Below are 112,507 nucleotides of genomic sequence, written 5' to 3' on the forward strand. Positions count from 1 at the left end.
AGGCTCATCGCCCCCGAGATGGCGAACCGGATGCTGCGGAGCGCGCGCGGATGCTCGGCCGCGTCCCGCACGAGCCGGTCGTAGATCGGCGGCACCGCGGGCAGGAACGTCGGCGGCGAATGCCGGGCCGCGTCGAGCACGAGCTTCGAGTCGAAGGTCGGGAACAGCACCAGCCGTGCCCCGATGCTCATCGCGAAGGTGAGGCACAGCGTCATGCCGTAGGCATGGAAGAGCGGCAGCACGCCGTAGAACACCTCCTCGCCCTCGGTGAGCCCAGGCACCCACGCGCGACCCTGCATCGCGTTCGCCCGCAGGTTGCGGTGGCTGAGGATCGCGCCCTTCGGCGTGCCCGTCGTGCCGCTCGTGTACTGCAGGACGGCGGTGTCGTCGAGGCTCGGGCGCGCGTGCCGCTTCGACAGCGCGCGCCGCGACGTCAGCTGCTCCCAGGCCACGAGCCCGCGGGTCGTCGGCGTCGCGGTGATCGCGGCGCGCGAGCGCCGGGCCGCCGGCACCGGCAGTCGCAGCGCGAGGCGCTTCCCGAACGGGAGGGCGCGCGTGAGGTCGACCGAGACGATGTGGTCGGGCCGGATGTCACGGGGGAACTCCGCGATCGTGTCGGCCGCCTTGTTCCACACGATCGCGACCTTCGCACCGTGGTCCTCGAACTGGTGCCGCAGCTCGGGCGGCGTGTAGAGCGGGTTGTGCTCGACGACGATGGCGCCGAGCCGCAGCACCGCGTAGAACGCGACGACGTGCTGCGGGCAGTTCGGCAGCACGAGTGCGACGCGGTCGCCCGCCGTCACCCCGAGCCGGCGCAGCCCTTCGGCGGCCGAGGCGATCCGCGAACCGAGTTCGGCGTAGCTCGTCTCGGCGCCGAAGAACTCGAGGGCGGTGCGGCGCCCGAAGCGCCCCACCGCGTCGTCGATCATGTCGACGAGCGTCTGACTCGGCTCCTCGATGGTGTGCGCCACGCCCTCGGCGTAGTGCGCGAGCCACGGGCGGTGTTCGTACGGGTTCATGCCAGCCTCTCGGGCGGCCGATCCGTCTGCGTCGGCGGCGATGACGACCGCCGCTGCCACGGCACGCACGGATGCCGCCTCCGCGTTCCAGCGTAGGCGGCATCCATGCGGTCGGTGGAATCAGTCGACGCGGGGCGTGCTCCCGGTCGCGGTCGTGAGCGGCGCGTCGTCGGCCGGCCCCGTCACGACGGTGGGGCCTTCGCGGAGCGCCCGCTCCGCGGCATCCGCCTCTGCGCCGGCGATCGCCTCGCCGCGCGCGACCATGCCCGCCTGATCGGAGAGCGGGATCTGCTTGAGGAAGAGCGCGAGGACGAAGGCCGCGAGGATGAACGGGATGAGGTACCAGAAGACCGGGGCGAGCGAATCGGCGTACGCCGTGACGATCGCGTCGCGCACGGGGGCGGGCAGCTCGGAGAGCGCCTGCGGGTCGAGCGTCGACATCGCGTCGCCCGCCTGCGCGGCGCTCGCACCGGCATCCGTGAAGATCTTCGTGAGGTTCTCGGAGAGCCGCGTCGTGAACATCGCGCCGAAGATCGCGACGCCGAGCGACGCGCCGACCTCGCGGAAGTAGTTGTTCGTGCTCGTCGCGGTGCCGACCTGGGTGGCCGGCACGGCGTTCTGCACCACGAGCACGACGACCTGCATGATGAGGCCGAGACCCGCGCCGAACACGAACAGGTAGACGCAGATCAGCCAGATCGGGGTGTCGGCCGAGAGGGTCATCATGGCGAACATCGCCACCGCGGTGACGAGGGTGCCCGCGATCGGGTAGGCGCGGTAGCGGCCCGACCTCGAGATCGCGATGCCCGACCAGATCGAGGTGCCCATCATGCCCGCCATCATGGGCAGCATCAGGAGACCGGATGCGGTCGCCGAGGTGCCCGACGACATCTGCAGGAACGTCGGCACGAACGCGATCGCCGAGAACATGCCGATACCGAGGGTGAAGCCGATCGCGGTCGCGTTGATGAAGACCGGGTTCTTGAAGAGCGACAGCGGGATGATCGGGTCCTCGGCGCGGGCTTCGGCGAACACGAAGGCGGATGCCGCGGCGAGCAGTCCGAGCCCCCACGCCCACGTCTCGATCGCGTCCCAGCCGTGCTCGGCGCTGCCGCCGAAGTCGGTGAAGAAGATGAGGCAGACGGTCGCCGCCGAGAGCAGCATGACGCCGAGCACGTCGATGCGGCTGGTGGCCTTCTTGCTCGGCAGGGTGAGCGTGAACCAGGCGATCGCGAACGCCGCGATGCCGATCGGGATGTTGATGTAGAACGCCCACTGCCAGGTGAGGTGGTCGACGAAGTAGCCGCCGAGGAGCGGGCCGGCGACGGCCGAGAGGCCGAAGATCGCGCCGAGCGGGCCCATGTACTTGCCGCGCTCGTTGGCGGGCACGATGTCGGCGATGATCGCCTGCGAGAGGATCATGAGTCCGCCGCCGCCGAGGCCCTGCATCGCGCGGAACGCGACGAACGCCCAGAACGTCGGCGCGAACGCCGCACCGATCGAGGCGATCGTGAACAGCGCGATCGCGATGAGGAAGAGGTTGCGCCGCCCGAGCACGTCGCCGAACTTGCCGTAGATGGGCATGACGATGGTGGTGGCGAGCAGGTAGGCGGTCGTGATCCACGCCTGGTACTCGACCCCGCCGAGCTCGCCGACGATGGTCGGCATCGCCGTCGAGACGATGGTCTGGTCGAGGCTCGAGAGCAGCATGCCGGCGATGAGCGCCGAGAAGATGATCCAGATGCGCCGCTTCGTGAGGAGCAGCGGCGCGGCCGGTGTGGGTGGTGCGGTGGTCATTCGGTTCCTTCGGGAGTGGGGGAGACCTCGGCGGCGGGGGAGGCGTCGGGGCAGGGCGAGAAGAGGGTGCGTGCCGAGTCGAGCGACGCGAGGAGCAGCGTCGCGAAGTCGGCGGTGTTGCCGGGGGCGAAGTAGCGGGCGGCGGAGGCGCGCACGATCGTACCGATGAGCTGCACGGCCATGGCCGCGCGGGGGTCGCCCGGTTCGAGCCGTTCGCGGAACTCGATGACCCCGGTCATCCGCCGCTCGAGCTCGGCGCCCTCGCGCATGAACTTCGGCAGGAGGTGCGGTTCGCGCTCGACGAGCATCTCGGGGTTCGGCTCGTCGTCGGGGTGCTCGTCGTCGAAGGGGATGCTCGCGATCGCGAGGGCGATGAGGTCGGGCATGAGCGTCGCGGAGATGCCGACGGCGTCGCTCGGGCGCGCATTGACGAACTCGGTGAGCGCCTGCTCGTCGAGGGTGTCGTCGCGGTGCCCGACGACCGCGTCCTCCTTGGCATGGAAGTAGTTGAAGAAGGTGCGGCGCGAGACGCCGACGCGTTCGCAGAGCTCTTCGACGGTGAAGCCGCCCAGCCCGTGCTCCATCGTGAGCAGGCGCGCTTGGCGGGTGAGTGCGCGGCGCGTGCGCTCGCGGCGCTGCTCGCGGACGCCTTCGGGTTTCGTTGCACTCTCGCTCATAGAGTGCAATTTTGCACTATCGAATCAAGAGTGCAAAATCTACAGCAGGCCGAGCTCCATCGCCCGGGTCACGGCCCGGGTGCGATCGCTCACCTCGAGCTTCTCGAAGACGTGCAGCAGGTGCGTCTTCACCGTCGCCTCTCCGATGAACAGCAGCCCCGCGATCTCGGGGTTCGAACGACCCGCCGCGACCTCTCGCAGCACCTCGAGCTCGCGCGGCGACAGGCTCGGCATGCTCGCAGGCGGTTCGGCGGCGTCGGCGCGAACCCGCGCCACGAGCTTCGCCGCGATCGACGGCGCGAGCACCGTCTCGCCCGCCGCGACCGCGCGGATCCCCGCGAGGATCTCCTCCTGCGGCGCCGCCTTCAAGAGGTACCCGCCGGCCCCCGCCTCGATCGCCGAGAGGATGTGCTCGTCGGTCTCGTAGGTGGTGAGCACGAGCACGCGGGTGCCCGGCACGCTCGCGACGATGTCGGCGGTCGCCGTCGCGCCGTCGACGCCCGGCATGCGCAGGTCCATGAGCACGAGATCGGGATGCTCCGCCCGCGCGAGTGCGACGGCCTCGCCGCCGTTCGACGCCTGCCCGACGACCTCGATGCCCGCGGCCGTGTCGAGCAGGCCCACGATGCCCGCCCGCACGATCGGATGGTCGTCGGCCACGACCACTCGGATCGGACCCGCCTGGCTCATGCCTGCTCCTTCCTCGGAACGGTGATGCGCAGCAGCGCGCCGCGGGGCTCCGCCGCGTCGGGCTCGGCCGGGCCGAACTCGAAGGCGCCCCCGACGAGCGCCGCCCGGTCGCGCAGCCCTGCGAGCCCGAAGCCGCCGGTGCCGCCGTTCGGCCCGACGCCGTCGTCGCGCACGGTCAGCACCACCTCGTCGGCCGTCGTCGCCACCCCGATCAGGGCCCGGCTCGCCTGCGCGTGCTTGCGCACGTTCGCGAGCCCCTCCTGGGCGCAGCGCAGCAGCACGACTTCGAGTTCGCGGTCGAGCCCCGTGGCATCCGCCTCGATGTCGACCCGAACGCCCGTCTCGCGCTCGAACGCGGCACCCAGTCGGCCGAGCGCGGCCGCGAGGCCGCCGTCGGCCGACACCGGGGCGAGCGAGGCGACGAGCCCCCGTGCCTCCGTGAGGGCCTCCCGCGCCATCTGCTCGATGAGTTCGATGTCGCCGAGCGCCGCGGCGGCCGCACCGCCCTCGACACCCGCGAGTCGGTTCTCGGTGCGCTGCGCGACCATCACGAGGCCCGTGAGGCTCTGCGCGATCGTGTCGTGGATCTCGCGGGCGAGTCGCGCGCGCTCCTCGTTGACGCCCGCCTCGCGGTGCATCGCCGCGAGCTGCCCCTGCGCCGCCTGCAACTCGTCGAAGAGGCGGGCCCGCTCCTCGCCGATCGAGGCGATGTGCGTGATCCAGAGGCCGAGGGCGAGGCTGAAGCCGAGCGAGAGGGTCGCGACGGCGATGCCCGCGAGCCACCCGCCGAGACCGAAGTGCACGAGGTAGCCGACGAGCAGCGCGACGGCGATGACCACGTTCGCGACGATCGCACGCCGGGTCGACGGCGAGGTGATCCAGACGAACGGGTAGGCGAAGGCCTGCAGGATCGAGGCGCCGGGGTCGAACGCGACGCCCGTGCCGACGATCACCGCGAGCACCGCGGTGATCACGAGGTGCTGCGTGGCATCCTCGCCACCGATGCGCCCTCGCAGGTACGCGAAGTAGACGATCAGGAAGACGGCCATGACCGCCCACGCTCCCCAGTCGCTCGGGCCGTACGGGGGGTCGGAAACTCCGAACAGCACGGTCACCGCGGCGACCGCGAGCGCCGCGGCATCCCACCACCGGCGGTTCAGCATGCCGTCATGCTCTCACGCGGGGGCGGCGGGGTGCCTCACGCATCCCGCCGGATCCAGCGGAACGTGAGGCGGCTCACGACGAGCCCGACGACGAGCCAGATGCCGAGCGCGATGGCGACGCCGGGCAGGTTCCACGACTCGTTCTGCTCGAGCACCTCCCAGCCCTCGGGCAGGAACACGTAGCGCATGCCCTGCGCGATCCACTTGAGGGGGAAGAGGCTCGCGATGTCCTGCAGCCAGGCGGGCAGCATGTTCCACTGCAGGTAGACGCCCGAGATGAACTGCAGCAGCAGCACGATCGGGATCACGACGGCGGTCGCGCTCTTGCCGCTGCGGGGAACCGCGGAGAGGGCGATGCCGACGAGCGCGCACGTCACGAGCCCGAGCACGAACACCCACGCGAAGGTCAGCCACTTCTCGGGCTCCGTCGGCATCTCGATGCCGAGCACGAGCCATCCGCCGAGGATGAGGAGGCCCGCCTGCAGCGAACCGGTGACGAACACCTGGCCGATCTTGCCGAGGAAGTAGCTGATCGGCGACAGCGGCGTGCCGCCGAGCCGTTTGAGCGTGCCGTTCGACTTCTCCATCGCGATGTCGACGGCGAGGTTCTGCACGCCCGACAGCAGGATGCCGGCGGCGATCATGCCGGGCAGGTAGTACGCGGCGATCGAGATCTCCGAGCCGGGAGGCCCGACCTCGCCCTGCGCGCTGAACGCGGCGGAGAAGATCGCGAGCATCACGAACGGGAACAGGAACGTGAAGAACAGGGTGTCGAACGAGCGGAAGTAGGTCTTCGTCTCGTAGCCGATGCGGGATGCGCCGAGCGCGACCGTGCTCATGCGAGCACCTCCTCGGGGTCGGCAGCGCCGTCGACGCTGCGTACGAGTTGTAGGTACACGTCCTCGAGGCTCGGACGGATCACCTCGAGCTCGGCGGGCTCACCGCCGGCGGATGCCACGACCGCCGCCACGACGAGGCCCGGCTCGTTCGTGCGCTCCTCGTGGAGCACCCCGCCCGCGTCGCGCCATCGCACGAGCGGCACGCGCGCGTCGGCGCCGCCGATCTCGTCGATGCCGCCGAAGTCGACGAGCCGGCCTCCGGCGATCACGCCCGCTCGGTCGGCGAGCTGTGCCGCCTCGTCGAGGTAATGGGTGGTCAGGAGGATGGTCGTGCCCTCGGCCTTCAGCCCCCGGATGACCTCCCAGAACCGCCGCCGCGCCTCGGGGTCGAACCCGGTGGTCGGCTCGTCGAGGAAGAGCAGTTCGGGCCGGCCGATGATGCCGAGCGCCACGTCGACGCGGCGTTGCTGCCCGCCCGAGAGCTTCGAGATGCGGGTCTTCGCCTGCGCTTCGAGGCCGACGGCGGCGATCACCTCGTCGAGGTCGCGCGGGTTCGGGTAGAAGCCGGCGAAGTGCGCCAGCTGCTCGGTCACGGTCACGAGGCCCGACTCGCCGCTCGACTGCAGCACGATGCCGAGGCGGGCCTTCCAGTCGAGTCCGCCCTTCGCGGGGTCGGTGCCGAGCACGCTCACCTCGCCGCCCGTGCGGCTGCGGTATCCCTCGAGGATCTCGATGGTGGTCGACTTGCCGGCGCCGTTCGGCCCGAGCAGGGCGAAGGTCTCACCGGGGGAGATGTCGAAGCTCACCCCGTCGACCGCGGTCTTCTGGCCGTACTGCTTGCGGAGCTCCCGCACCCGCACGGCCGCATCGTTCGTCGTCATGCCCCCAGCGTGGCACCGCGGCGTCGCGGGCGGCAGCGCCCGACGGGTCGATTCCGGCATCCACCGATCGGTGGATGCCGAGTTGCTCGTGCAGGAGATTGGTCGCGATCCCGGCCATGAGCGAGGGATGGGGCCCGATCTCCTGCACGAGCAGCAGCGGCAGCAGCGTGGACGAGGAGCGGAGCTGCGCTCAGGCGCCGACGAGGAGGCGCGGGTGCTGCGCCTCGACGACGTTCGGGTGGGCGCGCAGCCGGCTCTTCAGCCAGTTCTCCCCGAACACGGCGTGCAGCGGGTTCGCGGGGTCGCGCGTGATGCCGTGGGCCTCTGCGGCGAGTGCCGGCGGCAGCTCGACGGTCGGGATCACGGCGTCGAGCGCGGGCCCGTGGAAGTAGGGGATGGAGATGCGCTCGGTGCCGGGCGCGGGGGAGACGACGCGGTGGTTCGTCGCCTTGAGGTACCCGCCCGTCGCGATCTCGAGGAGCTCGCCGATGTTCACGATGAACGCGCCCGCCGGGGCGACGACGTCGATCCACTCGCCGTCCTTCTCGACCTGGAGGCCCGCCTTGCCGTCCTCGACGGAGAGCAGGGTGAGCACGCCGAGGTCCTTGTGGGCGCCGACGCCCTGCGCGGGCTGCTCGGCGTCGACGCCGGGGTACCGCACGATCTTGAGGTAGGGCGAGGGGCGCTCGAAGGCGGCGTCGAAGGTGTCGGGGGCCGCGCCGAGCGATTCGGCCCAGGCGCGCAGCAGGCGGGTGCCGACCTCGTCGAGGCGGGCGATCCACTCCTCGGAGACCGCACGCAGTTCGGGAAGCGCCGACGGCCACAGGTTCGGGCCCTCGAGCACCCAGTAGTCGGCGGTGTCGGCCGTCATGTCGACGGCGGGGCGCTCGGCGCCGAGGTCGATCTGCTCGCGGATGTCGACGCGGCCGAGCGTGCGCTCGCCGCCCATGCGCGTGTAGCCGCGGAAGTGCGGGCTCGTGACGTTCTCGATCGCGAGCTTGTGCGACTCGGGCAGCGCGAAGAACGCCCGGGCCGTCGCGTAGGCGCGCTCGATGAGTTCGCGCGGGACGCCGTGGCCGATGAGCGAGAAGAAGCCGACCTCGTGGGTCGCGCGGCGGAGCTCGTCGCGGAACTGCGCCTGCTGCTCGGGGGTGCCGTTGAGCAGTGAGAGGTCGAGAACGGGAATGGCGGACATGTGGTGGTCCTTTCGGTGCCGGATGGTTCGCCGACGACCAGGCGACCCCGGCATCCGTTGACGTCGGCTGCGCGGCATCCGGGTGTCGAGATCGGTGCGAGATCGATTCGAGACGGATGCCACGGAGCTGACGCGGACGCGTCGGATGCGGCGTGAGCACGGGGCTGCGGTCGGCGGCGCGGGGAATCGCGCCCTGGGGTCGTCGGGGAGACGACCGCCTAGCGGCGACAGCAGCGACAGGTGAAGGTGCTCACGATGACGGAAACGGTAGCACGGCCGCGAATGCGGCGCGAACGCGCCCGCTCAGTGCGGCAGGACGAGCGAGATCGCGATGGCGAGCATGACGAGCGCGATGACGCCGTCGAGGATGCGCCAGGCGCGCGGCGTGGCGAGCACCCGACCGAGCAGGCGCGCCCCGTAGGCGAGGGCGAAGAACCAGACGAGGCTCGCGAGGCCCGCGCCGAGGGCGAACGCCCAGCGGCCGTCGCCGTGGCTGTTCGCCACCGAGCCGAGGAGGAACACGGTGTCGAGGTAGACGTGCGGGTTCAGCCAGGTGAGCGCGAGGCAGGTGAGCACGGCGGCGGCGAGCGTGGTGCGGCCGGCGGCCGCGGTTCGCGTGCTCGGTCCGGCGGTGACGGCGACGGATGCCCCGTGGCCGTCGGAGGCCGCGGGTGTCCCCTCCCGGGCCTCCGGCGGCCGCGGGGCGCCCGCGACGCGGCGCTCGGCCTCCTCGATCGAGTCGATCGCCTCTGCAGCCTCCGCCGTCTCGACCACGAGCGCCTCGCCCGTGGGGCGCAGCGCCCGGCGGGCGGCGAGCAGCCCGTACCCGAGGAGGAAGATCGCGCCGGCCCACCGGATCACGTCGATGAGCCACGGCACCGCGCCGAGCACTGCTCCGATGCCGGACACGCCCACGACGATGAGCACGAGGTCGCTCAGCGCGCAGATCGCGGCGACGGCGAACACGTGCTCGCGGCGGATCCCCTGGCGCAGGACGAACACGTTCTGGGCACCGATCGCGACGATGAGCGAGAGGCCGAGGCCGAAGCCGGCGAGCGCGGAGGAGAGGGACATGACTCCGAGGCTACGAACGTCTGGGCATGAATTCCAGCTCAAGATACTTCAGAAGCATTAGCGTTGCTTCAGATGCAGATTCCACTCGACCTCGCCCGCACGCTCGCCGCCGTCATCGACGAGGGCACCTTCGACGCGGCCGCACGCCGACTCCGGCTCACGCCCTCAGCGGTGTCGCAGCGCGTGAAGACGCTCGAGCTGCAGCTCGGTCGGGTGCTCGTCGTGCGCTCGAAGCCGGCCCGCGCGACCGAGGCGGGCGCCGTCGTCGTGCGCCTCGCCCGCCAGCTCGCGCTCCTCGAGCACGACGCGCTCGCCGAGTTCGGCCTCGACGAGGACGCCGACGCCGAGGCGCGCGCAGGCGCGTCGGCCCGGCGGGTCTCGATCCCGCTCGCGGTCAACGCCGACTCGCTCGCCACCTGGTTCCTGCCCGCACTGGCCCGCGTCGCCGAGGCGCACCCCGTCGTCTTCGACCTGCACCGCGACGACCAGGACTTCACCGCCGGCCTCCTCGAGTCGGGCACGGTCATGGGGGCGGTCACCTCGCAGTCGACCCCGGTCGCCGGATGCCTCGTGCGCCCCCTCGGCATCATGCGCTACGAGGCCGTGGCGACCCCCGCGTACCTCGCCAGGCACTCCGCCGCAGGCCGGCCCGGGGCGAGCGGCGACGGCGGTCGGAGCGCGGGCGGCGCCGTGGCATCCGCCCTGCCCGACTGGCTCGCGAACGCCCCGCTCGTCGACTTCGACCGGCGCGACCACCTGCAGCACGACGCGCTCCGCGCGGCGGGACTCGACCCCGAACGCGCCCCCCGGCACTACGTGCCCGCGTCGAACGACTTCGCGAACGCCGTGAAGCTCGGGCTCGGTTGGGGCATGCTGCCCGCGTTCCAATCGGCCGAGGAGCTCGCACGCGGCGAGCTCGTGCGCCTCGGCGGCCGGCCCGTCGACGTGCCGCTCTACTGGCAGCAGTGGAACCTCAGTTCACCCCTGCTCGACGCGGTGGCCGAGGCGCTCGCGAGCGAAGCACGGACGACGCTCGGCTGAACGGTCGGCGCGAGGCGCGTCGGAATGCAGTGCTGGCACGCACGCGCTCGGACGTCGGCAGGGCTAGTGTCGCGGGCGACCTGATCTTGGAGCAGTCATGAGGATCTGGGTGGTCGCTGCGCTCACGACGGCGGCGACCATCACCGCGGTCGCCGCCGCCTATGCGGTCGGGACGCTCATCGGCGTGCAGGTCGCCGCCGCGGACGGCAACCCGCCCGGTGCGGAGGCGCCGCCGAGTGAGGAGCTGAAGGCCGTCGACCTGTCGGTGCACGACGCCGTGAGCTTCCTCGCGGCCTACGATCCGAGGGGCGTCGTCTCGGTGCACTGCCCGCAGGGTTCCGTCGCCGTCGGCGGCGGACGACTCGGCTCGGGCAGCGGACTTGTGGTCGTCGACCAGGGCCCCGTCATCGGCAGCGCGGGCGCCGCCCAGCCGATCGGATGGCGCATCGAGGTCGAGCGCAGCGACCTCGATCACAGCCCGAGAACGGTCGCGGCCTACGTGGTCTGCCGTGTCACGCCCGCCGGGTGACGCGTTCGCGCGGGCTCAGCCGAACAGTCGCTGCAGTCGCTGCACGCCCTCGAGCAGGGGCTCGTCGCCGAGCGCGTAGCTGAACCGCAGGAATCCGCTCGGCCCGAACGCCTCGCCCGGCACCGCGGCGACCTCGGCCTGCTCGAGGATGAGGTCGGCGAGTTCGAGCGAGGTCGTCGGCGTGACACCGCCCCACTCGCGGCCGAGGAGGCCCGTCACGTCGGGGTAGACGTAGAACGCGCCCTCGGGCACGGGCACCGTCATGCCGTCGATCTTGGAGAGCTCGGCGACGATGAGGCGGCGGCGGCGGTCGAACGCCCGGCGCATCTCCTCGACGGGCTCCTGGGGGCCGGTGAGGGCGGCGATCGCGGCGCGCTGCGAGATGTTCGACACGTTCGACGAGAGGTGCGACTGCAGGTTCGCGGCGCCCTTGATGACGTCGGCGGGGCCGACCATCCAGCCGAGACGCCAGCCCGTCATCGCGTAGGTCTTCGCGACGCCGTTGACGAGGATCGTCTGGTCCGCGAGACCCGGCACGGCCTCGACGATCGACACGGCGCGGGGCGCGGGGCTGCCGACCTCGGAGTCGAGCGAGCCGTAGGTGAGGTTCTGGTAGATCTCGTCGGCGATGACCCAGATGCCGTGCTCGAGGGCCCACTCGCCGATCGCCTTGACCTGCTCGGGCGCGTACACCGCGCCCGTCGGGTTCGACGGGGAGACGAACAGCAGCACCTTCGTGCGGTCGGTGCGCGCGGCCTCGAGCTGCTCGACCGTGACGAGGTAGCCCTGCTCGCTGCCCGCGAAGACGTCGACCTGACGACCGCCGGCGAGCTTGATCGCCTCGGGGTACGTCGTCCAGTACGGAGTGGGCACGAGCACCTCGTCGCCCTCGTCGAGGAGCACCTGGAAGGCCTGGTAGACGGCCTGCTTGCCGCCGTTGGTCACGACGACCTGCGATGCGGATGCCTCGAGGCCCGAGTCGCGGGCGGTCTTCGCCGCGATCGCCTCGCGCAGTTCGGGCAGGCCGGCCGCGGGCGTGTAGCGGTGGTTCTTCGGGTCGCTCGTCGCGACGAGCGCGGCCTCGACGATGTGGGCGGGCGTCGCGAAATCGGGCTCGCCCGCGGCGTATGAGATGACGGGCCGACCCTCGGCCTGGAGGGCCTTCGCCTTGGCGTCGACCTTGAGGGTCGCGGACTCGGCGATGGCGGCGATGCGGGCGGAGAGACGGGCGCGTTCGGTCACGCGCACCAGCCTACGGCGCGTTCGAGCCGGATGACAGGCCGCGTTGCGGCGCAATCCATCCGAAGTGGGCCGACGGCTCGGCCGGGGTGTTCGGTCGGCTCAGCCGAGGTTCTTCAGCTCTTTGCCGTGCACGGTGAGCGCGTAGATCACGAGGATGTCGAGCGTGAGCACGATGAGCGACCACCACGGTTGCACGGGCAGCAGCGCGAGCTGGCCGAGCGCGTTGAGGATCACGAGGATCACGGCGATCACGCGAGCCCAGGTCGCGCCGGTGAAGAGCACGGCGCCGATGAGGATCAGCAGCGCACCCGAGATGACGTGCCACCAGCCCCAGCCCTCGACGTCGAACACGAGCAGTGCGCCCTGCCCGGTCGTGAGGTACGCGCTATCGGGCATGAACAGCGCCACGAAACCGTAGAGCAGGTCGAAGCCGCCGGTGACGATCAGCATGATCGCCGCGAAGGCCCCCCAGCCGACCCAGCCCGTCGTGCCTTCCGTTGACTGCGTTTCACTCATGACAACCACTCCCTCGTCGAATGGGATGCGCCGGCTCGACGAGCACGGTGCGGATGGCGCTTGATGGTGCTGAGCCACATGCTACTCACGAAGGTGCGGGAGGGGAATGGAACGCCACGCTGATCTGCTGATTCGCCTGGGCGGCCCGAATGAGGAGGGCGGATGCCGCGGCGAGGCGCCGTGGCATCCGCCCTCGCGGTCGCGACTCAGCCGGCGACCGTCACCGCGATGTCGGGCTGGTCGCTGAACACGCCGTCCATGCCCGCCGCGAGATACACCGCGATCTCGCCGGCGAGATCGCCCGCCTCGTTCGGCACCTGGCTCGACCGGAACTCGACCGGGAGGAACTGGTTCTCGAGGCGGAAGGTCCAACCGTGCACCTCGAGGCCGGCCGCGTGCGCGTCGGCGATCACGGCCGACGGCGCGGCGAGGTTGCCCCCGGCCGTCCGCGGGATGAGGACCGACTTCTCGGCCCCGATGCCGTCGGCGTAGTCCGCGATCTCGGCGAGGCCCGCGGGCGTCACGAGGTCGCTGTAGCGGCGCGGATCGCCCGCGAGGGTGAAGTCGTACGGCCGCCCCGAGTTGCTGATCAGCTGCGCGAGTCGCACCTCGGTCATGGTGTCGAGCTCGCGCAGGTTCGACACCTCGAAGCTCTGCACGATCACGGGCGCGTCGGCATCGTCGACGCCGTTCGCCTGCAGGGCCGCGACGAGCGGCTCCTCCAGCGAGAGGCCGATCGAGTCGAAGTACGTCGGGTGCTTCGTCTCGGGGTAGACGCCGACCTGGCGGCCGTCGCAGCTGATCGAGTGGCGGGCGAGGTCGATGACCTCGTCGAGGGTGGGCACCTGGTAGAGCCCGTCGAACGCGGTGTTCGCCGGACGGGTCTGCGGCAGCCGTTCCTTCGCACGCAGGGTGCGGAGCTCGGCGAGCGTGAAGTCCTCGGTGAACCAGCCGGTCGTCTTCACCCCGTCGATCGTCTTCGTGGTGCGGCGGTCGGCGAACTCGGGCCGGGCGGCGACGTTCGTGGTGCCGCTGATCTCGTTCTCGTGGCGGGCGACGAGCACGCCGTCCTTCGTCGACACGACGTCGGGCTCGATGTAGTCGGCGCACTGCACGATGGCCTGCTCGTAGGCGGCGAGGGTGTGCTCGGGGCGGTACCCGCTCGCGCCCCGGTGGCCGATGACGGTCACCGTCTCGGGCTCGATCTTCGTGCGGTCGAGGTCGATCACGGCGAACTCGGTGTCGTCGGGCGCGCCGGGAACGCGGGCGTCGTTGCCGGGGTAGTTGTTGTCGTTGCCGATGAGCAGGCGACCGTCCTTCAGCTGCACGATCGTCTCGAAGGACTGCACGGGCAGCGAGAACACCTCACCGGTGCCGTAGCCGTCGCCCGCGCCGATGCCGTCGGGGTTCGCGATCCGGAGCGCGTCGAGCACGAGCGTCTTCTCGAGGTACCCGGCGGGATCGGCTCGCTTCAGGTCGACCTGGTAGACGCGCTTCGTGACCGACTGATCGCCCTCGAAGTCGTCGCGCTCGACGACGAGCAGCACGCCGTTCTTCACCGTGAAGGCGTCGCCGATGACGTTCGCCTCCTGGTCGGTCTGGTAGCTCCACGTGCGACCGGTGTAACCGCCGCGCTTCGTGTCGAACTCGTGGATCTCACGGCGGCGGAGGTCGGTGTCGTCGGCATAGGCGCCCTCGACGATCGGGTAGAGGTATCGGCCGTTGACCGAGGCGGCGAGCGCCTCGAAGCCGCGGCTCGCGCGCACCCGCGGCGTCTCGCCGGCGGCGAGGTACGGGTTCTGGGGCGACTTCGCGCCGTCGAGCGAGTAGGGCTTCTCGAGCAGCGTGCCCTCGGCGTCGAAGTGCAGCAGGAACGGGCCGAACTCCTCGCCCACCCAGAAGCTGCCGTCCTTCGCGCGGACCACCGACTCGATGTCGAAGTCGGCGCCGGTGAGCAGGCGCTCATCGGTCGCGCCGTTCACGATGGGGAAGTCGAGCACCCCGTTGCGATCGTTGTACGAGATGAATCGCAGGGTCTCGATCGAGCCGTCGCCGCCGTCGGCGGTCTGCCAGGCGGGCCGGACGAGGTAGTTGCGCAGCAGGAAGTCGGCCGAGTTGCCCTTCGTCCCGAACCCGTTGTCGGGCTGGGCCCAGAAGGTGCCGTCGCCGTTCTCGATGACGGCCGAGAAACCGGGGACGACCTGGCCGTCCCAGGGGCCCTGGCGGCCGTTCGCGGCGGAGGCGAGTGCGCCCGACGAGGGGCCCTCCGCGAGGAAGTCGGCCGACAGGGTGGCCCGGGCGACCAGCGTCGGCTCGAACGAGTGCATCGGCGAGGTGGGGGTCGTCTGCCCGTTGCCGACGGCGTAGGCCGGTGCGGCGAGCAGGATGGCGGCCGCGGTGGCGGTCGCGGCGGTGGCGGCGATGGCGCGCGGCAGGGCGCGTCGCGTGAGGTTTCGGCTCATGCCGCGAGCCAATCGGCCGCGGCGTGCGGCACCGTGTCAGTTCGGCGACGGTTCGGCGACGACCGGGTGAACGGATGCCGCTCGCCGCCTCAGAGGTTCTGCCCGATGTCCCACAGTCGATCGGGGCGGCCGTCGATCGCCTCCGACACGGCGAGCGCCTGGTCGTCGGAGAGCGAGGCGACGTAGTCGACGACGCCGCGGCCGACGCCGAGCCGGCGCACCGCGCTCGACTCGGGCACCGGCACCCCCTCGGGCCGGGTCGCGCGTACGAGCTCGTAGCCCGCCGTGGCGATGTCGACGAGCTCCTTCAGCCGCTGCGGCACCCGGTGCCGGTCGTAGTCGTCGGTCACCCACGCGGTGAGTCCCTTGACGGCACGCGTCAGCACACGGCTGAGCCCGCGCTGGTACATGGCGATGTCGGCGCGGTCGAGGATGAAGTGCCGGTGCACGAACTTCAGGATCTCGACCTCGTGCCAGGCGCCGCGGTCGAGGGCGACGAGGCCGGTGCGGGCGACGCCGGGCGGGGCGGGCACGACCGAGGTCTGCAGGTGCCCGATCCAGCGGTTCGTGAACGAGGAGAGCGCGCGCTCGGAGGCGATCGAGCCGTCGAACGGGATTGCGAGGAGCCCGTCGACGAGATCGTCGGCGACCGTGTCGACCGCGGCGGCGAAGGCGTCGTCGTCGGCCACCCATGCGTCGCTCGCCCGGATCTTGCGGCGCAGCGACTCGAGCGCGGCACCCGCCGGGGCGGTGCGCGAGGCGAGTTCCTCGTCGCCGAGCGCGCGGAGTTCGCTCCACCCCTCGATCCAACCGCGGAACTCCCGGGCGACCGCACCGTGGCTGAGCAGCCCCGCCCGGTAGAAGTCGTCGACGTCGTGGATGGAGTAGGCGATGTCGTCCGCCGTGTCCATGATGGAGCACTCGAGCGACTGCTCCATCGCCGGCAGCCCGACGCGTGCCGCGGCGAGGTCGGCCGCATCCAGCCCGTATGCCGAGAACTTCGTCGCGACGGCCTCGCCGTCGATCATGCGGAGACCCCGGGGGAGCCCGCCGTCGGCGAACGGCACGGGGGAGGCGAAGCGGGTCCACGGGTACTTCGCGATCGCCGAGCGCACCGCGGCGGTGAGATTCAGCCCATGGGATGCCACGGAGCTGACGTCGAGGGTCGCGATGATGCGATAGCTCTGCGCATTGCCCTCGAAGCCGTCCTCGAGGCCGAGCGTCTCGCGGGCGAGCCGGTCGAGCACGCGTTCGCCGAGGTGTCCGAACGGCGGGTGCCCGAGATCGTGGGCGCTTGCAGCGGCCTGCACCACGACCGCGTCGCAGCCATGCTGCACCGCGAGCGCATGGGCCGGCGACGAGGCATCCGCGAAGCCGACCGCGATCGCGCGCGCGACCGCGGTGACCTTGATCGAGTGGGTGAGCCGGTTGTGGATGAGCGGGCCCGCACCCGGCTGCGCGATGACCTGCGTGACGGCGGAGAGCCGCGAGAAATAGGGCGAGAAGCGGATGCGCTCGAGGTCGAGCCGGAACTGCGAGTGCTCGCCGGTGACCTCGACGCTCGAGCTCGGCTCGGGGGTGCGGCGGGCGGCGCGGTCGGGGCTCATGCTCCCAATGTAGGCGTCGGTTCGCGCGAGGGGCTCGCGTCGCATAGACTGTTCGAGGTTGCTTTCCTCAGCAAAGCTTCACTGCGCCCGAAATCGCGTATTTCGAGTGCATGGAGTCGAGGTGGTGATTCCGAGGCGCCCTCGCAACAGGGCCCGAGGGCGGTGGCTCAATTGGTAGAGCAGCGGTCTCCAAAACCGCAGGTTGCAGGTTCGAGTCCTGTCCGCCCTGCGAGCCGGCAGTGATTGCCGGCCCACGAAAGGTGTACGAGGTGGCACGAAAAGTAATCGACGAACCGAGTGAGGACGTCGTCGCCAACGCCAAGCGCGATCGCGCCGCGCGTCGGAATCCCTTTTCGCGCATCGCCCTGTTCATCCGGCAGGTCATCGCTGAGCTGAAGAAGGTCGTCACCCCCACGCGGAAGGAGCTCTTCAGCTTCACGGCCGTGGTGCTCGTGTTCGTCGTCATCATGATGGCGCTCGTCTGGGGCCTCGACCAGCTGTTCGGGTGGCTGGTGCTGTACGTCTTCGGAACGACCGGGGTCTGATCGAGGCCTTCGGCTCGCAAACCCGTTCGCCGTAGGCGCACGAAGAGAAGGATCGAGAATTGTCAAGGACTGAGCGCGACGACGTCGACTGGGCCACTGCTGCAGAGCAGTCGGCTGAGGACGACGAGGCCCAGACGGGCAACATCAACGAGCACGAGGAGCAGTCCTCCGAGCCCGCCGAGCACATCGCCGTCCACATCGTCGACGACGAGGGCAACGACGTCGACCTCGACGCCGTGCTCGACTCGCTCGCCGAGGCGAGCGACCCCGAGGCCGACGCCGTCGTCGACGACGCACTCGACATCGACTCCGCCGAAGAGGCCGAGGCTGCGCTCGAGGCCGTCGAAGAAGAGGCCGACACCGAATTCGACCCGTACGAGGAGTTCCGCGCCGAGCTGCGCTTCCTCCCGGGCAAGTGGTACGTCATCCACTCCTACGCTGGCTTCGAGCGCCGCGTGAAGGCGAACATCGAGCAGCGACGCGAGTCGATGGCGATGGCCGACTACATCTACCAGGTCGAAGTGCCGATGGAAGACGTGGTCGAGATCAAGAACGGCCAGCGCAAGATGGTCACCCGCGTGCGCATCCCCAGCTACGTGCTGGTCCGCATGGAGCTGAACGAGGAGAGCTGGTCGGTCATCCGCCACACTCCTGGCGTCACCGGCTTCGTGGGCAACGCGCACAACCCGACCCCCCTCCGCTTCGAGGAGGCCTTCGGCATGCTGAAGAGCCTCGTCGAGATCAAGGACGTCGCGCCCGCCAAGGGTGCGAAGGCCGGCGCCGCGACCGGTGCCGCCCGTCAGATCCCCGCCGAGGTCGACTTCGAGGTCGGCGAGACGATCACCATCAAGGACGGCTCGTTCGCAGGCCTGCCCGGCACGATCAGCGAGATCAAGCCCGAGAGCGGCAAGCTCACCGTGCTCGTCTCGCTCTTCGAGCGCGAGACCCCCGTCGAGCTCAGCTTCGACCAGGTCACCAAGCTCTAAGACCCCTCAGAAGGTCCACAGCCAACCCTCCGGTATACTCGGAGGGTTGTGCTGTGTCCGGCCTCGCCGAACCCACACGAACCACCGCCCTCCGGAACGGCCGGAGCGACGGGAGAGTGCCCGCCAGGGCGTTCGAACAGAAAGAGAGAAATCATGGCACCGAAGAAGAAGGTCACTGGTCTGATCAAGCTTCAGATCAACGCCGGCGCCGCCAACCCCGCACCGCCCATCGGTCCGGCGCTTGGTCAGCACGGCGTGAACATCATGGAGTTCTGCAAGGCCTACAACGCGGCGACCGAGTCGCAGCGCGGCAATGTGATCCCCGTCGAGATCACGGTCTACGAGGACCGCTCGTTCACCTTCATCCTGAAGACCCCGCCGGCCGCCGAGCTCATCAAGAAGGCCGCCGGCGTCGCCAAGGGTTCTGGCGTCCCGCACACCACCAAGGTCGGCAAGCTCTCGCAGGACCAGGTCCGCGCGATCGCCGAGCAGAAGATGGCCGACCTCAACGCGAACGACCTCGACGCCGCGTCGAAGATCATCGCGGGCACCGCTCGCTCGATGGGCATCACGGTCGAATAAGGCCGCGTCTCGTCGTCGAGGTGCGCGAAGCGCGCATCGAGACCTCGAGAACGACGGATGCCCCGTGGCATCCGTTCACCAGAACTCAGCATCAGTGGCAGCGCCCGCCAGGCGCAGATGACCACACTCTCTCAAGGAGAAGCAACATGGCACAGAAGTCCAAGGCCTACCGCGCCGCGGCCGCGAAGATCGAAGACGGCAAGCTCTACACCCCGAGCGAGGCTGTCGCCCTCGCGAAGGAGACCGGCTCGGCGAAGTTCGACTCGACCGTCGAGGTCGCGCTGAAGCTCGGCGTCGACCCCCGCAAGGCCGACCAGATGGTGCGCGGCACCGTCATCCTCCCGCACGGCACCGGCAAGACCGCTCGCGTCATCGTGTTCGCGACCGGCCCCGCCGCTGAGGCGGCCATCGCCGCCGGCGCCGACGAGGTCGGCGGCGCCGAGCTCATCGAGAAGGTCGCCGCGGGCTACACCGCGTTCGACTCGGCGGTCTCGACCCCCGAGCTCATGGGCCAGGTCGGCCGTCTCGGCAAGGTGCTCGGCCCGCGTGGCCTCATGCCGAACCCGAAGACCGGCACCGTGACCCCGAACGTCGGCCAGGCCGTCTCCGACATCAAGGGCGGCAAGATCGAGTTCCGCGTCGACAAGCACGCCAACGTGCACTTCGTCGTCGGCAAGGCCTCGTTCTCGAACGAGCAGCTCGAGGAGAACGCGAAGGCTGCGCTCGAAGAGGTCCTGCGCCTCAAGCCGTCCAGCTCGAAGGGCCGCTACATCCAGAAGGGCGCCGTGTCGACCACGTTCGGCCCCGGCATCCCCCTGGACGTCAACGCCATCTGATCCACCCGGTGATCGAGGCGCGCGCAGCGCGACTCGAGATCCTCGAAGGCCCCGCCGGTTCGCCGGCGGGGCCTTCGTCGTCCGCGCGCGCTGCGCGGCCCGGTCAGTGCGGGATGGCGTCGTGGTGCGCCTGCATGCTCGGCCGGATGGCGAGCACGGCGGCGACGAGCGCGACGGCGCCGCAGATCCACGACATCCACGCGGCCCCGAAGGTCATCGCGTCGGCGTAGCCGCCCATCCACGGCGAGATGATCAGCAGTGCGCCGAGCGCGGCCTGGATGTACTCCATCGCGACCATGCCCGGTGCTGCGAGATTGACGACACCGGAGACGATCAGCAGGGCGCCCAGCACGAGCATCAGGGCGACCGAGGCGCCCATCGGGGGAACGAACAACGTCGAGAGCATGGCCGCCGCGCCGGCGGCGATCGCGACCCAGTCTTCCCAGCGAGTCCACTTCTTCATAGAAACCAGCCTCCTCAAGGTCGGTGGCTCCCATTCGGGGGTCACTTCAACGGTACGACCGCGCGATCCCGGGGTCAATGAGCGGGCTGCGGCCCCGCGCGCGATGCCCGAAGCTCAGCGCACGATGCGGAAGTCGTCGTCTTCGGCGAGGTCGACGGCCCGGACCTCCAGCGCCGTCACCGCCGAGCCGGGAGGCCCAGCCTCGAGACGGCGCAGCATCTCGGCGACGGCCGCATCGTCGCCCTGCACCTCGGCCTCGACGGTGCCGTCGGGGAGGTTGCGAACCCAGCCGGTGACGGCGAGGCGATCGGCGTGCTTGCGGGCGAGGTAGCGATAGCCGACGCCCTGCACGAGGCCGCTGACGATGACGTGGCGGCGGATCATCCGCTCACTCTAACCCGGCGGCGATGCCCGGCGGACACCGACGAGGGCGGCCCCGAGCCGAAGCCCGAGGCCGCCCCCGTCCGGGTCGGCGAGAAGCCCGCGCTCAGCGCACCTCGACCGCGGCGGTCGCGCCCGTCCGGGTGCGGATCTCGTCGGCGACGGCGATGGCGTCGCCCGAGGGGGCGTCCGACTTGCGGTCGGGTCGTGCGATCACGAGGTAGAGCGCGCCCGAGACGACGACGACGCCGAGGCCGATGAGCACGACGTAGTCGGTGACGAAGTCGCCCGTGGCGCCCGGCGTCGCGAGCAGCACCATGGCGAACACGCCGTAGGCGAGCGCCAGGATGTTGACGACGAGCCCCCAGGCGCCGAGCGAGAACGGGCCGGCCGGCCTCCAGCCCTTGAGACGCTGGCGGAGCGAGGCGAGCACCACCATCTGGAAGGCGACGTAGATGCCGAGCACCGCGAACGAGGTGATGGGCAGGAGCAGGCCGTCGTTCAGGAAGATGAGCACCGCGAGGACCGCAGGCACGGTGCACGCCACGATGAGCGCGTTGGTCGGCACCTTGTTCTTCTCCGACACCTTCGCGAGCCAGCGGTGGCCCGGGATCATCCCGTCGCGGGCGAAGGAGAACAGCAGGCGGCTCGCGGCGGCCTGCAGGCTCAGCACGCAGGAGATGAACGCGGTGACGGCCACGACCAGGAAGAGCTTCGCGCCCACGGGGCCGAGCGTCGACTCGAGGATGTGGGGGATGGGGTCGGGGTCGTCGCCTGCGACGATCGCGGCGAGGTCGGGGGCGGCGAGCACGTAGCCGCCGAAGGAGAACAGGGCCGAGACGCCACCCACCAGGATCGTCATCGTCATCGCCTTGGGGATGCGACGGGCGGGGTTCGACACCTCCTCGGCGACATCGCCGCAGGCCTCGAATCCGTAGAAGAGGAAGAGGCCGGCGAGGGCGGCGCCCATGAACGCGGTGAGGTAGCTGCCGTCGCCCTCGACGCCCATGGTGTCGAAGAAGACGCTGAACTCCTGCTTGCGCTGGAAGATCAGGAGGTAGAGCCCGAGGCCGATGACGCCGACGAGCTCGGCGGCCAGGCCGATCTGCGCGACGCGGGCGAGGGTCTTCGTGCCCGAGAAGTTGAAGACGAACGCGAGCAGGAGGAGCGCGAGCGTGATCGCGAGGTTGATCGTCGGGGTGAGCTCGAGCTCGAACAGGCTCGCGACGAAGCCCGATCCGAACTCGGCGACCGAGGTGATCGTGACGATCATGGCCCAGATGTAGACCCACGCGGCCATCCAGGCGTAGCGGCGGCCCCAGAGGCGGCGGGCCCACGGGTAGATGCCGCCGTGGATCGGGTACTGCGACACGACCTCGCCGAACACGAGGGAGACGAGGAGCTGACCGGCGCCGACGATGACGATCCACCAGACCGAGGGCGGGCCGCCGATGGTGAGGGCGACGGCGAAGAGCGAGTAGACGCCGACGAGGGGCGAGAGGTAGGTGAAGCCGAGCGCGAAGTTCGCCCAGAGGCTCATCGAGCGGTTGAACGAGCCCTCGTAGCCGAGGACGCTCAGGTGTTCGTCGTCGCCGAGCTGGGTCGGCGTGGGTTCTGCTGGCATGATGCCCTTTCGATCGACATTGATCTCGCGCCCTCCCACCCGGGCGCACGGTACGGGTCAGCATAGCGATACATCCGGCGCTAAAGCTATAGCACCAAATGATTAATTTCGGATGCCGCGCAGCAGGCGCCGTGGCAGGATGCCGGGCATGGGAACCGTCACCGACTACCTCGCCGAGCGTGATGGCGCGAACCGCGCGGCACTCGCGCACGTCATCGACGTCGCGCGCGAATGCTCGCCCGACGCCGTTGAGGGGGAGAGCTACGGCATGCCCGCGCTCCTGCACCGCGGCAAGGGGCTCGCGGCGGCGCTCGAGGCGAAGCAGCACCTCGGCCTCTACCCCTTCAGCGGGCAGATCCTGCCGGGGCTCGCAGCCGAGCTCGATGCGGCGGGGCTGAAGTGGTCGCCGGGCGCCCTGCAGTTCACCGCGGAGCATCCGGTGCCCGATGGACTGCTGCGCCGCATCTTCACCGAGCGCATCGAGCAGATCGACGCACAGCTCGACACGAAGCGGCGCTGACGGGAATGGGGGAGACCCCGTAGCCACGGGTGGACGGACTCCGGGATTCAGCCGATGCGACGCGGGCCCGTGCGGCGCTACCTTCGGCGCATGGACCTCGTGATGCTCGCCGGAACGGCCTCGGCCGTCGTCTTCGCCGTCAGCAATCTGCCGATGCTGCGCAAGGCGATGCGCACCGGGGACGTCTCGTCGTACAGCCTCGCGAGCGTGGTGATGATCAACGTCGCCAACCTCGTCTACTCCATCTACGTCTTCAGCCTCCCGATCGGACCCGTGTGGATGCTGCACACCTTCTACCTCGTCTCGTGCGCGATCCTCCTCGTGCTGTGTCTCCGGTCGGCGAGCGGTCGAAGCGGTCGGCGAGCGGGTCGCGACGCGTTGCCGGCAGAACCGGTGCGGGGCTAGCCTGAGGGCGGACGCTGCCGGATTCGGCTGCACCGCGCCGACGAGCGCGGCGCCCGGGGGCTGGAGGCGTCATGGGCGGAGCCGCACTCGACGTGGGCCGAGCCGCGTACCGCGAGAACCGTTGGAACGAGGCGGTCGCCGAGCTCGAGCTGGCCGACCGCGAGGCCGTCACCACGCCGCTCGATCTCGAGAACCTCGCGACGGCGGCATTCCTCGTCGGACGCGCCGCCGAGGGGCTCGACTGGCTCGCGCGGGCGCACGAGGCCTTCCTCGCCGACGGCGACCACGTCGCTGCGATCCGCTGCGCGGCGTGGCTCGGCATGATGCTGTCGAACCTCGGCGACCACGCCCGGAGCAGCGGGTGGTTCGCTCGTGCCGAGCGGCTCGTCGACGACGCCGAGGAGCCCGACGCCGACCACGGATTCCTGCGCGTGCCCCGCGGGCTGCAGGCCCTGTACTCCGGGGACGCCGAGGGTGCCCAGCAGATCTTCCGCGAAGCCGAGCAGCAGGCCCGGCGCGCGGGCGACGCCGACATCGCCGCGCTGGCCGGCCTCGGGCTCGGGCAGTCGCGGATCATGCTCGGCGACCTCGGCGCCGGCATGAAGCTGCTCGACGAGGTCATGGTCGCCGTCACGACGGGGGAGCTGTCGCCCGAGGCATCCGGGATCGCGTACTGCGCGCTGCTGCAGGCGTGCCGACTGGCGTTCGACCTCCGGCGCGCGCAGGAGTGGACCCGCGCGCTCGATCGGTGGTGCGCCGAGCGCCCCGACCTGATCGTCTTCACCGGGCAGTGCCACGCGCACCGGGCCGCGCTCTTCCTGGCGCACGGCGCATGGGCCGAGGCCGAGGCCGCGGCCGCCGAGGCCAGGCAGCGCTCGGCGCTCGGCGACCACGACGGCGCTTACGCGTCCGCGTACCTGCAGGGCGAGGTGCACCGGCTGCGGGGCGAGGATGCCGCTGCCGAAGCGGCCTACGAAGCTGCGGCGCGAACGGGCTTCGAGCCGCAGCCGGGCCTGGCGCTGCTTCGGCTCGCGCAGGGCGAGGCTTCGACGGCGCAGCGGATGATCCGCGCCGCAGCCGATCGGCTCGACCCCTCGGAGCGCCGCGCCCTCCTGCCCGCGATCGTCGAGATCCAGCTGGGCGCCGGTGACGTCGCCGGCGCCCGTGACGCGGCCGACGAGCTCGCGGCGTTCGGCCGCCGGGAGTCGACGCCAATGGTCGCCGCGCTCGCCGAGTCCGCGGAATCCGCGGTGCTGCTCGCCGAGGGCGACGCTGCCGGAGCCCTGGTCGCCTCGCGCAGGGCCTGGGCGAAGTGGAGGGAGCTCGAGGTCCCCTTCGAGTCGGCACGCTGCCGGATGCTCGCCGCCCGGTGCTGTCTGGCCTCGGGTGACGAGGCCTCCGCCGTCATGGAGCTCGACGCCGCACGGACGATCCTCGACGAGTTGGGTGCCGCCCCGAGGTTCGCGGCCCTCGATTCGCTCGCGAGGACGCCGGGAGGCCTCTCGCCGCGCGAGGTCGAGGTGCTGCGCCTCGTCGCGGCCGGGCATTCCAACCGGGAGATCGGTGCCGAGCTCTACCTCAGCGAGAAGACCGTCGAGCGTCACCTCAGCAACATCTTCGGCAAGCTCGGCCTCGCGTCGCGGTCGGCCGCGACCGCGTACGCGTTCCGCCACGGGCTGGCGGAGTGAAGCGCAGGCACTCGGCACCGGCCGAGCCGACTGAGGGGTGCATGGGGGATTTCGCCGATGCGACGCCCGTCGGCGCCTCGTACCGTGCCGAGCATGGACCACGCACAGCAGTATTCGGACGGACCCGACCACGAGTTCGACACCGTCGTCGTCGGTGGAGGGCAGGCCGGGCTCACCATCGGATTCCATCTCGCACGGCGCCTGCACCGGGACATCCTGATCCTCGATGCGCACGACCGCGTCGGTGACGCCTGGCGGCAGCGCTGGGACTCGCTTCGCCTCTTCACCCCGGCGAAGTACGACGGGCTGCCCGGGATGCCCTTCCCCGGCGACCGCCTCGCCTTTCCGACGAAGGACGAGATGGCCGACTACCTCGAGGCGTACGCCGCTCGATTCGAGCTGCCCGTGCTGACCGGAATCCGGGTCGACCGGGTCGGTCGGATCGACGGTCGCTTCGTCGTGGAGGCCGGTGAACGGAGCTGGACCGCGCGGAACGTCGTGATCGCCGCGGGCGGCCACCAGGTTCCGCGGGTGCCGGCGTTCGCCGGGCAGCTCGACGCGTCGGTGCGGCAGCTGCACTCGGAGGACTACCGGAACCCGCACGAGCTGCGCGCGGGACCGGTGCTCGTCGTCGGTCTCGGCAATTCGGGGGCGGAGATCGCGCTCGAGGTGAGCCGCACCCACCCGACCACCGTGGCCGGCACGCCGGGCGGGGAGCTCCCGTTCCGCCACGGTCGCGCACTCGCCCGCTTCGGCCTGCCGCTCATCAGGTTCGCCGGCGTGCATGTGCTGAACTTCGGCACGCCGATCGGGCGGCGGGTGCTGCCGACGGCCGCGAAGAGCGCGACCCCGCTCATCCGGACCCGCCTCGCCGAGCTCGAGGAGGCCGGGGTCTCGCGTGCCGGTCGCGTCACCGGGGTCGAGGGCGGCATGCCGGTCGTCGACGGGCGCGCACTCGACGTCGCCGACGTCATCTGGTGCACCGGGTATCGCGACGACCTGCGCTTCATCGACCTGCCGGTGTTCGACGACGACGGCCGGCTGCGGCAGACCCGCGGCGTGGTCGGCGGCACCCCGGGGCTGTACGCCGTGGGGCTCGACCTCATGTACGCGATCGTGTCGGCGACGCTGCCCGGCATGCCGCGTGATGCCGCGTATCTCGCGCGGCGCATGCGCCGGGTCGAGGCGCCCGACGCGGCTGGGGTCGGGAGGACGACGAGCGGGGTCGGCGCGCGGGGATGACCGGGCGCGGATCCCGCCGGAGACGACGGATGCCCCGGGGCGAACCCCGGGGCATCCGATCGTGAACGCGAGAGCGACCCGCGATCAGCCGATGCGGATCATCTTCTTGTTGACGAACTCGTCGGCGCCGAAGCGGCCGAGCTCGCGACCCGAGCCCGAGCGCTTCACGCCGCCGAAGGGCAGCTCGGCGCCGTCGGCGCCCACCACGTTCACGAAGACCATGCCGGCCTCGATGCGGTCGGCGACGCGGAGCGCCTGCTCGGAGTCGGTCGTGAAGACGTACGAGCCGAGCCCGAACGGGGTGTCGTTCGCGAGCTCGATCGCGGCCTGCTCGTCGGCGACCTTGAAGACCTGCGCGACCGGGCCGAAGAACTCCTCGTGGAACGCGTCGGAGCCGGGCTGCACGTCGGTGAGGATCGTCGCCGAGTAGTAGTTGCCGTTCTTCTTGCCGCCCGAGTGCAGGGTCGCGCCCTGCGCGACGGCGCGCTCGACCTGCTCGGCGAGCCCCTCGGCGGCCTTCGCCGAGGAGAGCGGGCCGAGGGCGGTGCCGTCGGCGGCGGGGTCGCCCTCTTCGACGGCGTTCATCTTCGCGGTGAACTTCTCGAGGAACGAGTCGTACAGGTCTTCCACGACGATGAAGCGCTTCGCGGCGTTGCAGGCCTGGCCGTTGTTGTCGACGCGGGCGAACACGGCGGAGTCGACGGTGGCGTCGAGGTCGTCGGTCGAGAGCAGGATGAAGGGGTCGGAGCCGCCGAGCTCGAGCACGACCTTCTTCAGGTAGCGGCCCGCGGTCTCGGCGATGATCGCGCCGGCGCGCTCGGAGCCGGTGAGCGAGACGCCCTGCACGCGGCGGTCGGCGATGACGGTCTCGATCTGCGCGTGCGAGGCGTAGAGGTTGACGTACGCGCCCACCGGGAAGCCGGCGTCGAGGAAGATCTGCTCGATCGCGGCGGCCGACTCGGGGCACTGCTCGGCGTGCTTGAGCAGGATCGTGTTGCCGATGATGAGGTTCGGGCCGGCGAAGCGGGCGACCTGGTAGTACGGGAAGTTCCACGGCATGATGCCGAGGAGCACCCCGAGCGACGAGCGGCGGATGAGGGCCGAACCCTCGCCCGCGAGCAGGTCGATCTGCTCGTCCTTCAGGAGCGACTCGGCGTGGTCGGCGTAGTACTCGTAGATCGCGGCCGAGAACTCGACCTCGCCGACGGCCTGCTCGCGCGGCTTGCCCATCTCGCGGACGATGATGTCGGCGAGCTCGTCGACGCGCTCGTTGTGGAGCTCGGCGACGCGGCGGACGAGGGCGGCGCGCTCGGCGACGGTCGTCTGCTTCGACCAGCCGCGGTGGGCCTCGTCGGCCGAGGCGATCGCCGCCTGCAGGGCCTCGTCGGTGATCGTGTCGTAGCTCTTCAGCGTCTCGCCGGTGGCGGGGTTGATGACGGCATAGGGCATGGGGTTCTCCTTCTCGGGTGCACGCACGCCAGCTCGGCCGGAGAGGTGTCGACGGCCGTGCCGTTCGACGGGGTCGTCTGCCGCGGTGCATACGCTCGTCCGTCAAAGATATAACAACGGATGATTCTTCTCGACCCGTGCACAGGGGTTGCACGGGTTCGCGGCCGGGCAGGCCGGCGCGACGTCGTCAGCGAGCGGATGCCACGGGGTCGACGACGATGCGGAACGGCGTGCCCGGGCAGGCGACCGAGGTCGCGGCCGTGGCATCCGCCAGTTGCCCGACCTGCAGTGCCGGCTCGGTCGAGACGACGACCCGGCCGTCGGCGTTCACGAGCGCGAGGGGCGTCTCGACCTCGAGGAACCGGGCGAGCAGCTCGCGTTCGAGCCGGCGCACGGCGACGTCGGCGCCGACGACGCCGACCATGCGTTCGCCGCCCGCGCCGTGCACGGGCATCGTGAGAGTGAGGATGTAGTCGCACGTGCAGAGGTGGTCGACGAACGGGCCGGTGACGTGCGCGTGGCGGGTCGTCGCAGGGATCCGGTACCACTCGAGTGCGCGGAAGTCGCGCAGGTACTCGGTGTAGCCGCGGGTCGAGAGGTCGAGGCGGGTGGGACCGTCGGTCGATCCGAGCACGGGGTTGTCGTCGAGGGGGCCGAGCCACCAGGCGAAGTGCACCTCGCGGCCCCGCACGATCTCGCCGTCGGCGATGAATCCGGCACCGACGAGCAGCGCATCGGGCTCGACGAGGCGGGGGATGACGAGTTCGGCGACGGCCTGGTCGAGTTCGGCGGGGCGCACCTCGCCGCCGATCGTCGCGCGGGCGATGAGTTCTTCGACCGGGGTGCGCCACGCGGCGAGCTGGTCGAAGACGCGCGCGAAGACCTCGCCGACGGCGGCCGCGACCGCGTCGACGGGGGCGGTGGGTTCACTCGTGGTCATCGAGACCGCCTCCGCGTTCGACTCGGGCCTTCGCGGCGAGCAGGCTCGCGGCGAGCGCCGTGACGAGCTCGCCGGCCGCCTCGCGGGCGCGCGCCGGCCGATGGGTCGTGACCGCGCGCACGATGCGCCGGTCGGCCGCGGCGGCGGCGGTGCGCGCCTCGGCGTCGTCGAGGCCGATGAGGAGCAGCGGTCCGAACTCGGCCTGCAGCCGGATCTGCTCGCGCACGAGGCGGGCCGACTGGCTGAGCACCGCGAGTTCGAGGAAGAAGCCGCCCTGGTTGGTGCGGGCGCTCGCCGCGGTGCCGAAGTCGGCGGCGTCGAGCCAGGCCGCGAGGCGGCTCGCCTCGGGGTCGCTCGCGCGTTCGGCGGCGCGTTCGGCGGCACCCGCGAGGATCGCGCCGAAGTAGACGGCCATGTCGCTGAGCTCGACCTGGGCGAGCCCGCGGAGCCGGGCGGTGAGCAGTGTGCGGTGCTCGGCGTCGTCGTGCACGACGAAGCTGCCGCCGTCGCGACCGCGGCGGGTCTCGACGAGTCCGGCCTCGCGGAGGATGCCGAGCCCCTCGCGCACGGTGATGAGGGCGACGCCGAAACGACGGGCGAGCTCGGGCTCGCTCGGGAGGCGCTCGCCGGGGTCGAGGACTCCGAGCACGATGCCGTCGATGAGGCGCTGCGCGACCTGCTCGGCGCGGCCCGCGTCGGCGAGCTGGGCGAACACGGCTTCGCGCGCGCCGGGGCCCACCCTCGATTCCATGGGGTTCACGATAGCCGAGGGCGAGCGGCGCGAGTGGCAGCGCGCGTAAAAAAGATTCACTATAGGATGAATGGACGGCGGCCGATCGGCCGACACATGCGAAGGCGGATGACCATGCACGAGCGACCCGACACGACGAGTGCCGCAGCGCCCGGAGCCGTGCCCGACGAGGTGGCCGGCGGTGCACACGGCGACGCGCCCCGGCGCGTGCTCGAGGGCCTCCGCGTCGCCGATTTCTCACGCGTGCTCGCCGGCCCCTACGCGACGATGATGCTCGCCGACTACGGCGCCGACGTCATCAAGATCGAGCCGCCCGCGGGCGACGACACCCGCCACTGGAAGCCGCCGGTCGACGCCAACGGCACCGCCACCTACTTCGGCAGCGTCAACCGAAACAAGCGTTCCGTCGCACTCGACCTCGCGAGCGAGGCGGGCCGGGCGGAGGCGCGTCGACTCGTCGCCACTGCCGACGTCGTGATCGAGAACTTCCGCCCCGGCGTGATGGGCCGCTTCGGCCTCGACTACAGCGCCGTGCGCGCCGCGAACCCGGGCATCGTCTACTGCTCGATCACCGGCTTCGGCGCGGGGGAGGGTGCCGCGCTCGCCGGCTACGACCTCCTCGTGCAGGCCGTCGGCGGGCTCATGTCGATCACCGGCGAACCCGAGGGCGAACCCTCGAAGGCCGGCGTCGCCCTCGTCGACGTGCTGTGCGCGCAGAACGCGCTCGCCGGCATCCTGCTCGCCCTGCGCGACCGCGACCGCACCGGCCAGGGCGCGCACGTCGAGATCAACCTCATGCAGAGCCTGCTCTCGGCGCTCACCAACCAGGCCGCCTCGACGCTCGTCACCGGCAGCGCGCCGCGCCGCCTCGGCAACCAGCACCCGTCGATCGCCCCCTACGCCGTGTTCCCGGCCGCCGACCGCGACCTCGTGATCGCCGTCGGCAACGACAAGCAGTTCCGTGCGCTCACCGCGGCCCTCGGCATCCCCGCGCTCGCCGACGACGAGCGCTACGCGACGAACGAGGCCAGGGTCGCGCACCGCGACCACCTCCGCGCCGAGATCGAAGGCGCCCTCGCCCGCGATCGCGCCGCCGCGTGGGCCGAACGCTTCAGCGCGGCCGGCGTGCCCGCCGGGCTCGTCAACGACGTCGCCGAGGCGCTCGCCTTCGCCGAGTCGCTCGGGCTCGAGCCCGTCGCCGAGGTCGACGGCAGCCGCACCGTGGCGAACCCCATCCGCCTCTCCTCGGCCCGCGCCGAGTACCTGACCCCGCCGCCACGGCTCGACGAGCACGCGGGCGCCGACTGGCACCCCGTGGCATCCGCCCCGTGAATCCGGCGCAGCCGACCACCGACCACAGCCCCATCGAAAGGACCCCGAGCATGACCACCGCCCCGAGCATCGACCAGGTCTTCGACTTCGACGCCCTCCTCGGCGAGGAGGAGCGCGCCTGGCAGCAGAAGGCCCGCACCTTCGCGCAGGAGCGCCTGCTGCCCGTCATCGAGGAGGACTTCGAGCAGAAGCACTTCCGCCGCGAGTTCGTGAAGGAGCTCGGCGACCTCGGGTTCCTCGGCATGCACCTCAAGGGCTACGGATGCGCCGGGGCCGGCGCCGTCTCGTACGGCCTCGTCTGCCTCGAGCTCGAGGCGGCCGACTCGGGCTGGCGCACCTTCGTGTCGGTGCAGGGCTCGCTCGCGATGAGCGCGATCCACAAGTACGGCTCCGAGGAGCAGAAGAACCGGTGGCTGCCCGGCATGGCCGCGGGCGACCTCATCGGCTGCTTCGCGCTGACCGAGCCGCAGGGCGGCAGCGACCCCGCCGGCATGACGACGACCGCGCGCCGCGACGGCGACGGCTGGGTCATCGACGGTGCGAAGCGCTGGATCGGCCTCGCCTCGCTCGCCGACGTCGCCGTCGTCTGGGCGAAGGTCGACGACCCCTCGGGCGCCTTCGGCGAGGGCGGCAGCGCCGTGCGCGGCTTCCTCGTGCCGACGTCGACGCCCGGCTTCACGGCGACGCCGATCGACGGCAAGCTCTCGATGCGCGCCTCGGTGCAGTGCGACATCGAGCTCGACGGCGTCCGCGTCGACGGCGACGCGATCCTGCCCGGCGCCCGCGGTCTCAGCGGCCCGTTCGGCTGCCTGAACGAGGCCCGCTACGGCATCGTGTGGGGCGCGATGGGCGCCGCACGCTCGTGCCTCGAGGCCGCGATCGAGCGCTCGACGTCGCGCGAGGTGTTCGGCAAGCCGATCGGCGCGAACCAGCTCATCCAGGCGAAGCTCGCCGACATGTTCCTCGAGGTCGAGAAGGGCATCCTGCTCGCCCTGCACCTCGGTCGGCTGAAGGAGGCGGGCAAGCTGACGCCCGCCCAGATCTCGGTCGGCAAGCTCAACAGCGTGCGCGAGGCGCTCGCGATCGCGCACGAGGCGCGGGCCATCCTCGCGGGCGACGGCATCACGAACGCGTGGCCCGTCATGCGTCACGCCGCGAACCTCGAGTCGGTGCGCACCTACGAGGGCACCGACGAGATCCACCAGCTCATCCTCGGGCGCGAGCTCACTGGGCTGAACGCGTTCTGACGCGCCATGCTGGTCGAGGAGCGCCGACGCGGAGCGGCGACGCGTCTCGAAACCGGGTGAGGCGTTCTCGAGATCCGGTCACCGGGTTTCGAGACGCGTGCTCCTCAACCAGCGATCACACCTTCGACGAGAGAGACGAGAAGCGATGAACACGGATGCCACGGGCATCGCCCCGCGCGACGAGCGGTCCCTGCCCGGCGACGACCGAGTCCGACTCACCGACGCGGCGAGCGTCGAGCTCGCCGTGAGGCTCGCCGGGGCATCCGGTCTCGCGCGCTCGAGCCGTGCCGAGCGCGGCGAGTGGCTCGTCGCGATCGCCGAGGCCGTCGAGGCGCACCGCGACGAACTCGTCGCCCTCGCCGAGGAGGAGACGCACCTCTCGGCGGCGCGCCTGGACGGCGAGGTCACCCGCACGGCGACGCAGCTGCGCTTCTTCGCCGGCGTCATCGCCGAGGGCTCGTACCTCGAGGCGACGATCGACTCGCCCGACCCCTCGCTCGTGCCGCCCCGACCGTCGCTGCGCAGGATGCTGCGTCCGCTCGGCGTGGTGGGCGTGTTCGCCGCGTCGAACTTCCCGTTCGCGTTCTCGGTGCTCGGCGGCGACACCGCATCGGCGCTCGCGGCGGGCTGTCCCGTCGTCGTGAAGGCGCACCCCGGGCACCCGCGGCTCTCGCGGCGCATCACCGAGGTGGCGCAGGCGGCCCTCGCCGCCGCCGGCGGCCCCGCCGGCGCGCTGCAGCTCGTCGAGGGCATGGAGGCCGGCATCGCGCTCGTGCAGCACCCGGCGGTGACCGCGGTCGGCTTCACCGGCTCGACCCGCGGCGGGCGCGCGCTGTTCGACCTCGCGAACGCGCGGCCCGAGCCGATCCCGTTCTACGGCGAGCTCGGCTCGCTGAACCCGGTCGTCGTGACGCGCGGGGCGATCGGCGGCGCCGACGGCGCTGCCGGCATCGCGGCGGGTCTCGCGGGCTCGTTCACGCGCGACGGCGGCCAGTACTGCACGAAGCCCGGCATCGTGTTCGTGCCAGAGGGCGCCGGCTTCGAGGCGGCGCTCGTCGAGGCGCTCGCCGGGGCATCCCCGCAGCGTCTGCTCACCGACGGCATCGCCGCCGCGTTCGACCGCGGCTCGGTCGAGCTCGCCGAACGCGCCGACGTCGAACTCGTCTTCGGGGGCGAGCGCGCGGGCGACGTGGCCGCGCCGGTCGTCGTCGCGACCGGGACCTCGGCGTTCGTCGCGGCCCGCGAGGCCTTCCTCGAGGAGTGCTTCGGCCCGCTGACCCTGCTCGTCAAGTACGCCGACGACAAGGGGCTCGACGCCGCGCTCGCCGCACTCGAGGGCTCGCTCACGGCGACGATCCACCATGCGCCCGGCGAAGACGTCGCCGAGCTCGCTGCGAAACTCGAACCCATCGCGGGCCGCATCGTCTTCAACGGCTGGCCGACCGGCGTCGCCATCGCCTGGGGCCAGCACCACGGCGGCGGCTGGCCCGCCTCGACCGCCTCGGTGCACACCTCCGTCGGCGCGACCGCGATCCGGCGGTGGCTCACGCCCGTCGCCTGGCAGGATGCACCCGCCGAGGTGCTTCCGGCCGAGCTCGCCGACGGCAACCCCCTCGGCGTGCCCCGCCGCGAAGACGGGGTGCTGCGCCTGGGTTGATTCCGCTGGTTGAGGAGCGCCGACGCGGAGCGGCGACGCGTCTCGAAACCGGGTGACCCGCGTTTCTCGGGTTTCGAGACGCGTCCGACTGCGTCGGGCGCTCCTCAACCAACGGTGGGGATCGGGAATGCAACGCGGGGTAATGCCGTTTCACCATGCGGCCGGGTCGTGATGGACTCGACCCCATCGTCGTCGCGTACCCGCGGCCGCACCCCTCCCCACGAACGGAGCCCCTCATGTCTCGCGCCCGCACCCTGCTCGGTCTCGCCGCCGCCTCCCTCGCCGTCGTCGCGCTCGCCGCGTGCTCGTCGGGCACCGCGAACGACTCGGGCGCCGAGGCATCCGGCGACAACGAGTTCGGCCTCGTGAAGGCCGGCACCCTGACCGTCGCGACCGAGGGCACCTACAAGCCCTTCACGTACCACGAAGGCGGCGCGGGCGAGCTCATCGGCTACGACGTCGAGGTCGCCGAGGCGGTCGCCGAGAAGCTCGGCCTCGAGATCGCGTTCGAGGAGACCCAGTGGGACGCGATCTTCGCGGGCCTCGACGCGGGCCGCTTCGACGTCATCGCGAACCAGGTCTCGATCAACCCCGAGCGCGAAGAGAGCTACCTCTTCTCGACGCCGTACACGGTGTCGCCGAGCGTCGTCGTCGTGAACGAGGGCGACACCTCGATCACGAGCTTCGACGACCTCGCGGGCAAGACCACCGCGCAGTCGCTCACGAGCAACTTCTACCAGCTCGCCGTCGACGCGGGTGCGAACGTCGAGGCCGTCGAGGGCTGGGCGCAGGCCGTCGCCCTCCTCGAGCAGGGCCGCGTCGACGCGACCGTGAACGACAAGCTCACCTACCTCGACTACATCAAGCAGACGCCCGACGCGAAGCTCGCCGTCGCCGCCGAGACCGACCCGAGCAAGAGCGCGCTGACCTTCACGAAGGACAAGACCGCCCTCGTGAAGGCCGTCGACGAGGCGCTCGCCGAACTCCGCGAGGAGGGTGTGCTCGCCGAGCTCGGCGAGAAGTACTTCGGCGAGGACGTCTCGCAGTAGCGCTCACCTGATCGACCGGCGGATGCCGCGTTCCGCCCCGGTTCCGTACGGGCAGCAGCCCCGAGTGGAATCATGGGGTGACGCGGCATCCGCCGTATTCCGGAAGGCGGTGGGGCGATGACCGAGTGGCAACTCGTGCTCGATTCGTTCTGGCCATTGTTCTGGGGCGGCATCAGCGCCTCGATCCCGCTCGCGATCGCCTCGTTCGCGCTCGGTCTCGTGCTCGCGCTCGGCGTCGCGCTCATGCGCATCAGCCGCAACCGCGTGCTCCGCGGCATCGCGCGGTTCTACATCTCGGTGATCCGCGGCACGCCGCTGCTCGTGCAGCTGTTCGTGATCTTCTACGGCATGCCTTCGATCGGCATCACGATCGACCCGTGGCCGAGCGCGATCATCGCCTTCTCGCTCAACGTCGGCGGGTACGCGGCCGAGGTGATCCGCGCCGCGATCCTCTCGGTGCCGAAGGGGCAGTGGGAGGCCGGCTACACGATCGGCATGTCGCCGGGCACGACGCTCACCCGGCTGATCCTGCCGCAGGCGGCCCGCGTCTCGGTGCCGCCGCTGTCGAACACCTTCATCTCCCTCGTGAAGGACACCTCGCTCGCCTCGCTCATCCTCGTGACCGAGATGTTCCGGGTGGCGCAGCAGATCGCGGCGTTCAGCCAGGAGTTCCTGCTCATCTACATCGAGGCGGCGCTCATCTACTGGCTCTTCTGCCTCGTGCTCTCGGGCGGGCAGAACCTGCTCGAGAAGAGATTGGATCGCTATGTCGCCCATTGATCCGCTCGGCCCGCCCGACCCGCTCGCCCCCGCCGACACTCCCGACGACCGCGTGCTGCTCGAAGCCCGTGGCATCCGCAAGGCGTTCGGCGACAACGAGGTGCTCCGCTCGATCGACCTCGAGGTGCGCCGCGGCGAGGTGGTCGTGCTCATCGGTCCGAGCGGCTCGGGCAAGACGACCGTGCTGCGCTCGCTCAACGGCCTCGAGACCCCCGACGGGGGCACCGTCTCGATCGACGGCGGGCCCTCGCTCGACTTCGCGAAGCCCATCACGAAGCAGGAGCGCTACGCGCTGCGCGACCGTTCGGCGATGGTGTTCCAGCAGCACAACCTCTTCCCGCACATGACGGTGCTGCAGAATGTCATCGAAGGCCCGGTCCGGGTGCAGAAGGTGCCGAAGGCGCGGGCCGTGGCCGAGGCATCCGCCCTGCTCGATCGCGTCGGCCTCGCCGAGAAGCGCGACGCCTACCCGTTCGAGCTCTCGGGCGGCCAGCAGCAGCGCGTCGGCATCGTGCGCGCCCTCGCGCTGAAGCCGCAGCTGCTGTTGTTCGACGAGCCGACGAGCGCCCTCGACCCCGAGCTCGTGGGCGAGGTCCTGCAGGTCATCAAGGAACTGGCCGACGAGGGCTGGACGATGGTCGTCGTCACCCACGAACTCGGCTTCGCGAGGCAGGCCGCCGACGAGGTCCTCTTCATGGACGGCGGCGTCGTCGTCGAACGAGGGGCGCCCGGCGCGATCTTCACGAACCCGACCCACGAGCGCACCCGGCGATTCCTCGATCGGATCCTGCGACCCCTCGAGGGCGGCGACGACGACGTCAGCCCTTGACCGCGCCCGCGGTCAGGCCCTGCACGATGTAGCGGCTCGCGAAGGCGAAGAGGATCATCGTCGGCAGGATCGTCAGCACGGCGGCCGCCGACATCGAACCCCAATCGATGTTGAAGCTCGTGATGAAGCCGTTGAGCGCGGTCGGGATCGTCTTGTTCTCGTCCTTGTTCATGAGCGTCGCCGACAGGAACAGCTCGTTCCAGCAGTTGACGAAGTTGAAGATGAACGCGGCCACGATCCCGGGCTTCATCACCGGGACGATGACCCGGAACAGTGCCCCGATCCGGGAGCACCCGTCGATCATCGCCGCCTCCTCGAGGGCGTCGGGGACGTTCGCGAAGAAGCCGCGCAGCATGATCGTGCAGAACGGGATGCACACCGCCACGTAGACGAGGATCAGGCCGAAGCGGTCGTCGACGAGCCCGAGGTCGACCATGAGCAGGTAGAGCGGCCCCAGGGCGATGAAGGCCGGGATCATCTGGGTCACGAGGAACGCCATCAGGATCGCCGTCTTGCTGCGGAACTCGAACCGGGCTAGCACGTACGCCGACAGCAGCGAGATCAGGGTCGCGACGGTCGCCGCGGCGGTGGAGACGACGAGGCTGTTGACGACGTAGACCCCGAAGTCGGCCTTCTCGAACAACTGCACGTAGTTGTCGAACGAGAACTCGGCGGGCCAGTACTGCAGCGGATAGCTGAAGATGTCGCCCGGAGCCTTGAACGAGGTCACGACGATCCAGTACAGCGGGAAGATCGTGATGACGAGCCAGAGCCCGAGGAAGCCGATGCGGGCGATGCGCGCCGGCGTGCTCTCCGTGACGATCACGACGACACCTCCTTCTTGCCGCGAAGGGCCATCAGGTAGAAGGCCGAGAAGACGAGCAGCAGGCCGACGACGATGAGTCCGAGCGCCGAGGCCACGCCGTAGTCGCCCTTCTGGGTGAACGTGATCATCCACGTGGTGATGATGTGCGTCTGGTTGGCCGGGCCGCCGCCGGTCATCGCCCAGATGATGTCGGGGAAGTTGAAGATCCAGATCACGCGGAGCAGCACGGTCAAGGCGAGCGTCGTCGAGATGTACGGGATCGTGATCTGGAAGAGCGTGCGCACCTTGCCCGCACCGTCGAGGGCGGCGGCTTCGAAGAGCTCGTCCGGGACGGACTGCAGGGCGGCGAGGATCATGATCGCGAAGAACGTCACGCCGTACCAGATGTTCGCGATGATCACCGCGAACATCGCGGTGTCGGGCTGCGCCAGCCACGGGATGCCCTGGTCGATGAGGCCTGCCTTCATCAGGAGGTCGTTGATCACCCCGAACTCGCCGTTGAACATCCAGCGGAAGAGGATGCCGATGAGGAAGCCCGAGATCGCCCACGGGAAGAAGATGAGCGCCTGGTAGACCCCGCGGAAGCGGAACTTCCGGCGCAGCCAGAGGGCGAGCGCGAACCCGATCACGAGCTGCGGCACGATCGACGCCACCACCCAGAGCACCGAGTTGCCGAGGATCACGCCGAACGCGGGGTCGGCGAAGATCGTGGCGAAGTTCTGCAGCCCGACCCACGAGGTGTCGGTGAGGTTGCTCAGCTTCCAGTTGCGGAACGCCATCTGGCTGCCGGCGAGCATCGGGTAGTAGATGAACACGCCGACGAAGATCGCCGCGGGAAGCATGAATGCGAGCACGACGAGTCCGCGTCGCGTCGTGAAGGTGCGGCGGCGGCGCGGCGCGGGAGCGGGGCCCGCCGGGGCGGGAGCGCCCGCCCGTGCGGGCGGGCGCTCCTCGAGGGTCGTCATCTGGGGGGACATCCGTCGTCGTCGGTTCGGCGCCCTACTCGGCGGCCCACTTCTCGGTCCAGTAGGCGTCCCAGCCGGCCAGGAGCTCCTCGGCCGTGAGCTGGCCGATGAGCACCTGCTGCAGTTCGGCGTCGGCCTTGTCGGCCCACTCGGTCCACCACGCCACACCGCGCGGCTGCACGGCGGTGATGTACGTCTCGGGGTTCTCGTTCATGGTGAGGTAGCTCTCCCATGCGCCGGTCTTGTAGAACTCCGCCTCGTCGGCGCCGTTCAGGATCGGGACGAGGCTGTTGCCCTCGGTGAAGCGGATCGAGGCGTCGCCCTCCGAGAGGAACTGGATGAGCTTCGCCGACTCCGCGCGGTGCTCGCTCGCCTCGGCGACGCCCCAGCCCGCGGTGGCGAGCGGCTGGATCGCCTTGCCGCTCGGTCCGACGAGCATCGGAGCGGTCGTCCACTGGTCGCCGGTGATGGCCGTCGACTGCTCGACCGCCGCGATGACCTCGGGGTCCTGCAGCAGGAACGCGGTCGAGCCGTTGGAGAAGCCCTCCACCATCTCGGGGTAGCCCCAGGCCACCGAGGACGGCGGGGAGGCCTGCTCGAAGAGGTCGAGGTAGAGCTCCATCGCCTCGAGCGCCTCGGGGGCCGAGAACATCGAGTCGCCGTTCTTCAGGCGGTACGCGTTCTCGAGGTCGAGGTCGTCGGCGACGTAGGCCTCGATCACGAGGGCGGCGTTCGAGTAGCCGTTCTTCCCGCCGCGGAACGCGTAGCCGTAGGTGTTCGCCTCGGGGTCCTGGATCGCCGAGGCCTGCTCGAGCAGGTCCTCCCAGCTCACGGGTGCGCCGTCGAACCCGGCCTGCTCCACCAGGTCGGTGCGGGTGAAGAGGCTGATGCCGTAGAAGCCGTAGGGCATGAAGTAGGTCTTGCCGCCGGCCGTCGCGACGTTCTTCGCGTTGTCGGTCAGGGCGTCCCACCCCTTCCAGCCCTCGAACTCGGGGGCCATGTCGGCCAGCCACCCGTTCGTCGAGAACGGGCCGACGGTGAGGTCGCGGACCTCGAGGACGTCGACGCCAGTGCCCGACTGGAGCATCTGCTGGATCTTCTGGTCGGCCTGGTCGGTGGGCGGCGAGACCAGCTCCACCTCGATGCCGGGATTCTCCTGCTCGAACTCGTCGATGAGCGTCTCGAGCAGTTCGGTGCGCGCCGGGTTGGTCAGGCTCTCGACCATCTGCAGGGTGACGGTGCCGTCGTCGGCGGCGCCGGAGCATCCGCTGAGGGCGAGGGTTGCCGCCAGGCCGAGGCCGAGCCCGGTCATGACTCTTCTGTTCGCCATTCGTCTCCTCATTTCTTGGGGGTGCGATCGATTTCTTGGGGGGTGCGATCGTGCTTCGGTGGGGTGTTCGGTTCAGGGGCGCGCTTCCGCTGCGAGCTCGCAGAGCGTCGGGACCAACCGGTCGACGAACGCCTCGAAGTCGTGAGCGGTGTTGTACGCGTGGGTGGAGAGACGGTAGTAGCCGACGCCGTTGAAGCTCGTGAACGCCGCTTCGACGCCGAACTCGCGGACGACGCGGTCGCGCAGGGCGTCGGCCTCGGGGTGGGTCCGGGCGAGTCCGGCCGGCAGGCGGACGAGGCGCAGGGCGTTCACGGGTGCACCGACGTCGACGCGGTGGTCCTCGCCGGTGCGTTCGGCGAACGCGCCGGCGATCAGCGCCTCGGCGTAGTCGGCGAGCTCCGTCATGTACCTGCGCACCGTCGGCCATCCCCAGTGCTCGTCGATGAACGCGTACGAGTCGGGGGCGGCGAGGTAGCTCGTCACGTCGAGGGTGCCCTGCGTGTCGAACCGCTCGGGGAACGGGTGCGGGGCTCCCCATGAGTCGATGAGGGGGAACAGCTCGTGCCGGAGCTCCCCGGTGGCGACGAGCACGGCGGCCCCGCGGGGCGAGCACGCGAACTTGTGCAGGTTGCCGACCCAGACGTCGCAGTCGAGCCCGTCGAGGGGGGCGTCGTACAGTCCGGGGACATGGGCGCCGTCGACGAGGGTCGTGATCCCGCGCGCTCGAGCGGATGCCGCGACCTCGCGGACCGGCAGGAATCGCGCCGTCGCCGAGGTGATGTGGTCGATGACGATGAGTCGTGTCGCGTCGGTGCAGGCGGCCATGATGCGCTCATGCGCCTCGGCGGGCGTCGCGTCGAGCGGCACCCGTGCGGTCACGACCCGGCCGCCCCAGCGGCGCGCGGCCCGTTCGGCGCCCATCGTGACCGCACCGTAGCCGTGGTCGGTGACCACGATCTCGGCGCCGGGCCGCGCGGTGAGGCTGTTGTAGACGACGCTCGCGCCGCCGCTCGCGTTGGGCACGAGGGCCGTGTGCTCGGGGGCGGCGCCCACGATCGCGGCGATGGAGCGGCGGGCGTCTCCCACGCGGGCGGGCAGGGTCGAGAACCAGTCGACCGGCCCGGCGTCCATGACGGCGCGGAGGCGGTTCTGCTCCTCCTGCACTCGACGAGGGACGGCGCCGAACGAGCCGTGATTCGTGTGCAGCGCGGTATCGCTGAGAGTCCAGCCGGTCGAGGCGGGCGAGCCGTCGGCGAAGGCGAGGGCGGTGGGCGCTGCGGTGGTCACTGGTGCGGTCGTCCTTGTCGTTGATCATCAGCGGTGATGTCGGACGCGTTCCGCTCGAAAGAGATTGGATGACTCATCCGAATCTTAGGCTTCAGGGCCGACCAAGGTGACTCTATCCACAAAGTCATAAGATGACTAGTGCCGAGTTGTGCCCTCTATGCTGATCAACACGGCCCGACGTCGACCAGGAAGACGGACAGCATGAGCGCGATCGACGACGCATTCCACGGACTGCGCCACATCATCGCGTCGGGCGAACTCGCGCCCGGCCAGAAGTTCCCGCCGGAGGCCGAGCTGTGCGAGCGGCTGGGCGTCTCCCGCGGGTCGCTCCGTGAAGCGGTGCGCATGCTCGATGCGCTCGGGGTGATCGAGTCCCGTCATGGATCCGGCACCTACGTCTCGGCCCTCGAACCCGCGAACATCATCGGCGCGCTCAGTCTCACGGTGGAGCTCATGCCGTTCGACGCGTTCATCGAGCTCTACGAGGTGCGCCGAGTCCTCGAGTCCCATGCCGCGTCGCAGGCGGCGGCCCGCATGACGGGGGCCGGCGAGTCCGAGCTCCGTGCGATCCTCGACGAGCTCGAAGCCCTGGAGGGGGAGCAGGGCACCGAGCTCGACGCCCTCTTCCACGAGACGATCGCGAAGCTCGCCGGTAACGCGGCCCTCGTCGAGCTGCTCCGGACGTTCCGCTCCCGGTCGCGGGCGTACCAGGTGTTCGACCTCCCCTCGGGGCCCGACATGAAGCAGGTGAGCGACCGCGGGCACCGCGAGATCCTCGCCGCGCTCGTGAACCGCGACCCGGCTTCTGCCGAGGCCGCGGCCGCGGCGCACGTCGCGCAGACCGAGCAGTGGCTTCGCACGATCCGCCCGGCCCCCGTCGCGAAGGCCCTGCCCACCGCGACCTGAGCCGCCTCCCACCGCCGGGCAGGGCGTAGCGTGGTGGCATGCCCGCTCGCAGCCCCGGACCGACGGTTCGGGAGGAGCGGGCGCAGCGGGAGTCGCCGGTGCAGCGGGCGCGGACGCGCCGGATCCTGCCGGCCCGCCGTGGACTCGGCGTCTTCCGACTGCTCGTGGCGGTGCTCGAGGTCGTGGCCCTCGTCGGCAACTTCGAGTACGTGCTCGGGTTCCGCTTCTTCGCGACGGCGAACTTCTTCAGCTATTTCACGGTGCAGTCCGCGTTCCTCGCGGTCGTGACGCTCGCGATCGCCGGCGGGTACGCGCTCACCGCCGAACGCGACCCCGCCTGGCTCGGGGTGCTCCGCACCATGGTGACGGTGTACGTGCTGGTCTCGGGCATCGTGTTCGGCGTCATCGTCGCCCAGGCGTCGACCCGCGACTACCGGGTCGACGTGCCCTGGTCGGATACCCTGCTGCACTTCGTCGTGCCCGCGCTCGCCGTGATCGCGTGGACGGCCGACAGCATCATGGCCCTGAACCCGCCCGTGCCGTGGCGGACGGTCGGGTTCGTGCTCGTCTTCCCGTCGGGGTGGCTCGTGTACACGCTCGTACGCGGCGCCGACGTCGGGTGGTACCCGTACTTCTTCCTCGACGAGGCGCAGGTCGGCGGCCCGGTCGGCGTCGCGCTCTACTGCGCGCTCGTGCTGGTCATCTTCGTGACGTTGACCGCCGGGCTCGTCGCCGTCAACCGGTGGCTGTGGCGAAGGGCGCGAGATCGGCGAGCACCGCGGCCGCGAACTCCGCGTCGTCGAGTTGCTCGAGACGCTCCGCCTGCGTCGCCGCGATGAGGCCGACGAGCACGGGCTCGCCCGTGGGGGCGCCCACGTCGAGCCAGGCGGCGACGCTCGGCGTCTGACCGACGACGGTGAGCACGGTGACGGATGCCGCGGGGGCAGCGCCGCTCGTGTCGCCCTCGCCGCCGGCGGCGCGCCAGAACGGCTCGTCGAAGCGCAGCCAGACCGTGTCGACGAGGCCGACGCCGAGGCGCGCGATCGCCCGCTGGTGCATGAGCGGCAGGGCGGGGGAGAAGCGCAGGGTGTCGGTCTTCAGCACCCCGAGGGGCACGGTGACGACGACCCGGTCGACGGTGAGCGACTCGCCCGAGTCGAGCCGGAGGCTCACCCGGCGTTCGTCGTAGGCGATGCGGGTGACGACGCTCATCACGGCGATGTCGAGCGCGTCGGCGTCGGCGTCCAGGGCGGTGGCCAGACCGCGGGCGAGCGTCGGGCGGCTCTCGGAATCGGGGTCGGCGTCGCCGGCCGCCGGGCCCCGACCGAGCTCGGCGAGCGCCGAGACGCGGTTCGCCGTCGCACCGGTCTCGACGCCGACGCCGCTCGTGACCGTGTGCGCGAGCCAGGCCGCGGGAGAGACGCCCGACTCGTCGGGCGCGGTCGAGAGCGAGGCGCTCGTGCCCGACTCGACGAGGGCGGTCGCGAGCGAGAGGTCGTGCGTGCGCGGTGCGGGCTGGGCGGCCGCCCACTCCTGCGCCGCGGCGATCGCGTCGGGCCCGGTCGAGGGGATCGGCACGGTCGCGCCGGCGGCGGTGCTGGCTTCGACGGGGGCGGCGATCGGCGTCTGCACCACCGAGTCGGGCAGCGTCGCTCGCAGGGCGGGGCTCGCGACGACGAGCGCGCCGAGCTCGATCGGGCCGTCGAAGCCGGCGGCGTCGACGGTGTCGATGCGCCCGCCGACGCGGTCGCGCGCCTCGATGACGACGACCTCGAGCCCGGCGTCGGCGAGGGCGCGGGCGGCGGTCAGCCCGGCGAGGCCGGCGCCGATGACGGCGACGCGCTCGCCCGGCTCGGCGAGCTCGAGCACGAGCGCAGCCGCACGGGCGCCCGAGTCGCGTGCGCCGCGCAGGGTGCCGGGCGCCTCGGCGTCGCACGCCTCGCCGGCGAAGAAGACGCGGTCGGCGACGGGCCGGCCGAGCTCCTCGCGCAGTTCGGTCGTCGTGCCCGCCGCGTCGAAGCTGAACGCACCGCGGGCGAAGGGATCGGCGCCCCAGCGCGAGCGGCGCAGCGCCGTCGGCTGCGGAACGCCGGGCGGGGTCGGCACTGGGGACGGGGCGGGGCTGCCCGTCGGAGTGGTCGTCGGCGGCGGGGTGGGGCTCGGCTGCGGTTCGGTGCAGCTCGCGAGCACGACGGTCGCGGTTCCCGCGAGCGCGGCGGCGAGGAACCCCCGGCGGCTCATGCCCAGCCGCTCAGCCCGCACTCGCATGCCCTCAGGCTATCCGACCGCCTCCCCGCGCCCACCCGCTGCTTCTGCAGGAGAATTGCGCTGAGGGGTGCGTATTCGAGGTCGCCAGTGCACTTCTCCTGCAGAAGCAGCGCGGGAGACGACGAATCGCCCGCATCCGTGCAGATGCGGGCGATCCGTGCGGGCCGGTGCGGGGCGGCTACGCCGTGACGTAGCCGTCGGCGACGGTGAGCGCCTCGTCGATGATGTCGAGGCCGCGCACGAGCTCCTCCTCGCTGATGACGAGCGGCGGGGCGACGTGCATGCGGTTGAAGTGCACGAACGGCCACAGGCCCGCCTTCTTGCACGCGGCGGCCACGGCGCCCATGGGGGCGGCGTCGGCGCCTGCGGCGTTGAACGGCACGAGCGGCTCGCGCGTCGCGGCATCCTTCACGAGCTCGATCGCCCAGAACAGGCCGACGCCGCGCACCTCGCCGACCGACGGGTGCTTCGCGGCGATCTCGCGGAGGCGCGGACCGACGACGCGCTCGCCGAGGTCGCGCACGCGCTCGAGGATGCCGTCGCGCTCGAACACCTCGAAGGTCGCGACGCCGGGGGCGCAGGCGAGCGGGTGACCCGAGTAGGTCAGGCCGCCCATGAACGCCACGGTGTCGAAGTGCGAGGCGATCTTCTGCGAGATCACGACGCCGCCGAGCGGGGCGTAGCCAGAGTTGACGCCCTTCGCGAACGTGATGAGGTCGGGGGTGACGCCGAAGTGGTTCACCGCGAACCACTCGCCGATGCGGCCGAAGCCGACCATGACCTCGTCGGCGATGTAGACGATGCCGTACTTGTCGCAGAGCGCGCGGACGCCCTCGAGGTAGCCGGGCGGCGGCACCAGCACGCCGTTCGTGCCGACGACCGTCTCGAGGATGACCGCGGCGACGGTCGACGCGCCCTCGAGCACGATGACCTGCTCGAGGTGGGCGAGCGCACGCTGCGCCTCCTCCTCGGGGCTCGTCGAGCCCCAGGCCGAGCGGTACTCGTACGGGCCGAAGAAGTGCGCGACGCTGCCGTCGCTCGGTTCGTTCGCCCAACGGCGCGGGTCGCCCGTGAGCGAGATCGCCGTCGCGGTGCCGCCGTGGTAGCTGCGGTACATCGAGAGCACCTTGCGGCGTCCCGTCACGGCGCGCGCCATGCGGACCGCGTACTCGTTCGCGTCGGCGCCGCCGTTCGTGAAGAACACCTTGTCGAGGTCGCCCGGGGCGACCTCGGCGATGCGGCGGGCGAGCTCGCCGCGCACGTCGGACGCCATCGACGGCTGGATCGTCGCGAGACGACCGGCCTGCTGCTGGATGGCGGCGACGAGGTCGGGGTGCTGGTGCCCGAGGTTCAGGTTCACGAGCTGCGACGAGAAGTCGAGGTAGGCGTTGCCCTGGTAGTCCCAGAACGTGGCCCCCTCGCCCGCGGCGATCGGCAGCGGGTCGATGAGGGCCTGCGCGCTCCACGAGTGGAACACGTGGGCCCGGTCGTCGGCGCGCACCTGCGCGTCGGCGGCCGTGTCGGGCAGTGCGTGCACGGTGCCGTGGCGGTCGGTGTAGACCGCCTCGGTGCCGGTGGCGAGCTCGTCGCCGGTGACGTCGGTGATGGTGTCGGTCATATCGGATGCCTTTCGGAGCATCGCCGGTCGAGTAGCGAAGCGTATCGAGACCCTCGAGGTCTCGATACGCGCTCCGCGCTACTCGACCGACGGAGGTCAGTGGTTCTGGGGGAAGCCCAGGTTGATGCCGGTGTGCGCGCTGTCGCTGCGGGTGGCCGGGTCGATCCAGCGGCTCGTGACGGCCTTCTCGCGGGTGAAGAAGTCGAAGCCGTGCACGCCGTAGGCCTTCGCGTCGCCGAAGAGCGACTGCTTCCAGCCGCCGAAGGAGTGGTAGGCGACGGGCACGGGGATCGGCACGTTGATGCCGATCATGCCGACCTGCACCTCGTTCTGGAAGCGGCGGGCTGCGCCGCCGTCGTTCGTGAAGATCGCCGTGCCGTTGCCGAACTGGCCCGAGTTGATGAGGTCGAGGCCCTCGTCGTAGCTCTCGACGCGCACGATCGAGAGCACCGGGCCGAAGATCTCCTCGGTGTAGGCGCGCGAGGTCGTGGGCACGTCGTCGATGAGGGTCGGGCCGAAGAAGAAGCCGTCCTCGTGGCCGTCGACCGTGAAACCGCGGCCGTCGACGACGATCTTCGCGCCGTCGGCCTCGGCGATGTCGACGTACGACGACACCTTGTCGCGGTGCACGTCGGTGATGAGCGGGCCCATGTCGGGCTCGATGCCGTCGACGCCCGCGCCGTTGCCGATCTTGAGCTTCGCGATGCGCTCGCTGATCTTGCCGATGAGCTCGTCGGCGACGGGCTCGACTGCGAGCACCACCGAGATCGCCATGCAGCGCTCGCCCGCGGCGCCGTAGCCCGCGTTCACGGCCTGGTCGGCGACGAGGTCGAGGTCGGCGTCGGGCAGCACGAGCATGTGGTTCTTCGCGCCGCCGAGCGCCTGGACGCGCTTGCCGTGCTTCGAGGCGGTCTCGTAGATGTACTGGGCGATCGGGGTCGAGCCGACGAACGAGATCGACTGCACGACGGGCGAGGTGAGCAGGCCGTCGACGGCCTCCTTGTCGCCCTGCAGCACCGTGAAGACGCCGTCGGGGAGACCGGCCTCCTTCCAGAGCTCGGCCATCCACAGTGCAGCCGAGGGGTCCTTCTCGCTCGGCTTCAGGACGACGGCGTTGCCTGCGGCGATCGCGATCGGGTAGAACCACATCGGCACCATGGCCGGGAAGTTGAAGGGGCTGATGATGCCGACCACGCCGAGGGCCTGCTTCAGCGAATAGACGTCGATGCCCGTCGAGACGTTCTCGCTGAATGCGCCCTTGATCAGGTGGGGGAACCCGGTCGCGAGCTCGACGACCTCCTGGCCGCGGAGGATCTCGCCCATCGCGTCGGAGAGCACCTTGCCGTGCTCGGCCGTGATGATCGCGGCGAGCTCGCCCTTGCGCGAGTTGAGCAGCTCGCGGAACGCGAAGAGCACCGTCTGGCGCTTCGCGATGGAGTACTCGCTCCACACCAGGTAGCCGGCCTGCGCCGAGGCGATGGCCTCGTCGATCTCGGCCTGGTCGGCGAGGGCCACCTCGGCCTGGACCGCACCGGTGGCGGGGTTGTAGACAGGGGCCGTGCGGCCCGAGGTCGACGGGCGGATCGCGCCGTCGATCCAGTGGCCGATCACCGGGACCTCGGGGGTCGAGGTCGGTGACGTGGCGGTCTCGGTGATGCTCATCGCAGCTCCTTCCAGCTGTGCATGGGTGCCGGTCGGACAGAGTGACCGAGGCTCGGCTAAGCTTGTGATTCCAAGTGTTGCAGAGGCGAAGTGGGCGAAGTGGTGGCAGACCGTCGCGAAGATGAGTCGATCCGAACGGAACGTCCGGCGGGGCCGGGCGAGTCCTCGGCCGGCGCCGACGACGGCGCCGCGCTGCCCACGGTGCGCGAGATCCTCGCGCTCCCCGAGGTCGTCGCGGGCGTCCCCGAGGTGGTCTCGGGCGACGGCGACGCGCTCGACGCCCGGGTGCGCTGGGTGCACGTCTCCGACAGCGCGGGCGTGGCCCGCCTGCTCGACGGCGGCGAGCTGCTGCTCTCGACCGGCTCGGGCTGGCCGACCGACCCCGACGAGCTCCGTGCGTTCGTCGCGGGCCTCGTCGAGGCGGGCATCGCGGGGCTGGTGCTCGAGCTCGGCGTGCACTACCGCTACGTGCCGGCCGTCGTCGAGCAGTCGGCGCGCGAGCGCGGGCTCGCCCTCGTCGCCCTGCACCGCGAGGTGAAGTTCGTCACCCTGACCGAGGCGGTGCACAGCCGCATCATCTCCGAGCAGACGGCGGCGCTGCGCGCCCGCGACGAGGTGCGCGAGCGCTTCACGGCGCTGAGCCTGCGCGGGTCGCCCGCCGACTACATCGTCGCCCAACTGGCGCAGACGCTCGGCTCAGCGGTCGTGCTCGAGAACCTCGCGTTCGAGGTCGTCGCGGCCGAGGTGCCCGCCGGGGCCGAAGAGGCGTTGCTCGCCGAGTGGGGGCAGCGTTCGCGACAGGCCCATCGGAGCCCGGGCGAGTGGTCGATCGTGCCGGTCGAGGCACGTGGCATCCGGTGGGGCCACCTCGTGGCGCTGCCCGGCCCGGCGCACCCGGCGGGCCGTCTCGGTGTGCTCGAGCAGGGCGCCATCGCGCTCGCGCTGGGCCGCCTCGCCGACGGCGACGACGCCGACGAGTGGGTGCGCGCCGGGCGGCAGCGGCTCATCGACGGGCTGCTCGAGGGCCGGTTCGCGGGGCTCCCGGCCGCCGCGGCGCGGCTCACGGCCGCAGGGCTGAAGGTCGAGGGCGCGACGCTGATCGGCCTCGTCGTGACGGGGGCGCCGGTCACGGCGGCACGGGCGGATGCCGCGGCGCGGGCGCTCGGCGGACGCGCCGTCGCCGGGGCGGCGCCGGGCTGGTCCCGGCAGCACCATGCCGTGGTCGTGCTGCTGTCGCTGCCCGCGGCGGCGCGCTTCGACGACGCCGCCGCGCGCGAGTTCGCCGCTGCGGCGGCGGGCGAGGCGGCATCCGTCGATCATCTGGTGCTCTCGATCGGGCAGGCGGCCTCGGGGCTCGACGGGCTGCTCGGCTCGGTGCAGGAGGCGATCGACCTGGCGCGTGCGCCGGGGTCGCGGTCGCAGCGCGGCCTCGCGATCCGTCGGGCCGAGGATCGGCCGCTGATCCGGCTCGTGACATCGCTCCGCGACGACCATCGGCTGCTGCGGCACAGCGAGCGCATGCTCGCGCCGCTCATCGAGTACGACCTGGCGCGCGACGGCGACCTCCTCGACGTGCTCGCGGCGACGCTCGCGCATCCCGGCAACCGCACCGCGGCGGCGGCGGCGTCGCACCTGTCGCGTTCGGTGTTCTACCAGCGGCTCTCGCTCATCGGGCAGCTGCTCGACGTCGATCTCGACGACGGCGAGACGTTGACGGCGCTGCATCTCGCGCTCCTCGTGCGGCGGAGCGCGCTCCGCTGAGCGGTTCGGGTCGGCCCCGCGGCATCCACTTGTAGAAAACAAGTACTTGCTCTTGACAAGTGAACTTGTGAAGAGCAAGCTGGTGCTCGCACGATCCGAAATCGAACGACGACACCGATCCCAACGGAGACGATCATGACCGCGACCAGCATTTTCGTGAACCTGCCCACCACCGACCTCGACCGCTCGAAGGCGTTCTACGAGGCCCTCGGGTTCACCATCAACCCGCTCTTCACCGACGAGAACGCCGCCTGCGTGGTGTTCAGCGAGAACATCTACTTCATGGTGCTCACCCGTGAGTACCTCGGCACCTTCACCGACAAGCAGATCATCGACACGAAGACCCACGCGCAGGCGCTCATCGCCCTCAGCCGCGAGTCGCGCGACGAGGTCGACGCGGTGCTCGCCAAGGGCCTCGCCGCGGGCGGCACCGAGCCGCGCGACGCGCAGGACTACGGCTTCATGTACTCGCGCGACCTCGAAGACCCCGACGGCAACGTGCTCGAGTTCCTCTTCATGGAGCAGGCCGCCGCCGAGCAGGGCCCCGAGGTGTACATGGCGCAGGCGGGCGACGCCGCCCAGGCGACGGCCTGAGCGAGCGGTTCGCATGGCGACACGCGCGCCGCGCGGCTTCGGACAGTACAGCGGCGTGGCACGGGCCCTCGAGCGGGTCGGCGAACGGTGGGCACTGCTCATCGTCCGCGACCTGCTCGGGGGCGCGCGCCGGTACAGCGACCTCAAGGCCTCGCTGCCGCGCATCCCGACGAACATCCTGAGCGACCGCCTGCGCGAACTCGGCGAGGCGGGCGTCATCCGCCGGGTGCCGAGCGTACGCGGCGGCTACGAGCTCACCGAGCTCGGCCGCGGCCTCGAACCGGTCGTCGCCTCGCTCGAACGCTGGGGCTGGGCGCTGCTCGGCGAGCCCGGCGACGGCGAGACGATCAGCGCCGATTCCGTCGCGGTCGCGCTGCGCGCGGCATTCCGGCCGGATGCCGCGGCGTCGCTGCCGCCCACCGAGTACGTGCTGCACGTGGCGGGCGCCGACGAGCCGGGCGTCTCGGTGTCGGCCATCGTCGTCGGCCCGAGCCTCGACGTCGTGCCCGTCGGCGACGGCGCCCTGCCGCAGCCGCGCCGACGCTCGGCGCTCGAACCCGTGCCGCAGGCCGTGCTCGAGCTCGAGCTCGCACCGGGCGAGCTGCGCGGGCTGCTCGCGGGCGAGGCATCCGTGCCGTCGTTCGCGGGCGACCGCGATCTGCTCGCTCGCTTCACGACCACCTTCGCGATGGAGTCGGCGCCGACGCCCGGGCTCGGGGCCGCCGCCGCGTAGTCGCCCGCGCTGGTTGAGAGCGCCCGACGGGTGAGGTTCGGCGGTTGAGGAGCGCCCGACGGAGTCGGACGCGTCTCGAAACCAGACGAGGTTCGGTGGTTGAGGAGCGCCCGACGGAGTCGGACGCGTCTCGAAACCAGGGCGGGCCTTCTGGTGGGCCGGTTGCGTGGTTTCGAGACGCGTCGTCGCTTCGCGCCGGCGCTCCTCAACCAGCGGGCAAGCTTCGAAACCCTCCCAATGAAACCGTCGTCGATCCGAGAGCGAGAGACCATGCCGAACCACAGACCCTTCCGCGCCCTGTTGAGCGGCGCCCTCGCCGCCGCCGGCCTCGTCGTGCTCGTCGGGTGCACGAGCGCCGGAGCGGCCCCGAACCCGTCGGCCGAGGCGACCCCGGCACCCAGCCCGAGTGCCGAAGCCCCCGCTCCCGATCCGACACCGACCGCGCTCGACCCGGCCGACGTGACGACGTGGGTGATCACGGCCCAGGGCATCGGGCCCATCGTTCGCGGCGCCGATGCCGCCGAGACGGTCGCGGGTTTCACGGCATTCGAGGCGAACGAGTGGTGCCCCGGCGTCATCGGACTGAGTCAGGAGGGCACCGGCCAGATCGTAGTCACCGTCCTCGACGACGGCACGGTCGGCGCCGTGTGGGCGAACGGTCGCGACGTCGGCGACGGAACGGTGCCCCCATCGCCGTCGACCGAGGAAGGCATCGTCTTCGGGTCGACGATGGAAGAGCTCGCGGCGGCCTACCCCGGGCTGGTGCCGTCGAACCAGGCCGGTGCCGAGTCGTACGGATATGCCGCGGGTGACGAGACGGCGGGCTACCTCAACTTCCTCGTCGAGGGGGACAAGGTCATCTCGATCGGCGTGCAAGACCGTGCCGGCGTGCCGAAGGAGTTCTGCGGCTGAGCCGCGGACGCAGCACGGCCCGGTCATCGGGAAGGTGACCGGGCCGTGCTGGGCGGTGGGTTGCCTGGTTTCGAGACGCGTCGTCGCTTCGCGCCGGCGCTCCTCGACCGGCGGGTGGTCGTCGCTGCGCGCGGGCGCTCCTCGACCGGCGGGTGGTCGTCGCTGCGCGCCGGCGCTCCTCAACCAGCGGGTGGTCGTCGCTTCGCGCCGGCGCTCCTCAACCAGCGGGAGCGCTACTTCGCGACGAACGACAGGCGGCGGTTGGAGAACTCGCCGATGCCGATCGGGCCCATCTCGCGGCCGAAGCCCGAGCGCTTGACGCCGCCGAAAGGAAGCTCGGCGGCCTCGGCCGCGATCGTGTTGACGTGCGTCATGCCGACGTCGAGCTGGGAGGCGAGGCGTGCGGCGCGTGCCTCGTCGGTCGAGAACACCGAGCCGCCGAGGCCGAAGTCGCTGTCGTTCGCGAGCTCGAGCGCCTCTTCGTCGCTGGAGACGCGGTAGACCGTCGCGACGGGACCGAACATCTCTTCGCGGTACGACTCGGAACCTCGCGGCACGCCCGTGAGCACCGCCGGCGAGAAGTACGCGCCCGGCCCGTCGGAGAGCACGCCGCCGACCTCGAGGGTCGCGCCGGCCGCGACGGCCTTCTGCACCTGGGCGTTGACCGTCTCGGCGGCCGCGCGCGAGGAGAGCGGCACGTACTGGCCCTCGGCGAGGTTCAGCTGGTCGCCCGGCTCGAGGCCCGTCGCGAGCCGGCGGAGCTCGGCGACGAACTCGTCGTAGATCTCGTCCATCACGATGAACCGCTTGTTCGAGTTGCAGACCTGGCCGCCGTTGTAGACGCGGAAGTCCCACGCAGCGCGAGCGACGCCCGCGACGTCGTCGGAGTCGAGCACGACCATCGCATCGTTGCCGCCGAGCTCGAGCACGGCCTTCTTGAGGCTGCGGCCGGCCTGCTCGCCGATGATCGCACCGGCGCGCTCGGAGCCCGTGAGCGAGACACCCTGCACGCGCGGGTCGGCGATCATCGTCGCGATCTGCTCGTGCGAGGCGAACACGTTCTGGTAGCCGCCGACCGGCACGCCGGCCTCCTCCATGATCTCCTGGATCGTGAGGGCCGAGCGGGCGCAGATGTCGGCGTGCTTCAGGATGATCGTGTTGCCGAGCACGAGGTTCGGCGCCGCGAATCGGGCGACCTGGTAGTACGGGAAGTTCCACGGCATGACCCCGAGGAGGGCGCCGACGGGCAGCTGCTCGATGACCGCCTTGCCCGGGACCGTCGACGGGATCTCGTGGTCGGTGATGAGGCTCGGGCCGTGCACCGCGTAGTACTCGATGATCGAGCGGGCGAACTCGACCTCGTCGAGCGACTCGGCGAGTGACTTGCCCATCTCGACGGCGATGAGTCGCGCGAGCTCCTCACGCCGTTCGCCGAAGATCTCGGCGACGCGCTTCACCGCCGCGGCGCGCTCCTGCACGCTGCGCTCGCGCCATTCGCGGTAGGCGCCGTCGGCCTGCGCGAGGGTCTGCTCGATCTCGGCGTCGGTCGCCGACTCGAATGTCTCGACGATCTCACCCGTCGCGGGGTTCTGCACCCGGTACTTCGCCATTTGCTTTCTCTCCTTCGTCGCGTGGGCTTCGTCGCCCAGAGGTTTCGGGTTGGGCGCCGCAGCGCCCGGGTTCAGCGCGAGATGAACACCTTGCGCAGATTCTCGCGCACCGTCCAGACGGTCTTCATGCCGGCTTCGAGCCGCACGACCGAACCGGGTGCGAGCACGATCGGGTCGCCGGGGCGGCCCGTCGAGGGCACATGCTCGAACTCGACCGTCGCGGCGCCCGCGAGCACGACGAAGACCTCGTCGACCTCGACGTCGCGCATCGCGCCGACCGACATCTCCCAGACGCCGATCTCGCCTGCCTCGGACTCGTCGAGCGGGTGGTAGGCGGTCGTGGGCGCGCCCGCGACGACCTGCTCGGCCGGCACGGGCTCGTGCTCGAGGGCGAGCCCCGTGGCATCCGTCAGTGCGCCTGCGATCATGCGGAGCGCCGCGTTCTCGGCGCTCACGAGTCGAACCCCAGGCCGAGCGCGTCGAGCGTCTTCAGCAGCACGTTGCGCTTGCCGCGGTTGTGGTCGGCGCGGTCGAGCGACCAGCGGGTCGCGTTGATGCCGATCGCCGCTGCGGGCTCGGGCGGGAACGGGAGGGGGCGCTTGCGCACCATCTCGAGGGTGGTGCGCTCGTTCTCGCGACGCTCGAGCAGGTCGAGCATCGTCTCGGCCGCGAAGCGGGTCGAGCCGACGCCGAGGCCCGTGAAGCCGGCCGCGTAGGCGACGCGGTGGTCGCGGGCGGTGCCGAAGAACGCGGTGAACTGGGTCGAGGTGTCGATCGCACCCGCCCACTGGTGGCTGAACTTCAGGCCCTCGAGCTGGGGGAACGTCGTGAAGAAGTGGCTCGCGAGACGCTGCCAGCTCTCGGGCCGGTGCTCGTACGACTCGCGCACCTTGCGTCCGTAGTTGTAGATCGCGTCGTAGCCGCCGAAGAGGATGCGGTTGTCCTTCGAGAGGCGGTAGTAGTGGAACTGGTTGGCCATGTCGCCGATGCCCTGGCGGTCGTTCCACCCGATGTCGGCGAGCTGCGCTTCGGAGAGCGGCTCGGTCATGAGCACGTAGTCGTACACCGGCACCGTCATGAGCCGGTTGCGCTTGAGCAGCGACGGGAACACGTTCGTCGCGAGCACCGCGTGCTTCGCGTCGACGCGGCCGCCGTCGGTGACGACGCTCACGGCGCCCGTCGAGCCCGGCGTCTCGAGGCGCTTCACGGGGGAGTGCTCGAAGATCTCGACGCCGCGCTCCTCGGCGACTCGTGCGAGCTCGGCGGCGAGGCGTGCGGGGTGCAGCATGCCGTTCGTACGCTGCTCCCAGACGCCCGCGAGGTAGGTCGGCGAGGCGACGGAGGCCTGCATCGCGGCCTCGTCGAGGTACACGACCCCTTCCTCGCCGCGGGCGGTCGCCTCGTCGGCCCATTCCTTGAGCCACTCGACCTGGTGCTCCTCGACCGCGGGGGCGAGCTGCCCGGTGCGCTCGAAGTGGAAGTCCATGCCGTACTTCGCCTCGGCCGCCTCGATGGCGTCGAGGTTCTCGAGGCCGAGCCGGTCGAGCAGCGGCATCTCCTTCGGCCAACGGGCCATGCCGTTCTCGTGGCCGTGCGTGAGGCTCGCCTCGCAGAAGCCGCCGTTGCGGCCGGAAGCGGCCCAGCCGACGCGCTTCGCCTCGACGAGCACGACGTGCGCCGCGGGGTTGCGGTCCTTCGCGAGCAGCGCCGTCCAGAGGCCGGTGTAGCCGCCGCCGACGACGACGAGGTCGGCGACCTTCGTGCCGGCGAGCTTCGGCCGGTTCGGCTTCAGCTGCTCGGGCAGGTCGTCGATCCAGAAGGTCGAGTGCTGGGTGCCGTCGAGCGCGTGCTCGATGACGGCGGGCTGGGGGATGCGTCGTTCGAAGACGGTGGTGCCCACTGGTTATCACTCCGATGCGATGGTAGTTCCCACCATCCTCCCTGTGCGCCCGGGTGGTGCGCCACTTCGGGATGTCCCGATCGTGGGGGTTTCCCGGTCGATCTGGCCGAAACCGACCGTCTGGTCGGTCGGTCGGTGATGCTCGCAGGCACCCCTCGCTCGGGGCGTTGACGAGTTGCAGGGGGAGCGGAAGAGTGGGCCTCACTCGTCCGCGCGGGGGGTGCGGATCTCGATGGGGAGGATTCGAGCGCCATGTCGAACACGAACGAGGAGTCGGTGATCGGCGCGCCGCTTCCGCCGAGCCGCACCCTGCCGTTCCCGCCGAAGCGGTCGGGCAGCTTCGCGGGCCGGACGCTCGCCGAGTCGAGCTACTCGCCGAAGCCGCCCGAACGGCACCTCGGCGAACAGGCGCCCAACGTGCTCGTCGTCCTCATCGACGACGCCGGCCCCGCGCTGCCGAAACCGCTCGGCGGGGTCGTCGAGACGCCGACCCTCGACCGGATCCGCCGCGGCGGCATCGGCTACAACCGCTTCCACACGACCGCGATGTGCTCGCCGACCCGCGCGTCGCTCCTCACCGGCCGCAACCACCACCGCGTCGGCAACGGGCAGATCGCCGAGCTCGCGAACGACTGGGACGGCTACTCGGGGCACATCCCGAAGTCGAGCGCGACGATGGCCGAGGTGCTGCGCAACTACGGCTACTCCACCGGCGCCTGGGGCAAATGGCACAACACCCCCGCCGAGGAGACGACGGCGGCGGGCCCGTACGACCGTTGGCCGACCGGCTACGGATTCGAGTACTTCTACGGGTTCCTCGCGGGCGAGGCATCCCAGTACGAACCGAACCTCGTGCGCAACACCACCACCGTGCTGCCGCCGAAGTCGCCCGAGGAGGGGTACCACCTCAGCGAGGACCTCGCCGACGACGCCATGCGCTGGCTGCGCGAGCACAAGGCGAATGCGCCCGACAAGCCGTTCTACATGTACTGGGCGACCGGCGCCATCCACGGGCCGCACCACATCATGAAGGAGTGGGCCGACAAGTACGCCGGCCGCTTCGACGACGGCTGGGACGCCTATCGCGAGCACGCCTTCGCCGGGGCGAAGGCCTCCGGATGGATCCCCGACGAGGCCGTGCTCACCCCGCGGCCCGATTCGCTGCAGGCGTGGGACGACATCCCCGAGCATCAGAAGCCGTTCCAGGCGCGCCTCATGGAGGTGTGCGCCGGCTTCGGCGAGCACGCCGACGTGCAGGCCGGTCGGCTCATCGACGAGATCGATCGGCTCGGCTACCTCGACGACACGATCATCATCTACATCTGGGGCGACAACGGGTCGTCGGGCGAGGGGCAGAACGGCACGATCAGCGAACTGCTTGCGCAGAACATGATCCCGACCACCATCGACCAGCACCTCGCGGCCCTCGAGGAGCTCGGCGGGCTGGACGCGCTCGGCACCCCCGCGACCGACAACCAGTACCACGCGGCGTGGGCGTGGGCGGGTTCGACCCCGTACCAGGGCATGAAGCTCATGGCCTCCCACCTCGGCGGCACCCGCAACCCGATGTTCGTGCAGTGGCCAGGGCGCATCGCGCCCGATCCCGAGCCGCGCACGCAGTTCCACCATGTGATCGACGTCGTGCCGACGATCTACGAGATCCTCGGGATCTCGCACCCTGAGACCGTCAACGGCATCCCCCAGGATCCGATCGACGGGACGAGCTTCGCCTACTCGATCGACGACCCCGCCGCCTCGGGCCGTCACCGGGTGCAGTACTTCGAGATCATGGCGAGCCGCTCGATCTACGAGGACGGCTGGATCGCCTCGGCGACCGGCCCGCGCCTGCCCTGGGTGCCGGGCGCCCCTCCCGGCATCGCCACGTGGACCCCCGACGCCGACCGCTGGGAGCTCTACCACCTCGACGAGGACTGGAGCCAGGCGCACGACCTCGCCGCCGAGCATCCTGAGAAGCTCGCCCAGCTCAAGGAGCTGTTCGCGATGGAGGCGGCGCGCAACGAGGTGCTGCCGATCGGCGGTGGCCTCTGGGTGCCCGTCTACCACCCCGAGTACCGGCTCGGCCCCGCCTACACCGAGTGGGAGTTCTCGGGCGACACGGTGAGGATCCCCGAGTTCTGCGCGCCCGCGCTCGGCAACAAGCCGAACGTCATCACCCTCGAGACGACGCTGCCCGAGCGGGCGAACGGCGTGCTCTACAAGCTCGGCGGTGCGGGCGGCGGTCTCACCGCCTACTTCGTGGACGGCGTGCTGCACTACGAGTACAACCTGTTCCTCGTGCAGCGTACGAAGATCCGTTCGGCCGAGCCGATCCCGGCGGGTCGGGCGACGATCGAGATCGAGACCTCCTACGTCGAACCGCGACCGGGCGGCCCGCTCGCCGTGTCGCTCCGCGTCGACGGCACCGAGGTCGGCGCCGGCACCGTGCCGATCAGCGCGCCGCTGCTCTTCTCGGCGAACGACTGCCTCGACCTCGGCCGAGCCTACGGCGGGGCGGTGTCGCGCGACTACGCCGAGCGGATGCCGTTCGCCTTCGACGGCGAGATCGACCGGGCGCACGTGGCGTACACGTGACGGGTCGCGCGCAGCGGGGCGTCGCGCACGCGCGGCGTCATCGCGGCGCGTGCGCCTCCAGGAACTGGTAGACCTCGGTCTGGTCGACGCCCGGGAAGGTGCCCGTGGGCAGCGCCGCCAGCAGCGAGGTCGGCGTGCGCGCGGCCGGCCACGAGGCATCCGCCCACTTCTCGGCGAGGCCCGCCGGGGCCTGGCAGCAGGCGGGGTCGGGGCAGCGCGACACCGCACGGTGGGGTGTCTCGCGGCCGCGGAACCACTTCACGTGCTCGAAGGGCACGCCCACCGAGACCGAGTACTCGCCCTCCTTCGCCTTCTCGATGCGCGAGGTGCACCAGAAGGTGCCCGACGGGGTGTCGGTGTACTGGTACCACGGGCTGTAGCGGTCTTCGACGTCGAACACGGTGCGCGCCGTCCAGTTGCGGCACATCGTGGTGCCCTCGACGGCGCCGAGCGCGTCGGAGGGGAACTTCACGCGGTCGTTCTCGTACGCCTTGATGATCGTGCCCGACTCGTGCACCTTCGTGAAGTGCACCGGGATGTCGAGGCGCGCGGTCGCGAGGTTCGTGAAGCGGTGCGCGGCGGTCTCGTACGAGACCGCGAAGGCGTCGCGGAGATCCTCCATGGAGATGCGGCGAAGGTTCTTCGCCTCGGAGAGGAACCGCACCGCGGCCTGCTCGGGCAGGAGGATCGCGGCGGTCAGGTAGTTCGTCTCGATGCGCTGCCGCAGGAACTCGGCGTAGTCGGCCGGCTCCTCGTGGCCGAGCAGGTGGCTCGCGAGCGCCTGCAGGATGGGGGAGCGGGAGTCGCGCGAGGGCGACATCTGCGTCGGCAGGTAGATGCGGCCGTGGTGCTTGTCGGTCACCGAGCGGGTCGAGTGCGGCAGGTCGCCGACGTAGTGCAGCGAGTAGCCGAGGTGCGAGGCCATGTCGGCGACGAGCTGGTGCGAGACCGGCCCGCCCGTGTGACCGACGGCCTCGAGGAGTTCGGCGGCCTTCTGCTCGAGCTCGGGGTAGAAGTTGTCGCGCGAGCGCATCTCGGCGCGGAGTTCGCCGTTCGCGCGCCGCGCCTCCTCGGGGGTCGCCGCGCGTTCGCGGTGCAGGCGGTCGATCTCGTTGTGCAGGGCGAGGATCGTCTGCAGGGTCTGGTCGTTCATCGTCTTCGCGACGCGGAACGGGTCGAGGCCGAGGGCGGCGAACACCGGCCCGCGCTGGGCGCGTTCGACGGCGATCTCGAGGGCGACCCGCTCGTTCGGGGCGTCGGTGCGCAGCAGCTCGTCGACGGTCGTGCCGAGTGCGAGGGCGATCGTGCGCAGCATCGACAGGCGGGGCTCGCGCTTGCCGTTCTCGATCGCGCTCACCTGGCTCGGCGCGCGGTCGATCGCGTGTGCGAGCTGGCCGAGGGTCATGCCGCGGGCGGTGCGGCGCTCGCGGATGCGCCGGCCGAGCGTGAGCGCGTCGAGCTGCTCGGCGGCTTCGGCGGTGGCATCGACGGTGATCATGCCATCGATGGTCACACGCGGTGCAGCTTCACGCAAACGGAAGATTCACAGAAATTCTCGGCGAGGCTCACTTCCTCCGTCGAAATTCGCCCGAAATGGATGCCACGAGCGCGAAGAACTCGCGAAGTTCGACGCCGCTCAGCCGGCGAGGAGCTCCTCGGTGCTCACGACGGCCGCGTAGCTGCCGTCGAGCGCCGCCATGAACGCCGCGTGCACCTGCGCGCCCGGCACGAGTGCGCCGCCGAACTCGAGGTCGGGGGCCGCGCATGCGTCGTGGGCGACCGTCACCGTGTAGCCGAGGTCGGACGCCGCGCGCACCGTCGCATCGACGCACATGCTCGACATCATGCCGACGACGACGAGCTCGACGAGCTCGACCGGTTCGTCCGTCCCGGCCGCGAGCGCCCGCAGCCGCCCGTCGAGCCCGGTCTCGAGGAACGAGTTCGGGTTCTCCTTGGTGACGAGCACCTCGCCCGGCAGCGGCGCGACCGAGGGGTGGATCTCGACGCCCGGCGTGCCGGGCCGGAAGAACGCCGCGTCGGGGGCGTCCCAGATGTGCTGCACGTGCACGACCGGCTCGCCGCGCTCGCGCCACGCCGACAGGAGCCTCGACGCCTGCGCGGCCGCCTCCTCGGGGCCGACGAGCGGGTGCCGCCCGCCCGCGAAGTAGTCCTGCTGGATGTCGATGATGAGGAGCGCCCGGGTCACCCGCCCAATGTAGCGAGGATGCGAGGCCGTCGAGCATCGCGGGTGCCCGCGCTCGCCGGATTGGCAGGAGGGATGCGGAGAATGGCGTCGTCGGGCGGTTCAGCCGGCCGCGCGCTCGCGGGAGGCGAGCACCTCGGGCACGTGCCGCTCGGCCCATTCGCGCATCATGGCGATCGGTTCGAGGAGCGAGGTGCCGAGCGGCGTGAGCGAGTACTCCACGCGCGGCGGCGAGTCGGCGTAGGCGCGCCGTTCGACGAGCCCGTCGGCCTCGAGCGCGCGCAGCGTCTCGGTCAGCACCTTCGGGGTGACCTCCCCGACCCGGGCGCGCAGCTCCGTGAAGCGCAGTGTGCCTGCGCGCGAGAGGGCGAGGATGACGAACATCGTCCAGCGCTCGCCGATGCGGCTGAGGATCACGCGGCTCGGGCAGTTCGGCGAGAGCACGTCGCGCTCCTCGTCGTCGGCCGGGATCGGGATCGAGGTCGGCGCCGCGGTCGCGGAGGTGACGTGGTGTTGCGGCATCCGACCCCCGATGACGGCTCGTGGTTCCCTGGAGGGAAGTTCCGTTGAAGTAACCGGCGTCGGCTCCGTAGCGTCGCAGGCATGAGGATTCTACTGACCGGGGGAACCGGATACATCGGATCGGCTGTGCTCGACGAACTCGTCGAAGCGGGGCACGAGGTCGTCGCGGTGGTGCGCAGCGAGCGCGCCGCCGACGCGGTCGAGGCGCGCGGTGCGACGGCCGCGATCGGCGAGGCGACGGATGCCGCGTGGCTCGCGCCGCTCCTCGCGGGCGTCGACGGCGCGGTGCACGCGGCAGCACCGGCGTCGGACGCCGCGGCCTTCGACACCGCGATCGTCGACGCCGTGATCGAGGCCTTCGGCGGCACCGACCGCCGGTACGTGCACACCGGGGGCATCTGGGCGTACGGCGCCGGCGACGCGCTCGACGACGACGCCCGGCCCGATGCGCCCGCCCTCGTCGCCTGGCGGGTGCCGATCGAGGAGCGGCTGCTCGAGGCATCCGTCTCGGCCACGGTCATCGCCCCCGGTGTCGTCTACGGCGACGAGCGCGGGCTCGTGCAGCTCGTCACCGAGGCGCCGCGCGACGCCGACGGGCGGATCCTGCTCATCGGCGACGGCGAGCAGCACTGGACCTGGGTGCACGTCGGCGACCTCGCCCGCCTCTACCGGATCGCACTCGAGCACGACGGCGCCCTCGGTCGCCTCATCGGCAGCGACGGCACGCCCACGACGGTGCGCGCGGTCGCCGAGGCCGTCGTCGCGCAGGGCGGCGCGAACGGCGTCGTCGCCGAGGGGGCGGATGCCTCGCGCTCGCGCCTCGGCGCGGAGTTCGCCGGTGCACTGCTCCTCGACCAGCAGGCCGACGGTGCGAAGGTGCGGGCGCTCGGCTGGCTGCCCGTGCACGGGAGCGTCATCGACGAGGTCGTGGGGCGGGAGGCCTCCGCCGCCTGATCGGCGGGCGACGGGGCCGGCGTCACGCCTCCTGCACGAGTTCGTCGTGCGCCGGCCCGGAGAGCATGTCGAGGTAGTGCACGTTCGTCATCACCCCGAGCACGTTGCCGAACGGGTCGACGACCGACGCGGTCACGAAACCGGGCCCGTGCTCGGTGATCGGCAGCAGCGGCGTGGCGCCGAGCTCGACGAGTCGCGCGACGGCGGTCTCGAGCTCGTCGACGTGCCAGTGCACGAGCGCGCCGCCCGCGCCGGCGCCGAGCTCGACCGGCGCGAATCGTCGGTCGATGAAGCCGAGCTCCTGCTGGTGGTCGCCGATCCGGAACTCGACGTACGCGGGGCGCCCGTCGGGGCCGGGCCGGCTGAAGTACGGCTCGATGCCGAGCACCTCGGTGTACCAGGCGGCGGCCGCCGCGGGGTCCTCGACGTAGCAGTTGACGGTGGCGATGCCTCGCAGCATGGGGTTCTCCCTCGTGGTCCGGCGACCCGTCGTCGCCTGGTGATTCCATGATCGAACGCAGAAGTGCTCACCTTCTGACTACTTTTGCGAGGAGAATCGGAACATGCGCGCAGACCGTCTCGTCGCCACGCTCCTCGTCATGCAGGCGCGGGGCCTCGTGACCGCCCGACAGCTCGCCGAGGAGCTCGAGATTTCGGTGGCCACGGCCCGCCGCGACCTCGAGGCGCTCTCGGCCGCAGGCATCCCGGTCTACCCGCAGCCGGGCCGCGGCGGCGGCTGGCGGCTCCTCGGCGAGGGTCGCACCGACCTCAGCGGCTTCAGCGCCGAGGAGGCCCGCGCGCTCTTCCTCCTGCTCGGGCCGCGCGCCGGCGAGAGCGATTCCGCGCGCTCCGCGCTGCGAAAGATCCTGCGGGCGCTGCCCGAGACCTTCCGCGCAGAGGCCGAGGCGGCCGCCGAGGCGATCGTCGTCGACTCGGGCGGGTGGGACGCCCCCGCGTCGCGGCCGCCCCGCATGGTGGTGCAGCTGCAGCGGGCGGTCCTCGAACGGCGGCTCGCGCGGTTCGACTACACCCCGTGGGACGGCGAACCCGCCGAGCGCACCGTGCGGCCGCTCGGGCTCATCGACACGCGCGGCGTCTGGTACCTTGTGGCGGACGCCGTCGGAGTCGACGCCGTCGGAGTCGACGCCGTCGGGGGCGACACTGTCGGGGGCGACCTCGCCGGTGCGGCCGACGCCCGAGCGATGCGTCGCAGCTACCGGATCGACCGGATGGGGGAGGTCGCGGTGCTCGACGAACGGTTCGAGCGGCCCGCCGCGTTCGACCTCGACGCCGAATGGGCGGCGCTGCGGGAGGCCGCGAACGCGATGCGCCGCCGCAGCGAGGCAGTGGTGCTGGTCGACTCGGCCGCGGCCGAGGAATTCAGAGGCTGGGTTCCGGGCACGACCGAACTCGGCCACGACGAGGAGGGCCGGGTGCGCCTTCGGGTCACCGCGCCGAGCGAAGCGGTGCTCGAGCGTCGGCTCGCCGCCTGGGCCGCCGAGGCGGAGGTGGTCGAACCGTTCGCGCTGCGGGAGCGCCTCGCTGCGGTCGGCGTGCTGCTCAGCGCGCGGTACGGCTGACCCGAGGTCCGCTGCGGCTTCGCAGAACGGGCTTCACGGTCGACGACGTCGACCCCGTGGCATCCGGTCGCTCAACCGCCCGACATGGTGCGCGCGATGTCGGCCGCCGAATCGCCCGCCCGCTTCAGGACGAGTGCGACGAGCGCGAGCGCGACGAGCGTGAGCACGAGCATGATCGTCGACACCGCCGCGATCTCGGGGCGGAGGCCGCTGCGAAGCGCGCTCAGCACGTACACCGGCCACGGCGTCGACCCCGACACCGAGACGAACGCGGCGATGACGGTGTTGTCGAGGCTCAGCGTGAACGACAGCAGGAACCCGGCGAGCACCGCGGGCATGGCGAGCGGCAGCGTGACCCGGCGCAGCGTCGTCACGGGCGTCGCGTAGAGGTCGGCCGAGGCCTCCTCGAGCTTCGCGTCGAGCCCGACGAGGCGGGCTCGCACGAGGTAGGCGACCACCGCGACCGAGAACAGCGAGTGGCCGATCACGAGGCGCACGATGCCGTCGTTGAAGAGCAGCAGGCCGGCGTCCTGGCCGAGCACGACCATCCACGGCAGCAGCGCGACGGCGTCGACGATCTCGGGGGTGACCGAGACGAGCAGCAGGAGCCCGAGCAGCCAGAGCTGCCACTTGCCGGGATGCCGCGCCATCGCGAGACCCGCGAGCGCACCCAGCAGGGTGGCGACGAGCGCGGCGACGAAACCGGTCGACACCGACACCCACACGGCGTCGCGCACGGCGGCCTTCGTGAAGAGGGCGAGGAACGACTCGAAGCCGAAGTGGTCCCAGCTGACGAGCAGTCGGCCCACGTTGAACGAGGAGACGATCACGACCGCGATCGGCAGGAAGAGGAAGACGAGCACGAGCACGCCCCACACCGAGAACGCCCGGTCGGAGAGGGTGACGTTCGACCGCCGGCTCATGCGCCCGCTCCTTCCGCTGCGGTGCGCGCCGCGACGGCGCGAGCACCAGACGACTCGACCGGCCCGAGCACGAGCCGGAACTTCTTGCGCGCCGGCAGCGTCACGAGCCACACGACGGCCGCACCGATCGCGATCGACACGAGGATCACGCCGATGAGCACGACCGCCATCGCCGACCCCAGCGACCAGTTGAGCGCCGTCTGGAACTGGCCGGCCACCAACTGGCCGACCATGTTGCCCTTCGCACCGCCGAGCACGGTCGCGGTGATGTAGTCGCCCATCAGCGGGATGTACACGAGCAGCACCCCCGCGATGATGCCGGGCTGCGCGAGCGGCAGCGTGATGCGGAAGAACGTCGTCCACTTCGGTGCGCCGAGGTCGGCCGAGGCCTCGCGCAGCGGTCCGCTCACCCGGTCGAACGCGACGAACAGCGGCAGGATCATGAGCGGCAGGTAGTTGTAGACGACGCCGAGCAGCACCGCCTGCCGCGTGTTCAGGATCTCGAGCGCCGGGAGGCCCAGGCCCTGCACGAGCGTCGACAGCCAGCCCTCGGGGGCGAGGAGGATCTGCCAGCCGATGGTGCGCACCAGGAAGTTCGTCCAGAACGGCACCATGACGAGCGCGACGAGGATGCCACGGCGCTCGGGCCGCACCTTCACCGCCATCCAGTAGGCGACCGGCATGCCGACGACGAGGCAGATCGCGGTGCCCGCGAGGCCGATCCACAGCGTGTTGAGGAACGTCGTGAAGAACGCCGGCGTGAACACCTCGCCGTAGCGGTCGAAGGAGAGGTGCTCGAGCGAGTGCGTCGAGAAGATGTCGGGCTTGTCGCCGAAGCTGAACACCACGACCATGCCGACCGGCACGATGAAGAAGCAGACGAGCCACAGCCACGCGGGCAGGGCGAGCAGGATCCCCGAGTATTTACGCACCGGCGGCCGCCTTCACCTTCGTCGCGATCTGGACGATGCGCTCCTGCGCCTCGGTGAGCGCACCCTCGTGCATCGTCGCGAGTTGCTCCGCGTCGAAGAAGATGAGGTCCAGCATCTCGAGTCCCGCCTCCTCGGCGGCGCTCTGGATGTCGGCCACGCCCGTGTGGTACCCGATGTAGTCGACCTCGGCGAGGGCGTTCTCGGGTTCGAGCACCCAGTTGATGAACGCGTGCGCCGCCTCGGGGGAGGGTGCGCCCTTCGGGATCGCCCAGTTGTCCATCCACAGTTCGGTGCTGGGGGCGCCGAGCACCCACTTCCATCGCTCGGGGCGGTTCGTCGTCTCGAGGATCCCGAGGCGGGCGTCGCCGTTGAACGACTGGAGGAGCGCGTGCGTGCCCTGCGGGATCGCCCCCGAACCGGGGTTCGAGTCGAACGCCGAGATGTGCGGCGCGAGCTCGTTCACGAGGAACGCCTCGGCGGCGTCGAGCTCGTCGGGATCGGTCGTGTTCCAGTCGATGCCGTTCGCCCAGAAGTAGAGGCCCGTGAGTTCGGCGGGGTCGTCGAGCATGCTCGTCTTGCCGCTCGCCTCGTTCTGCGCGGCGTCGATGAAGTCGTTCCAGTCCTTCAGCTCGCGCGTGATGACCTCGGTGTCGTAGACGAAGCCGGTCGTGCCCCACGCCTTGCAGATCGAGTAGACGTTCTCGGGGTCGAAGGTGCGGCCAAGGAACTCGGGGTCCATGTGCTTCAGGTTCGGGATGAGGTCGTGGTTGAGCTTCTCGAGCAGCCCGTGGTCGGCCATCGGCTGCACGAACGACCCGGTCGGCACGACGAGGTCGTACCCCGAGGTGCCGCGCGCGCCGACGAGCTTCGCCACCATCTCCTCGTTCGAGCTGAACGAGGAGAGCGTGATCTTCGGGCCGAGCGCATCGGTGAAGCCCTCGAGCACCTCGGGGGCGTCGTAGTCGCCCCACGTGAAGATCGACAGCTTCGGTTCGAGCGCGCCGCCCGTCGCCGGTGCGGTGCCCGCCTGCGCGCTCGGCGCGCACGCGGCGAGGAGCCCGACCGAGCTCGCGGCGGCCGCGAAGCCCAGGAATCGTCGGCGGGAGATCTCCCGGCCGATGGTGCGGGCGGCCGAGGCGTGCGCGAGGATGCGCAGGCCGCCGTCGGGCGAGGTCACTTCACGGCCTCCGCGGAGAACGCCGCGGTCGGCACCGGGTCGTCGAGCGAGATCACGCCGGCCTCGGCGTCGTCGGGGTAGAGCAGCACGTGCCCGGCCTCCCAGACGCAGTCGACCCGGTCGCCGATCGCGACCGCGGGCGCCTCGGGGGTTGGGCGGCGGGCGATGAGGGTGCGCTCGCCCGCCAGCTGCACGAGGTACTGCATCGTCTCGCCGAGGTGCGAGACCCCGAGGAGGGTGCCCTGCGCGGCGTTGACCCGGCGGTCGGCGGTCGCCGTGGCATCCGACCGGGTGAGCCTGATGAATTCGGGGCGCACCGCGGCGACGCCCGCCGAGCCCGCCCGGAGGCCGCCGCCCGGCGCAGCCGACGCGGCCACGACCGCCTCGGGCGCCTCGACCGCCTGGCCGTGCTCGGCCACCGACCCGCGGAAGAAGTTCTGCTGACCGACGAAGCCCGCGACGTACGCCGACGCCGGGTGGGCGTAGATCGAGTCGGGGTCGGCGAGCTGCTCGATGCGGCCCTTGCGCATGATCGCGATGCGGTCGCTCATCGACAGCGCCTCGCCCTGGTCGTGCGTGACGAACACGAAGGTGATGCCGAGCTGCGACTGGAGGAGCTTCAGCTCGACCTGCATCTCCTCGCGGAGCTGGCGGTCGAGGGCGCCGAGCGGCTCGTCGAGGAGCAGCACCGAGGGGCGGTTGACGAGCGCGCGGGCGAGGGCGACGCGCTGCTGCTGCCCGCCCGAGAGCTGGGTGGGCTTCCGGTCGGCGAAGGAGCGCATCTGCGCGAGGTCGAGCGCGTCGGCGACCCGCTCGCGGATCTCCGCCTTCGGCGTGCGCTTCTGCTGCAGGCCGTAGGCGACGTTCTCGGCGACCGACATGTGCGGGAACAGCGCGTACGCCTGGAACACCGTGTTCACATCGCGGCGATAGGGCGGGGTGCCGAGCACGGAGGCGCCCGAGATGCGGATGTCGCCGCCGTCGGGCTGCTCGAAGCCCGCGATCATGCGCAGCGTCGTCGTCTTGCCGCAGCCCGAGGGGCCGAGCAGCGAGATGAACTCGCCCGCCTCGATCGTGAGCGAGAGCGCGTCGACCGCGGTCGAGTCTCCGTACCGCTTGGTGACGGCGTCGATGACGACCGTGCCGGTCGTCTCGCTGCGGGATGCCACGGCGCCGGCCGGCTTGCCCGACTTCGCCTCGGTCGTGGGTGCCTGGGTCACTGACGACGCCTCTCTGTTCCTCGCGCGCCATCGCGCAGAGGCCATTCAATCCGCGGGCTCGGGCGAGGCGCAACGCGAGCCCGGCAAATGAGACGAACCATCGGGCCGGGTGGTGCCGGCCCGACAGTCCGTCTGGTCGGTCGGGCGCGTGTCGGTCGCTCGGGTGCGCTACGCCGGCTCAGGTGTTGAGCGCCGCCGTCGGTGAGATGCGTGCCGCACGGGCGGCAGGCAGCGCCCCCGCGACCGCGCCGACCGCGACCGTCGCCCCGACCGCGGCGGCGAGCACCGCGGGCGGCACCGCGGCGGGCCATCCGTTCGCGCCCGCGACGACCGCCGTGATCGCCCAGCCGATCGCCGTGCCCGCAATGCCGCCGCAGAGCGCCAGCAGGATCGCCTCGACGAGGAACTGGGAGCGGACGTGCCCCCGTGTCGCCCCGAGCGAGCGGCGCAGCCCGATCTCCTGCCGGCGTTCGAGCACCGAGATCACCATGGTGTTCGCGACGCCGATGCCGCCGACGAGCAGCGCGATCGAGCCGACCCCCACGAGCAGTCCCGTGAAGGCCTGGTCGATCGTGTTCTTCGCCGCGAGGGCGTCGGAGGGGCGGCTGACCTTCACCTGGGCCGGCGACTCGGGATCGATCGAGGCGGGCAGCAGCTCGCGCACCTCGCCCACCAGTTCGTCGGCCGACCGCTCGTAGACGACCGAGGGCGATCCGTCGAAGGCGAAGAGCTCGGTCGCGATCGGTGCACCGATGAAGGCGACCGTGTCGAGTTCGGGGGCGAGCGGCGAGCGGTCGAGGATGCCGGCGACCGTGAACTGCTGCCCGGAGATCTCGATGGCGCTCCCGATCGTGACGATCCCGAGCCGTTCCGCCGCCGTGGCGCCGAGCACCACCACCGGGAACCGCCCGGTCGCCTCGTTGAGCCAGACGCCCGAGCCGAGCTCGGTGCCGGTCGTCTCGAGCAGTTCGAGGTCGGCGACGGCGACCGTGAGTCCGCCGGTCGCGCCGCGGTCGATCATCGTGTTGCGATAGACCTTCGCCTCGGGGAGCGAGGCGCTCCAGCTCGCCTGCTCGACGCCCTCGATGCGGCGCACGCGATCGATCGCGTCGGCCGGGAGCTTCGCGTCCTGCCCGAAGAAGTCCGATCCGGCCGAGGCCGTCAGCAGGTTCGTGCCGAGCGCGGCGAGCCGCTCCTTCACGAGCGCCTCGCTCGAGGTCGAGATGCCGACGACCGCGACCATCGCCGCGATGCCGATCGCGATGCCGAGCGCGGAGAGCACCGCGCGCATCGGGCGGGCGCGGAGCCCGTGCAGCCCGAGCGAGAGCAGGTCGCCCGCGCGGAGCCGCGAACGCAGGCCGTTCACGATCGCGCTCCGGCCGGGATCGCCGCGCCCGTCGAGAGCACGCCGTCGCGGATCCCGATCCGGCGGGGCATCCGCTCGGCGACCTGCAGGTCGTGCGTGATCACGACGACGGTCGTGCCGCCGTCGTTGAGCTCGGCGAGGATCGACACCACGGTCTCGCCAGAGCGGGTGTCGAGCGCACCGGTCGGCTCGTCCGCGAGGAGGAGCGCCGGCTCCCCGACCACCGCCCGCGCGATCGCCACGCGCTGGCGTTCGCCGCCCGACAGCTCGTTGGGGCGGTGCCGGGCGCGCGCCGCGAGCCCGACCCGCTCGAGCGCGACGGCCGCGCGTGCCCGTCGTTCGGCCTTCGGCATGCCGGTGTACAGCAGGCCCGTGGCCACGTTGTCGAGCGCGGCGACCCCCTCGGCCAGGTGGTACTGCTGGAACACGAACCCGATGGTGTGCGCGCGGAGCCCCGAGAGTTCTGCGTCGTTCATCGCCCCGGTGTCGTGGCCGTCGATGCGGATCTCGCCGGAGCTCGGCCGATCGAGCGTGCCCATGAGGTTCAGGAGCGTCGACTTGCCCGAGCCGCTCGGGCCGACGATCGCGAGCATCTCCCCGCGATCGACGTCGAGGTCGGCGTGCGAGAGCGCGACCGTCGGCGGTGAGCCGTACGTGCGGGTCACCGACCGCATCCGGATCAGCGGGGCGCTCATTCCGGCACCACGACCTCGTCGCCGGCCTCGAGCTCGCCGCCGGTGACCTCGACGAGGCCGTCGGCGAACAGTCCGAGCTCGACCGGCACGGTCCTGACCTCGCCCTTCGTCACGACCTCGACGGCGAAGCCGCCGCCGGCGCGCGCGAGCAGCGCGGTGACGGGCACGAGGAGCGCGTCCTCGCGTCGGATCGCGGTGAGCTCGCCGCTCACGCCGACGTCGTCGAGCCCGTCGGCCGCAGCCGGGTCGTCGAGTGTGATCGTGACCGGGAGCTTCAGCTTCTTGCCGCCCTTGTCGTCGTCCTGCTCGACCGGGGCGCCGACGGCGGTCACCGTGCCCGGGGCCGTGGCGCCGCCCGGCAGCGCGATCTGCACCGGGGTGCCGACCGGGGCCGTCGACGCGAGGTTCGGCGCGAGGAACACGCTCACGCGTTTCGCGGTGCCGGTGACCGCGATCACGGCGGGGCCCGCGGGGGCGCCGAGCTGCAGCTTGAGCTCGGCGACGCGCACCGATTCGGGTGCGAACACGACGCGGCCGAGTTCGATCGAGCCCGTCTCCTCGAGCCCGAGCGACTCCTGCCACTCCTCGATCGCCGCCGCGGTCGAGGAGGCGAACTCCTCGTCGGGCTCGCGATCGAAGAAGCCGAGGGCGGCCAGGTTCTCCTCGAGCTGCCGCACGTCGGGTCCGTCGTCCATGCCCGCGGCGAACGCACGCCAGACCGGCAGCTGGCCGAAGAGCAGCACGACGGGGTCGTCGTCGACGCGGAACATCGTGGCACCGCGGTCGAGGACGGTGCCGACCTCGGGCAACCAGGTGACCGTTCCGCCGAGGCCGGTCCCAAGGTCCTTCGCTGCGCCGTAGCCGAGGCGGCCCGTCAGCCGGACTCGCTCGGTGAGGTCGCCACGGGTGACGGCGCCGGTCGCGACGTCGGCGGCCGGGTTCTCCTCGCCGTGTCCTCCGGTCGAGGCGGGCCAGGTCGCCGCGAGCACCCCTCCCGCGATGCCGAGCACCGCGACGCAGGCACCCGCGATGAGCCAGGGGCGCCGTCGGCGCGGCGGCCCCGTCGGTGCGGGGTCGGGCGCGGGGGTCGCGCGCTCGCCGCGGGTCACTGCTGCTCCATGTCGGGGTAGTCGGCCTGCTCGCTGCACGTCTCGATGTCCTCGGGGTCGAACTCATCGACCGACATCGCCTCCGTCATGCCGACCGAGCCGTCCGCCGCGATCTCGGGATCGGCGTAGTCGTAGCCGAGTTCGCGCATGCAGGCGGCGAAACGCAGCGTGGCGGCGTTGATCTCGTCGGCGTCCGGCATGTTCGGGTCGACCGGCGGCTCGCCCACCTCGTCGATGCAGGTCTTCTGGGCCGCGGCCATCGCCTCGGGGTCGATCTCGTCGGGGTCGACGGCGTCGCTCGAGTCGCTGCCGGTCGAGTCGCCCGAAGCCGCCGCGATCTTGAGGTCGATGCCCTGCTCCTTCATGCAGGAGGCGAAGTCGGCCGACCACTCCTCGTAGGCCGCGTCGGAGTCGCCCGACTTGAGTTCGGGGGACTCGGGTGCGTTCGGCGCGCACGCCGTGAGGGCGAGGAGGAGGCCGATGCCGGTGAGTGCGAGACGGGCGCGGGCGCCGCGGGAGGTCCGTGTGGTCATGGGAGTTTCCTTTCGATCGCGCCGGTTGAGCGCTGAATCCAGCACACTCACAGCGCGGTCGTAGTGAGGTAAAAGGTGGCGCTGACGTTTTCCTTATGCCCCACGGGGTGTGATGGGACATCCGGATGCCGCAGACCGAAGGAAGTGGAAACGTGCGTGTGCTGATCGTGGAGGACGAGCCCTACCTCGCCGAGGCGGTGCGCGCCGGGCTCGCGCTCGAGGCGATCGCCGCGGATGTCGCCGCCGACGGCGAAGCCGCGCTCTTCAACGTCGACGTCAACGACTACGACGTGGTGCTCCTCGATCGCGACCTGCCCGGGATCCACGGCGACGAGGTGTGCGCCGCCCTCGCCGCGCGCGAGACGCGCCCCGCGATCCTCATGCTCACCGCCGCCCGCCGGCTCGGCGACAAGGTCGAGGGCTTCGAGCTCGGCGCCGACGACTACCTGGCGAAGCCGTTCGAGTTCCCCGAGCTCGTCGCCCGCGTGCGGGCACTCGGTCGCCGCCGGTTCACCGCGCTGCCGCCGCAGCTCGAGGCCGCGGGCGTGACGCTCGACCCGTTCCGGCGCGAGGTCTTCCGCGACGGGCGGTTCGTGCGCCTCAGCCGCAAGGAGTTCTCGGTGCTCGAGGTGCTGATGCGTGCCGACGGCGGTGTCGTGAGCGCCGAGACCCTGCTCGAGAAGGCCTGGGACGAGAACGCGAACCCGTTCACGAACTCGGTGAAGGTCACCATCTCGACGCTGCGTCGCAAACTCGGCGAGCCGTGGATGATCCGCACCGATCCGGGCGCAGGCTATGCGATCGACGTCGCGCGTGGGTGAGCCCGAGGCCAGGGCGCCGCGCTCGTTCCGCCTGACGGTGCGCGCCCGGCTCGCGCTCACGTACGCCGTGCTCCTGACCGTCGCCGGCGCCGTGCTGCTCGTGATCGTCTCGTTCGTCGTCGGGCTCGTTCCGAGCTACGAGTTCGCGTCCGAACCTGCGATGGCGCTGACGCAGGCGATCCCCGCCGACGCGCCGACGGCATCCACGCTGCCGGCGGAGCCGCTTTCCGACCCGGGGATCCTCGCAGCAGCCACCAGCGAGGCGGCCGTCGTCGTGAGCTCGCGGGCCGACATCCTGCAACTGCTGCTCTGGGTGTCGGTGGGCGCGCTCGCGCTGCTGGCGGCCATCGGCGCCTCGGCCGGCTGGTTCGTCGCCGGCCGGATGCTGCGACCGCTCCAGGAGGTGAACGTCGCCGCGCACCGGGCCGCGCGCGGCCACCTCGACCACCGCATCGCCCTCGGCGGACCGCGCGACGAGATCACCGACCTCGCCGACACCTTCGACGGAATGCTCGACGCCCTCGAGCGCTCGGCCGACGCCGACCGGCGGTTCGCCGCGAACGCGTCGCACGAGCTCCGCACCCCGCTCGCGACGACGCGGGCGATGCTCGACGTCGCACTGTCCTCGCGGGCGGCGGCCGATCCGCAGCTGCTCGAGCGCCTGCGCGAGATGAACGAGCGCAGCATCGCGACCGTCGAGGCGCTGCTCGACCTCGCCGCGGTCGAATCGGCCGAGACGGACGCGACGGCACAAGTCGATCTCGCGGCGGTCGCCGCCTCCGTCGTCGACGAGGCGCGCGAGGAGGCGGAGTCGGCGGGTGTGCGTCTGAGCTCGACGCTCGAGACGATGACCGTCGAGGGCGACGGGGTGCTGCTGCGCCAGCTCGTCGTGAACCTCGTGCAGAACGCGATCCGCCACAACGAGGCGGGCGGTTTCGTGAATGTGACGACGGATGCCACGGGGCCGGCCCCGTTCCTCCGCGTCGAGAACGACGGGGCCGAGCTCGACGCGTCGACCGTCGCCACCTTCACCGCGCCGTTCAGCCGGGGCGGCGGGCGCACGCGCGACGCCGCCGACCGCGGCCGCGGGCTCGGCCTCTCGATCGTCGCCGCGATCGTGGCCCGGCACGGAGCCGAGCTCGAGCTCGCGCCCCGACCCGGCGGCGGCCTCTGCGCCACGGTGCGCTTCAGCCGCTGACGCGCCGCGCCACCTTCTCCTCCTCCACCTTCTCCTTCTCCTCCACCTCCTCCTCCTCCACGCACCTGGCTCTGCCGAGATGACACCTCCTGTCGCTCCCGCGCCCGCAGAGCGGCAAGGAGTGTCACCTCGGTGGACGCCGGACTCCTCCTCCACAGGTGGGAACGAGGCTCAGCTGCGTCGCGCCGGACGACCGGGCCGACCACGACCCCTCGAGCCCGAGACGATCGAGGCGTGCGTCGACCGTCACCGCTCCCACCGAGATTCGAGAGGGTTCCGTTCTCGACCGCCGAGGCGCTCGCCGCGGGCGTGACGCCCCGACGCCTCCGGTCGGTCTCGCTCGCGGCGCCGCATCGCGGCGTCCGTGTGGATGCGCGGCGCCTGCGCACCCTGCGCGAGCGCTGTTCGGCGCTCGCGGTCGTCATGACCGACGGGCAGGCGTTCACCGGTCCCACCGCCGGCATCCTCCTCGGGCTGCCCCTGCCGATGCGGCTCGAACGGGATCCGCACCTCCACGTCGTCGCGCTCGACGGCACGCGCGCTCCGCGCCGCCGCGGCGTGGTGGCGAGTCGCAGCACGGCGCAACCGAAGCTCGTCCGTGTCGCGGGAGTCAGGGGCATCCGAGTGACCGCCCCCGCCGACACCTGGTGCTCGCTCGCGGTGCATCTCGGACTCGACGACCTCATCGCCGCGGGGGAGCGGCTGCTCGGCCTCCCTTCGCCGCTGAGTGACGAACGCACGATCGATCAGGCGATCGAACGTCACGGGTCGAGGAGGGGCGCGAGGCTGCTCGCGGAAGCGCGGCTCGCGATGCGGGCGAACGTGTACTCGCGCCGCGAGACCGTTCACGCGCCTCGCACTCACGCGCGCGGGGATTCCCGAGCCCGAGCCGAACGGTCGTATCGTCCTGCGCTCGGGCCGCCGCACGCGCGGCGACCTGGTCTTCCGCGAGTTCAAGGTCCTCGTCGAGTACGACGGCGACCAGCATCGGTTCGACGCCGATCAGTGGGCGACGGATGTCGCGCGGCTGAACGATCTCGTCGACGACGGCTGGTGGGTCATCCGGATCACCAAGAGCACATCGCGCGCCGATCTCATCGCTCGGACCGCTCGTGCCCTCGCCGAGCGAGGGTGGACCGGCGCTCTTCCGGAGTCGAGGTGACACGAGTGGTCGTTCTTGCCCGCCCTGATCCGACCAGAGGTGTCACCTCGAGCGTGATGGGCACGTGAGGTGGGAGGAGGGCAAGTGAGAGGAGGGCAGGTGAGAGGAGGGCAGATGGGAGGAAGGGGGGTGGGCTGCTGGGGGTGAGTGCTGAGGGTGGCTGTTCTTCCGCCGTGCAGAAATACCGCGGAAGTTCACCCCCCGGATCGTCGGTTCGGGTGCTCCAGGCGGGCGCAGCATGGGTTCAGGACGAACGGATGACCCGCCGACGAGGCATCCGGAGCATGGACCCCGCGGCCGCAACCGCAGCACCGAAGGAGCACGACGATGAGCACCCCCAACCGCCCCGGCGACCAGACCCAGACCGCAGCCGAGCTGCAGCTCGAGTGGGACGCCGACCCCCGCTGGGAGGGCGTGAAGCGCGACTACACCGCTGAAGACGTCATCGCGCTCCGCGGCCCCGTCCGCGAGGAGCGCACCCTCGCCAAGCGCGGCGCGGAGAAGCTCTGGGAGAACATCCAGAAGAACACGGGCAACGCCTTCGAGCGCATGGAGGACCCCGAGTGGTCGGCCGCGCTCGGCGCCCTCACCGGCAACCAGGCCGTGCAGCAGGTGCGCGCCGGCCTCAAGGCGATCTACCTCTCTGGCTGGCAGGTCGCGGCCGACGCGAACCTCAGCGGCCAGACCTACCCCGACCAGTCGCTCTACCCCGCGAACTCGGTTCCGGCGGTCGTGCGCCGCATCAACAACGCGCTGCTGCGCACCGGCCAGATCGAGCAGGGCAACGAGGCGCAGACGGGCATCAGCGACTGGATGGCCCCCATCGTCGCCGACGCCGAGGCCGGCTTCGGCGGCCCGCTCAACGCCTACGAGCTCATGCACCAGATGATCGAGGCCGGCGCGGCGGGCGTGCACTGGGAGGACCAGCTCGCGAGCGAGAAGAAGTGCGGCCACATGGGCGGCAAGGTGCTGATCCCGACCGGCCAGCACATCCGCACCATCAACGCGGCCCGTCTCGCGGCCGACGTCGCCGGCGTCCCGTCGATCATCATCGCCCGCACCGACGCGCTCGCCGCGACCCTCCTCACGAGCGACCACGACGAGCGCGACAAGCCGTTCGTCACGGGCGAGCGCACCGCCGAGGGCTTCTACAACGTGCAGAACGGCATCGAGCCGGTCATCGCCCGCGGCCTCGCCTACGCCGAGTACGCCGACCTGCTGTGGGTCGAGTCGGCTGAGCCCGACCTCGACCTCGCCCGCCGCTTCGCCGAGGCGGTGCACGCGAAGTTCCCGGGCAAGCGCCTCTCGTACAACTGCTCGCCGAGCTTCAACTGGAAGAGCCACCTCGACGACGACCAGATCGCGAAGTTCCAGCGCGAGCTCGCGTCGATGGGCTACGCGTTCCAGTTCATCACCCTCGCGGGCTTCCACTCCCTGAACCACGGCATGTTCACGCTCGCCAAGGACTACAACGAGCGTCACATGTCGGCCTACGTCGAACTCCAGGAGGCCGAATTCGCCTCGGAGGCATCCGGGTACACCGCCACGCGCCACCAGCGCGAGGTCGGCACCGGCTACTTCGATCAGATCGCCACCGCGCTGAACCCCAACAGCGCAACCCTCGCCCTCGTCGGATCGACCGAGGAAGAACAGTTCAACCACTGATGCACCCGTCGGTCGAGTAGCGCGCAGCGCGTATCGAGACCACGCAACGGGTCTCGATACGGCCCTGGCGGGCCTACTCGACCGCCGAGCACAAGGAGACGACACCATGAACACCCTGATCATCGAACGAACGGATGCTCCGCCCGCACGCGCTGCCGGGGCATCCACCCCTCGCCCCGCGACCGGGAGCTTCCAGACCGTCGACCCGCGGATCGAGATCACGGCGCCGCTCGGCGCCCGCTACGACGAGATCCTCACGCCCGAGGCGCTCGCCTTCCTCGCCGAACTGCACGACCGCTTCGCCGGCACCCGCCACGAGCTGCTCGCCGAGCGCCTGCAGACCCGCGTCGACGCCGCGAACGGCCGCGACCCGAAGTTCCTGCCCGAGACGTCGTGGATCCGTGAGGACGCGTCGTGGCGAGTCGCGGGCTCCGCCCCCGGCCTCGAGGACCGCCGCGTCGAGATCACCGGCCCGACCGACCGCAAGATGGCCATCAACGCGCTCAACTCGGGTGCGAAGGTGTGGCTCGCCGACCAGGAGGACGCCACGAGCCCCACCTGGGCGAACGTCATCGAGGGGCAGCTGTCGCTGTTCGACTTCCTCCGCGGCGACCTCGAGTACACGAGCCCCGAGGGCAAGGAGTACCGGGTCACCGCAGCCGAGACCCCGACGATCGTGATGCGCCCTCGCGGCTGGCACCTCGTCGAGAAGCACCTGAAGTTCCACGACCGCGCCGGCCGTGCGATGCACGCCTCGGGCTCGCTCGTCGACTTCGGGCTCTACTTCTTCCACAACGCGCACGCGCTCATCGCCGACGGCCGCGGCCCGTACTTCTACCTGCCGAAGCTCGAGTCGCACCGCGAGGCGAAGCTCTGGAACGACATCTTCGTCTACGCGCAGGACGCCCTCGGCATCCCGCAGGGCACCGTCCGCGCGACCGTGCTCATCGAGACGATCCCGGCCGCGTTCCAGATGGACGAGATCCTCTACGAGCTGCGCGACCACTGCGCCGGCCTCAACGCCGGTCGCTGGGACTACATCTTCTCGATCGTGAAGACGTTCCGCTCGCGCGGCCGCCGCTGGGTGATGCCCGACCGCAAGTCGATCACCATGACGGTGCCGTTCATGCGGGCGTACACCGAGCTGCTCGTGCAGACCTGCCACAAGCGCGGGGCGCACGCGATCGGCGGCATGAGCGCGTTCATCCCGAACCGCCGCGACCCCGAGGTGACCGAGCGCGCGCTCGCCGCGGTCTCGGCCGACAAGCGCCGCGAGGCGGGCGACGGCTTCGACGGCACGTGGGTCGCCCACCCCGACCTCATCCCGACGGCGCGGGCCGAGTTCGACGCGGTGCTCGGCGACCGGCCGAACCAGGTCGACCGCCTCCGCGACGACGTGCAGGTGACGGCCGCGCAGCTGCTCGACATCCCGTCGATCGGCGGCGAGGTCACCGAGGCCGGCGTGCACGACAACGTGTCGATCGCGATCCGCTACATCGAGTCGTGGCTGCGGGGCACCGGTGCCGCTGCCATCGACAACCTGATGGAGGATGCCGCCACCGCCGAGATCTCGCGCTCGCAGATCTGGCAGTGGCTCAACGAGAACACGATCACGGCCGAGGGCACCCGCATCGACCAGACGTCGATCGTGCGCATCATGGCCGCGGCCGTCGCCGAACTGCCCCGCTTCGAGGGCGACCGCTTCGACGACGCGATCTCGGTCTTCCGCACGGTGGCGCTCGAACCCGAGTTCCCGACGTTCCTCACGGTGGGGGCGTACGCGCGGTACCTCTGAGCCTCGACCCGAGGCGCAGACGATGATGAGGCCTTCCCGACCGCATCCGGCGAACCCGGAGGTGCAGCGGTCGGGGAGGCCCGCTCGTGCGTGCGGGCCGCGCCCGTGCCCGTGCCCGTGTCCGGCTGCGTGCACATCACCGTTTCAGGAACAGGGATGCCCGTCAGGACGATACTCGGGAATGCGTCCTGGCGGGCTTCCGTCTTCCTGAGACGAATGGGCGCTCCGGCTGGGGACGACGACCGCCTCCAGCGCCCTCCATGTGGAAGGATTCCGGGGTGACCCTTCCCCGCTCGACCGCCGGCGTCGAACTCGTCGCCGAACCGAACGCGCTCGCAGGCCTCGGCGCGACGCTGCTGCTCATCCTGCCGTTCGTGCTGCTCGTCTGGGCCGGGATCTACCTCTGGACGGGCTTCGCCGGCGCCCGGCTCTTCGCGCGCACCGGCGGCGAACCGTGGAAGGCGTGGGTTCCCTTCGTGAGCGAGGCCGAGGTCTTCGCGCGCGGCGGCAAGCCGGCGTACTCGCTCGTCTACTGCTTCATTCCCGTGGTCGCGATCTACGGACTCGTCGTGCGCATCGCCGCAGTGCACCGCATCAACCGCCGCTTCGGCCTCGGCGCCGGCGCGACGGCCCTCGGCATCGTGCTGCCGCCGATCTGGATGTCGGTGCTCGCGTGGGGCCCCGAGCCCCTCCCCGAGGCGGTCGCGAACGACGCTGACGACGAGGACGCCGACGATCCGGCGACGATGTTCGCACCGCGGGATGCCTCGGGCTACGCGATCCCCGTCGCCGCCATCGAGATCCAACCGATCCAGACGGCCGCGGCCGTCGAGGCGGTGCAGCCGGCCGTGCCCGCGCCGCCTGCGCAGCTCGCACCGGTCATCGCCCCCGCTCCGGGGATCCTGCCGACGCCGCCGTCCGCGCCGCCCTCACCGGCGGGTGCGGTCGCTGCCGAGGCGCCCGCGGCACCTGCGGCGCCCGTGGCACCTCCGGCACCTGCGGCACCTGCGGCACCCGTGGCACCCGTCGTGCCGGCCGCCCCGAGCCGAGCGAGGTACGCGCGCTGGCGCATCGAGACGAGTGACGGCCAGGCCTTCGAACTCACGGCGCCGAGCATCGTGCTCGGTCGCGGCCCCGTGGCATCCGTGCCCGAGGAGCAGCGCATCGCGATCGCGGACGCGACGCGAACGCTCTCGAAGACCCATGCGCGTCTGGAGTACCGCGACGGCGTCTGGCAGCTCACCGACCTCGACTCGACGAACGGCGTGCACACCGTGGACTCGAGCGGCACGCGCCTCAGCCTCGCTCCCGGCGAGACCCGACCGGCGGGCGAACGGTTCATGCTCGGCGACGTCGAGATCGCGCTCGGGTACGACCTCGTCGACGCCTGACGAGTCAGTCGGCTCGACCGGGCGCCTCGGGGGCGAAGCGGCGTTGACGGGCTAACGGGCGCGTCGGGTGCGAAGGGCGCGCCGGCTCAACGGTGCGCGTCGACGTCGCGGGTCAGGAGACCGCCGCGCACATCGGCGAGGGTCGGCGCGTCGGACTCCGAGCGCCTCCGCCGGAGCACGAGCAGGGCGCCGAGCGCGCCGAGGGCACCGACCGCGAGCACGCCCGTGACGAGCAGTGCCGTGCGGGTCGCCTCGAAGGGGGAGCGGCCGTGATCGGGCTCGACCTCGCCGCCCGCAGGGCGCACGGCGCTCGAGCCCGTGTCGAAGAACGGACTCTGAGGGCCGCGCGTGTCGGACGCCGGGAGCAGCGAGATCGCGTCGTAGGGCTGCACGACCCCCCAGCCGAGGGCATCGGTGCGGTGGTCGGGGTCGCTGCGCGTCGCGCTCGCGGTGAGGCGGTACTGCCAGCCGTCGGGCCCGTCGCCCGGGTTGGCCTGGGCCACGAGGGCGGCAGCGGCGCTCGCGTAGGCGGTCGCGAAACTCGACGAGGGGGTGTCGGCCGCGTAGAGGCAGTCGCCGGCGCCCCGCGCCGCGGTGAGCACGTTCTGGCCGGGGGCGGCGAGCTCGACGTGCGGGCCGTGCACCGAGGCATCCGTCGGCTGACCGTTCGCATCGCTCGTGGCGACCGCGAGCGCCTCGGGATAGGCCGCCGGGTAGCGCGGGCCGTCGGCCGCCGAGGCTGAGGTGGTGCGGTTGCCCGCGCTCGCGACGACGAGGCTGCCGCGATCGTGGGCGTAGACGACCGCCTCGTGCAGCGCACCCGAGTCGGGCACGTCGCTGAGCGAGACGTTGATGATCTGCGCGCCTCGATCGGCCGCGGTCCGGATGCCGGCGGCCAGGCGCTCGACGGACGGCCCGAAGCCCGCTTCGATCGACTGCTCGTCGGTGCCGCGGAAGACGCGTATCGAGAGGATGCGGGCACCTGGCGCGAGGCCCTGAACACCTGATCCGGGTACCGCGGCCGCGGCGATGATGCCGGCGATCGCGGTGCCGTGACCGTCGAGGTCGCTGAGCCCGTCGGCGCGCTCGCCGTCGCCGACGAGGTCGACCCCGCCCGCGACGACCGGGGCGAGATGCGCATTGCCCGCGTCGACGCCCGAGTCGACGACGGCGACGAGGATGCCCTCGCCGGTCGCCCGCTGCCACGCGAGGTCGGGTTGGAGCATGCTGAACGCGGGCGGCGCCTGCGGGGTGTACTCGATCGTGCCGGGTTCGCAGGCACCCGCCGCGAACGCGAACGTCGCGGGAGCCAACGGTGTCGCCTCGGCCGAAGCGAGCACGAGACCGCCTGCGAGGCCCGCGGTGAGTGCGAACGCCGCCGCAGCCCGCCGGCTCATTCCGCGGCCGCCGACGCCGGTTCGGTCGTGGAGGCTGCGGCGTCGGAGGTCAGCGCGGGGCCGGTCGGGAAGTAGGCGATCCAGGCATTCGTGACCGGTGAGACGTCGTCGGCTCGGTAGCCGAGACGCTGGAGCGTCTCTGGGTCGTCGCCGGGAACCGGGAATGCCGTGCCCGTCGCGTCGATGACGAAGCGGGTCGCGGAACGCTGCTCGCCCGAACCGCCGGCCGTGACCACGGCACCCGCGCCGAGTTGCATCGCCACCTGCCCGGCCGCGGAGGTCGAGGGCAGCTCGCGCACGGCTCGGCCGAGCTGCGTCACCGATTGCGCGTCGCTCGACTCGAGCACCGCGCACGGCACCTCGGTCTCGGAGAAGTCGCCGAGTACCTCGCTCGGCCAGTCGGCGCCGCCGGCGGGCTCGTCGGCCGTTCTGAGCGCGGCGGTGACCGCGGGGCTGACGTCCCGCGCCTCGCCGAGCTCGGCACCGGTGCCGAGCAGGTAGAGCTGGTAGGCGAAGGGGCTGAGCGGCGCGAGCTCGCCCGCGGCCGTCACCAGGTAGCGGTCGGCTTCGGGGCTGCCGGTCGCGTGCACGGCCTCGCCGACGCTCAGCTCGGTTCCGCTGACGGGGTCACCGGCGCCCTCGACCACGAGCGGAGCGATGGGCGTGCCTTCGGTGAACAGATCGAGCCACCGCCCCTCGACCTCGCGCTCGGCTGCCGAGCCCAGACCGGCCGCACGCAGCACCGCGCTCACCTGCGAATCGTCGACCGCGTAGCGGCGGTCACCCGCGACGACGAAGGAGTCGTCAGCGCGTGCGACGGCGAGACCGAGGGAGGGGGCCGCCTCGGCCACCGGGTTCGACGACACCGCGACGACCGCCGACGGGCCGTCGGGAAGGCACGCGGCCCAACCCTCGCGGACGAGTCGGTCTCGGGCGGGCAGATCGTCGGGTGCGCCGACGATGCCGATCGAGCGGCCGATCTCGATGCCGTCGAGCGACGCCTGATCGGTGCTCACGACCGCGAAGTCGCCCGCCGGGATGAGGAGACGGGCGCTCGCGGTGTTGACCACCGGATAGAGCACGCCGTCGATCGAGACGTAGCGGGCACCGGTGTCGCTCGCGACGATGAGACGGTTGTTCTGCCAGTCGTTCGGGAGACCCGGACGGATGAGGCCGAAGAAGAGGCCGCCGAGCACGAGCATCACACTGAGCACGACGCCCGTGATCACCGCCATGAGCGGCTTCGCGGGTTCGAGCTCCTTGCCGCCGGGCGCGCCGCCGGTGAACGCGGTGAGCAGCCTGCGGCGGCTGAAGGTCTGGGCCTCGAGGAGGTCTTTCTTCGTCGCCATCGGCTACGCGAGCCCAGCGGTCAGCACACCGAGCGGGAGCAGCAGGGCGAGGGCGACGAGCTCGAGGGTGTCGGCTGCGCGGCCGAGTCGCAGCCGCGCACGAGGGCTGAGCAGCGTCAGCCCGACGAGCAGCGCGGTCGCGGCGAGCAGCACCACGAGCAGCGCGATGCGGAGATCGGGCTGCGCGAACACGATCGTGAGGCCGGTGACGGCGAGCCCCACGGCGCCGAACGCCATGAGCGCGAGCACGCCGCCGCGTGCGTACATCTGCCGCGACTGGAACATGAGACCGATGAAGGCGAGGGTGCAGAGCAGCGCGCCCCAGACCCCCTCGGCGGCGACGAGTGGCGTCGCGGTGAGCATCGCGAGCGCCAGTGCGATGCGCAGCGACGTGAGGGTGCGTGCGCCGGCGACCGCCTTGCGGGTGAGCTCGGCCGCGTCGATCGGCTGCGGTGCGTCGAAGATCTCGGCATCGCTCTGCGCCGAGATCACACGGATCCGGGTCGAGCTCATCGCGAGCCACGGCAGGCCGTTCGACAGCGTGCCGGCGATCGCGACCATCACCGCCCAGGGGCCGACCGGGTCGCCGCCGAGGAGTGCGGCCGTGAGGCCGGTGAGACCGAAGGCCGCACCGAGCATGATCGGGGCGAACTGGATCTCGGGGCGGTCGGGGGCGAGTGCGAGGGCGGCGCCGCCGATGACGGCGAGCCCGAGCCCGGCGGCCGCGAGCGGCCACCCCCAGGGCGTGGTCGCCGGAACGGCGATGAGCCCGGCGAGCCCGCCGAAGGCCGCCGCCGCGAGCGAGAGCGCGTGGCTCCCCTCGGACTGACCGAGTCGACCGAGCACGCCGCCGGTCGCGAGGAGGACCACCGCCCCCGAGCCAGCGATGATCGCGCCGACGACGGGGTCGATGCCGGACGTGAGCAGGAGGAGTGCGCAGAGCGCCAGGAAGGCGAGGCTGATCGCGAGGGCCGTGCGCGAGCTGTCACGGGGCGTCCATGCGCCGTGCTGCGTCGCCGTCGCGTCGATGACGGCTTCGACCACGTCGTCGTACACCTTCGGCTCTGCGACGAGCCCCCCGCGAACGAGCGTCAGGAGTTCGCCGTCGCGGAGCCCTTGCACGCGCGCACCGCGCGCCGAGTCGAGCACTGCGCCGTCGGGTCGTCGCAACTGGTAGCCCGCGTGGGCGAGGGTCGGGTCGAGCACGCCGAGGCTCCGTGCGAAGCCCGGGATCAGCTCGACGAGCGGCACCTGGCCCGGAACGCCGACGTCGAGTCGGCGGTCTTCGCTCACGATCGACAGTCGCAGCACCCCGGCGACGGCAGCGGCGTTCTGTGCCATGAACCCTTCCCCTGATCAGCGAATGCGCCGCTCACGCGGCCGCCGCGCTTACTCTACGTGATGGGTGTGTCCCGCTTCGCGGTCGCGTCCGTTATCCACATGGGGACTTCTCCCCATCGGCTCGTGACCCCTCGTCGGGTTACACTCTCCCCGTCCGTGTCGTGTAGGGGTGAAAGGAGCGCGAGATGGCAGATGTGATCTCCGCAGAAGAAGGGGCACTGCGTCGCGGTGCCCAGGCTGTGAACGAGGCCAAGGGCGCGATCGACCAGAAGGTCAAGACCGTCCGCGGCGAGATCGAGCAGGTCAGCGCCTACTGGACCGGCGCCGCAGCCGGGTCGTACACGCAGCTGCTCAACCGGTGGAACGAAGAGACCACCAAGCTCAACCAGGTGCTCGTGACGCTCGAAGACGCGCTCTCCGGCACCGAGCGCGACCAGGCCGCCACCGAAGAGCAGCACTCGCAGACCATCTCGGGCCTCGGCTCGATGATGTCGGGCGCCTGAGCGTTCGAGAGAGACGGAGAGAAACGATGAGCATGCAGTCGATGTCGGTCAAGCCCGAGATGGTGAACGCCCTCGCAGCGCAGATCCGCAACGGTGCCAACGGAATCCGGTCGGACCTCGATCGCCTTGAGTCGGAGGTCGGAAAGCTCCGCGCCTCGTGGGGCGGTGAGGCGCAGGCCTCGTACGACCAGGCGCAGGCCAAGTGGACCAAGTCGCTCGCCGAGCTGCAGTCGCTGCTCGCGCAGATCGCGAACAAGACCGAGCAGATGTCGGGCGAGTACGTCTCGGGCGACAACGCGTCGGCGAAGCGCTTCTCGATCTGATTCGAGGCGCTTCCTGCGGTGGGGTGCACGGCGATTCGCCGGGGCACCCCGCTGCCGCGCGGCCGAGGCCGCGCATGGTTGCTTGAAATGTTGAGTGTGAGGGGAGTCGACGATGGCCGCTGGTGAGATCTCGGTGCAGCCCGAGCAGGTGTTCGCCGAACTGTTCGCGGTGCTCTCGCGCCTGGAGGCCCTGCCCGAATCGGGCGAGGTCGGGCGCACGTTGGGCGCGAGTGCGAGCGACAGTGATGCCGCATTCGAGTTCAGGAAGTCGCTCAACGGCCTCGGGATCCAACTCTCGAGGACGGTGCGGTTGACCGCACAGAGCATGTTCGACCTGGCCGACGACATCCGCGCCGCGGTGAAGTACCAGGTCGAGCTCGACGCCTCGTTCGCCGATGAGGCGAAGGCGATCACCGGGATGCTCGACACCCTCGACGACTACTTCCCCGGGATGGTCAAGACGCCGACGAGCGCGGATGGCACGCCTGGTCGGCCCGCAGGAACAGGCGGACGCACCACGATGGAGATCGCGTGACGGCAGCGATGGTCCGCCGCTCGGTCTGGTCTGCGGCGGCAATCTGCGCACTCGCCTTCGGCGGAGCCTCGGCGGCGAGTGCCGACGAGGTCGTTCCGGGCGATTGGTACGTCGAAACCTGGGGAGTGCAGGAGTCGCTCGACGCGGGCAACGACGGTGCCGGTGTCCAAGTCGCGGTGATCGACACGCAGTTCAATCCGGAGGTGCCGACGCTGCAGGGCGTCGACCTCACCATTGCGCCGCCGATCTGCTACGACCAATCCGGTGCGCTGGTCCCGGCAGCTACCGATTCGCTGGAAGCGGCGCACGGCACCAACTCGGTGTCGTTGATCGCCGGGACCGGCGCCGGCTACCCGGGGCAGACCGGGGTACGAGGCGCGGCACCGCGGGCGAAGGTCACGGGGTACGCCGCTGCCTACTCGGCCCCTGGATTCAGTACGGGCTTGATCCAATGCATCGATGTCGACGGCGAACCGACGTCCGGTATCGACGAGCGCTTCGAGGACGCGCTCGATGACGGTGCTGACATCATCACGATTCAGCTCACCGTAGGGTTGCTCGACAGCGAACTCGTCGCGCGCGCGATGCGCGAAGGCGTGATCGTGCTCGCAGGCCTCGACAACGAACCCGTGGACGAGATGGGCACGCTCGGGCTCGCCATGCAGAACGGCGTGGTCGGAGTGCAGGCGATCGATGCGTACGGCGACCCGCAGAACGGCGCGGGATCGACCGACATCGCCGTCGACGTCGCGGCGCCCGGCGTCGGGATGACCGCACAGGCCGGGCCGGGCGCGACATCGTGGGAGCAACAGACGATCCAGTCGGGTACCTCGGATGCGACGCCGTTCACCGCCGGGGTGCTGGCGGCGGTGTGGTCGAAGTACCCTGACGCGACGGGCAACCAGATTCTCCAGTCGATGGTGCGCAACACCGGTCTGGAGGACCACGAGCTCACGCGTGACGACAGTCTCGGGTACGGCATTCTCTCGTTGCGGCACATGCTGAGCGAGGACCCGACGCAGTACGACGACGTGAACCCGTTGATCGTGGATGACCGCGAGTTCACCGATCAGGCGGAGTTCGAATTTCCTCGCTACGAGGAGATCTTCCCCGATTCGGTGACGCCCGCTCCGAGCGATGAGCCAGGCCAGAACGGGTCGCTCCTCTCGGCCGTCATGCCGCTCCTGCTCATCGGCGGCGGGATCGGACTCATCGTGCTCATCGGCGTCGTCGTACTCATCGTCGTGCTCGTCAGACGCAAGAAGCACTGAATCGAAGGAACGGGATCATGGGAACGCATGAAGACGAGCTGAACCGCATCGCCGCTGCCGGGGCGTGGGAGGTGCCGCATCTGTCCAGCTTGAAGTCCACGCTCGGCACGTTCCGAGTTTCGCTGGAGGCGCTCGCGACGAGCGACTCGTGGGAGGGCGCCGCCGCCAGCGGCGCCGCCGGTTCGTTGATGAAGATCGTGACCCAGATGGAGAACATCGAGGATGCGCTCGATACCGTCGCGAAGCACATCGATTCGGCGAATACGGCTCGCAACACCGCCATCGGGGCAGCCGCCGAACTCCCCTCCGCCGACATCGACCCGTTCTGGGAGAACGTCGCGAAGGCCGGCACGATGGTCGTGCACCCCGTGCTCGGGCCGCTCGCCGCCGACAGCGCGATCGACGTGATCGAGGGGTGGCTCGGCGGTCAGCGCGAGGACGCGGCGAAGGCGGCCCTCGACACGATGCGCACCGATACCGGCGAGATCGCCAATTCGATCGCGACGCAGTCCGCGGTCATCCGCCAGAACACCCCTGGCGAGTCGATATTCGACTTCGATTTGCCCGAGCCTGGGCCGGGTCCGACGCTCCCCGCCGTCGACCCCGGGTGGAACACCCCGTCCGCGCCGGGCGGCAGCGGCGGCGCTGCCCCGCGCTATACCGGTCCGTCCGTCGACGGGTCGCTCCTCGGCACCTCGCCCGGTGGGTCGTACCACGGCGGCCCCCTGACCGGCGGGCCCCTCACCGGTACGCCCGGTCTGTCGCCCGCGCCGGGTACGGGCCAACTGCCCGGCGGCCCCGGCACCCCGACGCTGCCCGGTGGCCCCGGTGGCCCGGGTGGCCCGGGTGGCACGCTTCCCCCCGGCACGCTCCCGGGCGGCGGCGGTCTCGCCGGCGGTCTCGGCGGCGGCGCGGCCGGTGCCGCGGCACTCGCAGCCGCGAAGGCGGCCGGAGCCGGCGCCGGCGGCATGCGCCTGGGCGGGGCCGGCGGTCTCGGCGGCGCAGGCGGCGTCGGCGGTGCGAGCGGTGTCGGTGGCGCCGGTGGCGCCGGTGGCGCAGGCGGCAGCGGCGCGGGAGCTCGCGGTGCGAGCGGCCTGCTCGGTCGCGCCGGTGGCCTCGAAGGCGGCTCGACGGCGAGCGGTGCCGGCGGGGCGAACGGCGCCGGCGGCAACGCGGCGGCGGGCGCGCGCGGTGGAACCGGCATGATGGGCGGCCAGGGCGGCGGTGCGGGCGGCAGTGAGCGCGAACGTCGCAGCGGCCTCGGCGGCCCGATCGCCCCGAAGCTCGACGACGACGAGATGGGCCCGCGTTCGCGCGGCGCCGGCGCGGGCGGCCGCGGAGAGTGACGCCTGCCGTGAACGCATGACCGTCGCACCCGTCGAACGCCGCCGTATCACCCTGCTCGGTGATGCGGGCGCCGTCGACCTCGCCGTACCGGCCGACGACCGCCTCGACGACGCGCTGCGCCGCTGGGGGCTCGTGCTCGACCCCCGCGCACAGCGGATCGTCGATCGCGACGGCCGGTCGATCGACCCGGCGACGTCGGGGGAGCAGCTCGCCGACGGCGGCGTGTACGCCGTCATCACGGTCGGCGGGCCCCGAAGCGCATCGGAGGAGCGCCGCGAGCGCCGTGCGGCCGAACGCGAGCGCACCGACCACGGTGCCAGGTGGATCCTGCTCGGGCTCGTGCCCGTGCTCGCCGTCGTCATCGTCTCGCTCGTCGCCGAGGACTCGGCGGCGCGCCTCGCGGTCGCCGCGGTGCTCGGCATCGCGTCGCTCGCGCCTGCTGTGGCGTGGGCCGTGCGCTCGGGTCGGCCCGGCGGTGCTCCGCCGATCGCGATGGCGGCGCCCCTCGCGCTCGCGGGCGTGGCCGTCGCGGCGCTCATCCCGGGCGACCTGATGTCGTCGGGGCAGTTGCGCATCACCGTCGGCGTGCTCGCTGCCGCGGTGCTCGCACTGGTGCTCGCCGTCTGCACCGCCGACGTGCCGCTTCGTGCCGCGTGGAGCACCGTCAGCGTGCTGCTCGTCGGCTTCGCCGGCGTCTGGGGCGGCGCGCTCCTGCTGCAGTTGCCCATCGGTGCCGCGGCGGCGGTCTCACTGGGCCTGGTGCCGGTGGTGCTCCGCGCGTTGCCGACGACGCTCGTGAACGTCTCCGACGGCATGTTCATCGACTACCGCCACTTCATGAGCAACCGTTGGAGCGTTCGCGGAAGCATCCCCGATTCGCCGGCGTCGATCGCGATGGCCGACGCCGAACGCGTGGTGCGCGCCTCGACGGCGCGACTGAACGCCGGCACCCTCGTGCTCGTGCTCGTGACGGTCGGCATGGCCCCGCTCGCCGCGCTGCAGCTCGTCAGCGACGATGCCCTCATCGCCGTCGGCACGATCGTGCTGTTCGTCTGCGTGGTGCTGGCACTCCTGCTCACGCCACGGCACACGACCGGACGGGCGTTGCGCTGGTTGCCGCGCGGCGCGGCGATCCTCGTGCTCCTCGTCGGGGCGGCGACGCTCGCAGCGGGCGTCGATGCCGTGACCGCGGCGGTCGTCGGGGCCGGGGTCTTCGCAGCGGGCGTCGTCGCCGCCGTGGTGAGCGTCGCGGTCGCCCGCGGGTCGTCGTCGCTCGCGTGGTCCAGGTTCGGCGATGTCGTCGAGTGGCTCGCCGTCGCCCTGGCCCTTCCCGCGGCGCTCATCGCCGCGGATTCGATCGAGCTGCTGCGTGGGATGATGTCCGGATGACGATCGGCCCTGAATTCGCCGGAACCGCGGCGGGCACGGGCCGCCGCCTCGCGGCGTTCACCATCGATGTGCTCGTGATCACCGCCGTCGGCCTCATCGTCGGGTTCTCGACCGCGAGTGCCGCGCTCGGAGCGGTGGCGCTCGTGCAGGCGGCACTCGCCCTCTGGATCCTCGAGGCGCGCACGGGCGCGACCGTCGGCAAGGCCATGCTGCGGCTGCGCACCGCGCGCGACGACCGCCCGTTCTCGCCGGGCGCGGGCCGCACGTTCGCGCGCGGGCTGATCACGGCGCTCGGGTTCGCGGTCGCGGCCGTCGGCGCCTGGGTCGTCGTCGCCTCCAGCGCATGGGATGCCTCGGGCCGGCGCCGCAGCTGGGCCGACCGAGCGGCGCAGACCGTCGTCGTCTCGGTGCCGACGCGCGCCGCGCGTGCGGCGATGCCGCAGCCCGCGGCGGTCGAGTCGTTCAGCCGTGCGGCGGCGGTGGAGCACGCGCCGGCGCCGGCCGGGGTGTCGATCATCGGGGTGCCGGCCGTGCGGCCCGCTCCGGGGCAGGTCGCCGTGCCTCCGGGCCTCATCCAGGCCGCGCCCGGCCAGGTCGTGCCTGCTTCGGCGGCCGCCGTCACCGCGGCACCGAGGCGCGCGACCGTGGCCGTCGAACCGGCGTACGCCTCCGCGGCAGAGGCCCAGGCAGCTCCGGCCGCCGGGGCCCCGGCCCAGGTCCCGGGTGCCGAAGGCGCCGAGGGGTCGCTGCTCCTCATCTTCGACACCGGGCAGCGCGAGCAGCTGCCGCTCCCGGTGGTCGTGAACCTCGGCCGCAACCCGTCGGCGAGCGAGCCGGGCGACCGCGTCGTCACGGTCCGAGACCCCGACAGCAGCGTGTCGAAGACGCATCTCCGGCTCGAGTACGCGCGGGGCCGCGCGTTCGTCACCGACGGCGGTTCGACGAACGGCACCGAGGTGCTCGGCGACGACGGTCCGGTGCGCCTCGCGCCCGGCGTGCGGACCCCCCTCGAGGACGGCGACCGGGTGCGCCTCGGCAACCGAACCCTCACGTTGAGCCTGCTGCTCGCCTCCGACCGGGAGATCCACTGATGAGCACCCCCCGCCTCGCGCCTCCTCGCGTGCCCGCCGGCAAGATCTCGGTGCAGGCTCCGCCCGAGCTCGCGCCGAGCGACGGCGGCGGCGGCATCCTCGTCTCGCTCGTGCCGATGCTCGGCAGCGTGGGCGCCATCGTGATGGTGACCATGTCAAACGCCGGGCCGACGGGGTTCCTCACGGGCGGCATGTTCCTGCTGTCGTCGCTCGGTTTCGTCGCCGTCAACGGCTGGCGCCAGCGGGCGCAGCGGCAGGCGGCCGTGCTCGGCGCCCGACGCGAGTACCTCGCCTACCTCACCGAGCTGCGCAAGACCGTGCGCACCGCAGCCCGGCAGCAGCGCCGCGCGGGCAACTGGGAGTGGCCGGCACCCGAGTCCCTGCCGTTCGTCGCCGAAGAGGGCACCCGCGTGTGGGAGCGTGCCGTCGGCGACTCCGACTTCCTGTCGGTGCGGGTCGGCGTCGCCGACCAGCCGCTCGCGCTCTCGCTCGAGGCGCCCGAGCTGCCGCCGCTCGCACAGCTCGACCCGGTGGCCGCCTCGGCGGCGCACCGGTTCATGCTCACGCACGAGATGCAGGCGAACCTGCCCGTCGGCGTCACGCTGCGCGACTACGCACGCATCGAGCTCACCGGCGACGAGGACGAGGTCCGCGGGTTGGCCAGGGCGATGGTGCTCGGCGCCGCGACGATGCACAGTCCCGAGCTCCTGCAGGTCGTGGTGCTCGCGGCCGACGAGGCGCTGCCGCAGTGGGAGTGGGCGAAGTGGCTGCCGCACACGCACTCGTCGACGGTCTTCGACGGCGTGGGGTCCGCGCGCATGATCGGCTCCTCGTTCGAGGCGCTCGAGTCGATGCTGCCCCCCGAGGTGCGCGACCGCCCGCGGTTCGCCCGCGACGGGTCGACCCCGAAGCTGCCGCACCTCGTCGTGATCGTCGACGGCGCACGGCTGCCCGAGTCGAGCCTCGTGGTCTCGAGCGACGGCACCCAGGGCGTCACGATCATCGACCTGCCGTCGCGTTGGGGCGACTTCGCCGATCACGACGCGCTCCGCGTCTCCTTCGGCAGCGCCGGGCGCGCCGAGCTCATCACGATGCAGACCGCTGCGCGCCCGTTCACGCCCGACGCCGTCGACGTCGTCACCGCCGAGGCCACGGCGCGCCGGTTGACCCCGCGGTACTCGGCGACGGCCTCGGGCCCCGCGGAGGGCGCCTCGCTCGGCAAGCAGGCCGAGCTCGTCGAACTGCTCGGCCTGCCCGACGTCCGCGATCTCGATCTGGATGCCGCGTGGGCGCCGCGTCTCGACCGCAACCGTCTGCGCATCCCCATCGGTCAGGACCAGCAGGGTGCGCCCGTCGTGCTCGACCTGAAGGAGTCGGCGCATCAGGGCATGGGCCCGCACGGCGTCATGATCGGCGCCACCGGTTCGGGCAAGTCCGAGGTGCTGCGAACCCTCGTGCTCGGCCTCGCGATGACGCACTCGCCCGAGCAGCTCAACTTCGTGCTCGTCGACTTCAAGGGCGGTGCGACCTTCGCCGGCATGGCGGGCATGCCGCACGTGTCGGCGATCATCACCAACCTCGGCGAGGAGCTCACGCTCGTCGACCGCTTCCAGGACGCGCTGCAGGGCGAGGTGACGCGCCGCCAGGAGCTGCTGCGCGCGTCGGGCAACTTCGCGAACGTGTCCGACTACGAGAAGGCCCGCCGCGGCGGGCGCACCGACCTCGCGCCCCTGCCCGCGCTGCTCATCGTCGCCGACGAGTTCTCCGAGCTGCTCGCGGCGAAGCCCGAGTTCATCGAGAGCTTCGTGAACATCGGTCGCGTCGGCCGTTCGCTGCAGGTGCACCTGCTGCTCGCCTCGCAGCGCCTCGAGGAGGGCAAGCTGCGCGGCCTCGACACCTACCTCTCGTACCGCGTCGGTCTGCGCACGTTCTCGGCCGCGGAGTCGCGTTCGATCCTCGGCGTGCCCGACGCGTACACGCTGCCGCAGCAGCCGGGTGTCGGCTTCCTGAAGAGCGACACCGAGACGATGACGCAGTTCCGTGCGGCGTACGTCTCGGGCCCGCCGCCCCGTCGTCGTGCGGCGGCGGCGAAGCGCGGAGAGGCCGCGGTCGAGGCATCCATCGAGCTCTTCACCGCGGCCCCGCAGCAGCGCGCCGTCACCGAGGAGCCCGCGCCCGACGTCGTCGTGATGCCCGCTGAGCCCGCCGAGCAGCGCAGCACCTTCGAGCTCGCCGTCGAGCTCATGAGCGGGCGCGGGCCCGAAGCCCACCGGGTGTGGCTCCCGCCCCTCGAGATCGCGCCCACGCTCGACCAGATGTTCGGCGACCTGCAGGTCGACCCGGCGCTCGGCGTCGTCTCCCCGCAGTGGCGCGCCAGCGGCCCGCTCACGGTGCCGCTCGGCCTCGTCGACGTCCCGCTCGAGCAGCGCCGCGAGGGGCTCGTCGTCTCGCTCGCCGGAGCGGGCGGACACATGGCGATCGTCGGCGCCCCCCTCTCCGGAAAATCGACCCTCGCCCGCACGCTCGTCACGGCCCTGTCGCTCGTGCACACGCCGCTCGAGGTGCAGTTCTTCGTGCTCGACTTCGGCGGCGGCACGTTCACCGGCCTCAAGGGGCTGCCGCACCTCGCGGGTCTCGCGAGCCGCTCCGAGCCCGACGTCGTGCGCCGCACGCTCGCCGAGGTCACGGGTGTGCTGAACGCCCGCGAGCGGTTCTTCCGCGATCACGGCATCGACTCGATCGACACCTACCGCCGGATGCGCGCCGAGGGCAGGGTCGACGACGGCTACGGCGACCTGTTCCTCGTCATCGACGGCTGGGGCGTGCTCCGCAGCGAGTTCGAAGCGCTCGAGCAGTCGGTGCAGCAGCTCGCCGCGCGCGGCCTCACCTTCGGCGTCCACGTCGTCATCACCGCCGCGCGGTGGATGGAGGTGCGCGCGAACCTGAAGGACCTCATCGGCACCCGTCTCGAGCTGCGCCTCGGCGACCCGTCCGATTCCGAGATCAACCGCAAGTCCGCCGCGAACGTCACCGTGCACGCCGGCCGCGGGCTCGCGCCGAGCGGACTCCAGATGCTCACGGCGCTGCCCCGCATCGACGGCGACTCCGATTCCGCGACGCTCGGCAACGGCGTCGGCGATCTCGTCGCGAAGGTGTCGGCCGCGTGGCAGGGCCCTGCCGGGCCGAAGCTGCGCCTGCTGCCCGAGCGCATCGATCTCGACACGCTGCGCGCCCTCGTGCCAGATGCGGCGAACGAGTTCGTGCTCGGCGTCGACGAGGCCGAGCTCGCGCCGTACCGCTTCGACCCGCGCGCCGACCCGCACCTGTACCTCTACGGCGACGCCGACTCGGGCAAGTCGTCGATGCTGCGTGGCGTCGCGCACGAGATCATGCGCATGCACGGGCCGAAGGAAGCGAAGATCTTCGTCGTCGACTACCGCCGTGCGCTGCTCGGCGAGATCCCCGACGAGTACCTGGGCGCCTACCTCACGGGTCACGACATGGCGATGAGCGGCATCGCCGAGCTCGCCGAGTTCTTCAAGAGCCGTCTGCCCGGCCCCGGTGTCACCCCCGAGCAGCTTCGCGCGCGTTCGTGGTGGACGGGCGCAGAGGGGTACATACTCATTGACGACTACGACCTCGTGTCGACCTCGCAGGGCAACCCGCTGGCCGTGCTCGCGCCGCTGCTCGCGCAGGCGTCGGACCTCGGGCTGCACGTCATCCTGACGCGTCGTGCCGGCGGTGCGAGCCGAGCGGCGTACGACCCGATCATCCAGCGCTTCACCGACCTCGGCGTCACCGGAATCCTGCTGAGCGGCAACCCCGAGGAGGGGCAGCTCATCGGCAAGGTCAAGGCGGAGCCCGCCGTGCCCGGCCGGGCGAAGATCATCAGCCGTGAGCGCGGCGTCGTCGCGGCCCAGCTCGCCTGGGTGCCGCCGAAGCACTGACCGCCGAAGCGCTGACCGCCGAAGCAGGGAACACCGACCGCGCCGGCGGCGTCACAGACGCCGCCGGCGCGCCGGATTCTGGCAGAATCGCGGCGTGACCGACCTCGTCATCCGCCCCGCGACCATCGCCGACGCGGGTACGCTCGCCGAACTCGCCGCCGAGACCTTCCCGCTCGCGTGCCCGCCGAGCACGACCCCCGAGGCGATCGCCGACTTCATCGAGCGCAACTTCGCACCCGAGCACTTCACGGCGTACCTCGCCGACCCCGGGCGGCGCGTCGTCGTCGCCGCACGCGGCGGCGAGGCATCCGGAGCGCTCGTCGGCTACAGCATGCTCATCGGCGGCGAACCGGGCGATGCGGATGCCGCGACCGCCGTCACCGTGCGGCCGGCGATCGAACTCAGCAAGTTCTACACGCGTGCCGGCGAGCACGGCGGCGGCATCGCCGCGCCGCTCATGGCGGCGACGCTCGACGCCGCCCGCGAGACGGGCGCCGTCGTCTGCTGGCTCGGCGTCAACGAGGAGAACGCCCGTGCGATCCGCTTCTACGAGAAGCAGGGCTTCGCGAAGGCGGGGCGCAAGCACTTCACGCTCGGCGGGCGGGTCGAGAACGACTGGGTGCTCGCGCAGCCGATCGGCTGACGTCGAACCCGAACCCGAGCCCGAGCCCGAGCCCGAGCCCGAGCCCGGGCACGGGCCCGGGCCCGAGGCATCCGCGACGGGAACGATCGCCCGTCTTCGGATCGGGGCCGCGGCGGCGCACCGTGCTCGGCCGGGCGCCGATCACGCCGTGCGGGCCGCCCGACGCGCGATCCACCACGTACCGAGCCCGGAGGCGAGGAAGATCGCGGCGAGCACCGCCCATCCGGCGAGGCCGTGCGAGACGGCGGTCGCGTTGACGACGAGCGGGGCCGCGAGCGCGCCCACCGAGTAGCCCATGCCGAACACGCCCTGGTAGGTGCCGGCGCGAACGGGGTCGGCGAGCTCGAAGCTGAGCCCCCAGCCGCCCGCCTGCGAGAGCACCTCGGCGAAGGCGTGCGCGGTGGCGGCGATCACGAGCACGGCGACCGCGAACCCGACCGGCAGGCCAGCGGCGGCCGCGTACACGAGGCACGCGCCGGCCATGAGCCAGGCGGCGATCGCGGACACGCGCCCCGCGACGCGGAGGTCGTGGGTGCCCTTCGACATCGGAACCTGGAAGATCACGACGATGACCGTGTTGAGGATGAGGAGCGCCGCGATGAGCACCTCGGGCGCGGTCGTCTCGTGGAGGATCCAGAGCGGCACGCCGAGCTCGCCGACGCCGAACTGCATGCCGAAGATCGCGCTCAGCGCCGTCAGCCACAGGTAGCGGGGGTCGCGCCACGGCGAATGCGAACGCCAGCTCGCCCGCTCGCTCGCGATCGCCTCGGCGGTCGCTGCGGCATCCACCGAGCCGGTCTCGGTGACCACCTCGGCGACGGCGACCCGCGCCGGGGCGTCGACCCGCGCGGGCAGGCGCACCAGCTGGAAGAGTCCGAGCAGGTAGAGCAGGCCCGCGCCGACGATGAGCGCCCGGTACGCCTCGGCGGTGCCGAGCGCGAGGGCGACGGCGCCGAGCCCCGAGCCCACCGCGATCGACACGTTCGTCACGGTGCGCAGCACGGCGCGGGCGTGCACCCGGCTCTCGCCGGTGAAGGCGCGCGCGATGATCGCCGACCGCGTCGAGTTCGCGCCCTGTTCGAAGAGCCCGCAGACGACGGCGATCACGAGCGCGGTGACGAAGTCGGCCGCGAAGACGTAGGCGATGAGTGCGACGCCCTCGATCGCCGTGAAGGCGATGATGAGCCGCCTCGCGCTGAATCGGTCGGTCAGCCAGCCGCCGGCGAACGACGCCACGACGCCCGCGGCGCTCGCGGCGGCGAGCACGATCGCGACCTCGCCGGGGGTCAGTCCGACGATGAGGGTGAAGTAGAGCACCGTGACGGTGAGGAAGATGCCCCGGCCGAGTCGCGAGATGAGGGTCGCGCCGACGAGGATGCGCAGGACGGGGTCGTCGACCGAGGCGACGAGGCGGGCCCACAGGCTGGGGCGGGGCGCGGCGGGCGGCGCGGCGGGCGCGGCGGGTGCGGCGGCGGGCGCGGTGGCGGCCGCCTCGGGGTGCGAGTCGACCGCGGGGGTCGTGCCGGTGTCGGGGGAGGTAGGGCTCACGAGTCAGTTCTGTCAGAGGCATCCGGGCCTGCGAAATTGATGTAGCGTTCTGCTTCATGTTGAGGTACGTGCTGAACGAGACCGACGTCGCGGCCGTCCGTTTCGGCATCTCGCCGCTCTGCGAGCTCGGCCTGTCGCTCCGATCCATCCGCGACCCTTCGCGCTTCCCGCTGCAGCTGCCGTGGCTGCGCCGCACCGAAGCCGCCCGCGCCGGACTCGACCACGAGGCGCTCGCCGCCCTCGTCGACGAACGCCTCTGGACCCCCGACTTCCTGAACCCGCGCCCGACGAGCCCGCTCACCCGCCTCGACGAGGAGATGGCGGCGCTGCGCGCGATGACGCCCGCCGAGTTCGAACGCGACCTCGTGGCCGTGCACGGGCGCGTGCCCGCGGTGTTCGCCGGCCCGCCGCGCGCGGCGATCCGCCGTCTCGCCGATGCGCTCGACGGGCTCTGGGCTGCGACCTTCGAGCCGTACTGGCCGCGGATGCGAGCCGTGCTCGAGGCCGACGTCGTGCACCGCGGCCGGCAGATCGCGCAGAACGGGCTCGCGACGATGCTCAATGGCATCTCGGCGACCGTCGACTACGAGGGCGGCGTCGTCACCGTGCGCCTCAAGGACCCGAGCGACCGGGTGCAGCCGATCGACGGACTCGGCCTCACCCTCGTGCCCACGATGTTCACGCGTCGCGGCTCTGCGCCGATCGGCGACGGCCCGCCGATGATCATGTACCCGGCTCGCGGACAGGGCGCGCTGTGGGAGGCCGAGCACGTCGCGAACCCCGCCGCCGTCGCCGCCGTGCTCGGCGAGACCCGCGCCCGGCTGCTCTCGGCGCTCGGCGACCCGGCCTCGTCGACCGAGCTGGGCGTGCGCTTCGGCGTCACCGCCTCGGCGGTCAACCAGCACCTGCGCGTGCTGCGCGACGCCGGGCTCGTCGTCTCGACCCGCTACGGGCACAGCGTGCTCTACCTGCGCAGCGAACTCGGGGCGGCCCTGCTCGCCGCGGGTCGGTAACCGGCTCAGGCGGGGTCGGGTGCGACCCGCAGCACGAGCTTGCCGCGCACATGCCCCGCCTCGATCAGGCGGTGCGCCTCGGCGCCCTCGGCGAGCGGCAGCTCGCGGTCGACGTGCACGCGCACCGCGCCGTCGTCGATGAGCCGGGTGATCACCGCGAGCGTGCGCGCGTCGGGTGAGACGACGTAGCCGGTCGAGCGGATGCCACGGGCCTCCGCCTCCTCGCGCATCGTCGGCCACGAACCGGTGGGCACCGTGACGATGAGCCCGCCCGGGCGCAGCACCTCGAGCGAGCGGGAGCCCGTGGCATCCTTCACATTGCCGATCAGGTCGATCACGACGTCCTGGTCGCGCACGACCTCCTCGAAGCGTTCGCCCGTGTAGTCGACGACCCGGTGCGCGCCGAGGCCGCGCACGAAGTCGGCGTTGCGCGCCGACGCGGTCGCCGTGACCGTCGCACCGAAATACGCCGCGAACTGCACGGCGAAATGCCCGACCCCGCCCGCGCCCGCGTGGATCAGCACCCGCTGCCCGTCGTGCACCCGAGCCGTGTCGACCACCGCGCCCCACGCCGTGAGCGCCGCGAGCGGCACCGCCGCCGCGTGCGCGAAGTCGAGGGACGCCGGCATCGGGGCGACGCTCATCGACCCCACGGGCGCGAACTCCGCGTGCGCTCCCGGCATGCGCGGCACCCGCACCATGCCGTACACCCGGTCGCCCGGCTGCAGCGGGTGCGCGGCGTACGGCACCTGCTCGACGACGCCGGCGAAATCATGCCCGAGCACCGCGGGGAACCGTTCGATCGCCGCGGAGGTGCCGCGACCCGCGCGCGTCTTCACGTCGATCGGGTTCACGCTCGACGCGATCACCCGCACGAGCACCTCGTCGCTGATCCGAAGCGGCCGCGGCACCTCAGCCAGATGCAGCTCGGCCGCATCACCCGTGCGATCGATCACGAGCGCCCGCATCGAATCCTGCGCCGCCTCACCTTGCATGCCGTGCCTCCCTCGAGAACCTCGCTCCATTGTGCCCGTCGTGGCTATGCTGCACACAGCGTCGTCGCGCACCGCGCCGTCGTCGAGCGACTCGTCGCGCGCATCCTCGCGTCGCGACCGGAAGGGTGGAGCGTTGCGTCGAGTCTTCGGAGTCCTGAGGGTCGTGGCCGCCGCCGCGATCATCGCCGCCATCGTCGGGCAGTTCGCGAAGAGCCTGTCGATGGTGCCCGACCCCGCCGCCTTCGTCGTCAACTTCTTCAGCTTCTTCACGATCCTCTCGAACGCGGTCGCGGCCGTCGTGCTGCTCGTCGGCGCCGGGTACGCCTTCCGACGGGCGAGCGACCCGCCCCTCTTCGACCTCGTCCGCGCGAGCGCCACCACCTACATGGCGACCACCCTCGTCGTCTACAACCTGCTGCTGCGCGGCATCTCGCTCGACCAGGCGACGACCCTGCCGTGGTCGAACGAGATCCTCCACGTGTGGGCGCCGCTCTACCTCGTCGTCGACTGGCTGTTCGCGCCCGGCCGAGGCCGCATCGACTGGAACCGGTTCTGGTGGATCGCCGTGTTCCCCATCGTCTGGGTGGTCTACACGATGATCCGCGGCGCGATCGTCGGCTGGTACCCGTACCCGTTCCTGAACCCCGAGGTCAGCCCCGGCGTCGGGTACGGCGGCGTCGCCGTGTACGTCATCGCGATCGCCGCGTTCATCCTGCTCGTCGGGGCGGGCGTCGTCGGAGTGAGCCGGCTCGGCGGGCGACGTGCCGGGGAGCCGGCCGGCGGCGACGCGATCGACGGCGACCGGGCCGTGACGACGACGGCCGGCTGAGCCGGCCCGGCCCCTGACGGCGGGCTCGTTCAGCCGCGCGGCGTGCGGCGCGCCTCGCTCGCCTCGAGCCAGCGCACGAGCTGCTGCTCGAGCACCGCGTTCTGCTGCGCCTGCCCGTCGTCGCGCGCCGGCAGCATCACGAGCGGCGAGCCGAGCCCCAACGCCCAGCGCTCGGCGATCGGCACGGGGTGCACCGGGTCGCGGGGTGCGGCCACGACGAGCGATCGGATGCCACGTGGCGCGAGCTGCGCGAGCTCGTCGTCGTGCGCGAACGCGCGGTTGCGCGGGATCTCGATGAGCCGCATCGCGCGTCGCGCCGCATCGGGGGAGGTGAACTGCGACAGGAGCCCCTTCGCCCCGGCAGGGGACTCGGCGGCCACCCGCTGATAGAGCTCGCGCTCGCGGAACTCGGCCGCGCCCGCCGCCCCCGCATCGATGAGCAGCTGCCCGATCACGGGGAACGCGCGGAGATTGTCGGGCAACGGGCGGTCGTCGAACGCGGGGCGTACGAACACCGCCCGGTCGATCGGCAGCAGTTCGCCGAGCGCGAGCCGGAGTGCGATCGCCGCACCCATCGAGATGCCCATCACGGTGAGGGGTTCGCCGTCGTCGATGGGGCGGCCCGTGGCCTCCTCGACCTGCGCTCGAACCGTCGCTGCCACCTCGGCCGCGAGCCGGTCGATCGCGAAATCGGCCGGTTCGCCGACCGTGAGGTAGCCGCCGTGCGCCCGCACGTCGGGCGCGATGATCAGTTCGTCGTCGCCCGCGACCTGACGCACCACGGGCGCGAGGAGTTCGAGCGGCTGCCTGCGATCGGCGCCGAGGCCGTGCAGGAGGAGAGTGGTCACGCGAGCGCCCCCGGACGGTAGACCGCCCGCGGGTCGACGGCGCCGGGATTCGGGCGGATCGCCCGCAGCAACTCGTTCGCGAGCCCCACGAGGATCTCGATCTGGTCGTCGTCGCGATCGACCCAGCGCGACTTCGGCTCGTCGTCGACGGGCACGAAATCGGCGTGCTCCTCCCAGACGACGAGGGTGCGCTCGGCACCGAGCACGTACTGCTGCCACCACACCTGGCGCAGATAGCCCCGCGGGATGCCGCGCCACGGCTTCGAGGTCGTCTTGATCTCGCACAGCTCGAGCGAGCCGTTCGCAGCGACGCCCAGACCGTCGGGGGTCGCGAGGTGCCGCCGCTCGAACTCGGAGTGGAACAGCAACGTCGACGGCGCGAGGCCGTGGGTCTGGCGCACCCACTCGGCGATGACCGGCTCGCGGGCCTTGCCGTGGTCGGTGTAGCGGCTGCCGCCGAAGCTGCGCCGGCCGCCGTGCAGCTTCTCGTGCGCGGCGGTGCGCACCGAGTCGCGGGTCGCGAGCTTGGCCGCATCGGTCGCGGTGATGCCCTGCGCGCGGGCGCGCAGCCAGGCCACGCGGTCGCCCGAGTCGGCGACGACGCGGGTCTCGTGCGGATGCCGCCGGCGCGGCTCGGGCGGCGACGCCCACGTGTCACCCTCGAGGTCGAAGAGGGCGAATGGTTCTGGCACCCTCCGAGCGTACTCGCCGCCGCCCCCGCGCGCCCGCTTTCGCGCGCCGTGGGCGCCGTACGATCGAGGTCGTGCAACGTGACCTCCGTACCGCCTCGCGCGGACCGCGCCCCGCGAGACCCGGCGACCGCGACCTCTCGAAGCCGTTGCCTGCCGCCCTCAGCTGGTGGGTGCTCGTCGGCTTCGCGGCGGCCGTGCTCGGTGCGCTCGTGCTCGAGGTGCTGCCGTGGTGGGTCGGCGCCTGGTACGGGGCGTGGTCGCTCCTCGCGTTCACCCTGTACGGGCTCGACAAGGCGGCGGCGAAGCGGGGCGCGTCGCGCGTCTCCGAGCAGACGCTGCACCTCGTCGACGTGGTCGGGGGCTGGCCGGGCGCGCTCGTCGCGCAGCAGGTGTTCCGCCACAAGACGCGCAAGCGCAGCTTCCGCCGGGTGTTCTGGGCGGGGGTCGTGCTGAACCTCGTCGTCCTCGTCGTGGTCGCCGTCTGGTTCGCGGGCCGGTAGGCGCTGGCTCCGCGGCATCCGCCGTTCGGATCATCGAACCGGGTTCAAACGCATGTCATGCGACTTCTGTTGCGACCATTAACAACTTTTGATTGACGGTGCGACAAAAGTGAGCGACAGTGTTCGGGCACGGAACTCTCGACGGTGAGACGGAAGGAAACGGCATGTGCTACGGACATGATGGACAGGGCGCGCTGCGCGCCTCGTTGGCGGAGCGGGGGCTGAGCCGGCGCGGGCTCCTCCTCGGCGCACTCGGCGCGACGGCCGCCGCGGCGACGCTCTCTGCGGGGGCGACGCCCGCGATGGCGGTCGCCGACAAGAAGCCGTGGAAGCGGGTGCCGCCCGGCAAGATCAGCCTCCAGCTGTGGACGGTGCGCGAGGCGCTCGGGGCACCGTGGGGGCCGGGCGACTACGACACCACGCTGCGCGCGATCGCCGAGCTGGGGTACCCGCGCGTCGAGCAGGCGCTCGGCTACTTCGGGCGCACCGCGGCCGAGCTGCGGGGCTTCTACGACGAGATCGGCATCCGCGCGACCTCGTCGCACGACGGCACCTCGACCGACGCGGCCGGCCTCGAGCAGAAGCTCGAGAACGCGGCGACGCTCGGACAGCGCTACCTCAACGTGCCGTACTTCGCCTCCGGTGCGCTCGCCGACTGGCAGCAGCTGGCCGACACGATGAACGCCGAGGCGCAGGCCGCCGCGGCGTACGGGATCGCCTACGGCTACCACAACCATGCGCACGAGTTCACGACCGACCTCGGCGGCGGGCTCACGCCGTGGCAGGTGCTCACCGAGCGGCTCGACCCGAAGCTCGTGCACCTGGAGGTCGACCTCTACTGGGCGGTCACGGGCGGCGTGCAGACCGGCGCCGCCGACCCGGTGCGGTTCGCGATCGACGTGATCGACGACGCCCCGCAGCTGGTGCGCCAGTTCCATGTGAAGGACCGCCACGTCGGCGGAGACATGGCCGACCTCGGCACCGGAACGATCGACTTCGGGCGCATCTTCCGGGCGCACGCCGTCGAGGAGTACATCGTCGAGAACGACACCCCCGACGTCACCCCGCTGCAGACCGCCGACGTCGGCTACGACTACCTGCGCGATCTGCGGTTCTGACCGGAGCGACCCCGCGCGACAAGCGGCCGAACGACCGAGCGCGGCGCCCCCGAGCGGGGCGCCGCGCTTCGTCGTGGGGTGTCAGGGTGCGGCGACGGCCGCGAGCGCGTCGATGCCCTCGGGGGAGAGCGCGTGGTGGATGGCGAGCATCGCGGCGCCGAGCACGGCCGCGTTCTCGGCGGCGGCCGACTGCACGATGACGAGGTGCTCGGTCGCGAGCGGCATCGACCGGGTGTACACGACCTCGCGCACGCCCGCGATGAGGTGCTCGCCCGCACGTGCCATCGAGCCGCCGATGGCGATCACCGAGGGGTTCACGAAGCTCACGCACGCGGTCAGCACCTCGCCGATGTCGCGCCCGGCCTGGCGAACCGCCTGGATGGCGTCGATGTCGCCGCGCTTGACGAGTTCGACCACATCGTTGCCGGATGCCGCGTCGATGCCCTGCTCGCGGAGCTCCCGTGCGATGGCGGGGCCGGAGGCGAGCGCCTCGAGGCATCCGCGGTTGCCGCAGTGGCAGGGCACCTCGCTGCCGCGGGCCACCCTGATGTGGCCGATGTCGCCGGCGATGCCCTGGGCGCCGCGCTGCAGCAGCCCGCCCGAGATGATGCCCGAGCCGATGCCGGTGGCGACCTTCACGAACATGAGGTGCTCGGTCTGCGGCCACGAGGTGGCCTGTTCGCCGAGGGCCATGATGTTCACGTCGTTGTCGACGAGGACAGGTACGGCGAAGTGCTGCTGCACCCAGCCGGGCACGTCGAAGCGGTCCCAGCCGGGCATGATCGGGGGGTTCACGGGGCGGCCGGTCGAGTGCTCGACGGGGCCGGGCACGCCGATGCCGATCGCGACGAGCTCGCGCGGGTCGCGGCCGAGGCTCTCGATGAGCGCGGTGCCGTGCTCGACCATCCAGCCGAGCACCGTCTCGGGGCCCTGGGCGATGTCGAGGCGCTGGGAGTGCTCGGCGAGGACGGTGCCGACGAGGTCGGTCACGGCGAGGTTCGCGTGGGAGGCGCCGAGGTCGGCGGCGAGCACGATGCGGGCCGCCGGGTTCAGGGCGAACTGCGAGGGCGGGCGGCCGCCGGTGGAGACGGCGTCGGCGACGGGGGAGACGAGGCCGATGCGCATGAGCTCGTCGACGCGCGCTGCGATCGTGGAGCGGGCGAGTCCGGTGGATTGCGCGAGCGAGGCGCGGGTGCGAGGGGCGCCGTCGCGCAGCAGTTGGAAAAGTTCGCTCGCACCTGAGGTTCCGAGCGCTGATCCGCGGCTGATGTCGACCATGCCCATGAGTAAAGCACACGGACTTCTCGAGAAGTCTGAGCGACATCATGATTCCGAACAAACAACTTTTGCCGAAGGACTAGCAAAAGGTGGATGAAGTGTGTCAGCATGTCCCCATGACAACGGACGTCACCGCACCGACCCGCACCAAGCGTGCCGGCTTCGTCGGCGGCGGCTTCATGGCCACAGTGCACTCGCGTGCGGCCAGAGCCGCCCGAGCCGAACTCGTCGGCGCCGCCTCCTCTTCTCCCGAGCGGGCCACCGCCGCAGCCGAACGACTCGGTCTCGAGACCGGGTTCGACTCGCTCGAGGCACTGCTCGCCGATCCCGGCATCGACGTCGTGCACATCTGCACCCCCAACGCGACCCACGCCGGCTTCGCCCGTGCGGCGCTCGAGGCCGGCAAGCACGTGATCTGCGAGAAGCCCCTCGCCACCACCTCGGCCGACGCCGCCGAGATCGTCGCCCTCGCCGAGGAGCGCGGCCTCGTCGCCGCGGTGCCCTTCGTCTACCGCTTCCACCCCATGGCGCGCGAGGCGCGTGCCCGCGTCGCCGCAGGCGAGACCGGCCGCCTCCTCAGCGTCAACGGCGCGTACCTCCAGGACTGGCTCGCCGCACCGAACGACGACGACTGGCGCGTCGACAGCGCGGTCGGCGGCCCCTCCCGGGCGTTCGCCGACATCGGCTCGCACCTCGTCGACCTCGTCGAGTTCGTCGCCGGCGAGCGCATCGTGCGGCTGAACGCCGCGAGCCGCACCGTCTACACCGACCGCGCCACCCACTCGGGCATCGAGACCGAAGACCTCGTCGCCCTCGTCGTCGAACTCGACTCGGGCGCGATCGGCACCCTGCTCGTCTCGCAGGTCGCCCCCGGCCACAAGAACGCCCTCACGATCGAGCTCGCGGGCACCGAGGCGAGCATCCGCTTCGAGCAGGAGCGGCCCGACACCCTGTGGCTCGGCCGCACCGAGGCATCCGCCCTCATCGAGCGCGACCCGGCGCGTCTCAGCCCCGACGCCGCCCGCCTCTCGCTCGTGCCCGCCGGCCACCCGATGGGCTATCAGGACGCGTTCAATGCTTTCGTCGCCGACGCATATGCTGCGATCGACGGCGTCGTCCCCGACGGGCTGCCGCGCTTCGCCGACGGGCTGCGCGCGGTGCGCCTCACCGAGGCGGTCCTCGCCTCGTCCGAACGTCGCGACTGGGTGGAGGTGGCCGCATGAGCGGCGAAGCAGTGCTCGTGGCCGAGGGCCTCGAGAAGTCGTTCTTCGGGGTCACCGTGCTCCGCGGCGTCGGGCTGACGCTCCGCGCGGGCGAGGTGCACGGCCTCGTCGGCGAGAACGGTGCGGGCAAGTCGACGTTCATGAAGATCCTCGCGGGGGTCTACGAGCGCGACGGCGGCAGCGTCACCCTCGGCGGTAAGGAGGTCGCGTTCACGCACCCCGTGCAGGCTGCCCAGCAGGGCCTCGCCACCGTCTTCCAGGAGTTCAACCTCCTCCCCGAGCGCACCGTCGCGCAGAACGTGTTCCTCGGGCGCGAGCCCAAGCGCCGCGGCCTCGTCGACAGGAAGGCGATGCTGGAGGAGACGCGCACCCTGCTCGCCGAGCTCGGCATCGATTCGATCGATGCGGATGCCCCGGTGCGCACCCTCACCGTCGCCGAGCAGCAGATCGTCGAGATCGTGAAGGCGCTCTCGGTCGACGCCCGGGTCATCCAGATGGACGAGCCGACCGCGGCCCTCGCCGATCACGAGGTCGAGCTCCTCTACACGATCGTTCGGCGGTTGCAGGAGCGCGGCGTCGCGATCCTCTACGTCTCGCACCGTCTGAAGGAGATCTTCGACCTCTGCGACTCGATCACCGTGCTGAAGGACGGCGCCCTCGTCTCGAGCGGCCCCGCCTCGGAGCTCGACACCGACGAGCTCGTGCGCCGCATGGTCGGCCGCCCGATCTCCGCGTACTTCCCCGAGGCCGAGCCCGGTACCGTCGTCGGCGAGCCCCGCCTCGAACTGCGCGGCGCGGGCAACGCCTACGTCGACGGCGTCGACCTCGAGCTGCGCGCCGGCGAGATCGTCGGCATCGCGGGCCTCCAGGGCTCGGGTCGCACCGAACTCGTCGAGGCCGTCTTCGGCGTCGTGCCGTTCACCCGCGGCGAGATGCGACTCGACGGAACGCCGATCAAGCTCGGCTCGGCCCGGCAGGCCGTGAAGCGGGGCGTCGCCCTCATCACCGAGGACCGCAAGGCGCAGGGCCTCGCCCTCAACCAGTCGATCACCGACAACGCGCTCCTCGTGATCCGCTCGGTGTTCGCCCGCCGTACCCGCGAGACCCGGCGCGAACTGCCCGGCGTGCTCTCCTCGCTCGAGCTCACCTCCCGCGGGCTCGACCAAGAGGTGCAGTACCTCTCGGGCGGCAACCAGCAGAAGGTCGTCCTCGCCAAGTGGCTCGCGACGAAGCCCCGCGTGGTGCTCCTCGACGAACCGACCCGCGGCATCGACGTCGGCGCGAAGGTCGCCGTCTACTCGCTCATGCGACGACTCGCGAAAGAAGGGGTCGCCATCCTCATGATCTCGTCAGAGCTGCCGGAGGTGATCGGCATGTCCGACCGCATCATCGTCATGCACGACGGCCGCGCCTCGGCCGAACTGCCCGCCCGGAGCGACGAGGCCACCATCCTCGGCGCCGCGACCGGCACACTGCGCGTCGGCGGAGAGGAACTCCGATGAGCACCACGACCCCCGCCGTGCGCCGCCCCGGTCGCCGCCGGCTCGACGCGAGCCTCATCGTCGGCATCGCACTCATCGCGGTCATCGCGATCGGCGCGATCCTCGTCGCCTCGGTCGGCCGCAACTTCTTCAGCGCCGGCAACATCCGCGACATCCTCACCGGCATGAGCGTGCTCGGCTTCGTCGCCATCGGGCAGACGCTCGTCATCCTCTGCGCCTCGCTCGACCTGTCGGTGCCGTACGTCGTGAGCCTCTCGAGCCTCATCGCGGCCGACCTCATGGCCGGCAACCCGGCGAACATCCCGTTCGCGGTGCTCGTGGTGCTCGTCGTCGCCGCCCTCATCGGCTTCGCGAACGGCCTCATCGTGACGAAGCTCAAGGTGAACGGCTTCATCGCGACGCTCGGAACGGGCCTCATCATCAAGGGGTATCTCGACTCGAACTACAAGGGCACGAGCGGCCAGGTGCCGTGGGAGTTCCAGATGATCGGTGCGACGGGCGTCGGCCCCGTGCCGGTGTCGACCCTCATCATGCTCGCGGTCGCGCTCGCCGCGGCGTTCTTCCTCGCCCGTACCCGCACCGGCAACCACATGTTCGCCGTGGGCGGCAACGAGCAGGTCGCGCGCCTCTCGGGGATCCGCACCGCGCGTCCCCTCATCGCCGCGCACGTGCTCTGCTCGATGACGGCGGCCCTCGCTGGTCTGCTGCTCGCCAGCCGACTCGGCGTCGGCAGCCCCGTCGTCGGCACCCAGGGCGGCTACGACCTGCTCTCGATCGCCGCGGTCGTGCTCGGCGGCACCCTCCTCATGGGCGGTCGCGGCTCGATCTGGGGCACCATCGGCGGCGTCGCGATCTTCGCCGTCATGGACAACGTCATGAGCGTCATGCAGGTGAACCCCTTCCTGAAGGACGTCGTCCGCGGCGTCGTCATCGTGGCCGCCGTCGCGGTGTACACGAGCCGCTCGCTCGACCGCCGCCGGCCCCGCTTCAGCACGGGGGCCGAACCGCCCTCCGGCGCGGCGAACCCCGCAGCATCCGAACCCGCCACGGCATCGAAGGGAGGCGCGGCATGAGCGCCGTGACATCCGACCGCCCAAGCGTTGGCGCCCGCCTCGCCGAACTCGGTCGCACCCTCGTCAGCCCCCGCGGCGCCGTCTTCCTGCTCCTCGCGGTGCTCCTCGTCGCGATCGCGGTGCTGAACCCCTCGTTCGCCGAGCCCGGCCAGTTCATCCGCTTCATCCAGCGCGTCGCCCCGATCGCGATCGTCGCGATCGGCCAGTACTTCGTCATCGTCGGGGGCGAGTTCGACCTCTCGATGGGGTCGGTCGTCACCGCGCAGGTCGTCATCGCCGGCAACCTCATCGGCCAGGACGAGTCGAAGTCGCTGCCGGTGCTCCTGCTCATGCTCGCGTTCGGCGCGTTCATCGGGCTCGTCAACGGCCTCATCGTCACGATGCTGAAGGTACCGAGCTTCATCGTCACCCTCGGCATGATGCTCGCCCTCCTCGGTGCGACCCTCTACTGGACGGGCGGCGCGGCGACCGGAAACCCGGCCGACGGGTTCCGCGAGATCGGCCGCGGCGGCATCCGCGACCTGCCGGTCATCGAGATCCTGCCCTGGTCGGTCGTCGTGCTCGTCGTCGTGCTCGCCGTCGCGATCTGGTTCTCGAAGCGCCCATTCGGCCGCACGATCATCGCCCTCGGCGACAACCCCACCACCGCCCGCTTCTCGGGCACGCGCAACTGGTGGGTGAAGACCTCGACGTTCATGATCTCCTCGCTCTCGGCCACGATCGCGGGCGTCCTGCTCGTCGGCTACGCCGGCGTGCACCCCTCGGTCGGACGCGGCTACGAGTTCATCGCGATCACCGCGGTCGTGCTCGGCGGCGTCGTGCTCGGCGGCGGTCGCGGCTGGGTCGTCGCCGCGGCCGCCGGCGCATTCGCCCTCGAGGCGCTCTTCACCCTGCTGAACTTCGCGGGCGTGCCCTCGACGTACCGCGACGCGGTGCAGGGCGCGATCATCATCCTCGCGGTCGCCTACTCGGCGACCACCTTCCGCTCGCGCCGCAAGGGTCGCGGCACCGCGGCCTCCGCGGATGCCACGGGGCAGACCCCGCCCGCGAGCACCGAGACTTCGCCCGAAGCGGCGACCAAGACTTCGCCGGCACCGGCGGAGGAGCGCGATGCCCCCGCATCCGCTCGCCCTGCACCCATTCCCTCGACGTCGAGGGCTGACAACGAAACCAAAGGAGGTTCGTGATGCGACGCAGGTACACGGTGGCATCCGCAATGGTCGGCGCCCTCGCGCTGCTGACGATGGCCGGCTGCACGACCGACCCCAACGTGGCAGCGCCGAGCGATGACGCCGCCGCGACCGAGGAGTCGGTCGAGTGGTTCGACCAGGAGCTCTTCGACAAGCAGGACGCCGAACGCGACGTCGTACCCGAGGGCCCCGAAGGGCAGCCCTGGCTGCAGCACATCAACGCCGAGATGGTCGACACCTCGCAGTACGCGAGCACCGGGGCGAAGAAGGCGTGCTTCGCGAACGCCTCGATCTCGAACCCGTGGCGTCAGACCGGCTGGATCACCATGAACGAACAGCTCAAGGTGCTCCAGGAGGCCGGCGCGATCAGCGAGATGGAGACCCGCGACGCGCAGGACTCCGATGACACGCAGATCGCCGACATCGACTACTTCATCAACGAGGGCAACTGCGACGTCTTCCTCATCTCGCCGAACTCCACGGCGGCGATGACCCCGGCCGTCGAGCGCGCCTGCGACACCGGCAAGCCGGTCGTCGTGTTCGACCGCGGTGTGCAGACCGACTGCCCCGTCACGTTCATCCACCCCATCGGCGGATTCGCGTGGGGCATCGACACGGCCGAGTTCCTCATCGACGAGCTCGAAGAGGGCGACAAGGTCGTGGCGCTGCGCATCCTCCCGGGTGTCGACGTGCTCGAGCAGCGCTGGGCCGCGGCCGAGAAGCTGTTCGACGAGGCCGGCATCGAGGCGGTCGACTACTTCACCGGGGCCGACCCTGCCGAGATCAAGAAGATCATCTCCGACGAGCTCGCCAAGGGCGACATCCAGGGCATCTGGATGGACGCCGGTGACGGCGCCGTCGCCGCCATCGAGGCGTTCGAGGACGCCGGCGCCGACTACCCCGTCATGACGGGTGAGGACGAGATGAGCTTCCTCCGCAAGTGGAAGGAGACCGGGCTCACGGGCCTCGCGCCGGTGTACTCGAACTTCCAGTGGCGGACGCCGCTCCTCGCGGCGCAGAAGATCTTCGCCGGTGAAGAGGTGCCGCGCGAGTGGGTGCTGCCCCAGTCGCCCATCACCGCCGAGGAGGTCGACGAGTACCTCGCCCTCAACGAGGGCATGCCCGACGGCCACTACGCGAAGTTCGGCGGCGAAGACCTGCCGGGCTACCCGACCGTCTGGGAAGACCGCATCATCCCGTAAACCGGCATCGCCGGCCGCGGTAATCGCCGGTCGAGGAGCGCCCGAGCGGAGTGAGGACGCGTCTCGAGACCCCGTACGTTGGTCTCGAGACGCGGCCGGCTTCGCCGGGCGCTCCTCGACCCACCGCTCGACCACCAGTTCTTCGGCAAGGAGGCCGCATGCGCCGCACACTCGGCGTCAACACCTGGGTCTGGGCGTCGCCCCTCACCGACGACAACCTGCCCGAACTCGCCGCCAAGGCGGCCTCGCTCGGCTTCGAATCGATCGAACTTCCCGTCGAGAACGTCGGCGACTGGTCGGCGGATGCCGCGGCCGACGTGCTGGCCGAGCATCGCCTCGCACCGATCGTCATCGGCGCGATGGGCCCGGGCCGCAACCTCATCGCGGCCCCCGGCTCCGAGATCGTCGCCACCCAGAACTACCTCGTCCACTGCCTCGGCGTCGCCGAACGCCTCGGCTCGCCCGTCGTCGCCGGCCCGTTCACGGCCGCCACGGGCCGCGCCTGGCGCATGGACGCCACCGAGCGCGAGGAGCGCTACCGCGAGCTCCGGACGAGCCTCGCCCCCGTCGTCCGGCAGGCGGAGGCCCGTGGCATCCGCCTCGCCGTCGAACCCCTGAACCGCTACGAGACGAGTCTCGTGAACACGGTCGAGCAGGCCCTCGAGGCCCTCGGCCCGCTGCTCGGGCCGGGCCTCGGCCTCGCGCTCGACAGCTACCACCTGAACATCGAGGAGAAGTCGATCGGCGACGCCGTGCGCGCGGCGGGGGAGCACCTCGCATACGTGCAGGTCTGCGGCAACGACCGCGGCGCGGTGGGCGACGACCACCTCGACTGGCCGGCCTTCCTCGATGCGCTCGACGACGTCGGCTACGCCGGCGCGCTCGGCCTCGAGAGCTTCACCGGCGAGAACGCGACGATCGCGGTCGCCGCCTCCGTATGGCGCCCGCTCGCGAGCTCGCAGGACGAGCTCGCCGCCCGGAGCCTCCGCTACCTCACCGCGCTGCAGGACGAAAGGGAGTCAGCATGACCGCCGCAACCCACCCCGTCACCCTCTTCACCGGCCAGTGGGCCGACCTGCCGTTCGCCGAGGTCGCGCGCCTCGCCGCCGAGTGGGGGTACGACGGGCTCGAGATCGCCTGCTCGGGCGACCACCTCGACCTGAAGCTCGCCGAGGAGGAGCCCGGCTACCTCGCGGAGCGGCAGGAGATCCTGAAGCGGTACGGGCTCGGGGTCTTCGCGATCTCGAACCACCTCACGGGTCAGGCCGTGTGCGACGACCCCATCGACTTCCGGCACGAGGCGATCGTGCGCCCGTACACGTGGGGCGACGGCGACGCCGAGGGCGTGCGGCAGCGGGCCGCGGAGGACATGAAGCGGTCGGCTCGGGTCGCCCGCAAGCTCGGCGTCGACACCGTCGTCGGCTTCACGGGTTCGTCGATCTGGCCGTACGTGGCGATGTTCCCGCCCGTGCCGGCGTCCGTCATCGACGCCGGCTACGAGGACTTCGCGAACCGCTGGAACCCCATCCTCGACGTGTTCGACGCCGAGGGCGTGCGCTTCGCGCACGAGGTGCACCCGTCCGAGATCGCCTACGACTACTGGACGAGCGTGCGCACGCTCGAGGCGATCGACCGTCGCGCGGCGTTCGGCTTCAACTGGGACCCGTCGCACATGATGTGGCAGGGCATCGACCCGGTCGGATTCATCCAGGACTTCAAGGACCGTATCTACCACGTCGACTGCAAGGACACGCGGCTCCGCCCCGCCAACGGGCGTGCGGGCATCCTCGGCTCGCACCTCGCGTGGGGCGACCCGCGCCGCGGCTGGGACTTCGTCTCGACCGGCCACGGGGATGTCCCCTGGGAGGACGCATTCCGCGCGCTCGACGCGATCGGCTACACCGGCCCGATCTCGGTCGAGTGGGAGGACGCCGGCATGGACCGGCTGCACGGCGCGGCCGAGGCGGTCGGGTTCATCCGCTCGAAGCTGTTCCCGCGGCCGACCGCGTCGTTCGACGCGGCGTTCTCGAACCAGTAGGGGGCATCGTGTCGATCGAGCACACCGTCGTCTTCCGGCTCGTCCACGAGCCCGGTTCGGCCGCCGAGCGGGAGTTCTTCGCGACCGCGCGCGAGACCCTCACCGCGATCCCCGGCGTCACCGGGTTCGCGATCAGCCGACAGGTCAGCCCGAAGAGCGGGTTCACCCATCGCTTCGGCATGGTGTTCGCCGACCAGGCGGCGTACGACGCCTACAACGCGCACCCCGCGCACGTCGGCTTCGTCGAGGGCCGCTGGGTGCCCGAGGTCGCCGAGTTCCAGGAGTACGACTTCGAGGTGCTCTGAGCCTCAGCCGGCGACGCTCCAGTAGAAGACCTCGGTCTCGGGGTGATTCGGGTGGTCGTCGACCGAGCGGTCCCACGTGGCATCCGTGTGCCCGCCGTAGTAGACGTCGACCTCGCCCTCGTCGTTCTCGATGACGGCCGTGACGATCGCGGTGTGATCGCGGTCGCCCGAGGCATCCCAGTCGAACTGGACGATGTCGCCGGGCTTCACCTGCGCGCGCTGCGCGTCGCTCAGCGGCGTCGCCCGCTCGGGGTGCGCGGCGAGGTAGTCGCGGAACAGCGTCGACGAACGCCACGCGGGGGAGTGGGCGTAGGCGTCGCCGTCCTCCGAGTACCACCACTCCTCGTCGGGCAGCCAACCGCGTTCGATGAGCGACTGCGAGGTGAAGTTCACGCAGTCGTCGACGCCGAGCACGCCGTAGCGTTCGCTCTCGTCCGAGTCCCAGTGCTCGCGCACGTACTCGAGCTGGCGCAGCACGTCGGCGGGCAGTTCGGGGTCGAGCTCGAGCGCCGCCGCGTTCGGGTGGCTGCCGTCGCCGCCCTGCGTGCCCGGCCCGGTGGGGGCGTTCGCCGCGATGATCGCCGTGACGAGCGCGATCCCGCCCCACACGATGAGGCCGAGCACGACGACGAGCACGGCGCCGACGGCGATCCGGCGCCGCAGGTAGACCTCGCGGCCGGGCCGCGGCGCCGGGGCAGGCGCGGCGGGTCGGGGCGTCTCGGGCAGCCCGCCCTGCTCGGGCGCCTCGCCCTCTTCGCTCGGCTCGACCGGCTCGTCCGTTCCACTCACCTCATCTACCGTAGGCGCTCGTTCAGTCGGCGATGCTCCAGTACCAGACCTCGGCGCCCGGGTGGTACTCGCTGATCGACCAGTCGACGGAGCGGTCCCACGTGGCATCCGTGTGCCCCGCGTAGCGGATGTCGACCGAGCCGTCGTCGTTCACGATCACCGCGGTGACGATGCCGGTGTGGTCGCGGTCGCCCGACACGTCCCAGTCGAACTGCACGATGTCGCCGACCTTCACCTCGGCGCGCTGCGCGTCGCTCAGGGCGGTGGCCTTCTCGGGGTGCTCCTCGAGGTACTCCATGAACGCGGTCGAGGATCTCCACGCCGCCGAGCTCTCGTAGGCGTCGCCGACGGCGTACCACCAGTCCTCGTCCTCGTCCCAGCCGCGGGCGAGGAGCGACTGGCTGGCGAAGTCCATGCAGTCGTTCTCGTCGATGAACCCGAACTCGTCGCTCCACTCGCTCGACCAGTTCGCCTCGACGTACTCCATCTGCGCGGTCACGGGGTCGCTGAGCGAGGCCCAGTCGAGCTCGAGGCCGTCGGAATCGCCGTCGGCGGTCTCGTCGGCCGCGGCCACCGTGTCGTCGGCACCGCCGGCGCTCGGGGCGGACTCGGGCGTCGCCGCGACCCAGCCGAGGGCGACGGCGCCGGCGCCGAGGGCGAGCGCGGTCGTGAGGGCGGCCGTGACGAGCAGCGCCCGACGGCGCTTGGGGGCGGGGGAGGGGTGGTGCATCGCGACGACCTTAGTCAGGGTTGCTGAGAGGGTTGCTGAGAGGTGGGCGGGATGCCTCGCGCGGCCCGTCGCACGAGGCATCCCCTCGAAGCGGTCAGCGCTCGGTGACCGTGCCCGCCTTGATGTGCAGGCGGCGCTCGGCACGGCGGGCGACCGCCGAGTCGTGCGTGACGACGACGAGCGTGAGTCCGCGGTCGCGGCGGATCCCCTCGAGGATCTCGAGGATCTCGTCGCGGGTCTCCTCGTCGAG

103 protein-coding genes and 1 tRNA gene (2 of these 104 running past the window's edge) are annotated in these 112,507 nt (G+C 71.4%); 52 read left to right on the plus strand and 52 right to left on the minus strand.

Annotated features, from left to right (window positions below):
- From ACFVTX_RS06620 to ACFVTX_RS06660, 9 genes are all read right to left on the minus strand, one after another.
- Nucleotides 1-1,061 carry the 5' portion of a long-chain-fatty-acid--CoA ligase gene (locus ACFVTX_RS06620; protein WP_386899401.1) on the minus strand. The gene continues 679 nt to the left of window position 1, outside the view, so the window shows 1,061 of its 1,740 coding nt (coding positions 1-1,061); its start codon is at nucleotides 1,059-1,061; its stop codon lies beyond the left edge, outside the window.
- Between the two features lie 78 nt (nucleotides 1,062-1,139).
- On the minus strand, nucleotides 1,140-2,816 hold the full coding sequence (locus tag ACFVTX_RS06625; RefSeq protein WP_386898794.1) for an MDR family MFS transporter: 1,677 nt from the start codon (nucleotides 2,814-2,816) through the stop codon (nucleotides 1,140-1,142).
- Nucleotides 2,813-3,493, minus strand: a complete 681-nt coding sequence (locus tag ACFVTX_RS06630) for a TetR/AcrR family transcriptional regulator (protein ID WP_386898795.1) — start codon at nucleotides 3,491-3,493, stop codon at nucleotides 2,813-2,815. Before ACFVTX_RS06630 ends, ACFVTX_RS06625 begins: the two co-directional genes overlap by 4 nt.
- A 39-nt stretch (nucleotides 3,494-3,532) precedes the next feature.
- On the minus strand, nucleotides 3,533-4,183 hold the full coding sequence (locus ACFVTX_RS06635) for a response regulator (protein WP_386898796.1): 651 nt from the start codon (nucleotides 4,181-4,183) through the stop codon (nucleotides 3,533-3,535).
- On the minus strand, nucleotides 4,180-5,346 hold the full coding sequence (locus ACFVTX_RS06640) for a sensor histidine kinase (protein WP_386898797.1): 1,167 nt from the start codon (nucleotides 5,344-5,346) through the stop codon (nucleotides 4,180-4,182). Before ACFVTX_RS06640 ends, ACFVTX_RS06635 begins: the two co-directional genes overlap by 4 nt.
- Before the next feature lie 35 nt (nucleotides 5,347-5,381).
- Nucleotides 5,382-6,185, minus strand: coding sequence for an ABC transporter permease (locus ACFVTX_RS06645; RefSeq protein WP_386898798.1), 804 nt, complete (start codon nucleotides 6,183-6,185; stop codon nucleotides 5,382-5,384).
- On the minus strand, nucleotides 6,182-7,066 hold the full coding sequence (locus tag ACFVTX_RS06650; RefSeq protein WP_386898799.1) for an ABC transporter ATP-binding protein: 885 nt from the start codon (nucleotides 7,064-7,066) through the stop codon (nucleotides 6,182-6,184). The genes ACFVTX_RS06645 and ACFVTX_RS06650 overlap by 4 nt, the downstream gene beginning before the upstream one ends.
- A 190-nt stretch (nucleotides 7,067-7,256) precedes the next feature.
- Complete coding sequence (locus ACFVTX_RS06655) at nucleotides 7,257-8,261, minus strand: isopenicillin N synthase family dioxygenase (protein WP_386898800.1); 1,005 nt, start codon at nucleotides 8,259-8,261, stop codon at nucleotides 7,257-7,259.
- A gap of 303 nt (nucleotides 8,262-8,564) precedes the next feature.
- Nucleotides 8,565-9,335 (minus strand): LysE/ArgO family amino acid transporter, encoded by a 771-nt coding sequence (locus ACFVTX_RS06660; protein ID WP_386898801.1) that lies wholly within the window; start codon nucleotides 9,333-9,335, stop codon nucleotides 8,565-8,567.
- Nucleotides 9,336-9,407: 72 nt separating this feature from the next.
- On the opposite strand from ACFVTX_RS06660, the gene ACFVTX_RS06665 reads away from it, so the two are divergent.
- Both ACFVTX_RS06665 and ACFVTX_RS06670 read left to right on the plus strand, forming a co-directional pair.
- Nucleotides 9,408-10,376: a LysR family transcriptional regulator ArgP gene (locus ACFVTX_RS06665; RefSeq protein WP_386898802.1), complete on the plus strand. Its 969-nt coding sequence runs from the start codon at nucleotides 9,408-9,410 to the stop codon at nucleotides 10,374-10,376.
- A gap of 97 nt (nucleotides 10,377-10,473) precedes the next feature.
- Nucleotides 10,474-10,905, plus strand: a complete 432-nt coding sequence (locus tag ACFVTX_RS06670) for a hypothetical protein (protein WP_386898803.1) — start codon at nucleotides 10,474-10,476, stop codon at nucleotides 10,903-10,905.
- 15 nt (nucleotides 10,906-10,920) lie between these two features.
- Here ACFVTX_RS06670 and ACFVTX_RS06675 read toward each other — a convergent pair whose 3' ends face one another.
- The 4 genes from ACFVTX_RS06675 to dgt form a co-directional block, all read right to left on the minus strand.
- On the minus strand, nucleotides 10,921-12,147 hold the full coding sequence (locus ACFVTX_RS06675; RefSeq protein ID WP_386898804.1) for a pyridoxal phosphate-dependent aminotransferase: 1,227 nt from the start codon (nucleotides 12,145-12,147) through the stop codon (nucleotides 10,921-10,923).
- Between the two features lie 99 nt (nucleotides 12,148-12,246).
- Entirely contained in the window at nucleotides 12,247-12,663 is a 417-nt protein-coding gene (locus ACFVTX_RS06680) for a hypothetical protein (protein WP_386898805.1), read from the minus strand.
- A gap of 206 nt (nucleotides 12,664-12,869) precedes the next feature.
- The gene (locus tag ACFVTX_RS06685; protein WP_386898806.1) at nucleotides 12,870-15,125 is read right to left on the minus strand and encodes an esterase-like activity of phytase family protein; all 2,256 of its coding nucleotides are present in this window, start codon (nucleotides 15,123-15,125) and stop codon (nucleotides 12,870-12,872) included.
- 89 nt (nucleotides 15,126-15,214) lie between these two features.
- Nucleotides 15,215-16,732, minus strand: coding sequence for a dGTP triphosphohydrolase (dgt, locus tag ACFVTX_RS06690; protein WP_386898807.1), 1,518 nt, complete (start codon nucleotides 16,730-16,732; stop codon nucleotides 15,215-15,217).
- A 156-nt stretch (nucleotides 16,733-16,888) separates the two neighbouring features.
- Here dgt and ACFVTX_RS06695 point away from each other — a divergent pair.
- The 5 genes from ACFVTX_RS06695 to rplA all read left to right on the plus strand — a co-directional run bounded on the left by ACFVTX_RS06695 (nucleotide 16,889) and on the right by rplA (nucleotide 19,681).
- Nucleotides 16,889-16,961 (plus strand) — tRNA-Trp (locus ACFVTX_RS06695).
- Between the two features lie 40 nt (nucleotides 16,962-17,001).
- Nucleotides 17,002-17,277 carry a preprotein translocase subunit SecE gene (gene secE / locus ACFVTX_RS06700; RefSeq protein ID WP_386898808.1) on the plus strand — a complete coding sequence of 92 codons (276 nt, stop codon included), beginning with the start codon at nucleotides 17,002-17,004 and terminating at the stop codon, nucleotides 17,275-17,277.
- Between the two features lie 59 nt (nucleotides 17,278-17,336).
- Nucleotides 17,337-18,263, plus strand: a complete 927-nt coding sequence (gene nusG / locus ACFVTX_RS06705) for a transcription termination/antitermination protein NusG (RefSeq protein ID WP_386898809.1) — start codon at nucleotides 17,337-17,339, stop codon at nucleotides 18,261-18,263.
- Between the two features lie 153 nt (nucleotides 18,264-18,416).
- Entirely contained in the window at nucleotides 18,417-18,845 is a 429-nt protein-coding gene (gene rplK, locus ACFVTX_RS06710) for a 50S ribosomal protein L11 (protein ID WP_022889257.1), read from the plus strand.
- 146 nt (nucleotides 18,846-18,991) lie between these two features.
- Complete coding sequence (gene rplA / locus ACFVTX_RS06715; protein ID WP_386898810.1) at nucleotides 18,992-19,681, plus strand: 50S ribosomal protein L1; 690 nt, start codon at nucleotides 18,992-18,994, stop codon at nucleotides 19,679-19,681.
- Between the two features lie 103 nt (nucleotides 19,682-19,784).
- Here rplA and ACFVTX_RS06720 read toward each other — a convergent pair whose 3' ends face one another.
- The 3 genes from ACFVTX_RS06720 to ACFVTX_RS06730 form a co-directional block, all read right to left on the minus strand.
- Complete coding sequence (locus ACFVTX_RS06720) at nucleotides 19,785-20,144, minus strand: SPW repeat protein (protein ID WP_386898811.1); 360 nt, start codon at nucleotides 20,142-20,144, stop codon at nucleotides 19,785-19,787.
- Nucleotides 20,145-20,258: 114 nt separating this feature from the next.
- Nucleotides 20,259-20,528, minus strand: coding sequence for an acylphosphatase (locus ACFVTX_RS06725; protein ID WP_386898812.1), 270 nt, complete (start codon nucleotides 20,526-20,528; stop codon nucleotides 20,259-20,261).
- Between the two features lie 103 nt (nucleotides 20,529-20,631).
- On the minus strand, nucleotides 20,632-22,149 hold the full coding sequence (locus ACFVTX_RS06730) for an APC family permease (protein WP_386898813.1): 1,518 nt from the start codon (nucleotides 22,147-22,149) through the stop codon (nucleotides 20,632-20,634).
- A gap of 148 nt (nucleotides 22,150-22,297) precedes the next feature.
- On the opposite strand from ACFVTX_RS06730, the gene ACFVTX_RS06735 reads away from it, so the two are divergent.
- From ACFVTX_RS06735 to ACFVTX_RS06750, 4 genes are all read left to right on the plus strand, one after another.
- Nucleotides 22,298-22,669 (plus strand): iron chaperone, encoded by a 372-nt coding sequence (locus ACFVTX_RS06735; protein ID WP_386898814.1) that lies wholly within the window; start codon nucleotides 22,298-22,300, stop codon nucleotides 22,667-22,669.
- Nucleotides 22,670-22,759: 90 nt separating this feature from the next.
- Entirely contained in the window at nucleotides 22,760-23,074 is a 315-nt protein-coding gene (locus tag ACFVTX_RS06740) for a hypothetical protein (RefSeq protein WP_386898815.1), read from the plus strand.
- Nucleotides 23,075-23,145: 71 nt separating this feature from the next.
- The gene (locus tag ACFVTX_RS06745) at nucleotides 23,146-24,762 is read left to right on the plus strand and encodes a LuxR C-terminal-related transcriptional regulator (protein ID WP_386898816.1); all 1,617 of its coding nucleotides are present in this window, start codon (nucleotides 23,146-23,148) and stop codon (nucleotides 24,760-24,762) included.
- 93 nt (nucleotides 24,763-24,855) lie between these two features.
- Nucleotides 24,856-26,004 (plus strand): flavin-containing monooxygenase, encoded by a 1,149-nt coding sequence (locus ACFVTX_RS06750; protein ID WP_386898817.1) that lies wholly within the window; start codon nucleotides 24,856-24,858, stop codon nucleotides 26,002-26,004.
- Nucleotides 26,005-26,088: 84 nt separating this feature from the next.
- On the opposite strand, the gene ACFVTX_RS06755 is transcribed toward ACFVTX_RS06750, so the two are convergent.
- The 3 genes from ACFVTX_RS06755 to ACFVTX_RS06765 form a co-directional block, all read right to left on the minus strand.
- Nucleotides 26,089-27,453 (minus strand): NAD-dependent succinate-semialdehyde dehydrogenase, encoded by a 1,365-nt coding sequence (locus ACFVTX_RS06755; protein WP_386898818.1) that lies wholly within the window; start codon nucleotides 27,451-27,453, stop codon nucleotides 26,089-26,091.
- Nucleotides 27,454-27,640: 187 nt separating this feature from the next.
- Nucleotides 27,641-28,393 (minus strand): hypothetical protein, encoded by a 753-nt coding sequence (locus ACFVTX_RS06760; RefSeq protein ID WP_386898819.1) that lies wholly within the window; start codon nucleotides 28,391-28,393, stop codon nucleotides 27,641-27,643.
- Nucleotides 28,380-29,144 (minus strand): winged helix-turn-helix domain-containing protein, encoded by a 765-nt coding sequence (locus ACFVTX_RS06765; protein ID WP_386898820.1) that lies wholly within the window; start codon nucleotides 29,142-29,144, stop codon nucleotides 28,380-28,382. The genes ACFVTX_RS06760 and ACFVTX_RS06765 overlap by 14 nt, the downstream gene beginning before the upstream one ends.
- Nucleotides 29,145-29,258: 114 nt before the next feature.
- Between ACFVTX_RS06765 and ACFVTX_RS06770 the strand changes: the two genes are divergently transcribed.
- The 6 genes from ACFVTX_RS06770 to ACFVTX_RS06795 all read left to right on the plus strand — a co-directional run bounded on the left by ACFVTX_RS06770 (nucleotide 29,259) and on the right by ACFVTX_RS06795 (nucleotide 36,038).
- A complete protein-coding gene (locus tag ACFVTX_RS06770; RefSeq protein ID WP_386898821.1) occupies nucleotides 29,259-30,476 on the plus strand; it encodes a CaiB/BaiF CoA transferase family protein in 1,218 nt (405 codons plus the stop codon).
- A gap of 50 nt (nucleotides 30,477-30,526) precedes the next feature.
- Complete coding sequence (locus tag ACFVTX_RS06775) at nucleotides 30,527-31,723, plus strand: acyl-CoA dehydrogenase family protein (RefSeq protein WP_386898822.1); 1,197 nt, start codon at nucleotides 30,527-30,529, stop codon at nucleotides 31,721-31,723.
- 145 nt (nucleotides 31,724-31,868) lie between these two features.
- Nucleotides 31,869-33,380 carry an aldehyde dehydrogenase family protein gene (locus tag ACFVTX_RS06780; RefSeq protein ID WP_386898823.1) on the plus strand — a complete coding sequence of 504 codons (1,512 nt, stop codon included), beginning with the start codon at nucleotides 31,869-31,871 and terminating at the stop codon, nucleotides 33,378-33,380.
- 236 nt (nucleotides 33,381-33,616) lie between these two features.
- Nucleotides 33,617-34,429: an amino acid ABC transporter substrate-binding protein gene (locus ACFVTX_RS06785; RefSeq protein ID WP_386898824.1), complete on the plus strand. Its 813-nt coding sequence runs from the start codon at nucleotides 33,617-33,619 to the stop codon at nucleotides 34,427-34,429.
- Between the two features lie 117 nt (nucleotides 34,430-34,546).
- A complete protein-coding gene (locus tag ACFVTX_RS06790) occupies nucleotides 34,547-35,209 on the plus strand; it encodes an amino acid ABC transporter permease (protein ID WP_386898825.1) in 663 nt (220 codons plus the stop codon).
- Nucleotides 35,196-36,038: an amino acid ABC transporter ATP-binding protein gene (locus ACFVTX_RS06795; protein WP_386898826.1), complete on the plus strand. Its 843-nt coding sequence runs from the start codon at nucleotides 35,196-35,198 to the stop codon at nucleotides 36,036-36,038. The genes ACFVTX_RS06790 and ACFVTX_RS06795 overlap by 14 nt, the downstream gene beginning before the upstream one ends.
- Here ACFVTX_RS06795 and ACFVTX_RS06800 read toward each other — a convergent pair.
- From ACFVTX_RS06800 to ACFVTX_RS06815, 4 genes are all read right to left on the minus strand, one after another.
- Entirely contained in the window at nucleotides 36,028-36,864 is an 837-nt protein-coding gene (locus ACFVTX_RS06800; RefSeq protein ID WP_386898827.1) for a carbohydrate ABC transporter permease, read from the minus strand. The genes ACFVTX_RS06795 and ACFVTX_RS06800 overlap by 11 nt on opposite strands.
- Nucleotides 36,861-37,829 (minus strand): carbohydrate ABC transporter permease, encoded by a 969-nt coding sequence (locus ACFVTX_RS06805; protein ID WP_386898828.1) that lies wholly within the window; start codon nucleotides 37,827-37,829, stop codon nucleotides 36,861-36,863. The genes ACFVTX_RS06800 and ACFVTX_RS06805 overlap by 4 nt, the downstream gene beginning before the upstream one ends.
- A gap of 34 nt (nucleotides 37,830-37,863) precedes the next feature.
- Nucleotides 37,864-39,159, minus strand: coding sequence for an ABC transporter substrate-binding protein (locus ACFVTX_RS06810; RefSeq protein ID WP_386898829.1), 1,296 nt, complete (start codon nucleotides 39,157-39,159; stop codon nucleotides 37,864-37,866).
- A 72-nt stretch (nucleotides 39,160-39,231) separates the two neighbouring features.
- Nucleotides 39,232-40,446: an aminotransferase class V-fold PLP-dependent enzyme gene (locus ACFVTX_RS06815; RefSeq protein ID WP_386898830.1), complete on the minus strand. Its 1,215-nt coding sequence runs from the start codon at nucleotides 40,444-40,446 to the stop codon at nucleotides 39,232-39,234.
- A gap of 201 nt (nucleotides 40,447-40,647) precedes the next feature.
- Here ACFVTX_RS06815 and ACFVTX_RS06820 point away from each other — a divergent pair, with 201 nt between their 5' ends.
- Complete coding sequence (locus ACFVTX_RS06820; protein ID WP_386898831.1) at nucleotides 40,648-41,352, plus strand: FadR/GntR family transcriptional regulator; 705 nt, start codon at nucleotides 40,648-40,650, stop codon at nucleotides 41,350-41,352.
- Nucleotides 41,353-41,390: 38 nt separating this feature from the next.
- Nucleotides 41,391-42,191: a Pr6Pr family membrane protein gene (locus tag ACFVTX_RS06825; RefSeq protein WP_386898832.1), complete on the plus strand. Its 801-nt coding sequence runs from the start codon at nucleotides 41,391-41,393 to the stop codon at nucleotides 42,189-42,191.
- Here ACFVTX_RS06825 and ACFVTX_RS06830 read toward each other — a convergent pair.
- The 3 genes from ACFVTX_RS06830 to ACFVTX_RS06840 form a co-directional block, all read right to left on the minus strand.
- Nucleotides 42,088-43,620: an FAD-dependent oxidoreductase gene (locus ACFVTX_RS06830; RefSeq protein ID WP_386898833.1), complete on the minus strand. Its 1,533-nt coding sequence runs from the start codon at nucleotides 43,618-43,620 to the stop codon at nucleotides 42,088-42,090. The genes ACFVTX_RS06825 and ACFVTX_RS06830 overlap by 104 nt on opposite strands.
- A gap of 178 nt (nucleotides 43,621-43,798) precedes the next feature.
- Nucleotides 43,799-45,238 carry an aspartate aminotransferase family protein gene (locus ACFVTX_RS06835; RefSeq protein ID WP_386898834.1) on the minus strand — a complete coding sequence of 480 codons (1,440 nt, stop codon included), beginning with the start codon at nucleotides 45,236-45,238 and terminating at the stop codon, nucleotides 43,799-43,801.
- Between the two features lie 96 nt (nucleotides 45,239-45,334).
- Nucleotides 45,335-46,900 (minus strand): CoA-acylating methylmalonate-semialdehyde dehydrogenase, encoded by a 1,566-nt coding sequence (locus ACFVTX_RS06840; RefSeq protein ID WP_386898835.1) that lies wholly within the window; start codon nucleotides 46,898-46,900, stop codon nucleotides 45,335-45,337.
- A 102-nt stretch (nucleotides 46,901-47,002) separates the two neighbouring features.
- On the opposite strand from ACFVTX_RS06840, the gene ACFVTX_RS06845 reads away from it, so the two are divergent.
- The 4 genes from ACFVTX_RS06845 (at nucleotide 47,003) to ACFVTX_RS06860 (ending at nucleotide 50,900) form a co-directional block, all read left to right on the plus strand.
- Complete coding sequence (locus ACFVTX_RS06845) at nucleotides 47,003-48,661, plus strand: PucR family transcriptional regulator (protein WP_386898836.1); 1,659 nt, start codon at nucleotides 47,003-47,005, stop codon at nucleotides 48,659-48,661.
- A gap of 135 nt (nucleotides 48,662-48,796) precedes the next feature.
- Nucleotides 48,797-49,255, plus strand: a complete 459-nt coding sequence (locus ACFVTX_RS06850; protein WP_386898837.1) for a VOC family protein — start codon at nucleotides 48,797-48,799, stop codon at nucleotides 49,253-49,255.
- Nucleotides 49,256-49,268: 13 nt separating this feature from the next.
- Nucleotides 49,269-49,988, plus strand: a complete 720-nt coding sequence (locus ACFVTX_RS06855; RefSeq protein WP_386898838.1) for a winged helix-turn-helix transcriptional regulator — start codon at nucleotides 49,269-49,271, stop codon at nucleotides 49,986-49,988.
- A gap of 270 nt (nucleotides 49,989-50,258) precedes the next feature.
- The gene (locus tag ACFVTX_RS06860) at nucleotides 50,259-50,900 is read left to right on the plus strand and encodes a hypothetical protein (RefSeq protein ID WP_386898839.1); all 642 of its coding nucleotides are present in this window, start codon (nucleotides 50,259-50,261) and stop codon (nucleotides 50,898-50,900) included.
- A 233-nt stretch (nucleotides 50,901-51,133) separates the two neighbouring features.
- On the opposite strand, the gene ACFVTX_RS06865 is transcribed toward ACFVTX_RS06860, so the two are convergent.
- From ACFVTX_RS06865 to ACFVTX_RS06875, 3 genes are all read right to left on the minus strand, one after another.
- Nucleotides 51,134-52,510 (minus strand): NAD-dependent succinate-semialdehyde dehydrogenase, encoded by a 1,377-nt coding sequence (locus ACFVTX_RS06865; RefSeq protein WP_386898840.1) that lies wholly within the window; start codon nucleotides 52,508-52,510, stop codon nucleotides 51,134-51,136.
- Between the two features lie 71 nt (nucleotides 52,511-52,581).
- Complete coding sequence (locus tag ACFVTX_RS06870; RefSeq protein WP_386898841.1) at nucleotides 52,582-52,965, minus strand: cupin domain-containing protein; 384 nt, start codon at nucleotides 52,963-52,965, stop codon at nucleotides 52,582-52,584.
- On the minus strand, nucleotides 52,962-54,410 hold the full coding sequence (locus tag ACFVTX_RS06875) for an NAD(P)/FAD-dependent oxidoreductase (RefSeq protein WP_386898842.1): 1,449 nt from the start codon (nucleotides 54,408-54,410) through the stop codon (nucleotides 52,962-52,964). The genes ACFVTX_RS06870 and ACFVTX_RS06875 overlap by 4 nt, the downstream gene beginning before the upstream one ends.
- A gap of 252 nt (nucleotides 54,411-54,662) precedes the next feature.
- On the opposite strand from ACFVTX_RS06875, the gene ACFVTX_RS06880 reads away from it, so the two are divergent.
- Entirely contained in the window at nucleotides 54,663-57,002 is a 2,340-nt protein-coding gene (locus ACFVTX_RS06880; RefSeq protein WP_386898843.1) for an arylsulfatase, read from the plus strand.
- A 37-nt stretch (nucleotides 57,003-57,039) separates the two neighbouring features.
- On the opposite strand, the gene ACFVTX_RS06885 is transcribed toward ACFVTX_RS06880, so the two are convergent.
- The 3 genes from ACFVTX_RS06885 to ACFVTX_RS06895 form a co-directional block, all read right to left on the minus strand.
- Nucleotides 57,040-58,500: a helix-turn-helix domain-containing protein gene (locus ACFVTX_RS06885; protein ID WP_386898844.1), complete on the minus strand. Its 1,461-nt coding sequence runs from the start codon at nucleotides 58,498-58,500 to the stop codon at nucleotides 57,040-57,042.
- Between the two features lie 138 nt (nucleotides 58,501-58,638).
- On the minus strand, nucleotides 58,639-59,208 hold the full coding sequence (locus ACFVTX_RS06890; RefSeq protein WP_386898845.1) for a cysteine hydrolase family protein: 570 nt from the start codon (nucleotides 59,206-59,208) through the stop codon (nucleotides 58,639-58,641).
- A gap of 99 nt (nucleotides 59,209-59,307) precedes the next feature.
- Nucleotides 59,308-59,727, minus strand: a complete 420-nt coding sequence (locus ACFVTX_RS06895; protein ID WP_386898846.1) for a winged helix-turn-helix transcriptional regulator — start codon at nucleotides 59,725-59,727, stop codon at nucleotides 59,308-59,310.
- 81 nt (nucleotides 59,728-59,808) lie between these two features.
- Here ACFVTX_RS06895 and ACFVTX_RS06900 point away from each other — a divergent pair, with 81 nt between their 5' ends.
- Nucleotides 59,809-60,681 carry an NAD-dependent epimerase/dehydratase family protein gene (locus ACFVTX_RS06900; RefSeq protein WP_386898847.1) on the plus strand — a complete coding sequence of 291 codons (873 nt, stop codon included), beginning with the start codon at nucleotides 59,809-59,811 and terminating at the stop codon, nucleotides 60,679-60,681.
- A 22-nt stretch (nucleotides 60,682-60,703) separates the two neighbouring features.
- On the opposite strand, the gene ACFVTX_RS06905 is transcribed toward ACFVTX_RS06900, so the two are convergent.
- Nucleotides 60,704-61,141 carry a VOC family protein gene (locus tag ACFVTX_RS06905; RefSeq protein WP_386898848.1) on the minus strand — a complete coding sequence of 146 codons (438 nt, stop codon included), beginning with the start codon at nucleotides 61,139-61,141 and terminating at the stop codon, nucleotides 60,704-60,706.
- Between the two features lie 103 nt (nucleotides 61,142-61,244).
- Between ACFVTX_RS06905 and ACFVTX_RS06910 the strand changes: the two genes are divergently transcribed.
- Complete coding sequence (locus ACFVTX_RS06910; protein WP_386898849.1) at nucleotides 61,245-62,261, plus strand: helix-turn-helix transcriptional regulator; 1,017 nt, start codon at nucleotides 61,245-61,247, stop codon at nucleotides 62,259-62,261.
- A gap of 71 nt (nucleotides 62,262-62,332) precedes the next feature.
- On the opposite strand, the gene ACFVTX_RS06915 is transcribed toward ACFVTX_RS06910, so the two are convergent.
- The 8 genes from ACFVTX_RS06915 to ACFVTX_RS06950 all read right to left on the minus strand — a co-directional run bounded on the left by ACFVTX_RS06915 (nucleotide 62,333) and on the right by ACFVTX_RS06950 (nucleotide 70,216).
- Nucleotides 62,333-63,184: an ABC transporter permease gene (locus ACFVTX_RS06915; RefSeq protein WP_386898850.1), complete on the minus strand. Its 852-nt coding sequence runs from the start codon at nucleotides 63,182-63,184 to the stop codon at nucleotides 62,333-62,335.
- Nucleotides 63,181-64,116 (minus strand): ABC transporter permease, encoded by a 936-nt coding sequence (locus ACFVTX_RS06920; RefSeq protein WP_386898851.1) that lies wholly within the window; start codon nucleotides 64,114-64,116, stop codon nucleotides 63,181-63,183. Before ACFVTX_RS06920 ends, ACFVTX_RS06915 begins: the two co-directional genes overlap by 4 nt.
- Nucleotides 64,109-65,293 carry an extracellular solute-binding protein gene (locus tag ACFVTX_RS06925; protein WP_386898852.1) on the minus strand — a complete coding sequence of 395 codons (1,185 nt, stop codon included), beginning with the start codon at nucleotides 65,291-65,293 and terminating at the stop codon, nucleotides 64,109-64,111. The genes ACFVTX_RS06920 and ACFVTX_RS06925 overlap by 8 nt, the downstream gene beginning before the upstream one ends.
- On the minus strand, nucleotides 65,290-66,513 hold the full coding sequence (locus ACFVTX_RS06930; RefSeq protein WP_386898853.1) for an ABC transporter ATP-binding protein: 1,224 nt from the start codon (nucleotides 66,511-66,513) through the stop codon (nucleotides 65,290-65,292). The genes ACFVTX_RS06925 and ACFVTX_RS06930 overlap by 4 nt, the downstream gene beginning before the upstream one ends.
- Nucleotides 66,514-66,691: 178 nt before the next feature.
- Nucleotides 66,692-67,879 (minus strand): ABC transporter permease, encoded by a 1,188-nt coding sequence (locus ACFVTX_RS06935; RefSeq protein ID WP_386898854.1) that lies wholly within the window; start codon nucleotides 67,877-67,879, stop codon nucleotides 66,692-66,694.
- A complete protein-coding gene (locus ACFVTX_RS06940) occupies nucleotides 67,876-68,553 on the minus strand; it encodes an ABC transporter ATP-binding protein (RefSeq protein ID WP_386899403.1) in 678 nt (225 codons plus the stop codon). The genes ACFVTX_RS06935 and ACFVTX_RS06940 overlap by 4 nt, the downstream gene beginning before the upstream one ends.
- 17 nt (nucleotides 68,554-68,570) lie before the next feature.
- Nucleotides 68,571-69,683, minus strand: a complete 1,113-nt coding sequence (locus ACFVTX_RS06945; RefSeq protein ID WP_386898855.1) for an efflux RND transporter periplasmic adaptor subunit — start codon at nucleotides 69,681-69,683, stop codon at nucleotides 68,571-68,573.
- Nucleotides 69,680-70,216 (minus strand): hypothetical protein, encoded by a 537-nt coding sequence (locus tag ACFVTX_RS06950; RefSeq protein ID WP_386898856.1) that lies wholly within the window; start codon nucleotides 70,214-70,216, stop codon nucleotides 69,680-69,682. Before ACFVTX_RS06950 ends, ACFVTX_RS06945 begins: the two co-directional genes overlap by 4 nt.
- Nucleotides 70,217-70,368: 152 nt before the next feature.
- Between ACFVTX_RS06950 and ACFVTX_RS06955 the strand changes: the two genes are divergently transcribed.
- From ACFVTX_RS06955 to ACFVTX_RS06975, 5 genes are all read left to right on the plus strand, one after another.
- Nucleotides 70,369-71,037 (plus strand): response regulator transcription factor, encoded by a 669-nt coding sequence (locus ACFVTX_RS06955; protein WP_386898857.1) that lies wholly within the window; start codon nucleotides 70,369-70,371, stop codon nucleotides 71,035-71,037.
- Nucleotides 71,030-72,235: a sensor histidine kinase gene (locus ACFVTX_RS06960; protein WP_386898858.1), complete on the plus strand. Its 1,206-nt coding sequence runs from the start codon at nucleotides 71,030-71,032 to the stop codon at nucleotides 72,233-72,235. Before ACFVTX_RS06955 ends, ACFVTX_RS06960 begins: the two co-directional genes overlap by 8 nt.
- Before the next feature lie 1,489 nt (nucleotides 72,236-73,724).
- Entirely contained in the window at nucleotides 73,725-75,062 is a 1,338-nt protein-coding gene (aceA, locus tag ACFVTX_RS06965) for an isocitrate lyase (RefSeq protein ID WP_386898859.1), read from the plus strand.
- Nucleotides 75,063-75,168: 106 nt separating this feature from the next.
- Nucleotides 75,169-76,857: a malate synthase A gene (gene aceB, locus ACFVTX_RS06970; protein ID WP_386898860.1), complete on the plus strand. Its 1,689-nt coding sequence runs from the start codon at nucleotides 75,169-75,171 to the stop codon at nucleotides 76,855-76,857.
- Nucleotides 76,858-77,135: 278 nt separating this feature from the next.
- Nucleotides 77,136-78,248, plus strand: coding sequence for a DUF5684 domain-containing protein (locus ACFVTX_RS06975; RefSeq protein WP_386898861.1), 1,113 nt, complete (start codon nucleotides 77,136-77,138; stop codon nucleotides 78,246-78,248).
- A gap of 86 nt (nucleotides 78,249-78,334) precedes the next feature.
- Here ACFVTX_RS06975 and ACFVTX_RS06980 read toward each other — a convergent pair whose 3' ends face one another.
- The 3 genes from ACFVTX_RS06980 to eccD are packed head-to-tail and all read right to left on the minus strand — an operon-like array spanning nucleotide 78,335 to nucleotide 82,335.
- Complete coding sequence (locus ACFVTX_RS06980; RefSeq protein WP_386898862.1) at nucleotides 78,335-79,645, minus strand: S8 family serine peptidase; 1,311 nt, start codon at nucleotides 79,643-79,645, stop codon at nucleotides 78,335-78,337.
- Nucleotides 79,642-80,994 carry a type VII secretion protein EccB gene (gene eccB, locus ACFVTX_RS06985; RefSeq protein ID WP_386898863.1) on the minus strand — a complete coding sequence of 451 codons (1,353 nt, stop codon included), beginning with the start codon at nucleotides 80,992-80,994 and terminating at the stop codon, nucleotides 79,642-79,644. Before eccB ends, ACFVTX_RS06980 begins: the two co-directional genes overlap by 4 nt.
- Before the next feature lie 3 nt (nucleotides 80,995-80,997).
- Nucleotides 80,998-82,335 (minus strand): type VII secretion integral membrane protein EccD, encoded by a 1,338-nt coding sequence (eccD, locus tag ACFVTX_RS06990; protein ID WP_386898864.1) that lies wholly within the window; start codon nucleotides 82,333-82,335, stop codon nucleotides 80,998-81,000.
- Nucleotides 82,336-82,520: 185 nt separating this feature from the next.
- Here eccD and ACFVTX_RS06995 point away from each other — a divergent pair, with 185 nt between their 5' ends.
- From ACFVTX_RS06995 to ACFVTX_RS07035, 9 genes are all read left to right on the plus strand, one after another.
- The gene (locus ACFVTX_RS06995; RefSeq protein WP_386898865.1) at nucleotides 82,521-82,838 is read left to right on the plus strand and encodes a WXG100 family type VII secretion target; all 318 of its coding nucleotides are present in this window, start codon (nucleotides 82,521-82,523) and stop codon (nucleotides 82,836-82,838) included.
- 26 nt (nucleotides 82,839-82,864) lie between these two features.
- Nucleotides 82,865-83,161 (plus strand): WXG100 family type VII secretion target, encoded by a 297-nt coding sequence (locus ACFVTX_RS07000; protein WP_386898866.1) that lies wholly within the window; start codon nucleotides 82,865-82,867, stop codon nucleotides 83,159-83,161.
- Between the two features lie 112 nt (nucleotides 83,162-83,273).
- Nucleotides 83,274-83,696, plus strand: a complete 423-nt coding sequence (locus tag ACFVTX_RS07005; RefSeq protein WP_386898867.1) for a hypothetical protein — start codon at nucleotides 83,274-83,276, stop codon at nucleotides 83,694-83,696.
- Nucleotides 83,693-84,967, plus strand: coding sequence for a S8 family serine peptidase (locus ACFVTX_RS07010; protein ID WP_386898868.1), 1,275 nt, complete (start codon nucleotides 83,693-83,695; stop codon nucleotides 84,965-84,967). The genes ACFVTX_RS07005 and ACFVTX_RS07010 overlap by 4 nt, the downstream gene beginning before the upstream one ends.
- A 17-nt stretch (nucleotides 84,968-84,984) precedes the next feature.
- Nucleotides 84,985-86,313, plus strand: coding sequence for a hypothetical protein (locus tag ACFVTX_RS07015; protein ID WP_386898869.1), 1,329 nt, complete (start codon nucleotides 84,985-84,987; stop codon nucleotides 86,311-86,313).
- Nucleotides 86,314-86,329: 16 nt separating this feature from the next.
- Nucleotides 86,330-87,703, plus strand: coding sequence for a hypothetical protein (locus ACFVTX_RS07020; protein WP_386898870.1), 1,374 nt, complete (start codon nucleotides 86,330-86,332; stop codon nucleotides 87,701-87,703).
- A complete protein-coding gene (locus ACFVTX_RS07025) occupies nucleotides 87,700-88,794 on the plus strand; it encodes an RDD family protein (protein ID WP_386898871.1) in 1,095 nt (364 codons plus the stop codon). The genes ACFVTX_RS07020 and ACFVTX_RS07025 overlap by 4 nt, the downstream gene beginning before the upstream one ends.
- Entirely contained in the window at nucleotides 88,794-92,741 is a 3,948-nt protein-coding gene (eccCa, locus tag ACFVTX_RS07030; RefSeq protein WP_386898872.1) for a type VII secretion protein EccCa, read from the plus strand. Before ACFVTX_RS07025 ends, eccCa begins: the two co-directional genes overlap by 1 nt.
- A gap of 94 nt (nucleotides 92,742-92,835) precedes the next feature.
- Nucleotides 92,836-93,384 carry a GNAT family N-acetyltransferase gene (locus ACFVTX_RS07035; RefSeq protein ID WP_386898873.1) on the plus strand — a complete coding sequence of 183 codons (549 nt, stop codon included), beginning with the start codon at nucleotides 92,836-92,838 and terminating at the stop codon, nucleotides 93,382-93,384.
- A gap of 141 nt (nucleotides 93,385-93,525) precedes the next feature.
- Here the strand turns inward: ACFVTX_RS07035 and ACFVTX_RS07040 are convergent, their stop codons facing one another.
- The gene (locus tag ACFVTX_RS07040; RefSeq protein WP_386898874.1) at nucleotides 93,526-94,932 is read right to left on the minus strand and encodes an MFS transporter; all 1,407 of its coding nucleotides are present in this window, start codon (nucleotides 94,930-94,932) and stop codon (nucleotides 93,526-93,528) included.
- Nucleotides 94,933-94,988: 56 nt separating this feature from the next.
- Here ACFVTX_RS07040 and ACFVTX_RS07045 point away from each other — a divergent pair, with 56 nt between their 5' ends.
- A complete protein-coding gene (locus ACFVTX_RS07045; protein WP_386898875.1) occupies nucleotides 94,989-95,945 on the plus strand; it encodes a DUF5937 family protein in 957 nt (318 codons plus the stop codon).
- A 5-nt stretch (nucleotides 95,946-95,950) separates the two neighbouring features.
- Here the strand turns inward: ACFVTX_RS07045 and ACFVTX_RS07050 are convergent, their stop codons facing one another.
- Nucleotides 95,951-96,940, minus strand: a complete 990-nt coding sequence (locus ACFVTX_RS07050; protein ID WP_386898876.1) for an NADP-dependent oxidoreductase — start codon at nucleotides 96,938-96,940, stop codon at nucleotides 95,951-95,953.
- 133 nt (nucleotides 96,941-97,073) lie between these two features.
- On the opposite strand from ACFVTX_RS07050, the gene ACFVTX_RS07055 reads away from it, so the two are divergent.
- Nucleotides 97,074-97,769, plus strand: a complete 696-nt coding sequence (locus ACFVTX_RS07055) for a Pr6Pr family membrane protein (protein ID WP_386898877.1) — start codon at nucleotides 97,074-97,076, stop codon at nucleotides 97,767-97,769.
- A 29-nt stretch (nucleotides 97,770-97,798) separates the two neighbouring features.
- Here the strand turns inward: ACFVTX_RS07055 and ACFVTX_RS07060 are convergent, their stop codons facing one another.
- Entirely contained in the window at nucleotides 97,799-98,617 is an 819-nt protein-coding gene (locus tag ACFVTX_RS07060) for an alpha/beta fold hydrolase (RefSeq protein ID WP_386898878.1), read from the minus strand.
- Entirely contained in the window at nucleotides 98,614-99,195 is a 582-nt protein-coding gene (locus tag ACFVTX_RS07065; protein WP_386899405.1) for a YqaJ viral recombinase family protein, read from the minus strand. The genes ACFVTX_RS07060 and ACFVTX_RS07065 overlap by 4 nt, the downstream gene beginning before the upstream one ends.
- A 185-nt stretch (nucleotides 99,196-99,380) precedes the next feature.
- On the opposite strand from ACFVTX_RS07065, the gene ACFVTX_RS07070 reads away from it, so the two are divergent.
- Nucleotides 99,381-99,809: a DUF1294 domain-containing protein gene (locus tag ACFVTX_RS07070; RefSeq protein WP_386898879.1), complete on the plus strand. Its 429-nt coding sequence runs from the start codon at nucleotides 99,381-99,383 to the stop codon at nucleotides 99,807-99,809.
- A 164-nt stretch (nucleotides 99,810-99,973) separates the two neighbouring features.
- Complete coding sequence (locus tag ACFVTX_RS07075) at nucleotides 99,974-100,927, plus strand: sugar phosphate isomerase/epimerase family protein (RefSeq protein WP_386898880.1); 954 nt, start codon at nucleotides 99,974-99,976, stop codon at nucleotides 100,925-100,927.
- A gap of 81 nt (nucleotides 100,928-101,008) precedes the next feature.
- Here ACFVTX_RS07075 and ACFVTX_RS07080 read toward each other — a convergent pair whose 3' ends face one another.
- Nucleotides 101,009-102,205, minus strand: coding sequence for an ROK family protein (locus ACFVTX_RS07080; RefSeq protein WP_386898881.1), 1,197 nt, complete (start codon nucleotides 102,203-102,205; stop codon nucleotides 101,009-101,011).
- 116 nt (nucleotides 102,206-102,321) lie between these two features.
- Between ACFVTX_RS07080 and ACFVTX_RS07085 the strand changes: the two genes are divergently transcribed.
- The 8 genes from ACFVTX_RS07085 to ACFVTX_RS07120 all read left to right on the plus strand — a co-directional run bounded on the left by ACFVTX_RS07085 (nucleotide 102,322) and on the right by ACFVTX_RS07120 (nucleotide 110,738).
- Nucleotides 102,322-103,428, plus strand: coding sequence for a Gfo/Idh/MocA family protein (locus tag ACFVTX_RS07085; RefSeq protein ID WP_386898882.1), 1,107 nt, complete (start codon nucleotides 102,322-102,324; stop codon nucleotides 103,426-103,428).
- Complete coding sequence (locus tag ACFVTX_RS07090) at nucleotides 103,425-104,930, plus strand: sugar ABC transporter ATP-binding protein (RefSeq protein ID WP_386898883.1); 1,506 nt, start codon at nucleotides 103,425-103,427, stop codon at nucleotides 104,928-104,930. The genes ACFVTX_RS07085 and ACFVTX_RS07090 overlap by 4 nt, the downstream gene beginning before the upstream one ends.
- Nucleotides 104,927-106,003 carry an ABC transporter permease gene (locus ACFVTX_RS07095; RefSeq protein WP_386898884.1) on the plus strand — a complete coding sequence of 359 codons (1,077 nt, stop codon included), beginning with the start codon at nucleotides 104,927-104,929 and terminating at the stop codon, nucleotides 106,001-106,003. The genes ACFVTX_RS07090 and ACFVTX_RS07095 overlap by 4 nt, the downstream gene beginning before the upstream one ends.
- A complete protein-coding gene (locus ACFVTX_RS07100) occupies nucleotides 106,000-107,190 on the plus strand; it encodes an ABC transporter permease (RefSeq protein WP_386898885.1) in 1,191 nt (396 codons plus the stop codon). The genes ACFVTX_RS07095 and ACFVTX_RS07100 overlap by 4 nt, the downstream gene beginning before the upstream one ends.
- Nucleotides 107,190-108,395 carry a substrate-binding domain-containing protein gene (locus tag ACFVTX_RS07105; RefSeq protein ID WP_386898886.1) on the plus strand — a complete coding sequence of 402 codons (1,206 nt, stop codon included), beginning with the start codon at nucleotides 107,190-107,192 and terminating at the stop codon, nucleotides 108,393-108,395. Before ACFVTX_RS07100 ends, ACFVTX_RS07105 begins: the two co-directional genes overlap by 1 nt.
- A 158-nt stretch (nucleotides 108,396-108,553) precedes the next feature.
- A complete protein-coding gene (locus tag ACFVTX_RS07110; protein WP_386898887.1) occupies nucleotides 108,554-109,423 on the plus strand; it encodes a sugar phosphate isomerase/epimerase family protein in 870 nt (289 codons plus the stop codon).
- Nucleotides 109,420-110,433, plus strand: coding sequence for a sugar phosphate isomerase/epimerase family protein (locus ACFVTX_RS07115; protein ID WP_386898888.1), 1,014 nt, complete (start codon nucleotides 109,420-109,422; stop codon nucleotides 110,431-110,433). The genes ACFVTX_RS07110 and ACFVTX_RS07115 overlap by 4 nt, the downstream gene beginning before the upstream one ends.
- Nucleotides 110,434-110,441: 8 nt before the next feature.
- Nucleotides 110,442-110,738, plus strand: coding sequence for a Dabb family protein (locus tag ACFVTX_RS07120; RefSeq protein ID WP_386898889.1), 297 nt, complete (start codon nucleotides 110,442-110,444; stop codon nucleotides 110,736-110,738).
- A gap of 3 nt (nucleotides 110,739-110,741) precedes the next feature.
- On the opposite strand, the gene ACFVTX_RS07125 is transcribed toward ACFVTX_RS07120, so the two are convergent.
- The 3 genes from ACFVTX_RS07125 to ACFVTX_RS07135 form a co-directional block, all read right to left on the minus strand.
- Nucleotides 110,742-111,527 carry an amidase domain-containing protein gene (locus ACFVTX_RS07125; protein ID WP_386898890.1) on the minus strand — a complete coding sequence of 262 codons (786 nt, stop codon included), beginning with the start codon at nucleotides 111,525-111,527 and terminating at the stop codon, nucleotides 110,742-110,744.
- A 22-nt stretch (nucleotides 111,528-111,549) separates the two neighbouring features.
- Complete coding sequence (locus ACFVTX_RS07130) at nucleotides 111,550-112,257, minus strand: amidase domain-containing protein (protein ID WP_386898891.1); 708 nt, start codon at nucleotides 112,255-112,257, stop codon at nucleotides 111,550-111,552.
- Between the two features lie 94 nt (nucleotides 112,258-112,351).
- Nucleotides 112,352-112,507, minus strand: the 3' portion of a protein-coding gene (locus ACFVTX_RS07135; RefSeq protein WP_386898892.1) for an ABC transporter ATP-binding protein. It continues 513 nt past the right edge of the window; only the last 156 of its 669 coding nucleotides appear in the window; its start codon lies beyond the right edge, outside the window — the gene reads right to left on this strand; its stop codon occupies nucleotides 112,352-112,354.

This window comes from Agromyces sp. NPDC058136, assembly GCF_042884375.1.
In the GTDB taxonomy this organism is placed as follows: Bacteria; Actinomycetota; Actinomycetes; order Actinomycetales; family Microbacteriaceae; genus Agromyces.

Coding starts and splice junctions, on each gene's coding strand:
- ACFVTX_RS06825 (WP_386898832.1), top strand. CDS start 41,391: ATGCCCGCTCGCAGCCCCGGACCGACGGTTCGGGAGGAGCGGGCGCAG.
- ACFVTX_RS07080 (WP_386898881.1), bottom strand. CDS start 102,205: ATGGTCGACATCAGCCGCGGATCAGCGCTCGGAACCTCAGGTGCGAGC.
- ACFVTX_RS06805 (WP_386898828.1), bottom strand. CDS start 37,829: ATGACGACCCTCGAGGAGCGCCCGCCCGCACGGGCGGGCGCTCCCGCC.
- ACFVTX_RS06785 (WP_386898824.1), top strand. CDS start 33,617: ATGTCTCGCGCCCGCACCCTGCTCGGTCTCGCCGCCGCCTCCCTCGCC.
- ACFVTX_RS07085 (WP_386898882.1), top strand. CDS start 102,322: ATGACAACGGACGTCACCGCACCGACCCGCACCAAGCGTGCCGGCTTC.
- ACFVTX_RS06745 (WP_386898816.1), top strand. CDS start 23,146: ATGGGCGGAGCCGCACTCGACGTGGGCCGAGCCGCGTACCGCGAGAAC.
- ACFVTX_RS06905 (WP_386898848.1), bottom strand. CDS start 61,141: ATGCTGCGAGGCATCGCCACCGTCAACTGCTACGTCGAGGACCCCGCG.
- ACFVTX_RS06660 (WP_386898801.1), bottom strand. CDS start 9,335: ATGTCCCTCTCCTCCGCGCTCGCCGGCTTCGGCCTCGGCCTCTCGCTC.
- ACFVTX_RS07100 (WP_386898885.1), top strand. CDS start 106,000: ATGAGCGCCGTGACATCCGACCGCCCAAGCGTTGGCGCCCGCCTCGCC.
- ACFVTX_RS07045 (WP_386898875.1), top strand. CDS start 94,989: ATGTTGAGGTACGTGCTGAACGAGACCGACGTCGCGGCCGTCCGTTTC.
- ACFVTX_RS06720 (WP_386898811.1), bottom strand. CDS start 20,144: ATGAAGAAGTGGACTCGCTGGGAAGACTGGGTCGCGATCGCCGCCGGC.
- ACFVTX_RS06820 (WP_386898831.1), top strand. CDS start 40,648: ATGAGCGCGATCGACGACGCATTCCACGGACTGCGCCACATCATCGCG.
- ACFVTX_RS06780 (WP_386898823.1), top strand. CDS start 31,869: ATGAACACGGATGCCACGGGCATCGCCCCGCGCGACGAGCGGTCCCTG.
- ACFVTX_RS07075 (WP_386898880.1), top strand. CDS start 99,974: ATGTGCTACGGACATGATGGACAGGGCGCGCTGCGCGCCTCGTTGGCG.
- aceB (WP_386898860.1), top strand. CDS start 75,169: ATGAACACCCTGATCATCGAACGAACGGATGCTCCGCCCGCACGCGCT.
- ACFVTX_RS07115 (WP_386898888.1), top strand. CDS start 109,420: ATGACCGCCGCAACCCACCCCGTCACCCTCTTCACCGGCCAGTGGGCC.
- ACFVTX_RS07090 (WP_386898883.1), top strand. CDS start 103,425: ATGAGCGGCGAAGCAGTGCTCGTGGCCGAGGGCCTCGAGAAGTCGTTC.
- ACFVTX_RS06790 (WP_386898825.1), top strand. CDS start 34,547: ATGACCGAGTGGCAACTCGTGCTCGATTCGTTCTGGCCATTGTTCTGG.
- ACFVTX_RS07025 (WP_386898871.1), top strand. CDS start 87,700: ATGACGATCGGCCCTGAATTCGCCGGAACCGCGGCGGGCACGGGCCGC.
- ACFVTX_RS06685 (WP_386898806.1), bottom strand. CDS start 15,125: ATGAGCCGAAACCTCACGCGACGCGCCCTGCCGCGCGCCATCGCCGCC.
- dgt (WP_386898807.1), bottom strand. CDS start 16,732: ATGAGCCCCGACCGCGCCGCCCGCCGCACCCCCGAGCCGAGCTCGAGC.
- ACFVTX_RS06895 (WP_386898846.1), bottom strand. CDS start 59,727: ATGCCGCAACACCACGTCACCTCCGCGACCGCGGCGCCGACCTCGATC.
- ACFVTX_RS07000 (WP_386898866.1), top strand. CDS start 82,865: ATGAGCATGCAGTCGATGTCGGTCAAGCCCGAGATGGTGAACGCCCTC.
- ACFVTX_RS06830 (WP_386898833.1), bottom strand. CDS start 43,620: ATGCGAGTGCGGGCTGAGCGGCTGGGCATGAGCCGCCGGGGGTTCCTC.
- ACFVTX_RS06795 (WP_386898826.1), top strand. CDS start 35,196: ATGTCGCCCATTGATCCGCTCGGCCCGCCCGACCCGCTCGCCCCCGCC.
- ACFVTX_RS06950 (WP_386898856.1), bottom strand. CDS start 70,216: ATGACCACACGGACCTCCCGCGGCGCCCGCGCCCGTCTCGCACTCACC.
- ACFVTX_RS06915 (WP_386898850.1), bottom strand. CDS start 63,184: ATGAGCCGGCGGTCGAACGTCACCCTCTCCGACCGGGCGTTCTCGGTG.
- ACFVTX_RS06730 (WP_386898813.1), bottom strand. CDS start 22,149: ATGCCAGCAGAACCCACGCCGACCCAGCTCGGCGACGACGAACACCTG.
- ACFVTX_RS07110 (WP_386898887.1), top strand. CDS start 108,554: ATGCGCCGCACACTCGGCGTCAACACCTGGGTCTGGGCGTCGCCCCTC.
- ACFVTX_RS06655 (WP_386898800.1), bottom strand. CDS start 8,261: ATGTCCGCCATTCCCGTTCTCGACCTCTCACTGCTCAACGGCACCCCC.
- ACFVTX_RS06635 (WP_386898796.1), bottom strand. CDS start 4,183: ATGAGCCAGGCGGGTCCGATCCGAGTGGTCGTGGCCGACGACCATCCG.
- ACFVTX_RS06665 (WP_386898802.1), top strand. CDS start 9,408: ATGCAGATTCCACTCGACCTCGCCCGCACGCTCGCCGCCGTCATCGAC.
- ACFVTX_RS06765 (WP_386898820.1), bottom strand. CDS start 29,144: ATGGAATCGAGGGTGGGCCCCGGCGCGCGCGAAGCCGTGTTCGCCCAG.
- ACFVTX_RS07105 (WP_386898886.1), top strand. CDS start 107,190: ATGCGACGCAGGTACACGGTGGCATCCGCAATGGTCGGCGCCCTCGCG.
- ACFVTX_RS07130 (WP_386898891.1), bottom strand. CDS start 112,257: ATGCACCACCCCTCCCCCGCCCCCAAGCGCCGTCGGGCGCTGCTCGTC.
- ACFVTX_RS07020 (WP_386898870.1), top strand. CDS start 86,330: ATGACCGTCGCACCCGTCGAACGCCGCCGTATCACCCTGCTCGGTGAT.
- ACFVTX_RS06850 (WP_386898837.1), top strand. CDS start 48,797: ATGACCGCGACCAGCATTTTCGTGAACCTGCCCACCACCGACCTCGAC.
- ACFVTX_RS06760 (WP_386898819.1), bottom strand. CDS start 28,393: ATGACCACGAGTGAACCCACCGCCCCCGTCGACGCGGTCGCGGCCGCC.
- ACFVTX_RS06670 (WP_386898803.1), top strand. CDS start 10,474: ATGAGGATCTGGGTGGTCGCTGCGCTCACGACGGCGGCGACCATCACC.
- aceA (WP_386898859.1), top strand. CDS start 73,725: ATGAGCACCCCCAACCGCCCCGGCGACCAGACCCAGACCGCAGCCGAG.
- ACFVTX_RS06725 (WP_386898812.1), bottom strand. CDS start 20,528: ATGATCCGCCGCCACGTCATCGTCAGCGGCCTCGTGCAGGGCGTCGGC.
- eccB (WP_386898863.1), bottom strand. CDS start 80,994: ATGGCGACGAAGAAAGACCTCCTCGAGGCCCAGACCTTCAGCCGCCGC.
- ACFVTX_RS06650 (WP_386898799.1), bottom strand. CDS start 7,066: ATGACGACGAACGATGCGGCCGTGCGGGTGCGGGAGCTCCGCAAGCAG.
- ACFVTX_RS06775 (WP_386898822.1), top strand. CDS start 30,527: ATGACCACCGCCCCGAGCATCGACCAGGTCTTCGACTTCGACGCCCTC.
- ACFVTX_RS06855 (WP_386898838.1), top strand. CDS start 49,269: ATGGCGACACGCGCGCCGCGCGGCTTCGGACAGTACAGCGGCGTGGCA.
- ACFVTX_RS06810 (WP_386898829.1), bottom strand. CDS start 39,159: ATGGCGAACAGAAGAGTCATGACCGGGCTCGGCCTCGGCCTGGCGGCA.
- ACFVTX_RS06865 (WP_386898840.1), bottom strand. CDS start 52,510: ATGGCGAAGTACCGGGTGCAGAACCCCGCGACGGGTGAGATCGTCGAG.
- ACFVTX_RS06680 (WP_386898805.1), bottom strand. CDS start 12,663: ATGAGTGAAACGCAGTCAACGGAAGGCACGACGGGCTGGGTCGGCTGG.
- ACFVTX_RS07015 (WP_386898869.1), top strand. CDS start 84,985: ATGGGAACGCATGAAGACGAGCTGAACCGCATCGCCGCTGCCGGGGCG.
- ACFVTX_RS06860 (WP_386898839.1), top strand. CDS start 50,259: ATGCCGAACCACAGACCCTTCCGCGCCCTGTTGAGCGGCGCCCTCGCC.
- ACFVTX_RS06885 (WP_386898844.1), bottom strand. CDS start 58,500: ATGATCACCGTCGATGCCACCGCCGAAGCCGCCGAGCAGCTCGACGCG.
- ACFVTX_RS06995 (WP_386898865.1), top strand. CDS start 82,521: ATGGCAGATGTGATCTCCGCAGAAGAAGGGGCACTGCGTCGCGGTGCC.
- rplK (WP_022889257.1), top strand. CDS start 18,417: ATGGCACCGAAGAAGAAGGTCACTGGTCTGATCAAGCTTCAGATCAAC.
- ACFVTX_RS06750 (WP_386898817.1), top strand. CDS start 24,856: ATGGACCACGCACAGCAGTATTCGGACGGACCCGACCACGAGTTCGAC.
- ACFVTX_RS06910 (WP_386898849.1), top strand. CDS start 61,245: ATGCGCGCAGACCGTCTCGTCGCCACGCTCCTCGTCATGCAGGCGCGG.
- ACFVTX_RS07050 (WP_386898876.1), bottom strand. CDS start 96,940: ATGCAAGGTGAGGCGGCGCAGGATTCGATGCGGGCGCTCGTGATCGAT.
- ACFVTX_RS06625 (WP_386898794.1), bottom strand. CDS start 2,816: ATGACCACCGCACCACCCACACCGGCCGCGCCGCTGCTCCTCACGAAG.
- rplA (WP_386898810.1), top strand. CDS start 18,992: ATGGCACAGAAGTCCAAGGCCTACCGCGCCGCGGCCGCGAAGATCGAA.
- ACFVTX_RS06880 (WP_386898843.1), top strand. CDS start 54,663: ATGTCGAACACGAACGAGGAGTCGGTGATCGGCGCGCCGCTTCCGCCG.
- ACFVTX_RS07005 (WP_386898867.1), top strand. CDS start 83,274: ATGGCCGCTGGTGAGATCTCGGTGCAGCCCGAGCAGGTGTTCGCCGAA.
- ACFVTX_RS06640 (WP_386898797.1), bottom strand. CDS start 5,346: ATGCTGAACCGCCGGTGGTGGGATGCCGCGGCGCTCGCGGTCGCCGCG.
- eccD (WP_386898864.1), bottom strand. CDS start 82,335: ATGGCACAGAACGCCGCTGCCGTCGCCGGGGTGCTGCGACTGTCGATC.
- ACFVTX_RS06840 (WP_386898835.1), bottom strand. CDS start 46,900: ATGAGCATCACCGAGACCGCCACGTCACCGACCTCGACCCCCGAGGTC.
- ACFVTX_RS06980 (WP_386898862.1), bottom strand. CDS start 79,645: ATGAGCCGGCGGGCTGCGGCGGCGTTCGCACTCACCGCGGGCCTCGCA.
- ACFVTX_RS06900 (WP_386898847.1), top strand. CDS start 59,809: ATGAGGATTCTACTGACCGGGGGAACCGGATACATCGGATCGGCTGTG.
- ACFVTX_RS06740 (WP_386898815.1), top strand. CDS start 22,760: ATGGACCTCGTGATGCTCGCCGGAACGGCCTCGGCCGTCGTCTTCGCC.
- ACFVTX_RS06735 (WP_386898814.1), top strand. CDS start 22,298: ATGGGAACCGTCACCGACTACCTCGCCGAGCGTGATGGCGCGAACCGC.
- eccCa (WP_386898872.1), top strand. CDS start 88,794: ATGAGCACCCCCCGCCTCGCGCCTCCTCGCGTGCCCGCCGGCAAGATC.
- ACFVTX_RS06645 (WP_386898798.1), bottom strand. CDS start 6,185: ATGAGCACGGTCGCGCTCGGCGCATCCCGCATCGGCTACGAGACGAAG.
- ACFVTX_RS06770 (WP_386898821.1), top strand. CDS start 29,259: ATGCACGAGCGACCCGACACGACGAGTGCCGCAGCGCCCGGAGCCGTG.
- ACFVTX_RS07095 (WP_386898884.1), top strand. CDS start 104,927: ATGAGCACCACGACCCCCGCCGTGCGCCGCCCCGGTCGCCGCCGGCTC.
- ACFVTX_RS06835 (WP_386898834.1), bottom strand. CDS start 45,238: ATGACCGACACCATCACCGACGTCACCGGCGACGAGCTCGCCACCGGC.
- ACFVTX_RS06630 (WP_386898795.1), bottom strand. CDS start 3,493: ATGAGCGAGAGTGCAACGAAACCCGAAGGCGTCCGCGAGCAGCGCCGC.
- ACFVTX_RS06755 (WP_386898818.1), bottom strand. CDS start 27,453: ATGCCCTATGCCGTCATCAACCCCGCCACCGGCGAGACGCTGAAGAGC.
- ACFVTX_RS06940 (WP_386899403.1), bottom strand. CDS start 68,553: ATGCGGTCGGTGACCCGCACGTACGGCTCACCGCCGACGGTCGCGCTC.